81 protein-coding genes are annotated in these 103,625 nt (G+C 51.7%); 17 read left to right on the top strand and 64 right to left on the bottom strand.

The genetic code is table 11. From position 1 onward, the window contains the following. Positions 1 to 122: 122 nt before the first annotated feature. The gene (locus LZ24_RS05645; RefSeq protein WP_186442956.1) at positions 123 to 1,844 is read right to left on the bottom strand and encodes a methyl-accepting chemotaxis protein; all 1,722 of its coding nucleotides are present in this window, start codon (positions 1,842 to 1,844) and stop codon (positions 123 to 125) included. Between the two features lie 1,096 nt (positions 1,845 to 2,940). On the opposite strand from LZ24_RS05645, the gene LZ24_RS05640 reads away from it, so the two are divergent. After that, complete coding sequence (locus LZ24_RS05640; RefSeq protein ID WP_246118525.1) at positions 2,941 to 4,485, top strand: ATP-binding protein; 1,545 nt, start codon at positions 2,941 to 2,943, stop codon at positions 4,483 to 4,485. 260 nt (positions 4,486 to 4,745) lie between these two features. Here LZ24_RS05640 and LZ24_RS05635 read toward each other — a convergent pair whose 3' ends face one another. The 7 genes from LZ24_RS05635 to LZ24_RS05605 form a co-directional block, all read right to left on the bottom strand. Then, on the bottom strand, positions 4,746 to 6,890 hold the full coding sequence (locus LZ24_RS05635; RefSeq protein ID WP_144683253.1) for a chemotaxis protein CheA: 2,145 nt from the start codon (positions 6,888 to 6,890) through the stop codon (positions 4,746 to 4,748). Then, positions 6,887 to 7,321: a response regulator gene (locus tag LZ24_RS05630; RefSeq protein ID WP_144683252.1), complete on the bottom strand. Its 435-nt coding sequence runs from the start codon at positions 7,319 to 7,321 to the stop codon at positions 6,887 to 6,889. Before LZ24_RS05630 ends, LZ24_RS05635 begins: the two co-directional genes overlap by 4 nt. After that, positions 7,318 to 8,622, bottom strand: coding sequence for a hybrid sensor histidine kinase/response regulator (locus LZ24_RS05625; RefSeq protein WP_144683250.1), 1,305 nt, complete (start codon positions 8,620 to 8,622; stop codon positions 7,318 to 7,320). The genes LZ24_RS05630 and LZ24_RS05625 overlap by 4 nt, the downstream gene beginning before the upstream one ends. Positions 8,623 to 9,004: 382 nt before the next feature. Beyond that, positions 9,005 to 11,572 (bottom strand): PAS domain S-box protein, encoded by a 2,568-nt coding sequence (locus tag LZ24_RS05620; protein ID WP_144683248.1) that lies wholly within the window; start codon positions 11,570 to 11,572, stop codon positions 9,005 to 9,007. Then, positions 11,569 to 15,816: a PAS domain S-box protein gene (locus LZ24_RS05615; protein WP_144683246.1), complete on the bottom strand. Its 4,248-nt coding sequence runs from the start codon at positions 15,814 to 15,816 to the stop codon at positions 11,569 to 11,571. The genes LZ24_RS05620 and LZ24_RS05615 overlap by 4 nt, the downstream gene beginning before the upstream one ends. Then, positions 15,813 to 19,205 carry an ATP-binding protein gene (locus LZ24_RS05610; protein ID WP_144683244.1) on the bottom strand — a complete coding sequence of 1,131 codons (3,393 nt, stop codon included), beginning with the start codon at positions 19,203 to 19,205 and terminating at the stop codon, positions 15,813 to 15,815. The genes LZ24_RS05615 and LZ24_RS05610 overlap by 4 nt, the downstream gene beginning before the upstream one ends. A gap of 28 nt (positions 19,206 to 19,233) precedes the next feature. After that, positions 19,234 to 22,071, bottom strand: coding sequence for a hybrid sensor histidine kinase/response regulator (locus tag LZ24_RS05605; RefSeq protein WP_144683242.1), 2,838 nt, complete (start codon positions 22,069 to 22,071; stop codon positions 19,234 to 19,236). 528 nt (positions 22,072 to 22,599) lie between these two features. Here LZ24_RS05605 and cydD point away from each other — a divergent pair. The 3 genes from cydD (at position 22,600) to LZ24_RS05590 (ending at position 25,675) form a co-directional block, all read left to right on the top strand. Continuing rightward, positions 22,600 to 24,309 carry a thiol reductant ABC exporter subunit CydD gene (gene cydD, locus LZ24_RS05600; protein WP_144683240.1) on the top strand — a complete coding sequence of 570 codons (1,710 nt, stop codon included), beginning with the start codon at positions 22,600 to 22,602 and terminating at the stop codon, positions 24,307 to 24,309. Positions 24,310 to 24,363: 54 nt separating this feature from the next. Next, positions 24,364 to 24,681: a cupin domain-containing protein gene (locus LZ24_RS05595; RefSeq protein WP_144683238.1), complete on the top strand. Its 318-nt coding sequence runs from the start codon at positions 24,364 to 24,366 to the stop codon at positions 24,679 to 24,681. 691 nt (positions 24,682 to 25,372) lie between these two features. After that, positions 25,373 to 25,675: a helix-turn-helix domain-containing protein gene (locus tag LZ24_RS05590; RefSeq protein WP_144683236.1), complete on the top strand. Its 303-nt coding sequence runs from the start codon at positions 25,373 to 25,375 to the stop codon at positions 25,673 to 25,675. A 110-nt stretch (positions 25,676 to 25,785) separates the two neighbouring features. Here the strand turns inward: LZ24_RS05590 and msrA are convergent, their stop codons facing one another. The 11 genes from msrA to LZ24_RS05535 all read right to left on the bottom strand — a co-directional run bounded on the left by msrA (position 25,786) and on the right by LZ24_RS05535 (position 32,270). Continuing rightward, positions 25,786 to 26,292, bottom strand: coding sequence for a peptide-methionine (S)-S-oxide reductase MsrA (gene msrA / locus LZ24_RS05585; RefSeq protein WP_144683234.1), 507 nt, complete (start codon positions 26,290 to 26,292; stop codon positions 25,786 to 25,788). Then, positions 26,289 to 26,738 carry a peptide-methionine (R)-S-oxide reductase MsrB gene (msrB, locus tag LZ24_RS05580; RefSeq protein ID WP_144683232.1) on the bottom strand — a complete coding sequence of 150 codons (450 nt, stop codon included), beginning with the start codon at positions 26,736 to 26,738 and terminating at the stop codon, positions 26,289 to 26,291. The genes msrA and msrB overlap by 4 nt, the downstream gene beginning before the upstream one ends. A 122-nt stretch (positions 26,739 to 26,860) precedes the next feature. After that, positions 26,861 to 27,124, bottom strand: coding sequence for a Txe/YoeB family addiction module toxin (locus LZ24_RS05575; protein ID WP_144683230.1), 264 nt, complete (start codon positions 27,122 to 27,124; stop codon positions 26,861 to 26,863). Then, positions 27,121 to 27,282 (bottom strand): hypothetical protein, encoded by a 162-nt coding sequence (locus LZ24_RS05570; RefSeq protein ID WP_281282273.1) that lies wholly within the window; start codon positions 27,280 to 27,282, stop codon positions 27,121 to 27,123. Before LZ24_RS05570 ends, LZ24_RS05575 begins: the two co-directional genes overlap by 4 nt. Positions 27,283 to 27,297: 15 nt before the next feature. Next, positions 27,298 to 27,717, bottom strand: a complete 420-nt coding sequence (locus LZ24_RS17165; RefSeq protein WP_186442955.1) for a hypothetical protein — start codon at positions 27,715 to 27,717, stop codon at positions 27,298 to 27,300. Between the two features lie 105 nt (positions 27,718 to 27,822). Continuing rightward, a complete protein-coding gene (locus LZ24_RS05560; protein WP_144683228.1) occupies positions 27,823 to 28,368 on the bottom strand; it encodes a hypothetical protein in 546 nt (181 codons plus the stop codon). Positions 28,369 to 28,795: 427 nt separating this feature from the next. Further along, positions 28,796 to 29,170 (bottom strand): hypothetical protein, encoded by a 375-nt coding sequence (locus tag LZ24_RS17160; protein ID WP_186442954.1) that lies wholly within the window; start codon positions 29,168 to 29,170, stop codon positions 28,796 to 28,798. Further along, positions 29,167 to 30,408, bottom strand: a complete 1,242-nt coding sequence (locus LZ24_RS05550; RefSeq protein WP_144683225.1) for a DUF4857 domain-containing protein — start codon at positions 30,406 to 30,408, stop codon at positions 29,167 to 29,169. The genes LZ24_RS17160 and LZ24_RS05550 overlap by 4 nt, the downstream gene beginning before the upstream one ends. Further along, on the bottom strand, positions 30,405 to 31,076 hold the full coding sequence (locus tag LZ24_RS05545; protein ID WP_144683222.1) for a hypothetical protein: 672 nt from the start codon (positions 31,074 to 31,076) through the stop codon (positions 30,405 to 30,407). Before LZ24_RS05545 ends, LZ24_RS05550 begins: the two co-directional genes overlap by 4 nt. Position 31,077: 1 nt before the next feature. Next, the gene (locus LZ24_RS05540; protein ID WP_144683219.1) at positions 31,078 to 31,956 is read right to left on the bottom strand and encodes an ABC transporter ATP-binding protein; all 879 of its coding nucleotides are present in this window, start codon (positions 31,954 to 31,956) and stop codon (positions 31,078 to 31,080) included. Further along, entirely contained in the window at positions 31,956 to 32,270 is a 315-nt protein-coding gene (locus tag LZ24_RS05535) for a hypothetical protein (protein ID WP_144683216.1), read from the bottom strand. Before LZ24_RS05535 ends, LZ24_RS05540 begins: the two co-directional genes overlap by 1 nt. Before the next feature lie 781 nt (positions 32,271 to 33,051). Between LZ24_RS05535 and LZ24_RS05530 the strand changes: the two genes are divergently transcribed. Genes LZ24_RS05530 through LZ24_RS05505 form a run of 6 tightly spaced genes read left to right on the top strand, consistent with a single transcriptional unit; the run spans position 33,052 to position 38,956 of the window. Then, on the top strand, positions 33,052 to 34,605 hold the full coding sequence (locus tag LZ24_RS05530) for an acyl-CoA carboxylase subunit beta (protein WP_144683213.1): 1,554 nt from the start codon (positions 33,052 to 33,054) through the stop codon (positions 34,603 to 34,605). Positions 34,606 to 34,638: 33 nt separating this feature from the next. Next, positions 34,639 to 34,836, top strand: coding sequence for a hypothetical protein (locus tag LZ24_RS05525; protein WP_144683211.1), 198 nt, complete (start codon positions 34,639 to 34,641; stop codon positions 34,834 to 34,836). 21 nt (positions 34,837 to 34,857) lie between these two features. Continuing rightward, positions 34,858 to 36,801: a pyruvate carboxylase subunit B gene (locus LZ24_RS05520; protein ID WP_144683208.1), complete on the top strand. Its 1,944-nt coding sequence runs from the start codon at positions 34,858 to 34,860 to the stop codon at positions 36,799 to 36,801. An 11-nt stretch (positions 36,802 to 36,812) separates the two neighbouring features. Then, a complete protein-coding gene (locus LZ24_RS05515; protein WP_144683206.1) occupies positions 36,813 to 37,292 on the top strand; it encodes a Crp/Fnr family transcriptional regulator in 480 nt (159 codons plus the stop codon). After that, the gene (locus tag LZ24_RS05510; RefSeq protein WP_186442953.1) at positions 37,285 to 37,782 is read left to right on the top strand and encodes an OadG family protein; all 498 of its coding nucleotides are present in this window, start codon (positions 37,285 to 37,287) and stop codon (positions 37,780 to 37,782) included. The genes LZ24_RS05515 and LZ24_RS05510 overlap by 8 nt, the downstream gene beginning before the upstream one ends. A gap of 46 nt (positions 37,783 to 37,828) precedes the next feature. Then, positions 37,829 to 38,956, top strand: coding sequence for a sodium ion-translocating decarboxylase subunit beta (locus tag LZ24_RS05505; protein WP_144683200.1), 1,128 nt, complete (start codon positions 37,829 to 37,831; stop codon positions 38,954 to 38,956). 429 nt (positions 38,957 to 39,385) lie between these two features. On the opposite strand, the gene LZ24_RS05500 is transcribed toward LZ24_RS05505, so the two are convergent. The 7 genes from LZ24_RS05500 to LZ24_RS05470 form a co-directional block, all read right to left on the bottom strand. After that, the gene (locus LZ24_RS05500; RefSeq protein ID WP_144683198.1) at positions 39,386 to 39,898 is read right to left on the bottom strand and encodes a hypothetical protein; all 513 of its coding nucleotides are present in this window, start codon (positions 39,896 to 39,898) and stop codon (positions 39,386 to 39,388) included. 716 nt (positions 39,899 to 40,614) lie between these two features. After that, the gene (locus LZ24_RS05495) at positions 40,615 to 42,459 is read right to left on the bottom strand and encodes a TonB-dependent receptor plug domain-containing protein (RefSeq protein WP_144683195.1); all 1,845 of its coding nucleotides are present in this window, start codon (positions 42,457 to 42,459) and stop codon (positions 40,615 to 40,617) included. Positions 42,460 to 42,926: 467 nt separating this feature from the next. After that, positions 42,927 to 43,574 (bottom strand): urease accessory protein UreH domain-containing protein, encoded by a 648-nt coding sequence (locus LZ24_RS05490; protein WP_186442952.1) that lies wholly within the window; start codon positions 43,572 to 43,574, stop codon positions 42,927 to 42,929. Continuing rightward, positions 43,571 to 44,371, bottom strand: a complete 801-nt coding sequence (locus LZ24_RS05485) for an acyl-CoA dehydratase activase (protein ID WP_144683189.1) — start codon at positions 44,369 to 44,371, stop codon at positions 43,571 to 43,573. Before LZ24_RS05485 ends, LZ24_RS05490 begins: the two co-directional genes overlap by 4 nt. A 176-nt stretch (positions 44,372 to 44,547) precedes the next feature. After that, positions 44,548 to 45,912 carry a 2-hydroxyacyl-CoA dehydratase family protein gene (locus LZ24_RS05480; RefSeq protein WP_144683186.1) on the bottom strand — a complete coding sequence of 455 codons (1,365 nt, stop codon included), beginning with the start codon at positions 45,910 to 45,912 and terminating at the stop codon, positions 44,548 to 44,550. Further along, positions 45,909 to 46,931 carry a 4Fe-4S binding protein gene (locus tag LZ24_RS05475; RefSeq protein WP_144683183.1) on the bottom strand — a complete coding sequence of 341 codons (1,023 nt, stop codon included), beginning with the start codon at positions 46,929 to 46,931 and terminating at the stop codon, positions 45,909 to 45,911. Before LZ24_RS05475 ends, LZ24_RS05480 begins: the two co-directional genes overlap by 4 nt. 70 nt (positions 46,932 to 47,001) lie before the next feature. Continuing rightward, the gene (locus LZ24_RS05470; protein ID WP_144683180.1) at positions 47,002 to 48,228 is read right to left on the bottom strand and encodes a DUF4198 domain-containing protein; all 1,227 of its coding nucleotides are present in this window, start codon (positions 48,226 to 48,228) and stop codon (positions 47,002 to 47,004) included. Between the two features lie 439 nt (positions 48,229 to 48,667). On the opposite strand from LZ24_RS05470, the gene LZ24_RS05465 reads away from it, so the two are divergent. Further along, positions 48,668 to 49,486: a DUF4198 domain-containing protein gene (locus LZ24_RS05465; RefSeq protein ID WP_144683177.1), complete on the top strand. Its 819-nt coding sequence runs from the start codon at positions 48,668 to 48,670 to the stop codon at positions 49,484 to 49,486. Between the two features lie 517 nt (positions 49,487 to 50,003). Here the strand turns inward: LZ24_RS05465 and LZ24_RS05460 are convergent. The 10 genes from LZ24_RS05460 to LZ24_RS05420 form a co-directional block, all read right to left on the bottom strand. Further along, positions 50,004 to 51,293, bottom strand: a complete 1,290-nt coding sequence (locus tag LZ24_RS05460) for an L-lactate MFS transporter (RefSeq protein WP_144683174.1) — start codon at positions 51,291 to 51,293, stop codon at positions 50,004 to 50,006. Positions 51,294 to 51,853: 560 nt separating this feature from the next. After that, a complete protein-coding gene (locus LZ24_RS05455) occupies positions 51,854 to 53,428 on the bottom strand; it encodes a SulP family inorganic anion transporter (RefSeq protein WP_144683171.1) in 1,575 nt (524 codons plus the stop codon). 171 nt (positions 53,429 to 53,599) lie between these two features. Then, on the bottom strand, positions 53,600 to 53,734 hold the full coding sequence (locus LZ24_RS17925; protein WP_281282271.1) for a hypothetical protein: 135 nt from the start codon (positions 53,732 to 53,734) through the stop codon (positions 53,600 to 53,602). A 503-nt stretch (positions 53,735 to 54,237) separates the two neighbouring features. Further along, positions 54,238 to 56,289 (bottom strand): SulP family inorganic anion transporter, encoded by a 2,052-nt coding sequence (locus LZ24_RS05450; RefSeq protein WP_186442951.1) that lies wholly within the window; start codon positions 56,287 to 56,289, stop codon positions 54,238 to 54,240. A 70-nt stretch (positions 56,290 to 56,359) separates the two neighbouring features. Next, the gene (locus LZ24_RS05445) at positions 56,360 to 57,523 is read right to left on the bottom strand and encodes a sensor histidine kinase (protein ID WP_144683168.1); all 1,164 of its coding nucleotides are present in this window, start codon (positions 57,521 to 57,523) and stop codon (positions 56,360 to 56,362) included. Between the two features lie 3 nt (positions 57,524 to 57,526). Then, positions 57,527 to 57,901 (bottom strand): response regulator, encoded by a 375-nt coding sequence (locus tag LZ24_RS05440; RefSeq protein ID WP_144683165.1) that lies wholly within the window; start codon positions 57,899 to 57,901, stop codon positions 57,527 to 57,529. After that, entirely contained in the window at positions 57,901 to 58,335 is a 435-nt protein-coding gene (locus LZ24_RS05435; protein ID WP_144683162.1) for a response regulator, read from the bottom strand. The genes LZ24_RS05440 and LZ24_RS05435 overlap by 1 nt, the downstream gene beginning before the upstream one ends. Before the next feature lie 44 nt (positions 58,336 to 58,379). Then, a complete protein-coding gene (locus LZ24_RS05430; RefSeq protein ID WP_144683159.1) occupies positions 58,380 to 60,158 on the bottom strand; it encodes a sensor histidine kinase in 1,779 nt (592 codons plus the stop codon). A 2-nt stretch (positions 60,159 to 60,160) separates the two neighbouring features. Next, complete coding sequence (locus LZ24_RS05425) at positions 60,161 to 60,559, bottom strand: hypothetical protein (RefSeq protein ID WP_186442950.1); 399 nt, start codon at positions 60,557 to 60,559, stop codon at positions 60,161 to 60,163. A 463-nt stretch (positions 60,560 to 61,022) separates the two neighbouring features. Next, entirely contained in the window at positions 61,023 to 61,667 is a 645-nt protein-coding gene (locus LZ24_RS05420; RefSeq protein ID WP_186442949.1) for a TetR family transcriptional regulator, read from the bottom strand. 90 nt (positions 61,668 to 61,757) lie between these two features. Between LZ24_RS05420 and LZ24_RS05415 the strand changes: the two genes are divergently transcribed. Next, positions 61,758 to 63,134, top strand: coding sequence for an aldehyde dehydrogenase (locus LZ24_RS05415; RefSeq protein ID WP_144683150.1), 1,377 nt, complete (start codon positions 61,758 to 61,760; stop codon positions 63,132 to 63,134). Here the strand turns inward: LZ24_RS05415 and LZ24_RS17155 are convergent. From LZ24_RS17155 to LZ24_RS05395, 5 genes are all read right to left on the bottom strand, one after another. After that, on the bottom strand, positions 63,118 to 63,285 hold the full coding sequence (locus tag LZ24_RS17155) for a hypothetical protein (RefSeq protein ID WP_186442948.1): 168 nt from the start codon (positions 63,283 to 63,285) through the stop codon (positions 63,118 to 63,120). The genes LZ24_RS05415 and LZ24_RS17155 overlap by 17 nt on opposite strands. A 168-nt stretch (positions 63,286 to 63,453) precedes the next feature. Then, positions 63,454 to 64,599, bottom strand: a complete 1,146-nt coding sequence (locus tag LZ24_RS05410) for a hybrid sensor histidine kinase/response regulator (protein WP_144683147.1) — start codon at positions 64,597 to 64,599, stop codon at positions 63,454 to 63,456. A 4-nt stretch (positions 64,600 to 64,603) separates the two neighbouring features. Next, the gene (locus LZ24_RS05405) at positions 64,604 to 68,821 is read right to left on the bottom strand and encodes a PAS domain S-box protein (protein WP_144683144.1); all 4,218 of its coding nucleotides are present in this window, start codon (positions 68,819 to 68,821) and stop codon (positions 64,604 to 64,606) included. A gap of 29 nt (positions 68,822 to 68,850) precedes the next feature. Beyond that, entirely contained in the window at positions 68,851 to 69,219 is a 369-nt protein-coding gene (locus LZ24_RS05400) for a DUF5615 family PIN-like protein (protein WP_144683141.1), read from the bottom strand. Next, positions 69,216 to 69,452 (bottom strand): DUF433 domain-containing protein, encoded by a 237-nt coding sequence (locus LZ24_RS05395; protein ID WP_144683137.1) that lies wholly within the window; start codon positions 69,450 to 69,452, stop codon positions 69,216 to 69,218. The genes LZ24_RS05400 and LZ24_RS05395 overlap by 4 nt, the downstream gene beginning before the upstream one ends. A gap of 166 nt (positions 69,453 to 69,618) precedes the next feature. On the opposite strand from LZ24_RS05395, the gene LZ24_RS05390 reads away from it, so the two are divergent. Both LZ24_RS05390 and LZ24_RS05385 read left to right on the top strand, forming a co-directional pair. After that, positions 69,619 to 69,873: a type II toxin-antitoxin system Phd/YefM family antitoxin gene (locus LZ24_RS05390; protein WP_144683135.1), complete on the top strand. Its 255-nt coding sequence runs from the start codon at positions 69,619 to 69,621 to the stop codon at positions 69,871 to 69,873. After that, a complete protein-coding gene (locus LZ24_RS05385; RefSeq protein ID WP_144683132.1) occupies positions 69,870 to 70,289 on the top strand; it encodes a type II toxin-antitoxin system VapC family toxin in 420 nt (139 codons plus the stop codon). Before LZ24_RS05390 ends, LZ24_RS05385 begins: the two co-directional genes overlap by 4 nt. Here LZ24_RS05385 and LZ24_RS05380 read toward each other — a convergent pair. From LZ24_RS05380 to LZ24_RS05270, 23 genes are all read right to left on the bottom strand, one after another. After that, positions 70,273 to 71,541: a PAS domain-containing protein gene (locus LZ24_RS05380; RefSeq protein ID WP_144683130.1), complete on the bottom strand. Its 1,269-nt coding sequence runs from the start codon at positions 71,539 to 71,541 to the stop codon at positions 70,273 to 70,275. The genes LZ24_RS05385 and LZ24_RS05380 overlap by 17 nt on opposite strands. A 56-nt stretch (positions 71,542 to 71,597) precedes the next feature. Beyond that, positions 71,598 to 73,646, bottom strand: a complete 2,049-nt coding sequence (locus LZ24_RS05375; RefSeq protein WP_246118523.1) for a methyl-accepting chemotaxis protein — start codon at positions 73,644 to 73,646, stop codon at positions 71,598 to 71,600. Positions 73,647 to 74,126: 480 nt separating this feature from the next. Beyond that, on the bottom strand, positions 74,127 to 74,612 hold the full coding sequence (locus tag LZ24_RS05370; RefSeq protein WP_144683128.1) for a chemotaxis protein CheW: 486 nt from the start codon (positions 74,610 to 74,612) through the stop codon (positions 74,127 to 74,129). A 156-nt stretch (positions 74,613 to 74,768) separates the two neighbouring features. After that, the gene (locus LZ24_RS05365) at positions 74,769 to 76,091 is read right to left on the bottom strand and encodes an EAL domain-containing protein (protein ID WP_144683126.1); all 1,323 of its coding nucleotides are present in this window, start codon (positions 76,089 to 76,091) and stop codon (positions 74,769 to 74,771) included. A 52-nt stretch (positions 76,092 to 76,143) separates the two neighbouring features. Beyond that, positions 76,144 to 78,231, bottom strand: coding sequence for a methyl-accepting chemotaxis protein (locus tag LZ24_RS05360; RefSeq protein ID WP_144683124.1), 2,088 nt, complete (start codon positions 78,229 to 78,231; stop codon positions 76,144 to 76,146). 330 nt (positions 78,232 to 78,561) lie between these two features. Continuing rightward, positions 78,562 to 80,562: a GGDEF domain-containing protein gene (locus tag LZ24_RS05355; RefSeq protein WP_144683122.1), complete on the bottom strand. Its 2,001-nt coding sequence runs from the start codon at positions 80,560 to 80,562 to the stop codon at positions 78,562 to 78,564. A 341-nt stretch (positions 80,563 to 80,903) separates the two neighbouring features. Further along, on the bottom strand, positions 80,904 to 81,347 hold the full coding sequence (locus tag LZ24_RS05350; protein WP_144683120.1) for a response regulator: 444 nt from the start codon (positions 81,345 to 81,347) through the stop codon (positions 80,904 to 80,906). 164 nt (positions 81,348 to 81,511) lie between these two features. Next, positions 81,512 to 81,769, bottom strand: a complete 258-nt coding sequence (locus LZ24_RS05345) for a hypothetical protein (RefSeq protein ID WP_144683118.1) — start codon at positions 81,767 to 81,769, stop codon at positions 81,512 to 81,514. An 18-nt stretch (positions 81,770 to 81,787) separates the two neighbouring features. Continuing rightward, positions 81,788 to 83,251: an SLC13 family permease gene (locus tag LZ24_RS05340; protein ID WP_144683116.1), complete on the bottom strand. Its 1,464-nt coding sequence runs from the start codon at positions 83,249 to 83,251 to the stop codon at positions 81,788 to 81,790. Between the two features lie 639 nt (positions 83,252 to 83,890). Then, positions 83,891 to 84,334, bottom strand: a complete 444-nt coding sequence (locus tag LZ24_RS05335) for a response regulator (RefSeq protein ID WP_144683114.1) — start codon at positions 84,332 to 84,334, stop codon at positions 83,891 to 83,893. 80 nt (positions 84,335 to 84,414) lie between these two features. After that, positions 84,415 to 85,887 carry an SLC13 family permease gene (locus LZ24_RS05330; RefSeq protein ID WP_144683112.1) on the bottom strand — a complete coding sequence of 491 codons (1,473 nt, stop codon included), beginning with the start codon at positions 85,885 to 85,887 and terminating at the stop codon, positions 84,415 to 84,417. 58 nt (positions 85,888 to 85,945) lie between these two features. Next, positions 85,946 to 86,497, bottom strand: a complete 552-nt coding sequence (locus LZ24_RS05325) for a CBS domain-containing protein (protein ID WP_144683110.1) — start codon at positions 86,495 to 86,497, stop codon at positions 85,946 to 85,948. A gap of 214 nt (positions 86,498 to 86,711) precedes the next feature. Next, a complete protein-coding gene (locus LZ24_RS05320; protein ID WP_144683108.1) occupies positions 86,712 to 88,157 on the bottom strand; it encodes a sigma-54-dependent transcriptional regulator in 1,446 nt (481 codons plus the stop codon). Beyond that, the gene (locus tag LZ24_RS05315; protein WP_222427540.1) at positions 88,157 to 89,659 is read right to left on the bottom strand and encodes a sensor histidine kinase; all 1,503 of its coding nucleotides are present in this window, start codon (positions 89,657 to 89,659) and stop codon (positions 88,157 to 88,159) included. The genes LZ24_RS05320 and LZ24_RS05315 overlap by 1 nt, the downstream gene beginning before the upstream one ends. A 62-nt stretch (positions 89,660 to 89,721) precedes the next feature. Then, a complete protein-coding gene (locus LZ24_RS05310) occupies positions 89,722 to 91,197 on the bottom strand; it encodes an SLC13 family permease (protein WP_144683106.1) in 1,476 nt (491 codons plus the stop codon). Positions 91,198 to 91,284: 87 nt separating this feature from the next. After that, the gene (locus tag LZ24_RS05305) at positions 91,285 to 91,719 is read right to left on the bottom strand and encodes a response regulator (protein WP_144683104.1); all 435 of its coding nucleotides are present in this window, start codon (positions 91,717 to 91,719) and stop codon (positions 91,285 to 91,287) included. Between the two features lie 170 nt (positions 91,720 to 91,889). Further along, positions 91,890 to 93,101 carry a response regulator gene (locus LZ24_RS05300; protein ID WP_144683102.1) on the bottom strand — a complete coding sequence of 404 codons (1,212 nt, stop codon included), beginning with the start codon at positions 93,099 to 93,101 and terminating at the stop codon, positions 91,890 to 91,892. A 256-nt stretch (positions 93,102 to 93,357) separates the two neighbouring features. Beyond that, a complete protein-coding gene (locus LZ24_RS05295) occupies positions 93,358 to 93,954 on the bottom strand; it encodes a sensor histidine kinase (RefSeq protein ID WP_144683100.1) in 597 nt (198 codons plus the stop codon). A gap of 15 nt (positions 93,955 to 93,969) precedes the next feature. Beyond that, entirely contained in the window at positions 93,970 to 94,350 is a 381-nt protein-coding gene (locus LZ24_RS05290; protein ID WP_144683098.1) for a response regulator, read from the bottom strand. After that, on the bottom strand, positions 94,347 to 96,107 hold the full coding sequence (locus LZ24_RS05285) for a sensor histidine kinase (protein ID WP_144683096.1): 1,761 nt from the start codon (positions 96,105 to 96,107) through the stop codon (positions 94,347 to 94,349). Before LZ24_RS05285 ends, LZ24_RS05290 begins: the two co-directional genes overlap by 4 nt. Next, entirely contained in the window at positions 96,097 to 96,456 is a 360-nt protein-coding gene (locus LZ24_RS05280; protein WP_144683094.1) for a NifB/NifX family molybdenum-iron cluster-binding protein, read from the bottom strand. Before LZ24_RS05280 ends, LZ24_RS05285 begins: the two co-directional genes overlap by 11 nt. A 9-nt stretch (positions 96,457 to 96,465) precedes the next feature. Continuing rightward, the gene (locus LZ24_RS05275; protein WP_144683093.1) at positions 96,466 to 97,848 is read right to left on the bottom strand and encodes a sigma-54 interaction domain-containing protein; all 1,383 of its coding nucleotides are present in this window, start codon (positions 97,846 to 97,848) and stop codon (positions 96,466 to 96,468) included. Positions 97,849 to 97,944: 96 nt separating this feature from the next. Beyond that, on the bottom strand, positions 97,945 to 98,949 hold the full coding sequence (locus LZ24_RS05270) for a tRNA dihydrouridine synthase (RefSeq protein ID WP_246118522.1): 1,005 nt from the start codon (positions 98,947 to 98,949) through the stop codon (positions 97,945 to 97,947). 559 nt (positions 98,950 to 99,508) lie between these two features. On the opposite strand from LZ24_RS05270, the gene LZ24_RS05265 reads away from it, so the two are divergent. The 3 genes from LZ24_RS05265 to LZ24_RS05255 are packed head-to-tail and all read left to right on the top strand — an operon-like array spanning position 99,509 to position 103,430. Beyond that, on the top strand, positions 99,509 to 100,393 hold the full coding sequence (locus LZ24_RS05265; protein WP_144683089.1) for a molybdopterin-binding protein: 885 nt from the start codon (positions 99,509 to 99,511) through the stop codon (positions 100,391 to 100,393). A gap of 14 nt (positions 100,394 to 100,407) precedes the next feature. Continuing rightward, entirely contained in the window at positions 100,408 to 102,411 is a 2,004-nt protein-coding gene (locus LZ24_RS05260) for an ATP-binding protein (protein ID WP_144683087.1), read from the top strand. After that, positions 102,411 to 103,430 (top strand): FAD:protein FMN transferase, encoded by a 1,020-nt coding sequence (locus tag LZ24_RS05255; RefSeq protein ID WP_144683085.1) that lies wholly within the window; start codon positions 102,411 to 102,413, stop codon positions 103,428 to 103,430. Before LZ24_RS05260 ends, LZ24_RS05255 begins: the two co-directional genes overlap by 1 nt. Positions 103,431 to 103,625 lie beyond the last annotated feature (195 nt).

Below are 103,625 nucleotides of genomic sequence, written 5' to 3'. Positions count from 1 at the left end.
CGTCACGGGCAAATAGCCTGGGGCCTGTGCATCTGTCTTGCAGGTATGGTCTTTGGAAAACGGTGCTGAACAGTTACGTCCAATGTACTGAAGCCTGTTGGCCTGAATACCGGGGTGAGTGTTCAAATTTTAAAGCGCAGCATCATCGTCCGGATTTCCTCGGAAAGACCTGAAAGCTCCTGCACCGTCTGTCTTACCTGACTGCTGGCACTTTTTACCTCTGAGGCTGCCATGCTTACGGAAGCCATGTCTTTGGCTATTTCCTCGGATACAGATGTCATTTCCGTACTCTGGGCATCCGCCTCATTTACCATGGCAGAAGCTCTGGTAAGGCTGCTGTTTACTTCATGAATGGCAGCGGACTGTTCTTCCGTTGCTGAGGCAATGCCTGTCACAATTTCATTGACTCCCCGTATGCTTGATACAATGTTCTGTACATCCGTCAGGGCTTTTTGTGAAACCTGCTGGATACCTTCAATGCGCTGGCGGATGTCCCCTGTGGCAGAAGCGGTCTGCTGGGCCAGTGCCTTGATTTCTCCGGCAACGACGGCAAAACCTTTTCCTGCTTCTCCGGCCCTTGCCGCTTCGATGGTGGCATTTAAGGCAAGGAGATTGGTCTGTTCGGATATTTCACTGATGGCTTCCGTGACTCTGCCGATTTCTCTGGCTGCCTGACCAAGTTCTTCCATGATGGAGGCAAAGCCTTCTGTTTCCTCTACGGATGTTTCCGTACTCCTGCTGGCCTTGGCTGTGCTGGCTGCAATTTCTGAAATGGTACTGCTCATCTCTTCCATGGCCACAGCCACACTGCCGATACTTTCTGAGGAATGAACCATTTTTTCTGCCATGTTTCTTGCGGAAACGGTCATTTCTTCGGCTGCCGCAGCTACGGTTTCAGCACGGGAACTGGACTCTTCCGCTCCCTGACTTGTCTGCTCGGAAATGGCGGCAAGTTCCGTGGAAGAGGAAGCCATGGTGCTGACGCCATTGTTCATGGTGGAAAAAACTTCCTTCAGGGAAGTGAGCATTTCGTTAATGCGGCTACCCATGGCCCCCAGCTCATCTTTTCTGTTGAGCAGTCCTTCGGGTACGCTGCACGTCATGTCGCCTGTGGAAATGGCTTTAAAAATTATGCCGGTTTCTTTCAGAGGGCCTGTAATACTGCGGGTGATAAGAAGGCTGACGGCAAGGGCAGACACCATGCCCAGTGCAATAAAAATCAGGATCATTCCTTTCATCCGTTCTGCCTGTGCCACCTGTGCGGCAGCCATTCTGCCTGTGTTGGTCTTGTTGTTTTCAATGAGTGCTTCCAGGGCTGCACCCATGGCTTCGAAAGCAGGAATCATCCGGTCCGTTGTTGCACGATATTCAAGGTAAAGGGCTGCACGTTCTTCTGAATTCCTGCTGTTGACGAAGCGGTCTATCAGGCTGTCCAGCTCCACATAGATCCTGCGCCATGCATCATGCTCCTTTTCAACGGATGCAAGGAGTTCACGGCCCCTGGGCATTGCCCGAGGGATGCTTTTGAGGGTTTTCATGGCTTCGTCAACCTCAGCCCAGCTTGCCCTGCGCTGCTGCTGGATGCGGCGGTAGGAGGCCACCGCAACTGCATGGTCAGAATTTTCTTCAATCCAGATATCCAGTGTCTGTGCCCGGATGGCCATGCGTTCCCGGTTCAGATTGCTTAAAGCCAGTAGATCCGGAATGCGGTTGTCTGCCATGTTGATGATCCCTTTTTCCAGTTTGCCGATGGCATTCCAGCCCATCAGCCCTATGACAAGGGCAATGGAAGTTACAGCCAGAAATCCCGCAGTCAGTTTCATGCCGATACGGATATTTTTCATAATGAAATCTCCTCCCATGGTTTTTTGCTTCAGCCTGCTTTTTTGTTTTTGATTTGAATAAATAATAATAGATCAGGTATTATTTCTTTGTGTTATGGAACTTATGGGTTTTGAATAATTTTATTTGAGCGATAGAAACGGTATTTTTTAATTTCTTATTTTCTGAACGTTTATGAAAGCAAAAGAATGGGTGAAGGTAAGAAGTTTCTGCCATTACCCGGTATAGCCACAGGGAAGAGCTGAATTGTGGAGTGAAAAAAAATTGAAGCAGGACAGGAGGACAAGGATGTTTTTTTTAAGTAAGGGGTCCATTTTTTGGAAGGTATAGAAAAGAGGGGCTCTGCCAGAACGCCTACCCCCCCCCGCAATATTTTAGCCATGTAAAAATTTTTTATCTTCACAGCTTTCTCATTCTTATTTAGAAGCAGATGAAAGGGGTACGCACTTATCCTTAGGAGAGTCAGAATTTTTTTATATGCTCCATCTGACATGTGGTAAAAATGGAGGTGTTCTGGGGTTTAATTGTCAAATAATTACAAAAACGTATCTGAAAAAATATATAGACATCTTTTATCATGCAGTCGGTATTAAATGCAAGATCAAAAAAATCATATTACTTATCAACTTCAGCCCTTTGAACTCATGTTCCAGAAAAAAACATTAAACAACAGGCTTCGGTTTTGAGAAAAGACAGATCCTCTGCACGGAAGAGTCCGGCTTTTACGGCAGAACGGGCCAGTTCTACCCGGAAATCCGGGTGGGCAATGGCAAGAAGGGTTTTTATGGATTTAAGTAAAGTGAAAGCCTGTGTGTATAATTGCAGCAGCAATAAAAGAAGCAGGGCTTTTAGGGTGCAAAAGCTTCACGGATTGGGGAATGTATTATCCTGCCCGTGAAAAACACAATCCAATACCTTATCCTTGCAATCCCAATGCGGGTGGCTTAATATTTGATGCTGGTGTTTGAACATGGAAAGTCTCCTTTTATAGAGCTTTGAGCGGTTCTGGAAGGGAGACTTTCTTTTTATATTCAAGGTTTTTATGGATTTCTGATGTCTGTGTTGAAAAAGCAGGCATGGGCGTATAATGGAGATAAAATGATGAAAAAACTACCCGTCGGAATCAGTAATTTACGGGAGATCATCGAGAATGGGTATGCCTATGTGGATAAATCCATATTCGTGCATGATCTTGAAGAAACAGGCAAATACTATTTTCTTTCCAGGCCGAGGCGTTTTGGTAAGTCTTTGATGGTCGATACATTAAAAGAAGCTTTTGAGGGAAACCGTAGGCTGTTTCAGGAGCTGTGGCTGGAAAATAAGCGGGACTGGGAACAGGTTTATCCTGTGATTCGTGTATCCTTTGGGCAGGGTATTATTGGAAGCCGGAGTGAGCTGGAAGAAAAAATAGCTGAAATATTGTATTTTTATGAACAAAAATTTGGTGTTGTGTCTGATTTTAAGAGTATTTCAGGCCGTTTTGCCCAGCTGATAGAGTCTGTGTCCATGAAGTATAATCAACGGGTTGTGCTTCTTGTGGATGAATACGACAAGCCCATTCTGGATAACATTATACACAGAGACAGGGTTGAGGAGATCCGGGATGGCTTGAAAAACTTTTATTCTGTAATTAAAGACAGTGATGCCCATCTTCACTTTGTTTTTATCACAGGGGTGTCAAAGTTTTCCAAGGTAAGCCTGTTTTCCGGGCTTAACAATCTTGTGGATATTACCCTTTCCCCCATGTTTGCAACCATCTGCGGACTTACAGAATCGGAGCTTGTTTGTGTTTTTGAAGAGCATCTGAAAGGACAAAACCTTGATGATATACGGCGCTGGTATAATGGTTATTCCTGGTTAGGAAAGAAGGTTTATAACCCCTTCAGCATCCTGAATTTTTTCAGAGAAGGACTTTTCAGAAACTACTGGTTTGAAAGCGGCACACCCGCTTTTCTTCTTCAGCTTCTTATGGAGCGGCATTATCCCATTCCGGGCATTGAGAAGCTTGAAGTGGGAGCGGAACTCCTTGGCAGCTTTGAGCTGGATAATATTTTTGTGGAAACCCTGCTCTTTCAGACGGGCTATCTTACCATTACTGCCCATGAGGAAGTGCTTCCCGGCGAGGTTCTCTATCGTCTGAATTATCCCAATTTCGAGGTAAAAAAAAGTTTTACAGAGTATCTGCTCACCTGTTTTACCCAGCAGCCTGCGGAAATGAAAAAGTCCATACGAACCGTGATTCAATGCCTGCGCCATGGCCAGCCCGATGCATTGAAAGAAGTTTTCTACAGTTTTTTTGCAGCCATTCTCCATGACTGGTATAGAAAAAACAGCATGGCTGCCTATGAAGGGTATTATTGCTCTGTTTTTTACTGCTATTTCAGTGCCCTTGGTCTGGAAGTAAGGGCTGAAGACGTGAGCAGCCACGGCAATATGGATATGACAGTGCTTTTTGAGGGGAAGGCTTATATTTTTGAGTTTAAAATGAGCGACCATGCATCTGGAAAAGCACTGAGCCAGATCAAAAATAAAGGATATGCAAAAAAATATATGGCTGACTCAGAAGCCGTTTACCTCATTGCCGTGGCTTTCAGCAGAGACGAACGTAATATCAGTGGTTTTGAATGGGAGCTTGCTCAATAGACGAGCTGCGTATCTGCTTGCATGTTCTTTTCTATTCTCTTTCAGCTTATCAGGTGTTCAGCCTGAGCGCTCATTTCTTCGGATGCGGATTCTTCTGCATTGGCCGCATTCTGCTGTACCACCTTGTCCATTTCAGCAACCGCTTTGTTGATCTGCTCAATGCTCTGGGCCTGCTCGCTGGCACCTTCGGCAAGGGAGGTACTGGTTAAAAAAACCGGGCTGCGCTCTGGTTGCAGACTGGATAAATGGGGGATGAAAATCTATTTTTCTGTTGTGATGCTGGCCACATGCACAATCATGGCAACCGTGCCATCTCCCATGAGGGCACCCCCTGCAAAGAAGTTGTCGTTCATATTCAATCCCTGAATTTCCTTTAAAACCATTTTCTGTACACCTTCAATGGCATCCACATGCACGGCAATTCTGCCGGTGTCGCTTTCCACCACCACCACAATGCCTTCGGGAAGATCACTTTCCCTGTTTTTTTCTTTGTGCGGCTGAAAGCATTCCGTGAGCCTGCGGACCCGTATCCAGTCGCCCCTGTCCTGAACGCAGCGGCCCTTTCTGGGGATGGTGACAATTTCTCCTTCTTCCGGGGCAAAGCAGCGCACAATGCTTTCCATGGGAAAGATGTAGCGGGTCTTTTCCATGACCACAATGAAGCCGGTGAGTATCTGGGTGTTTACGGTTTTAGGAAGCCGTATTTCAAAAACAGAGCCTTGATTCTTTGTCGTTTCCACGGCAATGCGGCCGCCCATCTGTTCTATGCTGGTTTTCACCACATCCATGCCCACACCCCGGCCGGAGATGTCCGTGACCTCTTCGGCCGTGGAAACGCCGGAGCGGAAAAGAAGGGATACAAGGGCTTCTTCCGAAAGCTTTTCATCGTGGGAGATAAATCCGAGTTCAAGGGCTTTCAGCCTCAGGGCATCAAGGTTTAAGCCCCGGCCATCATCCTTTACCCTGAGGATGATATCCTCACCGGCTTCGGAAGCTTCAATGCGTATATGGCCCTTTTCAGGTTTTCCCTGAGCAAGCCTTTCTTCTGGCCTTTCTATGCCATGGTCTGCGGCGTTTCTCACCATATGGGTGAGGGGGGCTTCAAAGGTATCAATGAGGCTTTTATCCACAAGGATCTCATTGCCCAGTATCTGGGTTTCAATGATTTTTCCGCTGACCGTGGCAATGTCGCGCACCATGCGGGGGCAACGTTGCAGAAGGGATTTCATGGGCACCTTGCGTATGGCCATGATGCTGTTCTGGAGTGCCATGGAAAGGTTGCCAAAGGACTCATTGGTGCGGCGAAGCTCCATGGCAGCGCCGTGGGCTGAAGGAATGGAGGTGATTCTCGTCTGAAGGTGACGGTACATTTCACCAAGGGTGACCAGATCCCCCACATAGGACAAAAAGGCATCAATGCGTTCTTCGGGAATGCGCATGGTTTTGCCGGAAGTATGTGAAGCTGCCTCCGGTTCTTTTTCTGTCTGATCCGGGGAGGTTTTTTTGTCTGCTGCCCCGTTTTCTGTTTTTTCTACGATCTTTTCTTCTGGTTTTTCTCTGGGATTTTCCTCCGGCAGGAGCTGGTTCCATGCACCGGATTTTTCCATGTCCGCAAGGTGCCCCAGCAGGGATTCCCTTGAGATTTCATCGCCAAGGCCGATACTGGCATCCAGCATGGGGATTTCCCCCAGTGCTTTTTTTGCATATTCCTTTGATTCTTCATTACAGGCAGCGTGAAGGCAGTCCGTAAAAAGCGCTGTGAGTATTTTGGCATCGGGTTCAGCCCCTGTGTTTTCCAGTATGGTTCTTATTTCATGGGTAAAATCAGGAGCGTTACGGTCTGTTTCAAAGGTGTCTTTATCTTCTGCAGGCCTGTTGTCCAGTACGGCCCTGCCTGCTGCGGTAAATCCGGCAAGCTCCCTTGCCGTTTCCATGGCATCGGGAAAACTGCCAAGCTGATCCATGAGTTTTCGCCACAGGATGCTTTCACTGGCCTCTTCGCCCTCTGCCGCATGGGTGACGGCATTGACAAGGTTTTCAAAGGCAAGGGCATCCTGCACTTCCCTTTCATTCTGGCGAGAGCGCTGCAGCATGGCGATGAGGGCATCGGAACCCCTGAGCAGAATATCCGTGATGCCGGAAGTAACGGCAACCCCGCCCTTGCGGATGCGGTCTAAAAGGGTTTCCAGCTCATGGGCCAGCACCTTGGTCTGCATGAGACCGAAAAAGGCGGCATTGCCCTTGATGGAATGGATGGGGCGGAAGATGGCCCCCATGATTTCCTGATTGTCCGGGTCTGCTTCCAGGCGCACAAAGAGATCGGAAATCTGCGCCATGCCATCTAAGGCCTCATCAATGAATTCCGCATGGAGTTCAGGGTCTATGCCCATTTCTGAAAAGTTCATGACTGTCCCCCATGGGTATCGGGTTTCATGCCTTTGAGTTCTCTGAATTTACGGGTCCAGCGGGTCTGGGCCGCAATGGCAATCTGCACCGCTTCCTCCAGTTCGCCGAGATCATTGAGGGGCTTAAAAATACAGGTGTCCGCCTGATTGCGCATGCAGGCCAGGGCATTTTCAAGGGTCACATAGCCTGTGATCATGATGATGCGTACCATGGGATACTGTTTCCGGATTTCCCGGAGAAGATCCACGCCGTCCATTTCCGGCATGATGATATCGCTGATGACCACATCCACCCGTTTTTTTTGCAGAATGGAAAGGGCATCCAGACCATGCTCCGCAGTGAGAACATCATAACCCAAGAGGCGGAAGTGCCGGCTCAGCATGTCACGGATTTCCTTTTCATCATCAACAATCAGAAGGTTTCCTTTCATGGTTTTCTCCTTAAATGAAGGGGGCCGGTTTGTACGTATGGCTGGTTCAGGGGCAGGTGAAAGGTGAAGACGGCACCGCCTTCCACAGCATTGGCGGCATGGAGATCCCCCCCATGCTCCTCAAGGATGTCTTTGATGATGGCAAGGCCTAAGCCTGTACCATCCCCTGCTTTTTTTGTTGTAAAAAAGGGCTGGAAGATCTTTGGGAGGACATCTGCAGGAATGCCTGGCCCTTTGTCTTTTATTTCAATCCGCATCCGGTTTTCTCTGATGCTGGCCATTATGCGGATTTCTCCCGAATGGCTTTTACCCATGGCATGGACGGCATTGGTGATGAGGTTGATGAAAACCTGCTCTATCTGCTGGGGGTGGACAAAAACTTCAGGGAGATCTTCAGGCACATCCACATGGATTTCCATGTGGGGCTGTATGATATTCTGGCAGAACTCAAGGGCGTTTTTCAGAATATCCTGTATGAAACAGATGGTTTTTTCTCCGGCACCTTTGTGGGCATAGAGCTTAAGTCCCTTTACAATCTGCGTGATCCGGTTGACGCCTTTGAGAATTCCCTCAAGCATGGCTGGCGTTTCTTCCAGAATGAAGGATATCTGGGGATCATCTTGAGGGAGGGCTTTTCTGTTTTTCAGGTTTTCTGTCAGAATTGTCCAGGCCCTTTGAAGGGTTTGGGTGTTGCCGGATATGAAGGTGACGGGATTATTGATTTCATGGGCCATGCTTGCGGACAGAACACCAAGGGTGGCCATGCGGTCTGCATGGATAAGCTGCTTTGCCCTTGCTTCGGCCAGTGCCTCCATCTCCCTTGCATGGTCGGCAAGGGCATTTTGCATCTGCACCATGCGCTCTCCCACGCGGATTCTTGCCAGAAGTTCTTCGGGACCATAGGGCTTGGCCAGGTAATCATCGGCACCGCTTCCCAGGGCCTGTACCAGACTTTGAGCATCCTTTCTGGAGGTGAGCATGATGATGTAGGGTGAGCGTTCCCTGTATTCAAGGCGTATTTGCTGCACCACTTCAAGGCCCGTCATGCGTGGCATCATCCAGTCCAGTATGGCAATGGCCGGAGCATCCGGCTGGCACAGGGCCTCAAAGGCTTCCACGCCATTCTCGGTGACAAGGACGCTGTAATTGTTTTTTTTGAGAATGGCTTCCAGCACGGTGCGGGAAACACTGTCGTCTTCTGCTATCAGCACACGCATGGGGAGTCCTGTTCTATAATAAGTTTTATTGAGAACCGGGGAGTGGATGCGTCCGGTGGAAGACCTGTGACAAGGCAGATTCATTCAGGCTTCCGTTGTTTATACTCTTTTCTGATTACTACCCTGACTCAGCCACAGCTTGCTGGTCCGGTTGTTGTCAGGCCCATGGTGCGAGCTTTAATACGGGCAGGCGCAAGGCCTGCCCCTACGAATGGTTTTTACGGCCCTGTTTTTGTGTAGGGGCACCCTTTACGGGTGCCCGCAGGCAAGGGCAGAATCTGGGCATGTAATTTCTCTGACTGAAGGCTCTTGTGGCTGAAAGATCAAGAAAACCAGAACAAAATTTATATAGATATACCTGAAAATGACATAAGACCTGCTTTTATTCAAGAAATTAAAGATTCGGTCAGGCAGGGGAGGCCAGCCATTTTTCTGTTTCTTTATGCTCCAGATACGGTGTGTGACTTCAGCCCAGCACTTGCCGAATCTTTTGTTTCAGATCCTTCAGCTGCCAGGGTTTTCCGATAAAACCCTTTGCGCCTGAGGCCAGAACCTCTGCGGCCTGACCATTGGCCGAATATCCGCTTGAAACCAGCACCTTTACACGGGGATTTTTTTCCAAAAGCGCCAGCAGGCACCTCTGCCCACCCATGCCCGGCATATTCAGATCCAGAAGAACCAGATCAATTTCAGGGCCTTTTTCGGCATAAAGATCCAGAGCCTCTTCCCCGCTTCCGGCAGTCAATACGGTATAGCCGAAGGCTTCCATGGCCTCCTGCCCCAGATCCCGGAGATGCCTTTCATCTTCCACAAAAAGAATGGTTTCGTATCCCTTTTCAGAACAATCCCCATCGGGCTGTTTCTTTTCCTGAACCACCTCCTGATCCAGCACAGGAAGGTAGATCCGAAAGGTGCTGCCATGACCCGGCTCACTGTAACACAGGACATGCCCTCCATGGGCTTTAACAATGCCATATACCGAAGCAAGGCCAAGGCCGGTACCCTTTCCCACCTCCTTGGTGGTGAAAAAGGGATCAAAGGCCTGCTTGAGGGTGGCAGCATCCATGCCAGATCCCGTATCCGACACAGTGAGCAGTACATGGAAACCTGCTCCCAGCTCAGGATGGGTTCTGACAAAGTCTTCACCCAGCAGCACATTCTCCGTTTCAAAAATAAGCCTGCCGCCCTCGGGCATGGCATCTGCCGCATTGTTGGCAAGGTTGAGAAGGGTCTGCTCCATCTGCACGGGATCCGCCCACACAGCCCCAAGATCAGAGGCAAGGTGCAGCTCCATGGCAATCATTTTAGGAATGGTGCGTTCCAGAAGGCGGCTTACTTCCCGGATGGCCTGATTCAGGTTCACCCTCATCCGGCCGGACTCCACCTTTCGGCTGAAAAGAAGAAGCTGCTGCACCAGCTTTGCCGCCCTGTCCATGGCTCCCGTCACCACGTGAAGGCGCTTTATGCTCCGGACATCAAGGGAGGTTTCCATGGAAAGAAGCTCAAGATTGCCCCGCATCACCTGGATGAGATTGTTGAAATCATGGGCAACCCCACCGGCCAGCACACCAACGGACTCCATCTTCTGGGCCTGAAAAAGCTGATTCTGCAACTTTTCCCGCTCTACTTCCGCCTTCTTTCTGGCCGTAATATCCTGAAAATGGACAAGGCCAGCCCAGACCTCCCCCCCTTCATTGCGGATGGGCACCCCGAAAATCTCCAGCCAGACCTCACTGCCATCGGGACGCTCCACAATCATGTCGTCAATGGAAGCACTTTCTCCTTTCATGGCCCTGATGATGGGCATTTCTTCCACAGGATAAGGCCCTCCGCTGCCTGCTTTACGGGCTTTGTACACTTCAGAAAGGTTATCACGGCTTGCCTCGGGCAGAACGCCTACACCCAGCAGTTTTTCCGCCATGGGGTTGGCGATGATTGGCTTTCCGCCGGGGGCTTCCACCATGAAAACCCCGCTTGAAAGATTGATCAAAAGGGCATTTAAAACCGCATTCTGGCGTTTCAGGGAGGCCTCATTTTCCTCCAGCGCCTGACGGACCTGTCTCTGTCGCCTGAGGCTGACAACAAGCCCTGCCGTCAGGCTCAGCAACACAACAATAAAAAGAGAAAGCCCGAAAAGAAACCAGCGGGTTCGGGACAGAAGGGAGGCTTCCATTGCCTTGCGTTCTGAAATGTCATGGATGATGGAAAAAAGAAGTTTTTTTGATCCCACATCAACGGCACTGCTGAAAACCGCCACATCCCGGATGGAGCCATCCGCCCTCCTGTGACGAAACTCAAAATAGTTGCGTGCACTGGCAAAAGCCTTCTGCATTTCCACTTTCACCTCTTCGGAGGAAAGGGTATTGATGTCCTGAATACGCATGGCGGTCAGTGTCTTCCGGGGCCATCCGTAAAAGGCAAGGGCTGCGGGGTTGACATCTACAACCCTCCCCGTTTCAGGATCAATCAGCATCATGATGGCTGAAGCTCCCTCAAAACGCATTCTGAAACGTTCTTCGCTTTTCCGGAGCCTTGTCTCTGCCATTTTGCGATCTGTGATATCAAGAACCGTAAAGGTAACCCCTGCCCCCAGATCTTCAAGGTCAAGGGGGGTTGAGGAAAGGATGACATGGCGGATCTCCCCATCTTTTCTGAGCCAGCGGGTTTCAACAGAGCCTGTACCCTTCTTGCGGATCTGTCTGTATTTTTCCCGCCCCACGAAATCATAGTCTTCCTCTGAAGGATACAGCATACGGGCATTCTGACCGATAAGCTCTTCTCTGGAGTAACCGGTGAGATCCAGAATGTAGTCGTTCACCTCCGTAATAAAACGGTGTTCAACCATACCGATACCCGCAGGGGCACTCCTTAGAATACTTTCAAGGAGCTTATCCGTACGCCGGGCAGCATCCACCACCTGCCCCTCCCCTTCCTGCAGGACCATCCCTATGGAAAGGGCGGGCAAAATCATCAGAAGGAAGGCACAGAAAACCCCCTTTATGGCCTTTGTCCTGCCTGTGAGATACCCCATCATGGCCTCCCCTTTTCTGATGCCCCAGATAAATCATCCCCCAAAAAGTCCTCCAGAACCTCCCGAAGATTTTCATAGGACCTGACAAAGGCCTCCATTTTTTCCTCAACGGCGATCAGATTTTCCGAAGCAGCGGCGTCCTCCATTTCCCCTGCAAGCTCACTAAAGGCATTCGCACTGATATTCGCAGCCATTCCCTTCAGGGTATGGGCCTGCCAGCGTACGGACTTGCTGTCATGGCTTTTAAGGGAGAGCCGCAGTGCTTCCATGTGTTGGGGAATGACCTCAAGGGATAGCCTCAACACGGTCCTGAACAGATCTTCATCCTCCGTAAGGCGCTTCATAAGGTCGGATGAATCAAAGACCATGGCCCCCTGACCAGAAGACCGGAGAGGGGGGGCTTCTGCCTCAGCAAATGTCCCCCTTCCATCTTCGGGCAAAGAGGTGGAAGAACCCTTTTTTTCCTTATCCCCGTTTTTTTGAATGGCAAGCCACTTCCCCAGTACCTCGGCCAAGCCCTCCGGCTCCACAGGTTTTGGGACGAAATCATCCATTCCCGCTTCAAGGCAGCGATCCCTGTCCTGCTGCATGGCACCGGCGGTCATGGCAATGATGGGAATCCTCCCTTTGGCAGATGGGGTGAGCCCACCACCATGGCCTCCTTCTTCGGTTTCCATTTTCCGGATGCGGCGTGCAGCTTCAAGGCCATCCATTTCCGGCATCATCACATCCATAAGGATAAGATCGTAGGGAAGGCTTTTTACGGCTTCCAGGGCTTCGAGGCCATTGGCCACCGTATCCGTGTGCAGCCCGAATTTTGAAAGAATGCCTAAGGCCACTTCCTGATTGATGCTGTTATCCTCTGCAAGGAGAATGCGGCCGGACAAAGATGGCAGTTCCGAAAGGGAGTGCCGCCTTTCACGGGTCTGGAGCCTGTCTTGCTCACCTTCCGTCAGCAGACCGAAACGGACCGTAAACCAGAAGGTGGAACCCTTCCCTGCAAGGCTTTCCACGCCGATTTCCCCGCCCATCAGCCCGGCAAGCTGGCGGGAGATGGCAAGGCCAAGGCCTGTACCGCCAAACCTCCGGGTCATGGAGGCATCCACCTGACTGAACTTGTCAAAAAGAAGGGGAATCCTGTCTTCGGGAATACCCATGCCCGTGTCCTCCACCTCAAAACGAAGCCTTACCCCGTGTCCGTCCTTATCTTCAAGCGCCACCCGCACCTGCACCTCTCCCTTTTCCGTGAACTTCAGGGCATTGCCCGCAAGATTGGTCAGAATCTGCCGCAGACGACCGGGATCGCCCCGCAAAAGACGGGGCACATCGGGATCAATGGCGGTCTGCCAGCCAAGCCCCTTTTCCTCTGCCCTTGTTACCATGGCAGAGCTGAAATCCTCCATGAGCTTTTCCAAATCAAAGGCCAGAATTTCCAGATCCAGCTTTCCGGCTTCAACCTTGGAAAAATCAAGGATATCATTGATGATTCCGAGAAGGGATCGGGCACTTGAATAGATGGTTTCCGCAAAGCGGCGCTGGCTTGCATCCAGTTTTGTATCCAGAAGCAGGCTGGTCAGGCCCATGACACCATTCATGGGTGTCCGGATTTCATGGCTCATATTGGCAAGAAACTCCCCCTTGGCATTTGCAGCCGCCTGCGCCTTAAGGGCCATCTCACTGGCATGGGTGATGGCGGTTTCCAACTGGCGGTTGCTTTCCAGCAGGGCTTCTTCGGCACGCTTGCGCTCCGTGATGTCTTCCTTTACCGCCAGATAATGGGTGGGCTCCCCCTTTTCATTGAAAATCGGGGTGATGGAGGCGGCTTCCCAGAATAGCTCCCCGTTTTTCCGGATGTTTTTGAACTCCCCCCGCCATTCCCCTCCGGAAGAAAGAATATCCCACATCTCCCTGTAGGCCTCGGAAGGCCTGTCCGGAGATTTCAGGATTCTGGGGTTCTGTCCCTTTATCTCTTCAAAGGAGTACCCCGTTACCTTGGTAAAGGCCGGGTTGACATAGTCGATGGTGCCTTCAAGATCTGTTATAATGATGCTGGCAGGGCTCTGCTCCACGGCTCTGGACAGCCTGCGGAGCTCGTTTTCCGCTTTTTTACGGGCGGTGATGTCCCGGAAACACCAGACCCTCCCGATCACCTGAGAGCCCTGCCACTGGGGCTGGGAGTAGCGGTCAAAAACCCGGCCATCGGAAAAATGGATCTCATCAAAACTGCTGGCTTCAGGACTTTTGTAAAGGTGTTTCACCTTTGCAAGGAAGGTGTCCGGATCAGCAAGCTGGGAAAGGGCATAATTCAGAAGGCTCTCCTCACCCGCCCCGGCAATGTCCGGGGGAATGCGCCAGAGATCAAAAAAGGCCCTGTTCAAGCGACTGATCCCCCCTTTGCCGTCAACAACAAGAATGCCCTCCTCCAGAGAGTCGAGAATGCTGTCCAGCAAAGACAGCATCCTGCGGCTTTCTTCTTCGGCCTGCCTGCGTTCTGTGATATCTATGGCCACTTCCATGCGCACCATGCGGCCCCCAGCCCAGGGAATGGCCTGATCCCGGCAGTCATACCACCTGTCGTTGGCCGTATTCAGAAACTCCCAGTGATGGATGCCCGTAGCCGTGCCGTCGGACCTGAGCAGCCTTGAATTGGTGCAGAAGGTACAGGGGCCCTTTTGTCCGGACTGGAGAACCTCCCAACACCTTCTGCCATCCACTTCCCCAAAGGCTCTGCGACCAAAGGCGTTGAGAAAGAGAAGTTCATAGCTTTCCATGTCCGCGATATAGATGAGGGCATCCATGGCATCCAGCACCGTAAGCAAACGTTCATGGAATTCTTCTTTCTGCTGTTCCGTAAGTTTCTTTGCCGTGATATCCGTGGCAATGCCCGCATGGTGCAGCAGGCTTCCGTCCTCACCCCGCACAGGAAAGGCCCGTGCATGGACCCAGCGCAGGGAACCGTCTGGCCTCAGAATGCGGTATTCCATGTCAAAACGACCAGATGAGGCGTAAAGCTCAAAAGCACTGCAAACAGCATTTTTATCCAGAGGATGCACGGCCTCCATGAAGCCTTGGGGATTTTCATAAAGACTCTGGCAGTTTCGGCCCCAGAGGGTCTCATAGGCGGGGCTGACATAGAGTATGGCACTGTTGTCATGGGAGCGCAGCCAGACCACATCCCCGATACTTTCTGTGATGTGGCGAAACTTTTCCTCGCTCTGTATCAGAGCCGTCTGCTGAGAAAAAAGCCTCTTCTCCGTTCTGCGCAGCATAAAAATCAAAAGCCCCAGAAGAGCCGCAAGAAGAAAGACCGCCACCATGGCTCCCCAGACCATAGTGTTCCTGAAAGCCGCCTTCATGGCGGTGATATCCTTCAGGATCAGAAGATCCCCCACCTCCCTGCCGGAAGCCTCCTCAAGCCCCAGAACCGTCACCCGCCAGCTTTTATCCCCTGAAAAGACTTCCTCATCCGTCCTTTTGTGGGCATGGCCTTCTGCGGGATTGTGGTCTGCAAAGCCGTTAAAAATATCAGGCAAGCGGCCCATGGAAGCATAGATCAGAGCACTGTGGGGCAGCCTGTCCCAGTCCGCCTCCCGCTTTAACAATTCCATGCCCCTTTCCCAGGCCTCCCTGTTCAGCGCAGACTTCCATATGCTTACGGCAATTTCTGTGGTGGCGCTGTCCCTGTGAAGGGCTTTCAGGATGTCCTCAATTTCCTTACCCAGTTCCACATAACCAAGGAGTTCACCTCTGCTGAACACGGGCTGCACCACCCTGAGGGTGAAGGTTCCAAGGGAACCCAGCTCCAGACCTGAGACGGCTTTTCCACTTTTTTCAGATTGACGTGCCGTATAACGCTTGTTCATGCCCCCCCGTTTGTCCGGATTATAGATGCGGACGAGGGATTCGCGCTTTGCATTCCAGAAGTAAAAATGGGTGATGCCATTTTCCTCTGAAAGTATGGCCCCGGGCTCCCGCCAGTCCGAAAGCAGCTTTACTCCATCTTCTGCCTTCATTGCCATGTGAACCCCCTTATCCATGGCAATGATCCGGGCCGCAGCACGAAGACCGTCCGCCTGAATTTCAAGGCTCTGGTGAAAAAGCTCTGCCAGTGCTTTCGCATTCATAGACGTTTTTTCATTCAGACTGTCCTTCTGTTGCTGCCAGAAAAGACCGGCACCACTTAGCACAAGCAAAAAAAGCAGAAAGAAGATCACCGGAAGCAGGGTTTTTATCCGTGTTTTTTTCATTCATTTAATTCCCTGATGTCATCTTTTACAATTTCCGGAAATATCTGCCTCACTTCTTTACGGAGCTCCTGATTGCTTATTTCAAGGTCTTTCATCTTTTTTAAAACAGTAGCCAGATCTCCGGCCTCGGCACTCTTTTCCATTTCTCCGGCAATAAGGCTGAGGGCTTCGGCATTGATGTTGGCCGCCTTACCCTTGATGGTATGGAGCTGAAACAAAACAGCCTGAAGATCCTTTGCACGAAGTGCTTTTTTAAGTTCCTCCAGACGCTGGGGAAGGGTATCCATGCAGATTCCTACGATTTTCCGGACAATGGTCTCATCTTCCATGAGCCGTTTTAAAAGGGCCTCATGATTCCAGACTGAAGGGCGCTTTGTTTCCTGCTGACCACTGTCCGGAAAAGATGATGCCAGTTTCTGTTTTGGATGGAAAGATTCTGAAACTTTTTTGCATGTGGCATCGGGCAGCCATTTTTCCAGTACCTGCACAAGATCCATTGGTTCCAGTGGCTTGGGGATGTAGTCATCCATACCCGCTTCAAGGCAGCGTTCTTTATCCCTTTCCATGGCTGCTGCGGTCATGGCGATAATGGGAATCCCTGGTCTTCTGATTCCTGATACCCCATCTTCACATAATCCATCGGCCGCCACTTCAAGGTTCCGGATGCGGCGTGTGGCTTCAAGGCCATCCATTTCCGGCATCATCACATCCATGAAAACCAGATCATAGGGCAGAATTTTCAGGGCATGGAGGGCTTCCAGCCCATTGGCCGCCGTATCTGCACGGAGCCCGATTTTTTGTAGAATACCTAAGGCCACTTCCTGATTGGTGATGTTGTCTTCCACAACAAGGATGCGGCCGGAAAAAGAAGGCATAGGCAGGGTTTGCCTGTAATCCCTTTCAAGGGGAATATTATGGGACTCTGTCTGTCTTTCAGTCTGCAGCCCAAAGACTGCGGTAAACCAGAAGATGGAACCTTCTTTTTCCCTGCTTTCCACACCGATTTGACCCTGCATCAGTTCCGCAAGCTGACGACAGATGGCAAGGCCAAGCCCGGTACCACCGAATTTGCGGCTTATGGTTGCATCCACCTGGGTGAACTTATCAAAAAGAAGGGGGATTCTTTCTGCCGGAATCCCTGTGCCTGTGTCTTCCACAGTAAAGCGTAAGACGACCCTGTTTTCACATTTTTCCTGCAGACTCACCCATAGCTTTATTTCCCCTTTTTCCGTAAACTTTAAGGCATTGCCCGCAAGATTGGTCAGAATCTGACGCAGTCTTCCGGGATCTCCCCTGAGAAGGCAGGGTACATCCGGATCAATGGCGGAAATCCAGTCAAGTTTTTTTTCATGCACCCGCAGGGACATGGCATCGGAGAAACTTTCCATGAGCCGGTTTAAATCAAAATCCAGAATTTCCAGCTCCAGCTTGCCTGCCTCAATTTTGGAAAAATCAAGAATATCATTGATAATCTGCAGAAGGGATTTTGCGCTGGACGCTATGGTTTCCGTATAATGGCGCTGAATACCGCTGAGATGTGTATCCAGAAGAAGGCCTGTCATACCGATGACACCGTTCATGGGTGTGCGGATCTCATGGCTCATGTTGGCAAGAAATTCGCCCTTGGCCATTGTGGCGGCTTCGGCTTTTGCAGCCAGCTCCTCTGCTTCCATGCTGCGGATTTCAAGCTGGTGGTAGGCACCTTTAAGTTCTGTAATATCACGGCATACGGCCATAAGCACCATCCGCTCAGAAAGGCGGATGGCGGAAAGGGAAACCAGTACCCAGAAATCGCCGCTGCCCCGCCGACTGTGGAGCCATTCAAACTGCTGTTTTCCCTGTTCAAGGGCAGCATGAATCTTCTTTTCGGCCAGTATGGAAGATAAGCTGCCGCAGGGCTGGAATTCAGGGGAAAAGAAATCAGGGCTGTGCTGGAGTATGGTTTCCCGGGTTTCATTGAACATGGCTTCGGCTGCATGGTTGCAGTCTGTGTATCTGTTTTTTTCTATTATGAAGCAGGGGGAGGGGGAATCCTTGAACAGGCTTGCGTATCGGGCTTCGCTTTCCATAAGCTGTGCCGTTCTTTCGGCAATCTGGTATTCAAGATCCCTTACAAGCTCCTGAACCTTTTTTGCCATTGCATTGACGGCAAAGGTGAGCTGGAAAAATTCCAGAACAGGGCTTTTAAACGCGCTCCGACTTGAAAAATCTCCCCTTGACAGGCGCAGGGCGTGGGCTGTTGTTTCTTCGGCGGATCGGATGATGGAATGGGTAAATCTTCCTATCCAGAATGCAATGACAAGGGATAAGAGAAAAAGTAAACCCGCCTGTTTCCAGATGTTTCTGGTAATAAGGTCTGTAAGGTCATCTTCTGTAAGTATGATGTCAATGTTCAGCTTCAGACCATGGTCATCGCTGAAAGGCAGGCGCAGATGCAGGTAGTTCTGCCCCTTTTTTTTCAGAAAACGGGGCGTGAGATCTTCGGGTTCATGGGCCGGGTCATTGAAAATTACCTGCAGGATATCCATGGGATAATCATTCAGGCCGTAGCGGATGAACTCTCCCTTTTCTTCAAAATGTACCGGAAAGTCTGCGGATGTGGCCAGCAGCTTTCCATCGGGTTCCGATATGAAAATAAGGCTCTGGCCCCGCCGGTGGTTTTTTTTGAGAAAATCCGAAAGATGGCGTAAAGAAAAATCTACGGTCTGTACCCCAAGGAGTCTTCTTTGGCTGTCATAGAAGGGAATGCTGACGCCCATGCCCAATTCATCAAAGGATGCATATCTGTACACCGGATACCAGGACAGAACACCGGCTTTGGCTCCGTGCTGAAACCAGGGCCTTGACCTTGAATCAAATGGAAATTCTCCGCCCATGATACGCTCCCCACGCTGGCCTTTTGCATTCAGGGCAAAGGTTTTCCAGATACTTCCCTCATTTTTCAGCACCGTTGAAATCTGAATTTCATCATTATCAAAGCTGCGCCTTGCCCCGATATATTCTCCGTTTGCCTTGCCTACAGAAACAAAGGTCAAAAGGGGTATATTCCAGAGCTGTGATGCAAAATAGCGTGCAATGAGCTCTGTATTTTCCAGCATCTCTTCGTTCAGCATGTCCTGATTGATTCTGGCAACGGTGATTACCGTATTGAGAAGGCGATTAAGGGAAAGTGCCACGCCGGAGCCGATTTCATGGGCAAGTTTTTTCTGGGAGCCGGAGATGGTATTGTGGCTGGTCTGGTAACTCAGATAGATATAAAGGGCAGATGAAAAAACAAAGGCCAGTACCACAGGAAGCAGAAGAAAATATCTCAGCCTGAAAAGTCTTGTCTGGGAAGTCTTGTCTGCCTTGTCTCTTTTATTTTGCCCGGCTTTCTGATTTTTTATCACTCAGGCTCCCGCAATATAAAGTTTTTTATCACAGATCCTTTCCAAAGGCCCTGCACAGCTTTTCAAATTCCCTTTCCAGTGCTGCCACACCTTTACGCACGGTGTCCATGTCTCCGTCCTTTGCAGCTTTTTCCATTTTTTTTGCCAGCACACAGAGGGCATCGGCATTGATGCTGCTGGCCATGGTCTTGACCGTTTGGATCTGCAGATGGACAGCCGGACTGTTATCCGTCTCAAGGGCCTTTTGCAGTTCCTGAATGAGCAGGTAAAGGGAACCAACGGATATTTTGATGATTTTTTTTAATAAATTTTCATCATACATGAGCTGGTTCAGCAGGGCGCTGCGGTTGAATACGGGAATGCCTTTTATGCCAGAGAGGTGGGCGCTCCCATTGTCTTCCGGAGGATACAGGAAAGTGCCGGATGATGTGTCAGGAGTATCCTCAGGATTTTCTTTCCCAAGCCATTTTACCAGTACCCTTGAAAGCTCATCGGGATGAACAGGCTTTGCAATGTAGTCGTCCATGCCCGCTTCAAGGCAGCGCTCCCTGTCTTCGGGCATGGCTCCGGCGGTCATGGCAATGATGGGGATTTTTTTTAAGGGAAAGGAGAAGGGCAGGTCTGTACCGGGGATTTCCTTAACGGGAAGCCATCCCTGCAACTCCTGTTTCCGGATTTCTTCCGTGGCCGTAAGGCCATCCATTTCCGGCATCATCACATCCATGAAAACAAGGTCATAACTCTGGTTTTTCAGACTTTGCAGAGCTTCAAGGCCGTTGCCTGCACTGTCTGCCCTGATGCCGAATTTTTTGAGAAGGCCCATGGCCACCTCAAGGTTGGTGGCATTGTCTTCTGCAATGAGGACACGGCCGGAAAACTGTGGGAGGGCCATTTTTTTCTGCCCGCCGCTTTCCGTCTCACCGGGTTCATGTATGGGGGATGGGGTTTTTTCCGAAGCCTCCTGCCTCAGGAATCGTGCCGTAAACCAGAAAGCGGAACCTTTTCCTTCCACACTTTCCACGCCCGTTTTTCCATCCATCAGTCCCGCAAGTTCCCTGCATATGGCAAGGCCAAGGCCGGAACCTCCGAATCTGCGGCTGACGGATGCATCCACCTGGCTGAACTTGTGGAAAATAAACTCCGTTTTGTCCTCAGGGATACCAATACCCGTATCTTGTACGGTAAAACGCAGCAGGGCGCTGTGGCTGTCTGCATTTTCAACGGCAATGGAGACTTCTATGGCACCCTCTTCGGTGAATTTCAGGGCATTGGCCACAAGATTGATCAGTATCTGACGGAGCCTTGCAGGATCGCCACGGAGAAGAAGGGGCGTTTCCGGCCAAATCCGGATTGAAAAAGCAAGCCCCTTTTCACTGGCCAGAAGGTCCATGGTTTTTTTGAAATCATCCATGAGACCTTGCAGGTCAAAATCCATTCGTTCAAGGTGCATTTTTCCCGCCTCGATTTTGGAAAAATCGAGGATATCGTTAATGAGAGCCAGAAGGGACTGGCCGCCCGACTGGATGTTTTCGATATACCGGTGCTGCTCTTCGGAAAGTTCCGTATCCATGAGAAGATGGGTCATGCCAAGAACGGCGTTCATGGGTGTGCGGATTTCATGGCTCATGTTGGCCAGAAACATCGCTTTGGTCCGTGCGGCGGTTTCCGCCTCTTCTTTGGCCGCAAGCAGTTTTTTTTCAGCCTCCTTCCGCATGGTGATATCCGTGGCAACTTCCATGCGCACCAGCCGTCCGTCGGTCCATGGTACGGCCTGATCCCGGCAGTCGAACCACCTGCCACTGACCGTATTTTTGAATTCCCACTGATAAATTCCCGCAGGCATTCCTTCCCCATTGATCAGTTTTTTGTTTGTACAGAAAGAGCAGGGTCCGGTCTGGTCTGCCTGAAGGCTTGCCCAGCATTTGGTGCCGGTGGCATTGCCGAAAAGCCTTCGGCCGTAGGCATTAAGGAAAAGCAGTTCATGGGTGTCCATATCTGCAATGTAGATCAGGGCGTCCATGGCATCCATGAGGGTGAGCAGGTTTTTATGGGATTTAGCACTCTGGATTTCAGCAAGTTTGCGGTCGGAGACATCCAGCATGATGCCATGGAAAACAAGGCGGTTTTCATGGCGGGTGGGGCTTGATGCCCCGCTGCACCAGATGGTCTTACCGGAGGGCTTGGTATAACGGCCCTCAAAACGCCAGGGCTGGACCTCTGTGACGGCCTTTTCAATGGAATCCAGAAAGGCGTTCCGGTCTTCAGGGTGGACGCCTTTGAGAAAGGCTGTGAAAAAATCCTCTCGCTGATGCTCCAGTTCCAGAACGTCCGCCGAGCCTTTGCTCACATAGGGAACCTCATATCGGCCATCGGATAAGACGTCAAAACGGAAAAGGACTCCGGGAACATTGGCCGCAATGCTCTCAAGTTTTTCTTTCTGGATCAGGGTTTCGGCCTCAGCCTTTTTCTGGGCTGTAATGTCTGTGGCAAAGCCATGGATGGCAAGTGTCCGTCCTTCATGGTCACGGATGATGCTGGCGATGAGGGAAACCTGAAAGGGGCTGCCGTTTTTTCGGCGGAAGGAGCATTCAAAGGCTGCCTTGTCTTCCCTGTTTTTCAGAATATGTAAAAAATTTCTTCTTTCTTCGGGATTTACATAAAGCTGTGTTTCAATATCTTTTATGGAATCAATCAGATCCCTGGGGGATTCATAGCCGCATATGCGGGCCATCTCAGGATTGACGGAGATAAAGCGCCCTTGGGGTGTGGAAGAGAAAATACCAATGGGTGCGTGGTTCAGGATGCCTGAGGCATCAAGGCCGGGGATGATCCCTGTATCCGTGGGGGAGGGAAAAGGACTGGGCATGGCATACTCCTCTGGAGGTGGGGAAAGACCGGTAAGGGGTGTGTGAAAAAGAAGCCTGATGCACAACAGCAGAATTGGGGGGAAGGTATGGAAGAAGAATCCGTATTTTCATAACAGGCTTGTTGCTGGTTCCGGGTTTGTGTTTCTGATCGCTTTTTCATGGAAAACCTGAGACATAAAAAAACTGGTTTAAAATAAAGCGGAGCTTTTGTCTGTACAGTGGGAAAAAGAATGTTCAGGAGACTTTTGTGTGAAAAAAATATTAAATTTGCAACAGAATAGTATGCAAAGATAAATTAAATCATATCATGCAGTCTGGCTGCGGTGCAAGATGAAAGAGGAGAAGGTGGGAATGGAAAATAGTTTTAGTCTTGGGTGTATCGTTTTCTTGTGAGACATTGATTTGAACCCTATCCTCGATTACTGAATATCTGCTGAGAATAAAATTAAAAAAATCTGTTTTTTTGGCTCCTTGAAAGTATGCTAACATGTTACTGAACATGAATAAAAAAATAAAGGATCTCTTTTTTGAAGGAAACAGGCAAAGATACGGAGGTTAAAGCAGATCTCTGGCTTAAGGAACAGGTGAAACGGGTGCAGGGCCTGCTCATTATATCCGCCCTTGCGGGAAGCATGGCCGCCCTTGCCATGGTGTTTCAGTGTTTTTTTCTGGCGGATCTTCTGGTGGGGCTGGCCTTGGAAAACCGGTTTGACATGGCTTCCTTCTGGCTCTTGGGGCTCTGCCTGCTGCTGCGGCCCCTCTTTCTGGCGGCAAAGGATGGCTTCGGGTTCCGGGCTGGCCTCGGCCTTCGCCGTCGGCTGCGCAGGGAACTTCTGGACAGAATTACCGATGCAGGCCCCCACCGAAGCCGTATTGCAGGAGACGGCGTTCTTTCCGCCATGGTTCTTGAGCAGGTGGATGCCATGGATGATTATATTGTACGCTATCTTCCCCAGAAAATTCTGGCCGTGGTCACCCCCCTTGTCATTGTTGCTGCCGTATGGCCCCACAGCCGCCTTGTGGCCCTGCTTCTTCTGGTCACTGCCCCCCTCATTCCTTTTTTCATGGTTCTGGTAGGAAACGAGGCGGCCCGGGCCGGACGAAAACAGTTTCAGGCCTTATCCCTTCTGGCAGGACGCATACGGGATCTTCTGCGGGGGCTCCCGGTTCTGCGCCAGCTCAATGCCGTGGAACCGGCCCGCGAAAAACTGAATCTGGCTGCGGAAGGCTACAGAAAGAAAACCCTTTCCGTACTGAAGCTGGCCTTTCTCTCTTCCGCCGTACTGGAGCTTTTTGCCTCTTTGTCCATCGCACTGGTGGCCGTGTATCTGGGTATGGGGCTTTTGGGCCATGTGCCATGGGCCAGGGGCACGGTTCCGGTTCCTCTGCTGTCCGGCCTTTTCATTCTGCTGCTGATTCCGGAATACTACATGGCCCTTCGCCGTCTGGGGGCAGACTACCATGCAAAGGCCCAGGCCATGGCAGCGGCTTCTTCCCTGCTGCCCCTTGTGAAGGCCGCAAGTCTGCGTCCTGTTTCCGGTTCTCTGAAATGGCAGCCGGAAGGAGCACCTTCCATCCGCATGGAAAAAGTGAGCTGGCGTCCCGATGGAAGAAATGCCGTGGTCAGGGATGTGGATCTTCACATTCGGGCAGGCCAGCGGGTGGGGCTGGTGGGGCCCAGCGGAGCAGGAAAAAGTAGCATACTCACCCTTCTTCTGGGCTTTGACAGGCCCTCTCAGGGGCAGATTTTTGTGGATGATCAGCCCTTGGAAACGCTGGATATGAACTCCTTCCGAAAGAAAATCGCCTGGATGGGGCAGAAGCCGGAATGGTTTTCCGGAACCCTTGAAGAAAACCTGCGCCTTGGCCGTCCCGATGCATCGGATGCGGAACTTCTGCGGGTCTTGGGTGAAGCCGGAGCCCTTGATTTTATAAAAGCCCTGCCCATGGGCCTGAGCAGCCCCATGGGTGAAGGCGGTCTGGGATTTTCCGGGGGACAGCTCCAGCGCCTTGCTCTGGCAAGGGCCATCCTTCAGGATGCGCCCCTCTGGATTCTGGATGAGCCGGGAGCCCATCTGGATCCTGAAACCGCAAAGGCCGTGCGCATGGCCCTTGGCAGGGTCAGTGCCGGAAAAACTCTGATCCTTGCCACCCACCATCTGGAGGGGCTGGACTGGCTGGACTTTCTTGTACACATGGATAAGGGATGCATGGTGCGGGTCGGGAAAATCTTATAAAATACTCTTTTGATTCCCCATTCAGCGAATCTGAGCCAGAAAAAAGGAATTACCATGAAACAATCTCTCTTTGCCAATCTGCCTGATAAGCTGGAAAAAGAAGTTTTTGAGCCCCTTGTAAGGCATCAGGGGCTTGTGATTGAACGCATTCTGTCCAAGGGCCATGCCTCCCCCGAGGGTTTCTGGTATGATCAGGAAAAAAATGAATTTGTACTTGTGGTGCAGGGCCGGGCCGGGATACGTTTCAAAGATCCCGAATCCGTCGTTATTCTGGAGCCGGGGGACTATCTGGTTATTCCCGCCCGTTCCGGGCACAGGGTGGAATGGACGGCTCCGGATGTGGAAACCATCTGGCTGGCCGTGCATTACTGAAAAGAAAAAGCGGGTAATTTCAGATCAGCGCTGGGATTTATCCAGTTTTTTCAGCTCCATGAGCGTTTTACAGGTGCTTGGTCAGAAACCAGACAGAAAAAAGGACTCGGTAAGCCAAGTGGCTGGCAGTCTGCCTTGACGTAAAGAACGACTTTTCATGAAAGAAAAGCTGGTTTAAAAAATTTGAATGATTTCTGGTTGCCGTGGGTTTGAGTATTTTTTGAAAGCAATTAGGCGGGAACTGAAAAATCAAAGATATGAGGTTTTCTGCTTATCATGAGAGATTGCAGATTATGTGGATAGAAAAGTTGTTCTTGGGTAGGCTTGTATTCTCGGATTTAAATACTTTCCTGGAATTATACGGATCTGTATAATAACTTCTGCTCTATAAATTTACCGTCATCACTTCAGGGATGGCGTATGAAAATAATTACTAAAGGTAATAGCATTGCCATTATTGTCGCCATTGAGGATTATAGATTCTCAGATAGAATAACTGGTATACCCCACTTACTAAAAAGCAGCTCACGCCCTGCCAGGGCGTCTTGTCATAGAGTAACTTGTGCAGGATTCAAACTAATTTCGATCAGTGATGGATAATTGGCCATTTTTTAAGCTTTTGAATTAAAAGAACTAAATTCAAGTTGCTCAGAAGTTCAAATCCCACTCGACATGATGTATATTGCTGCTTATGAAAAAACAAGACGCTAGAAAACTCGATCATAAGACCCGTGAGGCTATCCGCATACGCGCCGTGCAGCAGATTGAATCGGGTGAAAGCCCAGAGGTAATCGCCAGGGCTCTGGGTTACCATCGATCCGCAATTTACCAGTGGATAGCCAAATACCGCAAAGGCGGCCTTGACGCTTTAAAGACGAAATCGATTCCAGGTCGGCCCGTTAAGTTCCAGACCAAAGATTTTGATGAGCTTTTCTGGAAGATTGCGGAAAAAATCCTATGGACTACGGATTTCCATTGCGCTGTGGACCCTTGAAATGATTCGGGAGTTTATCAAAAAGGCGTTCGGAGTTTCCATAAGTAATGCTCCATCTGGATGATCTGGTGGATAATTTTCTTTCTGATCTTCATACAAAAGAAAACTGCTCACCCACGTTCACGCTTTGGCAGTACCCAGCCCGGACGTGGGTAATGGCAGGTGTAGCCGTTGGGATAATGCACAAGATAATCCTGATGCTCGGGCTCTGCTTCCCAGAAATCCCCTGCAGGTTCGAGTTCCGTTACCACCTTGCCCGGCCATAATCCCGAGGCATTCACATCCATGATGGTGTCAAGGGCAACTTTTTTCTGCGTCTCGTTCACATAGTAAATTGCCGATCGGTAGGACGGTCCCCGGTCATTGCCCTGCCGGTGAGTGGTTGTGGGATCGTGTATCTGGAAAAAGAATTCCAGAATGCGGCGATAGGAAATTTTCTCCAGATCGAAAAGAATCTCAAGGGCCTCGGCGTGGGTGCCGTGGTTGCGGTAGGTGGCGTTGGGGACATCGCCGCCGGTGTAACCCACCCGGGTGGCCTCAATCCCCGGTAACTTGCGAATCAGATCCTGCATCCCCCAAAAGCAGCCGCCCGCCAGAACAGCGCGTTCCTGTGTCATGACCTGTCCTCCACCTGATTGAGGTAGTCCCCATAGCCCGCTGCTTCCATGTCTTTGCGATGGATGAAGCGCAGCGAAGCCGAATTGATGCAGTAACGCAGACCACCGCGATCCCTGGGGCCGTCGGGAAACACGTGCCCCAGGTGGCTGTCGCCATGAACCGACCGAACTTCGGTTCGCACCATGCCATGGCTGACATCCTGCAGCTCCTGAATATACGCAGGCTCGATGGGTTTGGTAAAGCTTGGCCAACCACAACCCGACTCAAACTTGTCTGATGACGCAAACAGTGGTTCGCCCGACACGACATCCACATAGATACCCGGCTCGGTATTATCAAGATGCTCGCCCGATCCTGGTTTCTCGGTGCCGTTTTGCTGGGTCACACGAAACTGTTCCGGAGTCAGGGCGGCGATGGCAGCATCGGATTTCTTATAAGGATTCATTTGATCCTCCTTGATGGATTTCTCTGGGGGTATTCACGTCTGTGTCGGGTTGCCCAAGGCATGGTTCAGGGCTTGCAGGAGTAACATCGGATGCAATCGCCTGCAACCCATTGTTCTTCCATTTATTCGTAGTGGGTCCACATTCGAATGACTGTGACTGTTTTTTCATCGGTGAGGATTTGGTAGACAATTCTGTGTTGTATGTTCAGCCTTCGTGAACAGGCACCGGATAAATCACCTACAGGTTTTTCGTAAGACGGTGGCGTTTGATATGGATTTTGTTTCAATATCCCAAGAATATCTTCTGCCTTTGATTTCAGGCCAGATGAGGAAATTTTTTTAGCATCTTTCTGAGCTTGTTTTGTAAAGACGACCTTCCAGCTCACCAGTCAAGTTCCTCATTACAATCGCCTATTGGAGTTTCAAGCCCTTCCCGAATCGATTCACGCATATTTGGAATGTTCAGAAGAAACAGGGTCTCTTGAACTGCTTTCCAGTCTTCTTCTGAGAGAAGCACAGCGTTTCCTCTTTTGCCTGTAATAATGATAGGCTCATGGATTTAACTTATTTGAATCCAGTTGCCACATGTTTCAAACGTGTCTGTTTTATTTTTTGTTAATTTACATTTATACCCCGAAAACCCATGGTATCTATTATTTGCACAATTGTGACAAAATTTTGTTTCTTTAGTTGATACTGGAAATTCTTCCTGCTCTGATGGTAGTTCTCTGCTGCAGTATCGACATACAGTTGCTTTGGGCTTTATCAATTCATCACAGTAGGGGCAATGTTTTTTTCCTTCTCTAATTAGCTGCTCTTCGTTTGGTTTCAATAAAATTGCATGAATCATAGCAAATACAAACAATGATGCACCATAAATCCACCAAAGAACAAAATCTCTTCCCTTGCTTGACGCAATAAAAGCAGGAATAATACCAATAATAACAGCAATGATTGAAATTATAACAAAACTATCCATTTGCTCTTCTCCTTCTTTTGTCTAGCTGAGACTTGGGCAAGCTAACGCCGTCGTTCACCGGTTGCCATGAAGCGTCAGCGTAATTCAATCCGGTGAACTGACATGTTATGTTATTGTAATATCATATTCTTGATCTTTATCGACATTGCAATAACCGTATACTCTTTTCGCTCGTTTGACCGCAATGACTTTTTTTTCATCATTTTTTATTAAATCCGACCTAAATTTCTCTACAGCTTGCATGAATGCATCAAAAAGTTCGTCGATATGAAGGGTCGTATACAAATGTTCTTTATCATTTTTATCAATTTGATCTTGAATATTTATTGCTTTTTTTCCCATAGTATAAACGATTTGTCTCGCTTTACCCTTTGAGCTTAAATCAGATTCACTACTCATTCGATGGACAATTCCACATCTTGAAGCATAAATATCAATACTTGTAACATCCCCTTCAAGTTTAGGGATTAAATATATATCTACCCATTTTGTAAAATACGCCTTATTCCCCTCATCATCTTCTTTGTTTAAATAACTCACTATATCTATAGAACAATAAATTAAAGTAAGTGCAGGAAGACCGAGATCATTTGATATGCAACCACTGATTGCAGTTGACATCTGTTTCATTATTTTAACAAAATTTTCCATGTTATCCGTCCTTATATCCGGATAATTTTCCTTTTATTCTGGTGTTCAAGGGCAAAATATGGAAAACCGTATCCCGTCTTTGTCCGTCTATCAAGAAAAAAATCAAATTTTCCATTTATCCTGATATCAGAGGCCAAAACATGGAAAAAGGGACGAATTTCAGACCTGTCCCGAATCTTACGCTTATGGTTCAGGTTTGTGCGGTTCTGCTGCGCTACCACCGCCAAGGTAACGACAGGGCCTGAAAGCAAAGGTTTCTCTCGGACCATCTTTTTTTCATGGATTCGTTTTTTTGAGTTTTCCCTTATAAAAAGCAGGGGAAGCAGCCCGAAAAGCCCCGTAAGCATGAGAAAGCCAAGCGGCCCTGCATGGCGGTGGAAAGCCCCTTTTTTTCTGAAAGAAATGAGATAAAGCATCAGGGCCAGTGTTATCTGTCTTTTTTCAATGTATTTCTTGCAGCTTCGATTGCTTTTTTTCTTTCCCGATCAAAATTTTTGACTGGTTGCCATTCGTCATGTTCAATTGATTCCATCAGGTCTTTTTCTTCCTGATCGACTGGCTCAAAAGTCTTTTTATCGTTTTTATTCATCATTCCCCCTTTAAACCGTATTTTTTTTGTGTGTTTATGGCTCGGAAAAGCTGCCTTTAAAAATATTCCTTCATCATTTTCCATGCAAGGTACAATGATGGTATAGTTGCATATTTCCAAAACATACACCTTTTGATTAGAATGTTCCTGATTTTCCTTAATAATGCAAAGGTTTCTCTCTGACCATTTTTTTTCATGGAATCGTTTTTTCAATTTTTCCTTACAAAAAGCAGGGGAAGCAGCCCGAAAAGCCCCGTAAGCATGAGAAAGCCAAACTCCCCCACATTGCGGTAGAAAGGCCCTTTTCTTCTTAAAAAAATGAGATAAAGAATCATGGCAAGGACAATCCCCCCAAAGGACCAGAAGCTGCCCTTTTGAAGCTGCAAGCTGGCCTGATTCTGCCAGGGGCTTTCAAGGCTTAAGGTGAAGGGAAAAAGAAAGTCCTTTACATTCCCGGCCAATCCAGAGCCCGTCTGGGAAAAGGGCAGGGTAAAGGATTTCAGGGGCTGATACTCCGTATCCATGACCGTGGCATGCACCCTGTCTTCCCCTGTGAGGATCAGGGTACGGTAAAGGGGATTGACGAGAAGTTTCACGTCCATGCGCCGAGGGTCAAAGCCGTCGGAGGGCAGGGGAATCAATTCATAGCTGTCCCAGGCAATGAGAAAAAGCCCGCCCCTTTCTGTGATGAGAATGCCGTAGAATTCCCGCCGCTGGTTTTCCGATACCGCAATGTCAAGAATCCCCATATCCGCCGGAATGCCCGTTTTCCGGATGTCCGGCTGATCCATTACCCTTCGGATATGAAAAACCCCGCCTTGGCTGTCCTTCACAAAGTATCCCTCATCAAAGGGCTTGAGGTTGGTGGGATTGCCGCTGATGAGGGTGGCGGGGAAGGTAAAGCCCTTTTCCTTCAGGCTTTCCGTAAAACGCTTTGACAGGGCCTCGTCTTTGCGGTTGGTGTCGGCATTGATAAATTCCATGCCCTTTTCCGTGAAGCGGAAAACATCTTCGGGAAAGGGGATCATGGCAATGCCGGGATCGTTGTTGAAGAGGGGATAAAGGGCAATCTGCGGCCGGCTGCCCTTCAGATCTCTGGCTTTGATCTCAAAGGACTGGCGCTGGCTGCGGATGGTTTCCCGGTCAAAGATTCTGCCTTCAAGCTCAAGGGGGCCTTCGTTTCTCAGCTCGTAATTGCGGAAATAGACAAAGGGCAGGAGATCCTCAAAGGCCCCGCGGTCAAACTCCCTGCCCCTTTCATCCGCATAGATAAATTGATGGCCGCCGAGGGACTTCTGATAGACAAACGCCTTCTGCACAGGGCTGAAAAAGACAAGGGGAGCCTCACTCTTCCGGGTCCAGATTTTATCAAAAAGGGCGGGAAGGATGAAAAAGATGGCAATCACGGCCAGTATGCGGGCAGCCCATCGGGAAAGAGGATTCAGCGTCATGATACACCTCCCTGACGGAATCTGCGGCCCGTATCAAGAACGCCCAGAAGGGCCAGCGGCGAAAGCAGCAGGAAAAAGGGCAGGGCCGGTGTCAGCCAGCCATAGCCGCTGCCTGCAAAGTGCAGGGAGCTAAGGGCCGTGAAAACAAGGGCATAAAAAACCCTGCGGGGCCAGGAAGGTTCAAGGAGAAGGTGCACGGCCCCAAGATAGGCGATGAATCCGGCGTTGATCCATGGCAACAGGGTGGGGAGAGAAGCCAGCGCCAGCTCGTGGGGGAAATACCAGAGAAGGATTGCTGCCGTGAGCAGCAGATCCAGCACCGCAAGGACTCCGAGGTGGAAAAGACCCGCAAGGAGACATAAAAAAAGCATACGGTTCTGATCCATGGGAAGGTGCAGGGAAATCCGCATTCTCCGGCCGGAAACTTCCGGCATGAACTGGGCTGCCGCCAGCACAAGGCCCGTGATCAGGGGCAGATAACGCAGGGGCCCATAAAAAAGGGTGTGCAGGTGAATGGCCTGATACCAGACCATTTCCCCGTGCTCCATCAGGATGATCTGGCGGATATCGAGGAGGATTTTCAAGGCTGCGCCCAGATGAACCAGAAAGGCCGCCGTAAAGTACCAGCGGAGCTTGAGCCACTCCTTCATAAAGAGAGATTGCCACATATCAGTATTTTCCCATCAGTCCGATGAAGCCGTCTTCAAGGCTCATGGGGCTTTGTTGCAGATCTTTAGGGCGGATGCCAAGCCCCGCAAGGTGGCTTTTCAGATCGTCCATCTCCCCATAGGTGTAGAGGGTGATCCGGTTTCCCCGCTGCTCAAGGCCGGTGATGACCGTATCTTTTTGGAGCACCTGCCCCTTTTCTGCGGTAAAGGTGAATTTTTTAAAGGAGGTCATGAAGTCTTTGAGGGGGGTTTGGGTGATGCGGCCCTGATCCAGAAACAGCAGGGTGTCCACCAGCTGCTCTAAATCCTGAACAATATGGCTGGTCACAAAAACGGTTTTATCCCCGGCAGCCACAAAGTCGTGGAGAACATCCAGAAAAAGACGGCGGTAGCCCGCATCCAGCCCCATGCTGTAGTCATCGAGGATCAGGAGGTCGGGGTTCTGGGCCATGATTACCCCCAGCACCACCTGAGAGCGCTGGCCACAGGACATCTGGCGGATCTTGTGGCCGGGCGAAAGGCCCATCCGGTTCACAAGGTCATAGAAGATGTCCCGGTTCCAGTCCGGATACCACCGTGAAAAGAAGGTTTCCGTCTGGGCGATGGTCATGAATTCATAGGCCTGATGTCCTTCATGGAGAAGGCCCACCCGTTTTCTTAAGGAAGGAGAAAGGTTGTGGGAATTTTCTCCAAGGACCAGACAGCGGCCGGATACGGGTTTGAGAAAGCCCATGAGGATGTTCACAAGGGTGGTTTTGCCCTGACCGTTTTTGCCGAGAAGCCCGCATACGGAGCCTCTGGGAACGGAAAAGCTGAGATCCTCATAAACGCTTTTCCCCTTGTAGCGGTGGCAGAGGTTTTGTACTTCGATGGCGTTCATTATCGGGAAATCTGCCTTCCGGGAAGGGTGACGCGGTGGTCGGCGCCTGCGTCAAAGACCACCACAAAGGGGATGCGGGGTTTTTCAAAGGTGAATTCGGAGTCTTCGCCCATGCGTCCCTGCATGAGCACCCGCTTGTCCGTGGATTCAATGCGCATGGCCACACCTGCGGCGGAAGAGCCGTCGGAAAAACCACCCTGACAGGTGATGGTGTTGTCGCCGTTGTCACTGCACAGCACCATGGCCCTGTGGGCATGGGCAAGGGGGGCTGAAGCAAGAAGCATCAGGGTAAAAAGAAAGCTTTTGTAAGGCATGGTCTGAAATCCTTATGAAATGCATTGGCTGTTTTTACGTCAGAAATAAGGATATCGAACAGGTTTGTTTTTTGTAAACAAACTATTTGTCTTGGCAAAGATTTTTTTGGCTTGCGTCATGGCTCAGTCCGCTTTTGAAGTGGTGGATTTTCCCGGCATTATGGAATCTGATTACCACTCTCTTTCAGCCATGGAAATTACATGACCAGATTGTACGATTGTTGGCGGGCACCCGTAAAGGGTGCCCCTACACAAAACAGGGTCGTAAAAACCATTCGTAGGGACAGGCCTTGCGCCTGCCCGTGTTAAAGCCCGCACCATAGACCTGGCAACAATCTGACCAGCAAACTGTGGCTGAGTCAGGGTAGTAATCAGATTATGGAAAGATCGGGCAGCAAGGGTCTGTCATAAATGGCGCAAAGGGCTGGGCTGTGCATGCAAGGCATGGGTCTGTACTTTTTGTGTATGTTGTTCCGGGAGGGATGGCTTTCCTGTCATGCCGCATTTTTTTAAAATACGGGCGCATGATCCATATTTTTTTGGGTGCTTAGGCCCTACCCGGACATTTTGCTCCGGTTTTCCTTTTTTTGTTTTGCTGATTATGGCACATATTCTGCTTTATGCCCTGTTCCGGTTCCTGATCCTGCAGGGAGGCGGGTTTAACCATGCATTTTTCTTCTGTGCTTTTGCTGGAATGCAGTAGATGACAGAAGCCTTGTCATGGTATGTACGGACGGGCTTAGGGAAGAAAGCTTTCAAAATCATCTGATCCGGAGAATATATGAGCCGTACCGTTGAAAAACTGCGTGAGCTGAAGCTCCGTGAAAATGAAGTTTTGAAAATGGGTGGAGAAGATGCGGTACGCAAGCATCAGGAAAAGGGAAAACTCACGGCCCGTGAGAGGCTTTTTCACCTTTTCGATCCCGGCACCTTCCAGGAACTGGATGCTCTGGTCACCCACCGCTGTACCCATTTTGGCATGGAAGATACCTTTATCCCGGCAGATGGCGTGATCACAGGCCACGGTCTGGTGGATGGCCGTCCCGTCTTTGCCTATGCCCAGGATTTTACCGCAAGGGGGGGCAGCCTTGGGGAAATGCATGCCAAAAAAATTACCAAGGTGCAGGATCTGGCCCTGAAGGCTGGAGCACCCGTGGTGGGGATGAATGATTCCGGCGGTGCCCGGATTCAGGAAGGGGTGGATGCGCTGGCGGGTTTCGGGGAGATTTTTACCCGTAATGCCGATGCTTCCGGCGTCATTCCCCAGATCTGCGCCATCATGGGGCCCACAGCAGGCGGGGCGGTCTATTCTCCGGGCATGATGGACTGGGTTTTCATGGTGAAGGATTCCAGCTATATGTTCATCACGGGTCCGGACGTGATCCGTTCCGTCACCGGTGAAGTCATTGATTTTGAAAGTCTTGGCGGGGCCATGACCCATGCGGTGAAAAGCGGGGTGGCCCATTTTGCCGTGGATTCGGATATGGCCGCCATTGAGGGCATCCGGGAGCTTCTCACCTATTTTCCGTCCAACAACATGGAAGATCCGCCGGTAAAGGATCTGGGGGATGATCCCTTCCGGGTGGAACCGGCCTTGGACAGCCTCATCCCCGATGCGGCCAATGCCGCCTATGACGTGCGCACCCTGATAAAGCTTCTGGCCGATGGCGGTGAGATGTTTGAAACCCAGCCCCTTTTTGCTCCCAATATTGTGACGGGCTTTGTGCGCATGAACGGAAGAAGCACCGGTGTGATTGCCAACCAGCCTGCTGTCATGGCGGGATGTCTGGACATTGATGCTTCGGACAAGGCCGCCCGGTTCATCCGCTTCTGCGATGCCTTTAACATTCCCCTCATCACCATTGCCGATGTACCGGGTTTTCTTCCGGGCAGCAGTCAGGAGTGGGGTGGCATCATCCGGCACGGAGCCAAACTCCTCTGGAGTTATGTGGAAGCCACGGTTCCTAAAATTCTGCTCATCACCCGCAAGGCCTATGGCGGGGCCTACATTGCCATGAGCTCCAAACATCTGGGGGCAGACATGGTTTTTGCCTGGCCCACGGCGGAAATTGCCGTGATGGGAGCCGAAGGTGCGGCCAATATCATCCATCGCAGGGAAATCAGGGAGGCACCGGACCCCGCCAGAACCCGCCGGGAGAAAAAGGAGGCCTACGAAGCTCTTTTTTCCAACCCCTATATTGCTGCGTCCAGAGGCTATGTGGATGCGGTGATCCAGCCTTCGGAAACCCGGCCCCGTATCATTGGTGCCCTGGAAGCCCTGGGTTCCAAGCGGGTGCAGAAGCCTGCCAGAAAGCATGGTAATATCCCCTTGTAAAGTGGGAAACCCTCATCTGAAGGATTTTTGCCCATGATGGAAGAACAGAAGAAGATGGCTGCGGCCATGGCAGCGGTGATGGCCTTTATCCGGGACGGAGAGGCGGCGGCTCTCCGGCGGCTGGGGGCCAGTCCCCATCGTGCTGCCGGAAAGCAGCCCAAAAATATCTGGAGTACGGCCGGACGCATGGATCAGATGCAGACGGCTCAGTGGATGCAGCGGAAATCCTGACCGTAATTTTTAAGGAGAACCATGGAACCGGTGATGAATCAGAAACCTCTGGCGATCTGTGATGTGAGCCTGCAGGATGGCTTTCAGTGCCTTTATGCGGGACGGGGCCGTACGGCGGATATGGTACGCATGGCAGCACTGATGGATGATGTGGGCTTCTGGGCCGTGGAGGTCTGGGGCGGAACGGGCTTTGATGTGATGCACAGGGAGTTGAATGAAGATCCCTGGGAGCGCATTCGCAGCCTGAAACGGTATTTCACAAAAACCCCCATGGCCTGCATGCTCAGGGGCCAGCACCTTGTGGGGGAACGCTGTTATGGGGATGATGTGGTCCGGGCCTTTGTGGAGCGGAGCCATGTGAACGGAATACGGGTTTTCAGGCTCTTTGATCCCATGAATGATCTGCGCAATCTTCAGGTTGCCGGAGAAAGTGTTTTACAGGCAGGCGCCCATTTTCAGGGATGTATCTGTTACAGCCGGACGGCAGCCTTTCCGGAGGAAGAAAGCCTGTATACGCTGGAATATTATGTGAAAAAAGCCATTGCCCTGCAAAATATGGGTGCCCATTCCCTGCTGATCAAAGACACGGCAGGGCTTCTCATGCCCGGAGAGGCCCGGAAACTGGTTGCGGGTCTGAAAGCGGCCGTATCTCTGCCCCTTCATATTCATACCCATGCCACGGCAGGCTTTGGTCCCCTTTCCCTTTTTGCCGCTGTGGAGGCAGGCGCTGACGGTGCGGACACCTGCCTTGCTCCCTTTGCCATGCGAAGCAGCCATGGTGCCGTGGAGCCCCTGATTGCAGCCCTGAAGGGAGGCGATCGGGATACGGGCCTTGATCTTGAAAGAATCGCTCCTCTGAACCGGCTCAGCGAAGAGGAAATTCTTCCCAAATACTGGCATTTCTATGGCGGCAGCACAACACCCATGGACACCACGGCACTGATCCACAGCCTTCCCGGAGGCATGGAAGCGGACCTGAAGCGTCAGCTGGAAGAAACCGGGGCCGAAGACAGGCTGGATGCGGTTTTCAAAGAACTGGAAAGGGTGCGCAGGGATCTGGGCAATCCGCCTCTGGTCAGGCCCCTGATCCGCATTCTGGGAACCCAGGCCGTGAACAATGTGCTGTTTGATACGGAAGGGGAATCCTACCGTATGATTTCTTCCCAGATAAGGGATTTCTGCGCTGGCCTTCACGGCGAGCCTCCCGGCCCCCTGGACGCTGCCTTAAGAAAAAAAGCCCTTGAGGGCCATCCAAGGGGTGTGCGTCCTTTGCGGGAACGGCCCGGAGAAGCCCTGAAGCCTGAACTGCCGGGGGTGCGGGAAGAGTTGCGGGGGCTGGCTGCGGATATTGAAGATGAACTGCTCTGTGCCCTTTTTCCTGTGACAGGTAAACGTTTTCTGCGCTGGAAATACGGCAAGGAAACGCCTCCGGAATACACCCTTCCCCGGACCTTGGAAGAGGCCATGAAAATACGGGAGCGGATGATCCGGATTCTGGCAGGGGAGCATAAAATCACAGAGCCTGAGAAAGTGCCGGAAAAAAGTCCCTATATCCGCACCTTCAATGTCTTTGTGGACGACACCTATTATGAGGTGGGTGTGGACGAGGTGGGAGGGGCTCCGGTGATCCGCCATGCCTTTCCCCTGACCCCGCCTGCTGCGGAAAAAAAGACGCTCAGGGAAGCAGATGATGCAGGCCCCGTCAAAAAAGCCCAGGCTTCCATTCCTGCCCCTGCAAATGATGGGGATGAGGGAACTCCCCTTGTGGCGCCCATGCCCGGAATGGTGGTTTCCTTCCGGAAAAAGGAGGGGGACAGTGTGAAAGCCGGAGAAACCGTGGTGATTCTGGAGGCCATGAAAATGGAAAATGCCCTTGTGGCTCCGGTTTCAGGGGTAATTCTGACCCTCTCTGTACGAAGCGGGGATTCCGTTGCCAAGGATGCGGTTCTCTGCCGTATCGGATAAGGAGATTTTTTGTGCATACGCTTTCTGATACCATGGTGCGTATTCTGAAAACCCTGCCCCTTTTAAAGCGGGTCAGTCCGGAATCCCTTGAAGTCCTTGCGGCCTATATGCAGGTTTTCCGGGTGCGGGAAGGCGAGGAGATTATCCGTTGGGGAAGAAGGGCAGAAACCCTTTATATCACCATCTCCGGTGACTATCTCATGGCCTTTCCCGACGGAAGTGCCTTTACCCTCCATGGCAGTGGCGAGGTGATCGGCATGAACGCCATGCTGAATCAGGGCCGTTATACGGCCAGAGCCCTTGCCCTGACCGATGGTTCCCTCATGGCCCTCTACCGTTCCGGCAGGGATCGTATGCTGGAAGAACACCCCCGTTTTGCGGACAGGATTCACCGCAGCATTCAGGCCTATCTGCACCAGAGGCAGGCGAAGAAAAACAGCGGAAGAATTTTTGTGGAAGAGGATTTCAGCAGGGGGAGGAAAGATGCCTGAGTACGGTCTGGATGCCATTGCCAGCCACAATGGCTGGGAAATGGCCTTTCTTGGTATTCTTATTGTTTTCACCTGTCTGAGTCTTCTGGCCTTCAGCATTTCCCGTCTGCACCGCATCCTTGCCTTTTTTGACGCCCGGAAAGACCGTAAGTCCGTAAAGAAGGGGGGGCCTGTCACGGAGGGGGCGTCTGTTTCTGACCGGCCTGAAACTCCGGCTCTGAAAGGCTTTGCGGGTTTTCAGGAAGCCTGCGGCAGCTACGCCCTTCTGGCGGAAAAGATGGGATCTCCCTTGTCTCTGCCGGGCCTTCTGGAACAGGCGGAAAAAAGGGGGATTGCCCGCTCCCATGCCATTCTGGCAGACCTTGTGCGTACCGGCGTGCTGAAGCCCGATGGAAGAGGCTTTTATGTCTGGGAAAAGGCAGCCTTTGAAGGGCTTTTTGAAGGCGGAGAATCTCAGGTAAAAAAGGGGTCCAGAGCCCTGCCGGCCTGATCGGGCGGCAGGAACACCAGAAACGACTGACCATGAAAGAAGAGACATGATCCCGCTGCTGCAGGATTTTTTAACCAATACCGGCTTTTATATGGTTGATATCCGCCATGTTTTCATGATCTGTGTGGGGCTTGTATTTATTTATCTGGGGATCGTCAAACGCTATGAACCCCTTTTGCTGGTGCCCATCGGATTTGGCATTCTCATGGGAAATATCCCGGTCTTCCATGGGCTGGGCCTGAGCATTTATGAAGAAGGCTCCGTTCTGGGTTACCTTTATATGGGCGTTACCCACGGCATTTATCCGCCCCTGATTTTCCTTGGCATCGGAGCCATGACGGATTTTTCCACCCTTCTGGCAAGACCCTCCCTGATGCTGCTGGGGGCTGCGGCCCAGACGGGTATTTTTCTTACCTTTCTTGGTGCTCTGGCCATCGGATTTTCTCCATTTGAGGCAGCCAGTATAGGCATTATCGGTGGTGCGGATGGCCCCACGGCCATCTTCCTTACGTCCATGCTTGCCCCTGATCTCATCGGACCCATTGCCATTGCCGCCTATTCCTATATGGCGCTGGTGCCAGTGATCCAGCCACCCGTCATGAAGCTGCTCACCACGAAAAAAGAACGCCGCATCCGCATGGAAGAGCCGAGAAAGGTTTCCCAGAGGGAGAAAATTCTCTTTCCCATTACAGGGCTTCTCATGTGCTGTTTCATAGCCCCTGCGGCCCTTCCCCTGCTGGGTATGCTTTTTCTGGGGAATCTCCTCAAGGAGGCCGTGGTCACGGATCGTCTGGCTGTGGCAGCCCGTACGGTGATCATTGATACGGTGACCATTCTTTTGGGGGTAACCGTTGGGGCCAGCACCCAGGCGGATGTGTTTCTCAATGCAAAAAGCATAGGGATTTTTGTGCTGGGAGCGGCGAGTTTTGCCGTGGCAACGGCCTGTGGTCTGCTTTTTGCCAAGTTCATGAATCTTTTTCTGAAAACCAAAATCAACCCCCTGATTGGCGCTGCGGGAGTGTCGGCCGTGCCGGATTCCGCCCGTGTGGTGCATCATGTGGCCCAAGAGGAAGATCCCGGTAATTTTCTGCTGATGCATGCCATGGCCCCCAATATTTCAGGGGTAATCGGTTCTGCCATTGCCGCCGGGGTTTTGTGGAGTTTTCTTTCCTGAAGAAGGTGCTGCGGGTCTTTCAGGGGGCGGCAGGCTTCTGTGCTTGTTTCCTTAATGTCTTTAAGGTCTTTAGGGAAAACTGACTTATCTGTTGCTTAGGCCTGTGTCCTTAATGTCTTTAAGGTCCTTAAGGTCTTTAGGTAAAGCTGACTTATCTGTTGCTTAGGCCTGTGTCCTTAATGTCTTTAAGGTCCTTAAGGTCTTTAGGTAAAGCTGACTTATCTGTTGCTTAGGCCTGTGTCCTTAATGTCTTTAAGGTCCTTAAGGTCTTTAGGTAAAGCTGACTTATCTGTTGCTTAGGCCTGTGTCCTTAATGTCTTTAAAGTCCTTAAGGTCTTTAGGGAAAACTGACTTATCTGTTTCTTAGGTCTGTGTCCTTAATGCCTTTAAGGTCTTTAAAGTCCTTTGTATTTTTGTTTTTTTGCCTGCTCAGCCGTCATCCTCCCCGTCCATGCGGGTTTCAATGGCTTCCAGCAGATCCCTAAGCCTTGCAGCTACGCTTTCATGGGAATACTCATCATCGGGGTGGGGCGGCTCACCGGGTTTCTGGAAATAGGGTTTTTCCTTGTTGATCTGTCCCCACCTGATGTCTGCCTGACGGGTGAGTTCATAGAGGCGCTCGGGGTGATCCAGACAGGATCGGATCAGCCCGTGAAGAAAGCCAAAGGGTTTTTCTGACTGCTCAGAAAGGGCAAGGCTGTTGTTTTTTACCCTTTCCTGAAGCACGGATATGAGTATTCTTGAGGCGTCAGGGGTGTGATCCCTGATAAAATCATTGAGTTTAGCCACAAGCTGATCAATGGCAGGCACAGGATTGTGGCCCTTCATAAAATGTCCTCCCTCCCTGCCTATGGCTTCTGCCATGGAGAACTTCCTGCTGCTCCGTATTTCCTGCTGGAGCATGGCATCCTGCTTTTTCTTTTCATCCTTTTCTGGGTTCATAACTTCTCCGTATGGGTTAAAAAATCATCCCTTTAAACAAGAGTTTTTCTGATTACCACTGTCTTTCAGCCATGCGAACTTTAATCATGGAAATTATATGACCAGATTTTACGCTTGTTTGCGGGCACCCGTAAAGGGTGCCCCTACAAAAAACAGGGCCGTAAAAACCATTCGTAGGGGCAGGCCTTGCGCCTGCCCGTATTAAAGCTCGCACCATGGGCCTGACAACAACCAGACCAGCAAGCTGTGGCTGAGTCAGAATAGTAATCAGAAGAGTTTTGGTAAAAAGATTTTTCATGCCCCCTAGTGGCTTCCTTTAAAGCGTCTGCGGGATTTTTGTCCCTTGACAGAAAAAGGAATATTCACAAAAATTCTTATCATATTATTGTACCCAAGTGTATGGATATGTCCGGTTTTGAACGGACAGATGGGGCGGAAAGCCCCGGAACACAGCCTTGAAGGGGCCTTCATGCAGATCCTGTGGGAGGAAGAGACCCACAGTGCCTGTTGGAAGTATCCGGTCATTTCATCCCCTCTGCAAGTGATGACACCATAACCTCTCCGCATGCCTTTCGACCTGACAACAACCGGAACAGTAAACTCTGGCTGAGCCGAAGCAGGGGAAAGAAAAGGAAAAGGGCTGAACCCCTCAATAATTAACGGGATTCAGCCCTTTTATGTTTTTGGGCTGCTGTGCGGGGTCTGATTTTTTAGTATCAGAACCTGAAATTCATGCCCGCCATCCACTCCGTACCGTCGATGTCCGGCTCATCGCTAACGTCTTTTTCATTGGTGAGGTTTTCAAGGCGGGTAAATATTTCAAGATTTTTTGTGACATGATGGGTAATGGCCAGATCCACCATGGTGTAGGCGCTGCGGGTTTTTCTTATGGTCAGGGTCTGGCCGTGCTGAGCCATTTGTTCTTCATATTCCCGTTCCCCTGTCCATGCCGTGGTGAGGCGGAAACGCAGGTCGGGCCGTGCCAGATGGTAGTCCAGATCCAGCGTTGCCCTGTGTTCGGGCCGGTCGAGAAGTTTTTTTCCCGTATCTTTGTTTTCCGTATCCGTCCAGGTGTAGCCAAGGGTGGCGGCAAAGGAGGATACGGGCCGCCAGATGATGCTGGTTTCTGCTCCCTGGGTGAGGGCTTCGCTGATGTTGCGGTAGGTCATGGTCCTTGCCTGGGTGTTTCTTAAGGTTTCAACAAGATCATCAATTTCATTGCGGAAGAGGCCTGCCCGTACCAGAAGGCTTTCATGGATCTGATAGTCCATGCCTGCCTGATAGGAGAGGGATTTTTCCGGCTTCAGGTCGGGGTTGGCATGCATGGTCCACGGGCCCATACGCCAGCCGTCGGCATAGAGTTTCAGGAGGGTGGGGGCCATGAAGGCCGTGCCTGCGGAAGCCCTGAACCGAAGATTGTCCGTTGCCCGGAAAAGGAGGCCTGCCCTGGGATGGGCCTCTGTGCCCCACTCATCATGGTGGTCCACACGGCCCCCCACCGTGAGGGAAAGCCTGCCGAAGTCCATTTCATCCTGCAGGAAAACAGCATGGGTATCCTGGGAGTCTTTTGTGTAATTCTTGTGTTTGTCGTCAATGGACTCCCCCGTATAGGCATAGCCTGCACTCAGGGTGTGGAGGCCCACCATGCGGGAATAGGCGGTTTCAAACTCATGGAGGGTGGACACGGAATCAAAGCTTTTGTCCTTTTTTTTGTGGTCATGGGAAAAATAACTGCCCCGGACCTGAAGCTTTGAAAGGGCATCGGGACGGATATCCGCACTGGCATTGAGGCGGCTGCGTTCCTGAATGCGGTTGGCTTCTCCTGTAACTTCATTGGTCTGCCGGGAAAAAAAGGGCTGGATACGCAGGGAGAACCTTTCTGTGGGCCGGTAATCGAGGCTTGCGGCAAGGGTTTCGTTTTCCATGGTGTCTTCATCTTTATCAACGCCGGTGGTGCGGCTGCGGGAGTAATCCAGACGAAGCCCCATGTTTTCATTGCCCGTGCTCATCCCTGCCGTGGCAAGGGAGCGGTTCCGGCTGCCTGCGCTGAGGCCGGTGCGGAAGTCTGTTCCTGTTCCTGCTTTTTTTGTGATGATATGGATGACACCGGCCATGGCGTCGGAGCCATAGAGGGCGGAACCGGGGCCTTTGACGATTTCGATGCGCTCAATGTTTTCTACGGGGATGGAGGAAATATCCACACTGCCGTGCCCACCCGTGAAGCGCTGTCCATCCACAAGGATAAGGGTCTGGTCCGGGTTCATGCCCATGAGCTGCACATTGCCGCCATTGCCCCATGAGCCGGTGTTCTGTCTGATCTGAACGCCGGGGATATCCCTTAAAAGCCCCTGAACATTTTTGATCTGCCGGGCTTCAATATCCGCTGCGGTGATGACATGAACCTGACTGATGGCGTCTTCCACCCGCTGTTCGCTGCGGCTGGCACTGACCACAATCTGCTCCAGCTCGCTTTCGGGCGGGTGAAAGGCATGGGCGGGCAGGGCCAGAAGACCTGCTGCCAGAAATGGAAAGAAGGTTTTTTTCAAACTGCTGCAATGCATGCCACATCTCCTTTATATCTTAAAAGTGAATCTGATAACCACGCAGTCTGAGCCTTGCTGGTCATCAGAAAGGTTAAAGATTTTATGTAAAATAATTTTGTCATGCTTAATGGTTTAGTTGCGACTAAAACCCTGGGCGATGGCTGTTCATGCAGGGCATGAACTTCCATGGCCGCAAGGATCACTGGGGTGTAAAAATATCGTTTTGAGGGTTCGGCAATGCGCTTTTACCCTCATCTTCTTTAAAGTCCTTAACGACCTTAAAGCCCTTAAGGACAATACCCACAACCAGCCTCAACGCCATAAAGGAGCAGGTAGGGCAGGCAAGGGGGGGTGCCCCTACGGATGTTTTTTATGGTCCCTTTTTGTAGGGGAACCCTTTACGGGTACCCGCCGACAGAAGAGGGGAGAAGGGGAGGCACAGGGGCCTGCCCCTGCAAGGGATGATCTGGTCCCTGCTTCTGCACTCAGGCCATCCCCAGACCCAGCAGCAGGGTTTTGATGCCGAAAATGGCCACCACCAGTCCGGCAGCCCTTGAAAAGCCTTCAATCTGCCGGGGAAGTTTTCCGGCCATGCCTGCTCCCACCCAACCCATGGCCATGCAGGCCAGAATCAGGGGAGAAAGGCTGGTGCCAAGGGTGAAAACCACGGCAAGGCCCGCACCCTTCATGGCGGAACCCGAGGCCGCCGCTGCCGCCATCATGGCCGCATAGGGCAGGCAGGGCACCAGAGGGCTTGCCAGACCCAGCAGCAGGGGAGGGGCAGCCGCCCTTTTCCTGCTGGCACATCCGCTGCACCGTGGCCGGAACAGGAGAAAGAGTCCCGCCAGAAGGGTGAAGAGGCCCGAAGCCAGTGCCATGGACGGGGTTTCCAGCCGGGCCATGGCCGCCTGCCCCAGCCTGCCGAAAATGGCACCGATAAGGCCTGCGGTGAACAGTCTGCCGCAGACAAAGCTCAGCAGGGCCAGTATGCCATCGGAAGCTTTCCTGCTGTTTCCCAGAATGCAGGTTCCCATCAGGGGAAGGCAGGAGGTGCTGCAGATGCCAAGGCCAAAGGCCAGACCCGCCAGAAAAAGGGCGGGGAATTCCATGGGAAGTGCAGGCAGAGCACTCATGCGGCGGCCGCCATGTGGGCATCCCTTGCCAGAAGGGCGGCACCGATGGCCGTTGTGATCTGGGGCCATGCCGGGACATGGATATCCAGGGCCAGCTCATCTTCTATGGCCTTTACAAGGCCCCGGTTCAGGGCAGGGCCGCCGTCAAAGGCCACGGGTTCCGTCACACCCACCCGCCGTGCCATGCGGGAAAGCCGCCTTGCAATGGCATAGTGGGCTCCTGCGGCAATTTCCGAGGGGGCTTTTTTACGGGCAATGAGGGAGATGATTTCGGATTCCGCAAACACGGCACAGGTGGCATTGATTTTCAGGGGGATCTCCGCTTCCATGGAAAGGGGGCCTAAGTCTGTCATGTTGATTTCCAGTATCCTTGCCACGGTTTCCAGAAAACGGCCCGTTCCTGCGGCGCACTTGTCATTCATGGCAAAGTTTTCCGTAACCCCGAAACTGTCTACGGCAATGACCTTGCTGTCCTGCCCACCGATGTTGAGGATGGTGCGTACCGGCGTATCCAGATCCGTGCAGCTCCAGGAGGTTCCCCGGACATTGGCCGTAATTTCACTGATCACCTCATCGGCAAAGGGAATGAGGCGGCGGCCATAGCCCGTGGCCACGGTTTTGCGGATGTCTTCCCGCCGCAGACCGGTTTCACGGAGAAGATCCTTCAGGGCGGTTTCCACGGTGTCACCGCAGTGTACTCCCGTGGACTGCACCCGGCTTCCCATAAGGCCTTCGGTATCCATGAGGGCAATTTTGGTGGTGGTGGAGCCGATGTCTATGCCAAGGTAAAGATCCATATGTCCTCCTTTCTATGCGTCCTCTCTATGCATTTTTTCTATCCCAAGCCCGTCATTTTTTTTATGAAAATCCAATGAAATCAAGCGAAGTGATTTTTTATGGGTACTACATATCCATTTTGCAGCCATTTAAACGAAGCCTTCAGAAGTATGGTCACTATTCTGGTGGACTTGGGTTATGCGCTTTTTCCCATGCGCAGCCGTCTGCCCTTAAGGGTTTCCACAAAGGCTTCCACACGGGTGCGCAGGGGTTCCGTATCTTCGGGACTGTAGTCCGTTTCTATCTTGAGCTGTGAAACCCCTGCCGCAGCAAGCTCCGCCTCTAAGGGCCGCAGTTCCATGTCATAGGGATGGCACCCTTTCAGTACGTGATGCACCACCCCTTCCACCCGGTAGTCTTTGATCATTCTGAAAAGTCTGGTTTTACGGTCTTCCCTGTCCGTGAACACGGGGCAGGTGCAGGGCAGGAGACAGCGGTCCGCCAGAGCATCCAGCATATCGTCAAAAAGGGGTTCGTCGATGCAGGCCATGTCCCAGAGCAGCCTGCCGGAGCTGCACAACTCGTCACAGGTGAGGGTGCCGCCTGCATTTTCAATGAGATCCGGTATTTTCCAGTTGGGAAAAATCACAGGGGAGCCGGTGAGCAGAATGCGGGGGGCCGTTCTGGGAGCTGTGCCGATGCCCTTTTCTTTTCTTTCCAGAAGCTCTTCATTGAGATTTCTTGCAGCAAGGGTCCAGTCGGCTCCGTCCATATAGAACCAGGCATTGGCCACGGCAGCCGCATCCCTGCCCCGGATAAGGGAAAGGTCATCCATGCGCAGGGTCTGCAGCCTTCTGAATTCCTGCTGGGCCTTGTGCATCATATCCATGGCGGCCCTCAGTTTTTTTCTGGTGATGCGTTTTCCGGTAACCTTTTCCAGTGCATGCATCAGTCTGCGGATTTCTGCGTACCAGAACCTGCGGGAGCTTTCCGCTGCCTTGAACTTGGGGACCGAGAGCATCATTACGGGAACATGGCGGGAGATCAGCTCCCCCAGTTTGACCTTCCAGTCGCAGGTGGTGGGAATGATGATGAGATCGCATTCCCTGTACATGGGCAGAACACCTGTGCGGGTGAAGCCCGTGGCCGCCTTGACCATGGGGCAGGAGACGTCCGGAAAAAGGGCTTCTCCGGCTTCTGCGGCATCGCCGCTGCCCGCGCAGAGCCTTACGGGAAGGGCACCTGCGGCGTAGATCAGCTCTTCGGGCACGGCCATGCAGTAGATGCCGATTTTTTTTCTGGGACCTGTGGGCAGAATTTTTTCCGGTGCATCGGCAAAGTTTTTAAAAAGGGTGTCAAAGGGGGTCATGGATACGGGCCGGTTTTTTTCCATGGCAATGGCGTCATAAATTTCCCGCACGGCCATGGCCATGTGCAGGGACAGGCGTCTGGCCACACGGTCTTCGGGAGAGCCCTTTGAAGAACCTTCAGGACTTCCCGCAGCCTCAGGGCTTTTTTTTCCGGAAATGGCAGACAGTTTTTTGATGATGGCAGATTTCATTTGGAAGCACTTTCTGGGTCTGTGGCGGTATCTTGCAGGGCCGGGGTCTCCCCATGGAAGGGGCCTCCTGCTGAAGCTGTTTTATTCTGGCGTTTCAGGAAGCCTTCGGCGGATGCGGAAAAAACGGGCAGTCCTATGATGGTGGCCGTCAGTGCCTTGTTTTCCGGGCAGACTTCAATGCAGCGCATGCAGAGCATGCAGTCCTGGGTGACCATGTGTTTTTTGTCCCGGAGCTCGGCGATCTCCCGGATTTCCATGGGGCAGGCCCTGAAGCAGTTGCCGCAGCAGGTGCAGGCTTCTCCTTTTTTTTTAAGTCCCACAAAGCCGATACGGTCAAAGAGGGAGAGCAGGGCCGCCATGGGGCAGAAGGCACAGATGTAGCGGCGTTTGACAAAGCCTCCCACAAGGAAAAGTCCTGCAATGAGCATGGAAAGGCTTGAGAGAACAAGTTTTGTGGTGCTGGAAAAATCAATGATCAGATGGCTGAGGTCGCCTTCAAAGAGGGGGATGAGGGGTTTACCCGGACAGATCTGGCAGAAGGGAACGGCCAGATCCGGCGTGAATCTGGGCAGCCCGAGGAGGCTGTTTCCTATGCCCATGGGTAAAAGGATGAGCAGTGCCAGAAGGGCATACTTCACCCACTGGAAGCGGTCCCGTGTTTTCCAGGCAAAGCGGGAGCCGTCAATGCCCACCCATTCCCGGATTTTTGTGATGAGATCCTGAAGAAAACCCAAGGGGCATATCCAGCCGCAGAAGGTTTTACCAAAAACCAGCGCCCACAGGAAAAAGGTGCCCAGATAGATGAGAAAGGCTGTGGCTGCACTGCCGAAGAGCATGGCCCAGGGCATGGAGAGAAAGCGCTGAAAAGGATAAAGAAAGCAGGAGCCTCCCCGGTTTTCCGCATAAATGCAGGCCATGGTGGGAATGGCAGTGCCAATGGAGAATATGGTAAGGCCGCCATAGATGAGAAAAACAAAACACAGGGCCTGAACAAAGAGGCGGATACGGTCTACGCGCATGGTTTTTTCCTCCGGACAATCGAAAAAACAGGTATTTCCTTGCAGAGACAAGCACTTGATGGGGGCCGTATCAGAACCATCTTCCCCTCCGTTTTCTTCTCCGGATGGCCGTACCCAGCCCGATGACAAGGCCCGTGAGAATCAGGGTGTAAAATCCTGCGGCCCGGCTTTCCCAGTCCAGGGGCGTGGGATGAACGGTCAGGGCAAGGGAGGTGCGTAGAATCTCTGTTCCAGCGGGGGGATTGTCACCGGCATCCGGTCGGACGCTTTTTATGATCTCCAGATGCTTTTCGGAACGGCTGTCCAGTTCTGCCCTTGCATAAAAGGTAATGGGGGCTTTGTTCACACCTTTGTCATGGAAGCGTTCTTTGATCAGGATGAACTTGACCTGACCGGCCTCATCCGTGTGCAGGGTCTGCTGCCAGCCCTCTGCCGTGGTGAGGGTAACGGGAAGGTCCGGTACGGGCATGCCCCCCAGCCGGATTCTCAGGGGCAGGGTGTCGCCCGTATATTTTCTGTGAATTCTTGCAAAGTTGTTGCCGGGATCCGGACTCAGGTCTTCCATGGAAAACCATGGCAGATGGGCTTCAAGGGCAGTTTCCGGATTTTTTTCGGGAGGATCTGTCTTTTCTCCTGTGTTGCGCATGGAAGCTGTGGTGAAAAGCCTGAATATCCTGCCCTCATCGTCGGTTTTTTCCAGTGATGCGCTGATGTGGTAGGTCCCCTGAATCAGGGCCGCATCCCGGATGCGGATGGCGGGGCCTTCTTTCTGTGGTGTAAGAATCTCTCTGGAAAGATCCGGTCTCAGGATGGCCGTCTCTGCCCTGAGAAGATCCTCCGGGGCTTGGGCTTTCATGGCAGGTGGCCAGCCCAGAAGCAGGGTATAGTGGGCGGGGTGGGACATGGCTGCCCTTTTTTCCCGTTCTTTTTTTTCTCCTTTTTCCGATTCCGGAGCCGCTGATCCGGGATGCCCCTTTCCCTTGGATTTCATGGCGCTTTTTTCTTCCTTTTCCTCCATTCCCGTTTTTTTGCTGTCGGCCTGCCTTTCATTTTCCGATGCTTCCTGCCCCTCTTTTTTTCTCTGCATACCCATACCTGTACCATGGCCGCCCCCCTGGGTATTGCCCCCACCGGAACGTCGCATTTCAGGGCCGGGTTCAAGGAAAAGAAAGCCGGGGTCTGCAGGGCTTGCCATGGGAAGAAAAAAGATAAGGGCAAGCAGCAGTGGAAAAAAGCACCTGCCCCTGCGGGATTTTTGCATGGGCGGAAGACTTGCTGCGGGGCATCGTTTTTTCATGGGTAAAAAAACCTTTTAAAAATGTGGGTCATTTTTTTGCCTGTGCTCAGGCCCCGGAATGGGGAGCCGTGGAAATCCCTCTGTCAATTCGGGAAGAGATAGTCGGGGTGGTATGCGAAGTCAAGAATAAAATTTGTCTAGGCTAAATAATTTATATCTGTAAAGATTGTTTAAGTTTGCAAAGATCCGGTTTACAAAATCACTGGATGAAAAGCCGGAAGATATGGGGAAGGAGTCCTTCAGGGGAGACCGCCAAAGGCACAGGGCCTCTTCCTGTCATCTTTCTGATTCAGGTTTCCATGGCTGAAAATATTGGTTTGGGGAAAGAATTTGTATGTGTAAAGTTTATTTTTACAATTCAAAAACAAATTGACTTTTAAAAAACAGAAATGTAGGCATTGTTTTAGATTTTTCGCTTAAACTAAAAAAGGAGAAGGTGATGAAGAAAAAAGCAGGAAAGTTGATGGCGGGCATATTTATGGGACTGGGCCTGATGGTATCCCAGGTTTTTGCCCATGATCTGTGGATCAATATGACCGATTATACGCCTGCCCTCTGGCAGCACGCCAAGTATGCACCCACGCCAAGGGCCAAGACCGTTGTTTATTTCGGGTGGGGCCACAGTTATCCGGTGGCGGATTTTATCTCGGACAGGGTCTGGGGCGGGCTGGAGCGCATAGAGCCCGATGGCAGCCGTATTCCCATGGAGGTGGGCAGTGAGGGTTTCCGGGCATTGCGTGTGGATATGCATACGCCGGGAGCCAGGGTTTTTGCGGCCCATACAAAACCAGCCTTTTATGGTCCTGTGGAAGGGAAAAAGGATTTTCACCAGATCTATTATGAAAAATATGCCAAGGCCCTGGTTTCTGTTCTGCCCCAGCGGACCCTTCCCTTAGACGGACCGGACAGCAATCCCTTTGCAACACCCATAGGGCAGAAGGTGGAAATTGTGCCCATGGTCAATCCCAACCGCCTGCAGCCGGGGGACAGCCTTGAGGTCAGGGTGCTGGTGGATGGCAAGCCCGCAGCGGATTATGAAGTGACGGCAAGCAACCTTGTGGCGCCCAATGCCCGGACAGAAAAAACCCGCTCCAATGCCGCAGGCATGGCAAAGCTGACGCTGGAAGAATTTTACGGTCCCTGGATCGTAACGGCCAGCCGGAGTTTTCCCGCCACGGGTGAGAAGGCTTTAAAATGTGAGAGCATCAGCTACACGGCCACCATGACCTTTGCCCTGCCCTTTGTTCCTGAGATCTGACAGTTCTGTATCTGGGCAGGCTTGTTAAACATAAACCTAATTATTCAGCATGGTTTATTCCGAACTGCCGATGCTAAAATTGCAGCAGCTTCGTACTGCTGCAAGGCTCCGTGGCTATTTGCAAGTGACATTGCAATCGTTTCGGATCAGAGCTTTGCAGGCCTGTGCGAAAGAAGCGGCAAACTGTCTGAGCCGCCACAAAGGCAGCGTGCTTAAGCCTGCCATGGTAATCAAAAAGCTTATCCTGCCTGTGGCGGCGAGTTTTTGCCGCTTCCGCACAGGGCAAGAAGCTCCCGAATAAGATTGCGTCACGGGCAAATAGCCTGGAGCCTGTGCATCTGGCTTGCGTAGTTTTGGAAAACTGTGCTGAACAGTTACGCATAAACAAACGGTCAGTCTCCCTTTCAGGGGAGGCTGACCGTTTGCTTTGAATCTTCACCCGGCCTCCCTTTCCCGGTGGAGAAGGAGGCATTAGGTCTTGTTTTTATGAAAATTATCTTACGGATGAATCCATCTTTTATGCGGCTTCCATTTCGGCTTCTACGGCCTCATCCGTTTTTTTTTCAGGGGCGCGCAGCATCATGGTAAGGATACCGCCCATGAGACAGAGGATACCGCAGATGGTGAAGGCCATTCCAAATTTCCCCATGCCCCCCAGAATGCCGCCGAGGTTGGGACCCAGCAGGGCGCCTGCGCCATAGGCAAGGAAAATGAGGGGGTAGTTTCTGCCCACACTCTGGGTACCGAAGGTGTCCGCTGTCAGGGTGGGGAAGAGGGCAAGACCGCCACCGAAGTTGAAACCGATGAGGGTGGCGCCGAGGTAGAGAAGGGCCGGTGTTCCGGCCATATAGGTAAAGGCCATGACCACGAGACCCTGGGAGAAGGCAAGGATGACCATGGAGTTTTTACGGCCCAGAACATCGGAGATCATGCCCCATACCACGCGGCCTGCGGCATTGGCGATGGAAAAGAAGACAGCCATGGCGGTTCCCGCAACGGCCATGGCCGAAACCCTGTCCATGCCATTGGCCATGAGGGCTTCCATGGGATAAAGCTGCATGAGGCCGATGCTCATGAGGCCTGCACTGGCAAGGAAGGCAAAGGTGAAAAAGATCATCCAGAACTGCGGGGTTTTTACCATTTCACCGGCACCGAATTCCACAGCCACACTGCTGGTTCCTCCGGCAGAGCTGGTCTCAGGTGTATAGCCTGCGGGCAGCCAGCCTTCGGGAGGGAAGACCATGAACATCCCGCCGATGGTAACAAAAACGGCAAAGGTGATGCCGAGAATAATGAAAGTGGTGCCTAAGCCGAAATTGGCAATGAGGTTACCCATGCTTCCCGCAAGCTTGACCCAGAGCATGGCACCGAGGCCGAAGCCTGCTACGGCAAGGCCAGTGATGAGACCCTTTTTATCGGGAAACCAGCGCATGCCCACGGCAATGGGTACCACATAGCCTACACCAATACCTGTACCGCCCACAATACCGATGAAAATCAGCAGTATCCAGAAGTTTGTGCCACCGAAAAGGCCTGCAATCACATAGCCGGTACCGAGAATCAGACCGCCCAGTATGGCCATATTTCGGGGGCCCACCGTATTCAGCTTGAAGCCTGCACCCACCATGGACAGGGCATAGGAAACCAGTGCCACGGAAAATACCACCTGTGTCTGGGCCGCCGTCCAACCGGCATCCTGCAGTGCTCCCGTGAACACGGACCAGGCGTAGATTGCCCCCAGACACATCTGAACCATGATGGCACCCATCACCACAAGCCACCGGTTCATGACCTTCCCTTCAGTCATTGTACGTCCTCCTTATATAATGCTTTTCGCCCCGGAAATGACACCGGCCGGATGAATTTCCGTCATCGGTATCAACGGGGATGTTGTCATGCGACGCACATCTTTAGTATTTTGATATCATGCTGTCAAATACAGATCCGTTGCCGTAAACCGGAATTCTGATCATTATACCATGGTTTTGTTGTAAACAAAGTATTTTTTGATGTTTTTTTCCGTGCCGGAACAGGACTGCAGTTTTTTCTAATGAGCGGAAGTGGCTGCCGCAGGCCGATAAGCTGTCGGATCAGTGCAGGAGTCATTCAGGCTGATTTACTGCACCAAAGGTAAAGGGATTTTGTATCAGAGACTGGAGAAGACCTCCGGCTTATATGGTGTGCAAAGAATGCTTGTAGTTCATGCAGTGGTTGCTGGGTGTCTGATAAATGGCGCTAAGGGATAGCAGGCCTGAAAATGAAAGGACATGGGAGGAGCACGGAGCAGAAGGCAGAATATCCGGGTGCATATTTTGCACGATCTGCTCCGTGTTTTAAAAGGAGGGGTCAGAAAAAAATATGAAGCGTTTATTTTTTATCTATTTTTCTTGCTTCTTCCAGTGCGTTTTCAAAATCCACAAAGAGAATTTCTTCGGGAAGATCTTTGTCGTGGAGATGCACAAGTTCATTTCGGAGTACTTCACTTAGTACAATGAAGGTTTGAATGTGCGAGCTCTTAAGGCGGAGAATAATTTCTTCCAGAGCAAAAATAGCACTCAGGTCAATGAAGGGAACCTTGCGGCAATCAAAAATAATTACCTTTGTATCCAGTACCGTGTCCACTTCATCCACAAGCTTGCTCATGGAACCGAAGAAAAAGGGGCCGTTTATTTCAAGGATACGGATTCTGCCTTCCATGGCATCGGATCGGGTGTTATCCAGAGGGTAAATTTTGAAGTTGGCCTGCCGGACCATACGGTGGATGATCATACCCATAGACATGAAAACGCCTGCGCCCACGGCAATGATGAGATCCACAAACACCGTGAGTCCGAAAACCACGGCCATAACGGAAAGGTCTGTCCGTGGAGCGGTTTTTATGAGGCGAAGGAGCTTGTAGTCCAGAATATCAACGCCGACTTTGATGAGAATACCCGCAAGAACCGCCATGGGGATGTTGGTGGCCAGGGGCGCGGCTCCCAGAAGAAGGATGAGCAGAAGGCTTGCATGGGTGACACCGCTGATTCTTGTCTGTCCACCTGCCTTGATGTTGACCACCGTGCGCATGGTGGCGCCTGCGCCGGGAAGGCCCCCCACAAAGGAACACATCATATTTCCCAGACCCTGACCGATCAGTTCCCGGTTGGGTTTATGGCGGGTGCCTGTGACCGAGTCTGCCACAAGGGAAGTAAGCAGGGAGTCAATGCTTCCCAGAAGGGCAAGGGTAATGCCCAGAACAAGGATGGTGGTCCATGCCTGGAGACAGAAGGCTGGCATGATAAATTCAGGAAGTCCAAGGGGAATTTCACCGATGACGGGAACCTTGAAGCCCAGTCCCATGGAGAGAAGGGTTATGGCGATCAGGGCAATCAGAGGGGATGGAATTATCCGGCTGATGCGCATGGGAGTAAAAAAAACGATGAGCAGGGTCAGCCCGCCCAGTATCAGTGCCTGAAAATTAAGGGCCATAAGGGTGGAGGGCAGTGTCATGATGGCAAGGAAGGGTGACGTTTTGGGAGATGTTCCCATTAGAGGGGCTATCTGCAGCAGAATGATGATAATGCCGATGCCGCTCATAAAACCGGATATCACAGGGTAGGGGATAAAGCGCACGAGGCCGCCAACCTTTACGCAGCCCATGATGATCTGGATAAGTCCGGCAATGAGTACAGCAGACATGGCCGTGGCAAGGTCACCGCCTACAGCCACGAGAATGGATGCAAATACAACGGTCATGGGGCCTGTGGGGCCGGATATCTGGGTGCGGGTACCGCCAAAAATGGCGGCCACCATGCCCAGCATGATGGCTCCGTAAAGGCCTGCGGCGGCTCCTGCACCGGAAGCAACGCCAAAGGCAAGGGCAAGGGGGAGGGCGACAATGCCGGCGGTGAGTCCGCCGAAAAGATCTCCCCGGAGGGTTTTGGTGGAAAAGGTGTTAGTCATGGTGTTCTCTCCGAATCCTTCATCAATGTTGTATGAGTACAGGGTGCCCGGATGAAAACCAGGATTTTTTGTTCCGTTCAGGGGAGGCGGGAATTTTGATCCTATTTTGCACAGTGGCATGAAAGGGATAAATTCGGGCCTGACGAAAGGGGCAAAAAAGGCGGTTTTAGCTCAGGCATGAATGATTAAATTACCGAAAGACATTCCTTTGGTTTTACGGAATGGCATTTCGGGAATACAGATTTTTCTGTGAAAAGAATTGCGCCCTTGTGTGGGGGATGCTTGGTTTAAAAAGGTTTTTTTCATAAATATCAAGGTTTCCTTTTGAAAAAAGTTGAAATAAAATACATACAGGCATGCTTCCTCTGAAGGAAAGATGCCTATAGTTCATCTGCATATGAAGCGTCTTATCTGGCTATATTTAATTTGATAAGAACATTTCATGATCAGGTTAGGAAAATCTGATAGCACGGAAAAATAAGGAAGTCTATTTTTTTATAAATGCTGTTCAGGACAGGCGAATGGGGTTTTGTCTGTGAGGGCTAAGGGTATTGCAGTATTCATTTTTATCGACACGGCCCGGGCTGTAAAGGTGGATGGCGAAAGAAACAGGTATGTTTCATTATGTCTTTGAGGAATGTATGACGGATAGAATTGCAGGAAGGGAAGCAGAGAAAAAGCGGAAAAACTCCAGTAAAATACCAGGACAGTGCAAAAATTGTACTTTGAGCTGCTTCGACCTGTCCCGATAAATCAGTGCCGTTTCTTGAGCAATGCCTCAGGTACTCAAGAAACGGCAGGTCAGAATATTAGTTTTCCTGATGCTGCAGATCCGTACTTTGGGGAGTCCGGGGAGATATAAGTCTTGCTTCTGCCTGACGTATACGCTCTTCCTGGCTGACCTTGCGCCTTCGGGCGGCCTTGATTTTATCCAGAAGTTCTGAAAATTCTGCGGGTTTAAGGAGGTAGTCAAAGGCTCCCATGCGCATACCCTGAACGGCACTTTCTTCGCTTCCGTGGCCTGTGAGAAGAATAACCTCTACGGAGGGAAACTCTTTTTTCAACTCTGCCAGTACCTCAAGTCCGCCCATCCCGGGCATGCGGAGATCCAGTACAACCACATCCTGTGGCTTTTCCCTAAGAAGGTTCAGTCCTTCCCTGCCGTCGTGGGCAAGGGAAATAATGTGTCCCCTTTCTTCAAGGCGCAGAGCAAGCATTTCCGTGAAGTCCTTTTCATCATCCACCAGCAGAATACGGGCACCGGGGACCAGAGCTTTGGGGCTTTTTTCAGGCTGCGTAAAGATTTCTGCTTCCATGAGTGCGCTTTTAAGGTCCGGAAATATTATCTGGGATGGAAGTCCTTCATGGTTCAGGTTGATGAGCTGTGCCCTGATTTGCGGGGGCATGACCACAAGGGAGGTGATTTTTGAGGCTTTGAGCCGTTCAATGGTTTCCTCCAGCGCAAAAACGGCACTCAGGTCAATGAAGGGGATGCGACTGCAGTTGAAAATGATGACCTTTGTACCCATTACCTGATCCACATTGTCCGTGAGGCGACTGGTGGATCCGAAGAAAAAAGCTCCCTGAATTTCAAGTACCCTTACTTGTCCCTGCATACGGCTGGTGGCACTCTCGTCATCGGGCCAGATGCTGACGCGGGCCTGACTGCTGACCCTTTTGGTGATCAGTGCCATGGAAAAGAGAACCCCCACTCCTACGGCAATGATGAGATCCACAAAAACCGTGAGTACAAAGACTGCGGTCATGACCATGAGATCATCTTTGGGGGCTGTTTTAAGAAGTTTGATAAAACGGTAGTCCAGAATATCCAGTCCTACTTTGATGAGGATGCCTGCAAGAACGGCCAGAGGAATGTTCTGGGCCAGAGGTGCGGCGCCCAGAAGAAGAATCAGAAGAAAAACCGCATGGGTGACGCCGCTGATGCGTGTACTTCCCCCTGCTTTGATATTCACGACTGTGCGCATGGTGGCTCCGGCTCCGGGAATCCCCCCCACAAATGCGCATAGGGTATTGCCAAGGCCCTGCCCCACAAGCTCCCGGTTGGAGTTGTGGCGGGTACCTGTTACGGAGTCCGCCACAAGGGAGGTGAGAAGGCTGTCTATGCTGCCGAGAAGGGCAAGGGTAACGCCTGCAACAATCACGGGCTTCAGGGTTTCCATGCTGAAGAGAGGCAGGGTGAGGTCCGGTAGCCCCATGGGAATTTCTCCTATGACAGGCACTTTGAAGCCCGCTGCAATGGAGATGAGGGTTACGCTGATGAGGGCCAGCAGGGGAGAGGGGAGAATACGGCTGATGCTCATGGGAGTCAGGAAAACAATGAGCAGGGTAAGGAGGGATAGAAAGGCCGCCTGAAAATTAATGGACATTAAGGTTTCAGGTATGGCAAAAATTGCACCCGTGGGTGAAGCCTGTGAGGGTGCGCCCAGCAGCGGAGCAATCTGAAGAAGGATAATGATGAGCCCGATGCCGCTCATGAAACCCGATACCACCGGGTAGGGAATAAATTTGACAAGGGCTCCGGTCTTGCTGAGGCCAAGCAGGATCTGTACCACACCACAGACAAGAACGGCACCCATGACCATGGCAATGTTTCCCTCCATGGATATGAGAATGGCAGCAAAAACCACGGTCATGGGGCCGGTAGGGCCGGAGATCTGCATTTTCGTTCCGCCCGCCAGAGCAGCAATCAGGCCCAGCATGATGGCTCCGTATAAGCCTGCTGCAGCTCCGGCTCCCGAAGCCACACCAAAGGCCAGGGCCAGGGGAAGGGCCACAACTCCTGCGGTCAGTCCTCCGAAAAGATCTCCCCGGATGCGGGGCATGGATAAGGTGGAAATCATGAATCCTCCGGTTATTTCGTTATTCAGGGGATAAGGAAACCTCCCTGTGTTTTTTTATGGGTGAGGTTTGTCAGGTGGATGCCGTTTTTGGCAGTACTCCGGGAAGGGTGAGGATAAAGGAGGCTCCTTCCCCGGGCCGACTGGAAACCACAAGCTCTCCGCCCAGCTGATGGGCCAGATCCCGGCAGAGGTAAAGGCCAAGACCCGTACCCTTGCCCTGGGGCTTTGTGGTGTAAAAGGGATCAAAAATTCTCTTTTTTACGCTTTCAGGGATACCGGGGCCCGTGTCTTTGATCTGTATGGATATTTTTTCCTTTTCCGGTGCAAAGGCGGAAAGACTGACGCAGCCGCCTTTTGGCATGGCCTGTATGGCGTTTTCCACAAGATTTACAAGGATCTGCCGAAGCCTGTGGGGATCGGTAAAAAGGGTGAGTTCCGGACCGTTTTCCACCACAATGGTGACTTCACTTTCAGGATGGATGGTACGGCTCAGGGAGGCCACTTCCTGAAGAAAGGCAGGCATGTCACAGGGTCCGGGGGCTTCGGCCTCCCTGCGGACCATGCCCAGAAGCTGGTGGGTAATGCGCCTTGCCCTTTCCACGGCGGTCTGTATGACATCCGAGGCCCGTTTCAGGCTGGCTTTTTCCGGAAGATCCTGCATGGAAGGCCGGTCCATCACCTGCCCTATCCACCCTGCCGCTTCATTGATGATGGCAAGGGGATTGTTGATCTCATGGGCAACGCCCGTGGCAAGGGTGCCCACGGTGGCAAGTTTTTCTGCCTGAATGGCCCTTTCCTCAAGCTCTTTGCGGATTTCACCTTCGGCCTTCCTTTCCCTGCGGCGGCGCACCGCTGCCGCAGCCTGAAAGATCTTGCTTTCTATGTGGTCGATCTCCACAGGCTTGGTGATGTAGTCAAAGGCACCGGCCCTGATCCCCTCAACCCCCTCCCGGATATCCCCCTGACCCGTTAAGAGAATCACCTCCATGTCAGGGTAAATCTCCCGGATTCGGGCCATGAGACTGAGCCCGTCCTGTTCCGGCATGCGTATGTCGGAAACCACCACGTCCGCATTTTCTGTTTCCAGCAGGGCCATGGCCTCACGGGCAGAACCCGTGGGGAAAACCTTCAGATTTCGTTTCTCAAGGCGTCTGGCCAGGGCTTCGCGGAAGGCCTGTTCATCGTCCACCAGCACAAGGGAAACATCATGGTAACGTCTTCCGGTGTTGGGCATGGCCTATCCCCTTATGTCAAGGATTCTGTTGATGGCTTCCAGCATGGTTTCCAGTTCACAGGGTTTGGTCAGATAGTCGGAGGCCCCTGCCTTCAGGGCCTCTTTTCTGGCTTCTTCGCTGCCGTGACCGGTGAGCATGATAACGGCGGTTTCCGGGGCCATGCGCTGGAAAATTTTCAGTACATCCAAGCCGTCCATATCTTCCATCTTCAGATCCAGTATGGCCACATCCGCAGTATCATGGCGGAGAAGACGGATGGCATCGGCACCGCTGGTGGCCCGAAGCACGGAAAAGCCCCTTTTTTCCAGACGGTTTCCCAGAACACGGACATAGCCGGATTCATCGTCCACGAGGAGCAGACGGCAGGCTTCAGGCATCAGTCCCCCCTCTGGTTGGCGATGGCCATGGCTTTTGCACTCACAATTTTTTCCTCATGGGCCTTTTTCCTTGCGGTGGCTTCATCCACCTTGGCCGTGAGGATATCGATGTCACAGGGTTTCATGAGATAATCAAAGGCACCTTTTTTCATGCCGTCGATGGCCGTTTCCACCGTGGCATGGCCTGTGAGCATGATGACTTCCACCAGGGGAAACTCCAGCTTGATGCGGCTTAGGGTTTCAATGCCGTCCATGCCGGGCATTTTTACGTCAAGAATGACCACATCCACCCAGGGGTTTTCCGCCAGAACCCTGAGGGCCTCGTCTCCTGAAAAGGCGGCAGCCAGCCGGAAATCCCTTTTTTCCAGTCGTTTGGAAAGGGTTTCCACAAAGCCGGTTTCATCATCTGTGAGAAGAACTTTTCTTTTAATCATGATTTTCACTCCTTGCCGATGGCGTTAAAGGTTTTTGACTCTGTTTATGATTCGTGAAAGGAATTTTCTTCATCCACGTTTATTTCCCGTATGGCAGGCAGAAGAATCCGGAAGGTGGTGCCTGCACCCATCATGCTTTCCACCTCAAGCTTTCCGCCCATGGTGGCAATGATGCCGTAACAGATGGAAAGGCCCAGCCCCGTTCCCTTGCCCACCGGCTTGGTGGTGAAAAAAGGATCAAAGATGCGTTTCAGGTTGGCTTCGGGTATGCCGGGGCCCGTATCTGTTATGAGAATCTCCAGAAAATCATCATGATTTACCGTTTCAAAGGAGAGGCTGCCCCCCTCGTTTTCCATGGCATCAATGGCATTGTTGGCAAGGTTGAGTATCACCTGCTGTACCTCGGTCCTTGAGGCCATGACCCTGTGCAGATCCGGAGCAAGGCGGGTTTCTATGCTCACCTGGGCATAGCGGGCCCTTGGTTCGCAGAGGGGAAGCACTTCCCGGATCATGTCATTGATCAGAAGGGCTTCGTTGCTGGATTCGGATTTCCGGGCAAAGGTGAGGAGCTTGCGGGTAATTTCCTTGCAGCGCTGGCCCTGGGTGCGGATCTGGTTGAGGGAGGTGCGGAATTCATCCATGTTTTTGATCTGATCGGGGTTTTCTTCCGCAAGGAGATCGTCTATCCAGCCGGCTTCTTCCACCATAATGGCCACGGGGTTGTTGATTTCATGGGCAATGCCCGAGGCAAGTTCCCCTATGGAAGCCAGCTTGCCCGTTTCAATGACCTGCCGGTTCATCATCTGTTTTTCTGCTTCCTTTCTCTGGAGGGCGTGTACCAGTTGCCTAGAAAAACGGGTGGCCAGAAAGGCAATGACCAGAGTGCAGCCCATAAAGAGGAAAATGCCCATTTTGCGGGTCCGGATGAGATCGGAAAAGGCATCGGATTCGGGTTGCTGGGAAATCAGCATCCATTCACCGTTTTTCAGAAAACCTGCCACATAAATCTGGTTATGGCCGTTTTTATCTTTGGCCTGATGAAAAATGAGAGCATCTCCGGAGGGGCTGTTTAAAAGCTTCTGGTACACTTCGGTGTGGGGGGAGATATCCTGAAGGGGCCGGGTCTGCAGCTCGCCCTGACGGTTAAGGATGGTGACAAAACCCCTTTCGCCGATCCTGAGATTCCGGACAATGGTGTTAAAGGATTCAAAATCAATGGTGGCCCGGAGTATCCATGGCTTTCCATTGTTATCAATGGCTTTAACCATGATAATGAAGTGGGGCATGCCGCGCAGGCCAAGGAAAACATCACTTACGGCATGGGTTTGATTGCTCTGAAGAAATTCCAGATACCATTCGGCCTGACTGTAATCCGCAGCACCCAGCCTGAAGGGACCTGCATAGCTTGTAAGGATGCCTGTGGTTGCGGAGACCAGGCCGATATCTTCAAAAACAGGGCCATATACCCGCCGTAGTCTGCGGAGATGGGATTCCATGACACCGGGCTCCTGCAAAACCTCCGGAGGTGAAAAAAGGATGAGACTCTGGAGGTTGGATGTTTTTTCCTTTAGAAAAGCATCAATCTCAGCACGGTTGTGTTCCACAACGGCACTGAGGTTATTGTATATTTTTTCCCTTGTGGTGCTGTCATACCTGTTCAGGGTAATGGCCAGCACCAGGAGGAGGGGGGCAAGGCTGATAAAAAGGGATGTGATGACCATACGCCGGGCAAGCCTTGCGTAGGCATCATGGGGTTTTATGGCTTCTCCATGTGCCGAGGGAAACGGTATAAAAGAAAGTGTGTCTGGTTTGGTTTTTTTCATTTTTAATGATCCCCCTGCCATTGTATGCGGGTTTCAATGAGCCTGCGGATACGGATATGGCTGCCGCTGTTTTTTTCAATAAAAATCAGGAGGGGCGGCAGGGGCATATCCATGCGGTGTCTTTGTTCTGCATGGAGGGAATGCAGTACCAGCGGTGTTGTGGGAAGCTGCATGTGCAGGGCTGCCAGCAGGTCTTCCCTGCGGATATCCGCCAGATCCGGATCCAGTACCACAAGATCCGGTGTAATGCCATTTTTTGTATCCTGCTGAATTCTTTCCATGAGAGCATATCCTGTACAGAAAGCCAGTGCTTTGCAGGGCAGCATGCGGAGTTCCCTCTGGAGAAGCTGGCATATGTGGGGGTTGGGATCCGCAAAAAGAATGTATAGGCACGGGATCATGGTTTTTCCTTCCTTTGGCTGGGAGGCTGTCCCATTGCCCCCTGCACAGTTCATCTGTGTGCTGTGCAAATACGGGGCCGGAGTCTTATGGCTTAGGCTTGTGGCTGTAAAAAGAAGAATTCTTTATATGTTAACAAAAGAAGGGTGGCGTGTTTTTTTACAGGATGCTGGTTTCTTTTCCGGGCTTCTTTTACAGGGTGTTAAAAAAAATGACAGGGATTCCGGTTTTTTTGGATGGAACGGGCGGTCTTTGTCTGTGGGGTACTTTTGCAAAGCAGATGCCATGGTTTGTTTTTGCTTTTTAAGGCCTTAAAATAAAGGGTTTCGGGTGTTTGGAGAATGCATGGGTTGTCCGGTCACTTGGCAATGTGCAGGGTCGGGTGTAAGGGAATTGTTCATGGTCATGTTTTTTGGGGTGTATTGCAGGAACTTTTGCTATGGGGCTGTTTCCGGTTTTCATGGGCTACTGCTTTTTGTAGCGCAGCAAGGCCCCTGTCCAGAGATCCTGCACCAGCCGGGGAAAGAGGGAAGCAAAATCCACCTGCAGATGCCTTAAGCCCCTTGCGGCCAGAATATCCTTTGCCATTCCTGCGGGTTCGGCCATCTGCCAGAGTCCGATCATGGTGGAAAAGCTGCCGATGAGAAGCTCAAGGATTGCTGCTTCGCCAAGGCCGGGAAAAATGGCTGCCATGGCAGAAGCACTTTTTTCCATGCGCAGGTTCAGATACTCCTTGAAATCCACCACGGCTTCATAATCCCCGCAGCCTTCGAGGATGAGGTTGTAACGGCTTCCAAGGCGCACCAGCAGGGAGTCCATGGCCGCATCGCAGAGAAGGCCCGGAATGGCTTCTGCACCCAGCCCCTTTTCAAGGGCAAGATCAAGGGCGTCAAAGCAGCGGCCCAGAGCCTCCTGCAGCAGAGCAAGATCCAGGGTTTCACGGTTTTTGAAGTAAAGATAGAAGGTTCCCTTGGCCAGCCCCGCAGCCGCAGCAATGTCTGCAATGGGAACGGAAAGCTCCTGTCCATCCCCGTAAAGATGCCTTGCCGTATCCAGTATGGCCTGACGCCGCTTTGCCTTGGCCGCATCATTCATGGCACGTTTTTTCAAATTTTTTTCCTGTCGGTTTTCCGTGTTGACAAATGACTTGAGGTCATTTAATAAATGACTCAACGTCATTTATATCCATGGGGAGGCTCTATGTCAAATAAGAATTTTATTTCAGATCTCATTGCAAAACAGCGTTTTTTCTTTGGTGAGGGAAAGACCCTCACCCTCCAGTCCAGAAAAAAGCGACTTGAAACCCTCAGCCACAGTATCAGGCAGCATGAAAGGGAGATTCTGGAAGCACTGGCTTCAGACCTTGGCAAATCTCCGGAAGAAGCGTTGCTCACGGAAATCCGGGAAGTGAGAAAGGAAATTGAATTCACCCTGAAGCATCTTTCTTCATGGATGAAAAGCCGGTCTGTGCCAACCCCCCTTACCCTCTTTGGCTCAAAAAGCCGCATCCAGCCCCAGCCCTTGGGAACGGTGCTCATCATCGCACCCTGGAATTATCCCTTCAACCTTTCCCTGATGCCCCTCATTCCTGCCCTTGCCGCCGGAAATACGGTGATTCTGAAGCCGTCGGAAATGGCTCCTGCCACATCTGCCATCCTTGCAAAGATCATTTCGGATGCTTTTTTGCCCGAGGAAGTGGCCCTTGTGGAAGGCGGTGTTCCGGAAACAACAGAACTGCTCTCCCATGCCTTTGACCATATTTTTTTCACCGGCGGAGAAGCCGTGGGCCGCATTGTCATGGAAGCGGCCAGCCGCCATCTCACCCCCGTTACCCTGGAGCTTGGGGGGAAAAGCCCGGCCCTTGTGGCCGCCGACGCCCATGTGGAACTGGCGGCAAAGCGTATCGTGTGGGGAAAGTTCATGAATGCGGGCCAGACCTGCGTGGCCCCGGATTATGTGCTGGTGGAAGAAGGCATTCTGCCCCGATTCATCAAAGCCTTAAAAAAATACCTTGCAGCCTTTTACGGGGATTACCCGGCCCAAAGCCCCTTTTATGGCCGCATCATCAATGAAAGGCACTTTGACCGGCTGGTGGGTCTCCTTGAAAATCAGAATGTTCTTGTGGGTGGAAACCATGAGAGAAAAGAGCGTTTTCTTGCGCCCACAGTACTTGGAAATGTGTCTGCTGAAAGCCCTGTGATGCAGGAAGAAATTTTCGGACCCATTCTGCCCCTTGTTTCCGTTTCTGACATGGAAAGCGCCATCCGCTTTGTACAGAACCGCCCAAGGCCGCTGGCCCTCTATGTTTTCAGCGAAGACAGAATTTTTTGCGAAAAGGTGCTGCGGGAAACCACCTCCGGCGGGGCCTGTGTCAACGATACGCTGGTGCATCTGTCTTCCCACCATCTGCCCTTCGGAGGTGTGGGCCCCAGCGGCATGGGGGCCTACCACGGCAAAGAGGGATTCAGAACCTTCTCCCATTACAAAAGCATTGTTCAAACCCGTACAGGGCTGGATCTTCCCCTGCGCTACCCGCCCTATCCCCGGTGGTTCAGGAATCTCATGGGCAGAATTTAATTTCGGGTACGCTGCTTTGGGCAAGGCTTTCTGCCACACCGGATACGCGGAAGATGCTGACAAAACTGACAAGGCCCACAAAGAGGGTAATGGGGGAAACGGAAAGGAAAGCCGTGATGAGTTTTTTTCCTATGGTCCAGGATTTTTTCATGGAATTTTCCCGTTTTGAAAGAGTTGACAGAAGCCTTCCGGGTCCAGCCTCCCCCTTTAAGGCTGAGAGCCCCTTCATTTTAAAGGGCTTTTTGGGTTTTGACCCTGCAGGAGCCACGGGTATATCAGAGGGTGTTTATGGAGGCAGGGTATGCAAATTCCGGTCCTGTCAACACTTGGGGTAGGGGAGAAAGCCCCGGATTTCACCGGAAAGCTCCCCGGTTTTGACAAGATGCAGGCTGCCGCCAAAGGTTTCTATGACCCTGTGGGCCACAACAGGTGCAAGTCCCAGCTCCTGGGCCTGGGATGCCCCCCGGACGGGGGATGGGAGGTCAAAAAATGATGCTGCCTGATTCTGGCTGAGCATCACTGTGTCCATGGGCAATGTCAGGTTGATGCCATTTTCCGTATCGGTGACAGAAATTTTTACACATTGTCGGTTTTTTGAAAAAGATGCGGCAAGACACATCAGGGTAGTCATGGTTTTTTGCAGAAGGTCCCTGTCCATATGCAGAATGCGTGAGGAAAGGCTGGGGGAAAGTGTCATATCCATGGAAATTTCCGGAAGCGATGCCTCTACCTCTGCCATGAGCTCCGGAAAGAGAATGTTTCCTTTGCCGTTGCAGACCGCCATGTCCATGGAAACGATGAGCTCTGCATCCTCAATCAGGTTTCTCATGCGCTGGCTGCTTTCCCGGAACATGGATGCAAACATCTTCGTCTCATCATTCTCCGGGCAGCCTTCAATGAGGAGTTCCCCAAGTCCGAGAAGTCCGTTGGCGGGTGTGCGCAGTTCATGGGAAATCATGGAAAGAAAATTGTCCTTCAGGCGGGTCATCTCCACAAGCCTTGTGTTGGCAAGGGCCAGCTCACGGGTACGTTCCTTTACAAGCTGTTCCAGATTTTCGTTGTGGCGGTAAAGGTGCTGCTGCAGGCCCACAATTTTCAGGTGGGTGCTGACCCGTGCAAGGACTTCCTCTTCCTGAAAGGGCTTGGCGATATAGTCCACGCCACCTTCGGAAAAAGCTTTTATTTTGTTTTGGGTGTCATTCAGGGCACTGATGAAGATCACGGGGATGGCATTCAGGGTGTTATCTTTTTTAAGGATTCTGCATAGCCCAAAGCCATCCATGTCCGGCATCATGATGTCAAGGATAATAAGGTCCGGCGGATTTTTTTCAGCGGCCTTCAGGGCCTGACTGCCCGAGAGAAAGGCAAAAACCCGGTAGCCCTCTGCCGTAAGGATCTGGTGCAGGAGTTTCAGGTTGGCAGGCGTATCATCCACAACCATGATTTTTGCTTTTTTCTGATCCATGTTTTTATCCTTCCCGATTCAGAATGCGCAGCAGTTTTTCATACTCAAAGGCATCGCTCAGTTTTTTGATTCTGCCCGCAAGGACAGCGTCTTCCTGCCTCAGGGATTCAAGGATGTCATTCATACGGGTGATTTCTCCGTTTTCAACGGCCTCTTTCATGCTGTGAATCAGGTTTGGGGAAAGGTGCTTTATGTCATCGGGGGTGAGGGAAGGATATATCATTGTTTCATCTGGCTCTGTTTCTTCTTTATACATCAGCTCAAGATGGAGGGTTTCCGCCAGAAGTTTGAACAGCTCTTCCATTTTAAAGGGTTTGTTCAGGCAGGCTGCCATACCCGATGCCAGCATATCCTGCATATCTTCCTTCATTACAAGGGTTGTGACCGCAATGACAGGTGTATTTGCTCCGCTTCCATGGCTTTTGATGCGGCGCGTGGCTTCAAGGCCGTCCATGACGGGCATCCGCATGTCCATGAGGATGGCATGGGGCTGCCATATTTCAAAAATTTCCAGTGCCTCCTGTCCATTCTCCGCCTCCCGGATGTCAAACCCGAAGGGAGAGAGCATGGTATGCAGCATACGGCGGTTCTGATCCAGATCATCCACAATGAGAATCCTGCGGGCATCGGGTCTGACTCTGAGTCCGATAATTTTTTTGTCCGGAGAAGCAGAGGGCTGGCTCCCGGCTGCATCGGCCCTTTGTACCGGAACCCGGAGCGTGAAGACGGAGCCGGATCCCGGCTGACTTTCTGCGCTGATTTCCCCGTCCATGAACTCTGCAAGATGTCGGCAGATGGCAAGGCCAAGGCCTGTGCCTCCAGCCCTCAGACCTTCATCCGCCTGATGGAAGGGCAGAAAAATTCTGGCCAGCTCATCTTCGTGAATACCCGGTCCCGTATCTTCCACCTGTGCCACAAGCTGAAGGCTCCCCTGACGGGGGCCGTCTTCCACCCTTACATGGAGCTGAACCATGCCGGATGTGGTGAATTTTATGGCATTTCCCAGAAGATTGATGAGAATCTGCCTCAGTTTGATCACATCTCCTTTCACAAATTCAGGAGTATTCTGGCAGATGACCTGAAAATGAAGGCCCTTTGCTTCGGCCCTGTTATGGCTCACTTTTTCCATGTCATGTAAAAAGGCCTTCAGGCTGAAAATTTCCGGATGGAAGGTGAGTGCATCGGCTTCTATTCTGGCCATTTCAAGGATTTCATTGATCAGCTCCAGCAGGTGATCACCACTTTGACGGATGAGTGCCACCTGTTCCCGCTGTTGGGTAGCAAGGAGGGGGTGGCGTTCCAGAATGGAGCTGAATCCGATAATGGCATTGAGGGGTGTGCGGATTTCATGGCTCATGCTGGCCACAAAGGCACTTTTGGCCCTGCTGGCCTGTTCGGCGGCGTCCTTGGCTTTCTGTAGCTCAAGCTCCACATGTTTCCGGTCCGTGATGTCCCGGGCTGCCGCAAAAATGCCAAGGATTTCCCCTTCCTCACTGCGATAGACGGAGGCGTTGAAGAGAACATCGTAGAGTTTTCCGGAAGTGTGGCGTACCACAAGGGGATAATCCCTGATCTCACCCTTTTCCAGCACGTCCCGGTATCCCTGGCGGGCTGATTCGGAATCCGTGAAGTAAGCTGAAAAATCACTTCCCATGAGGCGATCCCGGCTGATGCCCGTTATTTTTTCCGCAGCCATGTTCACATCCGTAATGATTCCTTCGGCACTGATGGTAACCATAGGGTCCAGGCTGGTTTCAATGAGATTTCTTGCGTGCTGCTGATTTTCCGTAATGTCCCTTGCTATTGCAAGCACACCTGTCACATAACCATTTTCATCCTTGAGCGTTCGGCAGCGCCACGACAGGAGACGCTTGGCACCATCCCTTCTCATCTGCCAGCTTTCCAGAGAAATTACCTGTTCATCCCCAAGGAAGAGGGGTTTTACAATTTCATAGGTAGTCTGTTCTCCCTCAAAGAAGTCCTGCGCTTCTCTGCCAATGACATCTTCTCCGAAAAACTGTATTCCCGCCTCATTGGCCCATGTATAGATCCTGTGGGTGTCCACCTCCATCACAATGTCCGGAACCGTCATGAGAAGGGACTGCTGCCTCTCACTGAGGGCCTTGATTCTTGCCTGTACCTCTTTCTGAGCCGTGATGTCCACGTGGCATCCGACCATGCGCAAGGGGGAGCCGTCCTCAGCCCATGAAATGACACTGCCTGTACAGATGGCCCAAATGATGTGTCCTTCTTTGTGGATATACCTTAGTTCACAGAAAAACGGCTCTCTGCCATGGCTGAGGGTGTGTTTTAGAAAGTTTTCTTGAGCGGCAGCATAGTCCGGCCCATGAAGCAGGCTTTTCCAGGTCCTGATGGTGTTGGGCAGCTCCTCCTCTTTGTACCCGAACATGGTTTTAAAACCGGGGCTGAGATACAGACTCTTTTCAGGTATATTCCAGACCCAATAGCCTGAGAGGGTTGTTTCCATGATGTTTTCAAGGATCATGGTTTTTTTTTGCAGCTCTGAACTTTTTTCCTCAACCATTTCTTCCAGTATCCTGCGCCGCTGGAGCACATGGCTGAGAAAAAGAGCAAGGACTGTGCTCAGAAGGCTTCCTGTCAGGAAAATAAAAAAACCGGATCTCGGGGGGGAGAGCCGGAGGAATTTTGCATTGGCCTTCACGGTAACAACAAATACCCTGCCAAAAATAAAGATGGGGTAAGAGAGGGCAAACCCTGCAGCAGAAATTTCAGGGCCGCTTTCCATCCGGGCAAGAAACTCTGCCCCTTTGTCCGGAGAGAGGAAAAAGATGGTAAAATTCGTCAGGGCTCTGGGGGATGAGACAGAACGAAGAAGCGGCTCCATCCTCACCACAGCCATAACAAAACCCTGGGGTTCACCGGATGTTTCTTTGGAAAAAACAGGGCGGAACACAAAAATTCCCTTTTCTCCCGAATTCTGATGAATCAGGCTAAGGGGAACGGATGCCGTGACAAGACCTGTACGCCAGGATTTTTCCATTGCAGCTCTGCGTAAAGGTTCCGAACCCAGATCAAAGCCCAGAGCCGTTTCGTTTCCTTCCACAGGACTGACCATCATGAGTGGAAAATATCCCCCCTGCATGGCAGGGGAAATCTGTCTGTCCTTACCATCCCTTTGCCAGACCCTGAAATCCTTCATCCCCTTACTGCGAATGGTATTTTCAAAGTCTGTTTTTTCATTATCCCGGACAAGGGGTGCCCAGCCCCAGGCATGGATAGCTGAATCTTTTACAAGGTGGTTCGTGTATGCATGAAATTCATGGGTTTCAACCTTTTCTGACCCTTTAAAGAAAGCAGCGAGTCCTTCAAGCTGATAGTCCCGGAGATCAAAGAGCGCTTCTTTTACGGCCCGTACCTGCCCGTGGGCCAGTTCTGAAAAAATACCGTGACGCCTGTGATTCTCATAGGAATGGCCAGCCCAGCCAAGCAGGGCAGAAAAGGCAATGCCAAGGATAAAAAGGGTCGTGGGAATAAGAAAATGCACAGGGGCAGGAAGGCGATTTTCATTTTTCCTTGACTGGGACAAAAGGTGTGAGACCATGAACAGGGCAGCAATAAGGAAGAGCATAAAAATCAATGGGGGCAGGGTTTTTGGATAAAGACTCTGTTTCCATGCCCTGACATCCACATCCAGACCAAGGATAGCAAGCACCTCACCGTTTCTGGGATCTCTCACGGGCGCAACGCCGGACATGAAGGTGCCCCAGGCATCCGTGTATGGACCTCCGGATATGGAGAAATTTTCCGTAAAAATTCTGGACATGGAGCCGTCATGATCGTCAAGGTAGAGGGTGCCGGGTAGGGCATCCTTGATCCCCGTATCTGTCTGCCCCACATCGATGAAGAAAAAAAGACGGCCTTCCCCGTCTCTGCCCATGAGATAGATGTAGCGGTAGTCCGTTGACAGGCGGATGGCCGTTTCGAACTGTTTTTTTAAGCGCTGGTATTCAGGCTTATTAAGATCGTCAGCAGATCCCGATAGAGCCATGACCCGTTCAGGGTTGATGGTTTCCGCAAGAAGTTCTGTCTGCACCAGAAGGCGGGCCAGAAACTCCCTTTCCGCAAGATGGATTCTCCATGAGGTGAGCAGCAGGGTTCCTGCAAGAAGGACAATCAGCAGTACCGCAAGTACGGGCTGCCTTATCAGGGGAGTCTTGTTTTTCTTTTCGGTATTGCGCATTTTAGAGTTTTTCAATGGCAAATGGCGTTTTATTTTCGGAGAGGTAGAATACGGGCCCTGGATTTTTTTTCATCGATGGTAATCAAAGCCCCTTCTTCGAGATGTTTTTTAAACTGATGTGTTGCTGAAATGATGTAGTCGGATAGATGTTCAGGCGTTACATCCTGGATTCTAATTTGAATGACGCTTGGAAAATCCGTATTTGTTGCGGCGAGTATGGTTCCAAAATCCAAGTCGTGTGTAAAAATGACATATCCATTGGACTTGGCATATTCAAAAATTTCTTTGTCAGGTGTGTTTGGTTTCCCGATAAACGACCAATGTTGGGCTTCCCAGCCGGCATTTTCAAACACGGATACCCACTGAGGGTAAAGATTCATATCTATCAGGAATTTCATGCAGATTCATGCATAAGCGGTATGTCAATTTCCTCAACACGCCAGGCAGCATAGGCAAGCGCTTCGTCAATATCCTCAGATTCAAGATAAGGATAAAGATTTAATATTTTTTCCTTGCTATGACCCGAAGCTACCAATCCTACAATTGTACCGGCTGTTATCCGCATACCACGAATACAGGGTTTGCCTCCCATTACTCTGGAATCAAAGGTAATTCTTGCAAATGTTGACATTGCATCCTCCTAAAAACAAATTTAAGTGCCTCATAATAATACATAAATACAATGCACATGGCAAGCACCTCTATTTACACAGTATTGACTTTGCGGGCTGAGATCTTTATTGTTTAGACAGTCTAGCTTGAACTTGTGGCTTTAACAAGAGTAAATAGGTGACATCATGATTGAAAATTACTGGCAGCTCCAGGACGCAAAAAATAAATTCAGCCATCTTGTAGAGACTGCTCAAAAAAAAGGGCCTCAAATTGTAACGAGGCATGGAAAGGAAGCCGTTGTTGTGCTTTCAGTTGAAGAGTACAAAAGCCTTACAAAACCCAAAACGAGTCTGGTGCAGTTTTTTAAGAATTCACCACTGGCAGATGCAGATATTGATTTATCAAGGAGCAAGGATATTTCAAGGGATATAGACCTATGAATTATCTTCTGGATACATGTGTTATTTCGGAGCTGATTAAAAAGCATCCGGATTCCAAAGTAGTTCAATGGATCTCCAGTGTTGAAGAAATACAATTATTCATCAGTGTTTTGACCATTGGTGAACTGTATAGAGGTATTGAAAAGCTGCCGGAAGGTAAAAAGCGAAACGATCTTCACTGGTGGGTCTCCTTTGATTTGAAAAAAAGATTTCAGCATAAAATAATAAATTTTGACTTAAAGACCGCAGCCATCTGGGGTAAAATTCAGGCAAAGGCAGAAAAGTCGGGACTAAAAATGCCCACCATGGATTCTCTTATCGCTGCTACCGGGATATCCCATGATCTTGTTGTGGTGACAAGAAATATAAAGGATATGGAAAGCAGCGGTGTAGAAATGCTTAATCCCTGGAGCTGAGGGCGGCTTTTCTGGCCAGATTACTGGCATGGGCGATGGTTTTTTCCAGCATCATGTTGCTGCTGCGGAGTTCCGCCTCGGTTTCCTTGTGGTCTGTGATGTCAAAGAGGGTCAGGAGAACGTGGTTGCTGCCGTCCAGAAAGAGGGGCGCTGCGCTGATCTGAAAAAAGAAATTCTCCGTTCTTCCGTGTATGCTGAGGGTATGGGCGCTTTCCACGCCCCGTATTTCCTTGCGGGCCTCAAGGGCGCACTCAAGGGCTGCCCGGATACGGCACTGACCGCAGGGGCCTTCCTTTCTGTATCCGCAGCCCTTTTCCGGTAAATGGGCATGGATGCAGTTCAGAAATTCCCCAATCTGCCTGAACATTCCGCAACTTCCCGGCATGCCTGTGATACCTGAGACAACGGGGTTGATCTGTCGCACCTTTCCCTCCCCGTTGAGAAGAATCATTCCCACGGGGGCTGTGTCAAAAATGGCCTGAAGATTGGCCCTTCTCCGTTCAAGATCCTGATGGGCTATCCATCTCTGCCTTGCGGATTCCTGCCTTGCCCTGTGGCTCAGAATAAAAAGAAAAATCGAGATTCCAGTACCCAGCAGAAGGGAAAATACGGCTCCCTTGTGCAGGATGCCTGCAATGCCAAGGCTGCGTTCTACCATGGCAGATGTGTTGGCAATATTGTTATCCGTGAGGCCGTCAAAGGTAAGGGATATGGTGTTGGACAGGGGCAGGGCCTCTGCCGTGAGCTGCATGTACTGATGGTGCAGCTCCGTCTGCCGCAGGCTGTTGGCAGGGTCCGCCAGTTGCTGCAGAACCGTGTCCATGCGCCGGTGGATGCTGCGCCAGGCATCGTAGTCCGCTTCAGCACGCCGAATAAGCTCGATTCCCTTTTCTGACTGTCTGGGGTTGGTCCGCAGGGCCAGCCAGGCTTCATCTATATATTTCCAGGCTTCCTGCTGATGTACCCTGATGGCTCCATAGGCTTTTGCATCAGCCTTTTCATGAAGGAGAAGGCTGACGGCAAAGGTATCACCACGTATGGCCATGCGGTGCTGGTTCAGGACAGCCAGAGCCTTTAAGTCCGGTATGCGGTTTTCTCCAAAATTTTTTAAGGATGTCTGCAGCATGGAAACGGCGCCAAAGCCCGCCATACCCACGCAGAGAATAATGCTGACCATGGCAATAAAGGAGATGGTAATTTTGAAATCCACGGCCCAGATGCCGTGGGAAGACCGGTCGGCCTTAGGTTTCATGGTTTTTTCCTTTCATTGCCCTTTGCAAGAACTTCTCACTTCCCATTCTTCATTTATCAGAAGCGGGTGAAATCATCGTCGTCATCCATGGGGATCACCTGCTTTGGGTTGATTTCTTTGCCTTTGGTTTGGGCGGGGCGTTTCAGGCTTCTGTCCTGATTCAGCCTTGCCGGAGCCTGTGTCCTTGCAGGGGACGGGCGGTTCTGGCTTTCTTCCCTGTAATGGGTCGTGCCATAGGAATGCCTTCTGGCACTGGCAGCAGCACCACCCACCATGGCCACCAGTTCCTGAACCATGGATTTCATCTGTTCGGCCTGTGCATTCATTTCTTCGGAAGCGGAAGCGGATTCCTCGGCATTGGCTGCATTATGCTGTACAACCTTATCCATTTCCGCAACGGCCCTGTTGATCTGTTCTATGCCCTGTGCCTGCTCCTTGGAGGCGGCGGCAATTTCCGCCACAAGCTGACCCACCTGGGTGTTGCTGGAAGCTACCTCACTGAAGGCGCTGTTGGTGCGGCTGACAAGCTCGCTTCCCTGCTGTACCTTTTTCACCGTACCATCAATGAGTTCTGCTGTGTTTTTTGCCGCTTCCGCAGCCCGCATGGCAAGGTTTCTCACCTCATCGGCAACCACGGCAAAACCGGCACCTGCTTCCCCGGCGCGGGCCGCCTCAACGGCGGCATTGAGGGCCAGCAGGTTGGTCTGGAAGGCGATCTCGTCTATGGTTTTTATGATTTTAGAGGTTTCGTCGCTGGCCTTTGAAATGTCTGTCATGGAGCCGGTAAGCTCGGCCATGGAGGCAGTGGCGGTGTTTACCACCTCCCTTGTCTGACCCATAAGGGTATTTGCTTCCCCTGCATTGTCCGCATTCTGTTTGATCATGGAAGATATTTCTTCCATGGAAGAAGAAGTTTCTTCTATGGATGCGGCCTGCTCGCTGGCGCCTTCGGCAAGGGAGATGCTGGCGGAAGATATCTGACCCGAAGCCGAAGCCACCTGATCTGAACCTTCGTTAAGGCCTCCAATGATGCGGCTTAAATTGGTATTGATGCTCCGTGTGATGATAAGGCCAAGGCCGATGGCCGCAGCTACGGCAAAAATTGCAGAAATACTGATGATGGTGGAGGCAAGGCCCAGTTGTTGGGTCACGGAAAGGGCGGCCTGCCCTGTGTCCGCAATGCCTGCGGCAGCCGTAGCTGAGGCCGCCTGCAGCACCTGTTCCGCAGCCCTGTTTCTCTGTTCCCCCAGCGCTTCCCGCTCCAGCCACGCATTAAGAAAAATTTCCATGTTTTCATGGTAGTCCGAAGCCGCCCTGAGGCAGGTCTGGAGCAGTCTCAGGTTGTGCTCCTGCCGGGTTACCCGTATCAGATCTTCAAGGCTGCGGTTGAGTCCGTCAAAGCGCTCCATGGTCTGCCTGAACCGCTGCACGTCCCTGCCCGCAATGGCCCGCCAGGTGTCTGTGATGATGGCGGTTCCCAGATCCAGAATGTCGTTTCCGGCCTTGATTCTGATGGTGCGTATCCACACCTCGTCACGGATGAAGCGGCGGCCTTCTTCGCTCATGGACCTTTCTGCCGTAGAAAGGTTTTGTTCAAGAAAGCTTTCCATGGCCCTTTCCTGCACCCCGAGATAGGCCTCCATGCTCTGCACGAACTGTTCTGCTGCCCCATCGGCACTTAAGACAGCCCTGCCAATGATTTCAGTCTGCTGTACCGTCTGGTCCAGAAGCTGGCCGTAGGCTTCCGTGGCCCTTGCCGCAGTATCCGCATTGTCCGAAAGAAAGGCCATGTTTCTTGCGGTGGCATGGGCACTGGCTTCCCTGATGTGTTCCATGGTGAGGGCAAGGCTCTCCCTTGCGGCCCGAAGAAATTCCCTGTTTTCCGTGTAGGCGTATCCGCGGGAGGCATACATGGTCATCATGGCCATGCGTTCCACATCGTTTGCCACGGCTACGGCGGGTACACTGCTTTGGGCAAGGTTTTCTGCCACACCGGATACGCGGAACATGCTGACAAAACTGACAAGGCCCACAAAGAGGGTGATGAGGGAAACGGAAAGGAAAGCCGTGATGAGTTTTTTTCCTATGGTCCAGGATTTTTTCATGGAATTTTTCCTTTTTGAAAGAGTTGACAGAAGTTTTCCGGGTGCAGCTCCTCTTTAAGGTTGAAAGCCCCTGAATTTTAAAGGACTTTTTGGGTTTTGATCCTGCAGGAGCCACGGGTATATCAGGGGGTCTTATATGGACGCAGGGTATGCAAATTCCGGTCCTGTCAACACTTGGGGTAGGGGAGAAAACCCTGGATTTCACCGGAAAGCTCTCCGGTTTTGACAGGATGCAGGCTGCCGCCAAAGGTTTTTTATGACTCTGTGGGCCACAACAGGTGCAAGTCCCAGCTCCTGGGCCTGGGATGCTCCTCGGACGGGGGATGGGAGATCGAAAAAAGATGCTGCCTGATTCTGGCTGAGCCTCACTGTGTCCATGGGCAATGTCAGATGCATACCCTCCTCCGTATCGGTGACAGAAATCTTTACACATTGTCGGTTTTTTGAAAAATCTGTTCTCCTGCTGATTGTTTACTGGGTTTAGTCGTTCGTTTTTTCTGCATTGAGGAAGTCAACTTCCTCGGTGGTCAGGATGCTGTCGATGTCCAGGAGGATATTGACCTTGCCGTCCATTTTGGCCATGCCGAGAATATAATCCGTATTGAGTTTTGTTCCAAAGGAAGGGGCAGGTTCTATGTCTTCGGCCTTGATGTTCAGTACCTCGGACACAGAGTCCACAACACAGCCCATCTGGATGGAGGAGGAGAGGCTCCATACTTCAACGACAATGATACAGGTCCGGTCCGTGTAATCCGTGGGTGGCATGGAAAACTTAAGGCGAAGATCCACAACGGGAATAACCTTGCCCCTTAGGTTTATGACCCCCTTAATAAAATCCGGCGTTTGTGGCACGGAGGTAATGGTCATCATACCGATGATTTCCTTAACCTTGATAATTACTATGCCGTAATTCTCTTCTCCCAAAGAAAATGTCAGGTATGTACCGCTTAAACTTTGATTTTCCATAAAGTATACCTCTTAATTATGATGCTTTTTATTAAAATATTTTTACAGAATGCTATTGTGAGCATGTTCTCACAAAGGATTAAATGGTAATAGTTATTTTATAATTTTCGGTTTCGAAAAAATGGCATATTCAAAAATTTCTTTTCATTGCCCCTTTCAGATACTGGAAAGGGACGTTTCCGGGGTTTCTTCCGGGGAATTCTGCCATGGCTCCCGTATGTCGCAGCAGAAAATGATGCTGTATCCGGATGCCTCACTGCTGATCATCCGGGAAAGGGTGACACAAAGTCCGTCCTGAAAAAATGAGCGGTAGGGCCGGGTCCGGCAGATCTTTCCCGGATAGCGCAGGGCGTTTTTCAGATAGGGCCGGAAAAGATTGTCCCTGGCTTTGCCGGGAATCAGGGGCATGAGGGAAGGAGGAGAAACCCTGGATGCGGCATCTGGAAAAACGGGTTCTCCCAGAAGGTGCCCTTCGGAAGTGAGGCAGAAGCAGCGAAGCACATCGGGGTGTTCAAGGAGATTTTTACATGCATCCATAAGGCTGCTTCCTCTGGCAATGGCATCACATCCCTTGCTGAAGGCTTCTCCCAGCAGGGCATACCGGTCATGGTTTTTCTCTTCCGTCAGTGCGGTGTTTCTGTGGTACTTTCTGTAAAGGTTTCCCCAGCCTTTGAAATCAAAGGACGGACTTGGGCCGGGTTTTTCAAAATAGTAGCCCTGAACCAGATCTGCCCCTGCCTCAAGGACGATGACAGCCTCTTCCTCGCTTTCAATTCCTTCTACCAGCACAAGGCTGCCGCTCTGCTGGAGCAGGGAAACCATACCGCAGAAGATATGTTTGATGCGGGCGTTTTTACTGGCATGGGCAATGAGATTTCTGTCCAGCTTAACAATCTGGGGATTGAGCCGCCAGACCCGGTCAAAATGGGACCGGCCCGCACCGAAGTCATCCAGAGCAATATGGCAGCCAATTTTTCGGTAAAAGGCCAGGGCGGAATCAAGGAGAAGGGGGTCTTCCACGGGGTGCTCCATGATCTCAAGGACAATGCTTTCGGGCCGGATGGCAAGTTTTGAAAATACTTCTTTAAGAAAAGGTCCATAGCTGCGGCCGTGGACAGCCACTTCATGGGCAATGTTGACGGATAACCAGAAGTCATTCCGCTTCAGGTCAAGATAGTTTTTTGCATGGAGCAGGCGGCAGATACGGTCTGCCAGCACAATGCGTTTCCGGTTTTTTCCTGAAAAAAGCCGGGGAGGGGGAATGTGGCTGCCCTGACTGTTCTGAACACGTACCAGCGCTTCCATGCCCACGCAGGCCTGATGGGCAGGGCTGAAAAGGGGCTGAAAAACCGATGAGAGTGTCATGTCTTCAAAGCGGGCATGCCAGCGGCCATCCCTTTCATAAAGGAAGGGTTCTATTTCCACCAGCTCAAAGGAATCTTTGTCGGCATAGTCATTGTCAAGCTGCACGACGTTCATGGAGGTATCCTCACTTTTTTTAATCTGCCTGCCCGCATCCGGATTTTTTGCTTCAGGATGTCCTGAAACGGCCCACCATGACCTTCAGGGATTCCGCAAGGCCCGCCAGTTCTTCGGCGCCTTTTCTGACCCCGTGACTGCCGGACTCCATGCGGGTGGCGGCACGGGCAACCTCTGTGGTTTCATGGCTGGCCTCCCCGATGCGTCCTGCAGATGCCCCCACCTTGTCATTGACCTCGGAGATACCCGCAGCGGCTTCACCAATATTGGCCGCTACCTCCTGCATGGTAAAGGCCTGTTCTTCTACGGCGGCGGCTATGCTGGTCACAATATCCTCAATCTCGTTGATGATCTTTGTGATACCGATGATCTCCTGCTCGGAGTTTCTGCTGCTCTCCTGAATGTCTTCAATGCGGGATTTGATTTCCTGGGTGGATTCGCCGGTCTGTCTGGCCAGCTCCTTGATTTCATTGGCAACAACGGCAAAGCCCCTGCCTGCCTCTCCTGCCCGGGCCGCCTCAATGGTGGCGTTCAGGGCCAGAAGGTTGATCTGGGCGGAAATGGCCTCAATGGCTTCGGTCACCTTGTCGATGCTGCGGGCAGAGGCACCGAGGCTGGCCATGCGTTCTGAGGCGGAAGCCCCTTCAATGGCGGCTTTTTTGGCAATGTCACTGGCACTGGAAGCGTTTCTGGCTATTTCTGAAATGCTGGCCGTCATTTCTTCGCTGGCTGCTGCAATGGTGGAAAGGTTGCCCGAAGCCTGGGATACGGCGGCGGCCACATCCTGCATATCCCGGCTGGTGCTGGACAGGGAGCTTTCCGTATTTTTTGAAAGGCTGCGGGTATGCACGGATTCTTCATCCATGCTGACGGAAAGCGTTGTCAGTTCTCTGGCTGTTGTGCTGAGGTCCGCTGACTTATGGCTGATCTGCTGAACCATTTTCCGGATATTTTCCGCAAAACGATTGAACCATTCAGCCATTTCTCCCATTTCATCACGGGTTTTTACATGAAGCCTTCTGGTAAGATCTCCTTCACCTTCGGCAATATCCTTCAGCAGAAGGGATGTTTCCCGGATGGGGGCGGTGATGGCCCGGATGATGAAGAAGGAGAGGACAATGGCAAGTATAAGGCCTGCTGCAGCCATCTGTATGAGGGTTTTCATGGAACCCTGCACAATAAGGTTGGTTTGCCCGCCCCCTTCCATGGCATGGCCGTGGGCTTCACTGGAAAGAGACGTGGCAAGGCTGAGGAGTTCATTGTAGGCAAGGTTCTGGGCCCTTGTTGTTTCCACGGCGCCCTGACGCAAACGTATCAGGCTTTCAACGGCGCTGACATTGGTGTCCAGCGCTCCCATGGAAGCCCTGAGCTGCTTGAGGTTCTGGGGTTGTCGGGTTACTTCCACAAGTTCTGTCATGGTTTGGTGCAGCCGATGGATTTCCGGCAGAAGAGCAGAGAGGGCCTCGCTGTCTCTGCGGGATTCTGCCTCCCATAGGGCCGCATACAGGGCATTGCCGCTGCTTAAAATGTCGCTGCCTGCCTGAATACGGTCGTGGCGGATCTGCAATTCCTCTTCGGAAGCCAGATTCAGCCCTGCCCTCACCATTCCCCTGTCGCCAAAGGCTGAGGCAAGCTGCTGCACCATGGCTTCCTTCTGCATGCCGTTGTATCCAGTGATGTTTTCAATGAAAAGATCGGCAGATCTTGCCACGGCCTTATGGTTCTCCCGGATGTTTTCCGCAGCACTCCGGGAGCGGTTCATGAGGTTCTGGTACCTGGAAAGAATGCTTTCCATGTCCTGCATTTTTTTTGCAAAGTCAGGATTTTTTTTTCCAAGATCGGTTCTTCTGCCGTCCTGCACGGTTTTCAGGGCAAGGCCAGAGGCATTCACCGCAGCGTTGAAATCCCCCTCACTGCCGCTCAGTTCATAGGCTGTCATATGGTATCCGGTGGTTGCCACCTGGGCATAAATGGTGTTGGCAAAGGACCACTGGGGGAGATTTTCATGGATGAGTTCGTCTGTCTGGGAGCGGATATTTCCAAGATTGACGGCGGCGCCAAGGCTCATCAGGAAAATAACGGCCGTAAGAATGCCAAATCCTGCAAACAGTCGGGTGCGCAACTTCATGGTTTTCAGCATCACTGCCTCCTCTGTGGGCACAAATGGTTATCTGCCTCCTTAAGGGAAGCTTCTCAAGGGTTTTAGCAATAAGTGTTCCACAGAGAAGGGGCGTAAGATACCTTTGGTGGCGGGGGAATATTATGTACAGACTTGCTGTTTTGTGGTGGGGAAGTCAGGTTTTTTTACAGGGTGCAAGGGGTCTGATTGCAGGGACTGCATCTGAGTTTGGCAGGCAGAGATGCCCTTTTTATGGTGCAGCCTTTGAAATGCTTAAAGTCTCTATCCTAAAGGCCCTAAAGATATTAAGGCTGTTTTGATAAGGCAAAGACCTTTCCGGATCGTACATGTTTAGACCTGCCCAAGGGCTGTTTCTTCAGCATAACGGCAGACCCGATTTCTGCCTGAGGTCTTGGCCGCATACAGCCCCTTGTCTGCTACACGGATCAGTCCTTCGGGATCTTTTGCATCATAGGGATACACGGCAAGGCCCATGGAAACGGTGATGGAAATTTTTCTGCCATCTTCGGTCTCTGTGGGTGTGAGGGAAACGAGCCTTCGGATTTCTTCGGCCCTTTTAAGGGCGGAGTCCGGGCAGAGTCCCGGCAGGATGAGGAGGAATTCCTCACCGCCGATGCGGCAGGCCACATCATCGGCCCGTACATCCTGTTTCAGGAGAGAGGCAAGCTGGATAAGTACAAGGTCGCCCGTTTCATGGCCATGGGTATCATTCACCCTTTTGAAATGGTCTGCATCCAGCAGAAGAAGACTGAGGCAGCAGTTTTTCCGCTGGCAGCGTAAAAACTCCCGGCGGAGGGTTTCTTCCATGTACCTGCGGTTGTAAAGGCCCGTGAGGGCATCGGTGATGGATTCCATGCGGAGTTTTTCCATGAGATGCAGGGCATTGAGGCTGGCGCTAAGGTGATCTGCCACGTTGCGGGCAAGGGCTGCGCCTGCGGCCTGCCTCTGCATGGGAAAGCCGTGGCGGAACCTGATCGCTAAGAAGGCCGATGGCCCTTCCTGGGGCTGGATGGAGTGAAAAAAGATCCCCTTTGTGGCCGTATCCCTTTTTCTGTTTAATTTTTTAGCGCCAGGGTCTGCAATACCCGGAGGCTTTTTTCCCCATGCTTTTTGCCACAGGGGGGGACCATCCCCGTCCAGCAGGGCCACCATGCCGGAGTCTTCATAAAATAGCTTTCTGCACCCATTAAAGGTGAGTTCTGCCGCAGCCTCGGGTGTGGGCGCTTTTTGGAGTTTTTCCGCAAGGAGGCTGAGCTGGTTCATTTCCCTTCTCTGTTTTTCAAGGTGGGCCACCTGAACGTAAAGCACCATAAGAATACAGATGGCTATCAAGCCTGAAGGCACAAGAAACTTCACAAAGCCATCGGCAATGGCGCGGGTGCGGTTTCCTCCCTGCATGGCATTTTCATGGGCCTGATCTGCGATACTTCCGGCAAGATGGAACAGCTCGCCATAGGCTGTGTTGTGATCGAAGAGGGCTTTTTCCACATTTTTTCTGATTTCAATAAGGTTGCTGATGGCAAGGCCGGTTTCTTCCATGGATGCCATGGCCGTATTCAGAAGCTCGGTATTGTGGCGTTGTCTTGTAACTAGCAGAAGTTCTGTCATGCTCTGCTGGAGAGCAGGGATGCGGGGGAGTAGGCGGGCCAGAAGGGAGGGGCTGCGATGGACTTCGCCCTTCCACAACTCGTTTTCTATCATCCGGCCCATGTCCAGTATGCGGGAGCCCGCCAGAAGCCGCTGCTGGCGGATGATCAGCTCTTCTTCCGTGGAAAGGTTCAGCCCTTCCCGCAGCAGGGGGATCCCTGTGAAAACCGATTCAATCTGCCGGTCCAGCTCCGCCCACTGCATGTCCATATAGGCATGGATGTTCTGAACAAAGGCATGGGAGGCTTTTTTGGCAAAGTTATGATTTTTTTCTATACTTTCAATGGCAAGTCCAATGTCGGAAAGGGCCTGACTGTAGTGGTCCAGTGCCCTTTGCATTTCAAGAATCTGTCTTTGAAATCCGTGGAGTCCTTTTTTCTGGGCCAGTGCTTTTCCATTTTCGAGAATCCGGTTGCAGGCAAGGGTCGACTGGCGGGCCCTTTCCCACGCATCCGCATCTGCGTGAAGAATGTAGTTGAGGATGTGGTAGCCGGTCAGGGAGACTTCCTGATGGATCTGGTGGCCGATCTGAAGCTGGGGCAGGTTGTGCTTTGTGAGGGTTTCCGCATGGCTGCGGACCTGCATGAGATTGAAAAAGGCTATACCCCCTGTTGCCATGGCAAGGATGGCCAGGGCGGCAATACCCGTGAAAATTCGCTGGCGCATTCCTGGTCCCTGCAGCATGGGGGCTTCCTTTCAATTATGGTAATTGTTCAGCACAATAATAGCTGTCAGGCAGGTGCACAGGCATCCAGGCTATTTGCCCGTGACGCAATCTTATTCGGGAGCTTCTTGCCCTGTGCGGAAGCGGCAAAAACTCCCCGCCACAGGCAGGATAAGCTTTTTGATTACCATGGCAGGCTTAAGCACGCTGCCTTTGTGGCGGCTCAGACAGTTTGCCGCTTCTTTCGCACAGGCCTGCAAAGCTCTGATCCGAAACGATTGCAATGTCACTTGCAAATAGCCACGGAGCCTTGCAGCAGTACGAAGCTGTTGAAATTACAGCGGTGGAAATTCTGAATAAGCTAAAACCGCATGCTTTTTTCCAATTTATCCAGACGGGAGCGTTCTTCGGCCCTCCGGATGCGTGCTTCTCTTTTCCTTTTGACCTCTGCGGCCTCTTTTATTTTTTCAACCAGCTCCTTGAAGTCATAGGGTTTCAGGGCATAATCAAAGGCACCCCGCTTCATGCCTTCCACTGCGGTTTCTGTAGAGCCGTGGCCCGTAAGAAGAATTACTTCCGTTGAGATATGATCGGTCTTGATCTGCCTCAGTACCTGAAGTCCGTCCATGCCGGGCATGCGGATATCCAGAATAAGAACGTCATAGGGCTTGGTATCCAGCATTTTCAGGCCGTCCAGACCACTATGCACCTCATCGGCCTGAAAGCCTGCGGCGTTGAGTCTCATGCAGAGTATTTCCGTAAAGTCCTTTTCATCGTCCACCACAAGGATGCGGATGGGAACCATGGATGTCTCCTTTCTGTGCAGCCCCTCGGGCTGTATGTTATTCAGGCTGGCTCCGGGATTCATTGAATCCGTGTATTGCCCCCCACTCCGGGCCCGGCTTCGAGGATCTCGGTCGCCGGTGGAGAGGGGGGGATTTCAGGAACTGGTCCCGGCAGCGCTGGGTTTTATCCACCGGAGCTTTGGGCAAAAAAATCCCAGATCAGAGGATAAACATAATAAAGAATCATCAGAATGGCCACACTGAGGGGCCAGAACCATGATTTTTTAATGATTGCAGGGTTCCATGTGTTTTTACCCCTGGGCAGATGATGCAGGGGCCGGAGCAGGTCGTAGAGGTGGTCTGCCTCGGTTTTAATTTTTTCATCATTTTTCTTTTCGCCATCTGGAAGATCTTTCATGGTTTTTTCCGCATCTCTGCCCATGGGTAAGCTCCTTTCTTATCAGTGTATGCCGATTAAAGGCCAGTATAGCAGGGCCGCTGCCACGGATACAAGAAGCAGGATCAGGCACCAGGGAACGGCCACCTTGATGAAGTCTATCTGGGTAAAATAGCCTGCGCTGTAGGCAATGATGGTGGGGGGGCAGCCGATGACCAGCATGATAAAGGAGGTGGTCACAGGGGCCAGAAGGGCTACGGCCACAGGAGACATGTTCAGCATGTCCGCCATGGGCAGGGTGATGGGCAGGGTCAGGGCCACCGCTGCGGAGTTGCTCATGAGACTGGAGAGGAAGGAGCCGAAAAGTCCAAGGCCATAGAAAATGGTGAAGCTGCTTTTTCCTTCCAGCATGGGAAGCAGGCTTTCCGCAAGGAACTGGCCCGCACCCGTCTGCAGCATGGCCATACCCAGAGAAACACCGGCACCAAAAACGATCCAGGATTCCCAGGGGAATTTGTCGCAGACGGTTTTAAAGGAGACCCATCCCGGGCCACAGAAGCCTACCATGGCAATACAGGCGGCCACGCTGACATGCCAGCCCGTAAAATCTCCCAGAAACCAGAGGATAAAGGTCAGAACAAAAACAATGCTGACCCCCAGTTCCGCCGTGCTCATGGGGCCGGGGTCGTCCAGTTCAATGCCTTTGAGTTCCTTTTCTTCGGGTCTGAAAAGAAAATATACCACGGCCCAGGTGGCAATGGCCGTAAAGATACTGATGGGCATCTGGATGATGAGGTACTCCATGAAGCCGATCACCTTTCCCACGCCCGTGGTTTCCTCGGTGTAGCGGTAGAGCACTTCCAGGGCCAGCGGGTTACGACCGCCACCGATCATGGTGCCAAAGCCCCCTGCGGATGCAGCCATGGGAATGAGCATGAGAAAGAATTTGGGAAGTTTGTGGCCGCTGCCGGGCTTCATGCCCATGGCCATGAAAACAGGAACAAAGGCAAACACCATGATAACGGTGACCGTTGCATCGTGGAGTACGGTAGCCGTAAGGGTGCATCCCACGGCAAGGATAAAGCTGAGTTTTTTGACGTTGGTTCCCGCAAATTTCAGCAGATAGTACATGAGCCGTCTGGCAAGGCCCACTTCGTTGAGGATGACACCGAACATGATGATCATGAGAACAAACATCACCGCAGGGTTGGCATAGGGTGTCCATGCATCGTTTCTGCCCACAATGTCAAAGGCGATCATGCCGCCCCCGACACAGAGGGCTGTGACACCGATGGGCAGGGCTTCGGTTGTCCATAGAACAAGAATGGTGACCAGAAGGGCCAGCAGTCTGTGGCCTTCGGGAGAGAGATTGTCCGGCGTGGGAAGAAGATAGACAAAGATACCCAGAGCAACGGCAACGGTGCATTTGATGATGATGCTCATGCCGGACTGCGGGGGACTTTGGGGTTCCTCATGGTGGTCAACAAGGCGGTTGGGGGGCGGGGTCGCATGATCCTGGGCTCCCATGGTATAAACTCCTTTCACAATCTTCTGTTTTATTTTTGCTTCCCTGAGCAGGGAAGGATGTTGAAGAAAGGCCTGAATTTTTTATAGCTTTTTTATTTCAGGCCACTTTTTAAGGTTTTTTTGCAAGGATGATACCGGAAAATGTCTTTTGGTTTTTTTAAAAAGCAGAAATTTGGTTAATTTTCTTTTTTTGAATTGGGATTCCCTGAAGGTGGCGAGGATGGGGATTATTTAAGGCTTAATGGATTTCTCATTATTTTTTTGAAGGGCAGGTTCGTGATATGAAAGAAGGGAAATGGCAGGGGCTGAATTGAAAAAAAACCCGACAGTTTTTTGGGGGTCTTGTCAGTGGCCTTTACACTTTAGGCTTTGGGCAGACAGGTCACAGAAAGAGCTTTGTTCTGGCAAGGGAGCGTGTATTTTCTGCATCATCCTAAGAAAAAAGGACACCGGAAAACCGGTGTCCTTCTTAACGGGGAGTATGGAGGGAGTTTCCCGTCCGGGCAGGGTCCCCGCTGATCGGGGGGCGATCTGATCCCTTTCCGGAGGGGGAAAGGAATCTGCGGGGCTGGACGGGAACTCCCCGTTCGTGGGGCTTATTCAATGGATGTTTAGCTGCAATAAGCAGACCACAGGCCTTTAAAAACGCATGTGTTTTTCCAGTTTGTCCAGTCGGGAACGTTCCTCCGCCTTTATGATCCGCCTTTCCCTTTCATTTTTAACCATACGGGCTTCTTTGATTTTATCTAAGAGATCCGCAAAGTCGTAGGGCTTCAGGGCATAGTCAAAGGCGCCTTTTTTCATGCCTTCCACGGCGGTTTCCGTGGAGCCGTGGCCTGTGAGCAGGATGACTTCCGTTGAAATATGGTCCGTTTTAATCTGTCTGAGAACCTGCAGGCCGTCCATGCCGGGCATGCGGATATCCAGAATCAGAACGTCAAAGGGTTTTTCATCCAGTTTTTTGAGGCAGGCCTGACCATCATGCACCGCCTCTGCCATATGTCCTGCCTCCGTCAGTCGCAGGCAGAGCATTTCCGTAAAATCCTTTTCATCGTCCACCACCAGAATGCGTATGGGTTCCATGGGTTTTATCTCCTTTTTTTATGAACCGGACCTGAAGAGGTCCGGTTTTTTCGATGGTGTTGTTGTTTGAAAATGGGTTTTTAACCCCCATACACCCCTATCATGGGCCAGTATAAAAGGGCGGCAGCCACGGAAATCACCAGCAGGCAGATACACCAGGGCACGGCTACCTTAATGAAATCCACCTGGGTGAAGTAGCCAGCACTGTAGGCGATGATGGTGGGAGGGCAGCCGATGACCAGCATGATGAAGGAGGTGGTGATGGGTGCCAGCAGGGCTACGGCCACAGGCGACATGTTCAGCATGTCCGCCATGGGCAGGGTGATGGGCAGGGTCAGGGCCACGGCTGCTGAGTTACTCATGAGGCTGGAGAGGAAGGAGCCGAAGAAGCCAAGGCCAAAGAAGGTGACAAAGGATCCCTGACCTTCAAGGAGGGGCAGGCAGGATTCCGCAAGGAACTGACCTGCACCGGTTTTCAGCATGGCAAGGCCTAAGGAGACGCCAGCGCCGAATACAATCCAGGACTCCCAGGGGAATTTGTCACAGATGGTTTTAAAGGAAACCCAGCCCGGAGCGCAGAAGCCCACCATGGCCATGGCTGCCACCACACTCACATGCCAGCCCGTGATATCTCCAAGGAACCAGAGGATAAAGGCACCAAGGAAAACAAGGCCCACACCCAGTTCCGCCGTACTCATGGGACCGGGATCTTCCAGTTTAACACCCACCAGCTCCTTTTCTTCGGGTCTGAAGAGAAGGTAAACCACAGCCCAGGTGGCAACGCCTGTGAAAAGGCTGATGGGAAACTGGATAATGAGGTACTCCATGAAGCCGATGACCTTGCCCACACCTGTGGTCTCATGGGTGTAGCGATAAAGAATTTCCAGAGCCAGTGGGTTACGACCGCCACCGATCATGGTGCCAAAGCCCCCTGCGGATGCTGCCATGGGAATGAGCATGAGGAAGAATTTGGGCAGCTTGTGGCCTGCGCCGGGCTTCATGCCCATGGCCATGAAAACGGGAACAAAGGCAAATACCATGACAACGGTAACCGTGGCATCGTGGAGGATGGTGGCCAGCGAAGTGCAGCCCACGGCAAGGATCAGGCTCAGTTTTTTTACATTGGTGCCTGCAATTTTTAAAAGGTGATACATGAGGCGTTTGGCAAGGCCCACCTCATTCAAGACAACGCCGAACATGATGATCATGAGAACGAACATAACGGCAGGGTTGGCATAGGGGGTCCAGGCGTCGTTTCTGCCCACAATATTTAAAGCGATCATGCCCGCACCCACGCAGAGGGCCGTGACACCAATGGGTATGGCTTCAGTGATCCAGAGAACAAGAACCGTGACCAGAAGGGCCAGCAGCTTGTGGCCTTCGGGGGAAAGGTTGTCCGGTGTGGGAAGGATATAAACAAAAATCCCTAAGGCAATGGCAATGGCGCATTTGATGATGATACTCATGCCGGACTGGGGGGGTGTTTCCGGATGCTCATCAATCACCAGTTCATTGGGGCCGGGTTTTTTCAGCTCCTGTGTGTTTTCAGCCATGTTTCAGTCTCCTTGTGAGAAATAAATGAATATAAAATGCGGACGGTTTTATCCGTCGCTAAATTTTACAGGCTTTGATCTGTCTCTGGATTTCCCGGTAAACATCGGAAAAACGCAGAACCCCTGCCACCACGGGTCCGTCCATGGCAAAGATGGCGTCATGGCCGAAAATCACAAAGGCGTGCAGGGCATCGTTGAGGCTGGCATCTGCGCCAATGATCTGGGAACGGGGTGTGCTTTTGACAAAGTCTCTGACCCGCATGTCCTTTGCCCTGACACAGAGATCGTCAATGGGTTTTGACCAGAGCTGGGTCTGTTTTTTCATGGAATCAATGACGTAATTGACATTGGAGATAAAAGCACCTGCTTCTTTATCCACAACCTTGTCGAAATTGGGTTCCAGCCCCCGGACAATATCAATGGGGGTGAGTTTGCCTACAATTTTACCGGCATCATCAAAGACAAGAAGGATGCGCTGCTCCTGTTTGCCCGCAAGAAAGGCTTCCTGGGATGCCTCAAGGGCCAGTACGGCTTCGGTGAATGTGGCGGAGTCCTGAATGGTGGGGAATTTTTCCGTGGGGACCATGAAGTCTCTGACAAATTGTTGCATGGGCTTTTTCTCCTCCCGCTGGGGTTCATGGACACGGGCTTTCTTTAAGCCCGGGTGTTTGCTGAGAGGAGATTTTGCAAGGGGTGTGCCAGAAGTTTTTTGTTTGGTATTGCCTTGTAAATATTGGGTTTTTTTGGTGGGTGTCAGGGGGGTGGTGTCCGCATGGTTTCCAGGCTGTCCAAGGGGGTGTAAGGTCTCTGGACGGGAGGCTGGATCAGTCTTCGGCTTCCGTTTTTATGGAGGTTTCCATTTTCAGGTTATACTTATCAATGCGGGCGTGGAGGGTGGGCCGGGACATGCCCAGCAGCCTTGCGGCCTGGGACCGGTTGCCGCCGGTGAACTTCAGGGCTTCACTGACCATAAGCCGGGCACAGGTATCCATGGTTTCATCAAAAAATGAAGTACTTTCTCCCTTTTCCAGACCGGCGCGTATCCACTGCCGGATACCGTCCTCCAGATCCGGGGTTTTTCTTGTGGTATCATTGAGGGGTGGCGGGTTTCCCATATCGAGATCCTCGGCAGCAACGGGCATGCCCCGGTTGAAGATAATGGCCTTGTGCAGGACATTGCCGAATTCCCGGATATTGCCGGGCCAGTCATACTGCTCCAGCCTGCCCCGGGCCTCATCGCTGATGCCCGGATTTTCCATGCCCGATTCCATGGCAAAACGATGCAGGAAATAATCCGTTAAAAGGCTTATGTCTCCCTTTCTTTCCCTGAGGGGCGGCAGGGTGAGGCTGACCACATTGAGGCGATAGTAGAGATCTTCCCGGAAGATGCCCTCTTCTATGGCCTGTTCCAGATTGCGGTTGGTGGCGGCAATGATGCGCACATCCACAGGAATGGTGTCCCTTCCGCCAATGCGTTCAATGCTGCGTTCCTGCAGCAGCCGCAGGAGCTTGGACTGCAGGGAAAGGGGCATGTCTCCGATTTCATCGAGAAACACCGTACCGCCGTTGGCCTGTTCAATTTTTCCCATGCGGCGCTGAACGGCACCGGTAAAGGCTCCCTTTTCATAGCCGAAGAGCTCGGATTCCAGAAGGGTTTCCGGTATGGCAACGCAGTTGATGATCTGGAAGGGTTTATCGGATCTGCTGCTGTGCTGATAGATGGCACTGGCCACAAGTTCCTTGCCTGTGCCGGACTCTCCCCGGATCAGCACCGTGGCCTCGGTGGCCGTAACCCGGCCGATGGCCTTGTAAACCTGCTGCATGGCAGGGCTGCGGCCGATGATGGCCTCGTTGACGGTGACAGGGGGTTCGCTGTCTTCACCCGAAGAAATCTGGGTCTTCATGAATTTTCCCGCATCCAGGGCTTTTCCTATCAGCGTCAGCATTTCAGGAATGTCAAAGGGTTTTAAAATGTAGTCAAAGGCGCCGGCCTTGGTGGCTTCGATGGCGGATTCCGTGGTGCCGAAGGCGGTCATGATGATGACGGGCAGGCGGGGATGGTTGTCGTGGATGATGGCAAAGACTTCAAGGCCGTTTTTGCCGGGCATCTGTATGTCCACAATGACCAGATCCGGTATCTTTTCTCCGATGAAGCGCAGGCCCGCTTCTCCGGATGCGGCGGTACTGACCTGAAAGCCCTCTGCCGTGAGCAGGCGCTGAAAACTGGTTCTGAGCTGATCGTCGTCATCAATAATGAGAATGTGGGCCATCAGGCCTCTCCTTTTTTCCGGTCCGTGCATGGCAGCAGAATATCAAAGGTGGTTCCGTTGCCGGGTACGGAACGTACCTCAATGGAACCGCCGTGGTTTTCGATGATGCGGTTTGCAATACTCAGGCCAAGGCCCGTACCGTCTTCCTTGGTGGTGACAAAGGGATCAAAGATGCGGGGAAGGAGGTCCGCCGGGATACCCGGCCCCGAATCATGGATGCGGATGCGGGCCATGGGTTTTTCTTGGTTTTCAAGGCCTTCGGATATTTCCATGTGGCCGGGTCTTCCTTCCATGGCCTGACAACTGTTTTCAATGAGGTTGACCAGAACCTCCTTGAGCTGTTCCGGATCCCCTGCGATCTGGGGCAGTTCTTCTTTGCGGTTCAGGGTGACGGTGACATCATAGGAGGCCAGCCTGTGTTTCAGCAGGGTCAGGGCCTGATCCACCACATCCGAGGGGCAGATGGACTGGATTTTCAGTTTCGGGGGTCTGGAAAATTCCAGAAAATGCTGAACGATGGTGTCTATATGATTGATTTCGCTGGAAATGACATCAAAATCCTCCCGCTGGTCCTCATCCAGCTTCAGGGAGCGGGACAGGGAAAAAAGCCGCATTTTGACGGAGGTGAGGGGATTGCGTATGGAGTGGGCCATGCCAGCGGCAAGCCTTGCCACCATGACCATGCGTTCGGCCTGTTCCAGATTTTCCCGGCTGCGCTCCAGCCTGCGGGAGGCCTCCCCAGCATCACGGATCAGGCCCTGAACGCCCCTGCTTACGGCGTTGACCTCGTTGCCTTTTTGGAAATTCATGGCTCCCGTGGCCTGGGCCAGTTTTCTTAAGGGCCTTAGAATCTGCCTTGATATTTCCATGCCAAGGACGAAAACAAGGGCCGAGGTGATGAGGAGAATGAAAAGGGTGAGGTTTCTGACCTGTCGGGTTTCCTTTCTCACATTTTCCTGAAGGTCGCTGAGGGCATGGGCCTGAAGGGTTTTAAAGTCTTCGCAGAGCTGGATGATGCGGAAAAAGAGCATGCGGATTTCCGGATGCTGCTCCTGTCCTTCCTGAAAGCGGCCAGAGACATAATGGTCAATGACGCCGTCTTTCATGAGAATATAACGCTGATAGTTTTTGTCGATTTCCCGGATCAGGTCTTTTTGGGCCGGTGTCCGGGCCCGGCTTTTCGCATCTTCCAGCTTCTCCCTGAAGATCCGCCGGTATTCCCCCAGTCTCCGCAGCCATTCAGGATCCCTGTCCTGCATATAGTAGGTAACAAAGCCCTTCTGGTTGATCATGGCCGTTTCCAGGGCTTCAGCGGACTGGAAGGCTGCAATGCTGCGGGGAATGTCTTCGTTGACCAGATTTTCAAGGGTCCGGGTGTACCAGGCCATGATGCCTGTTCCCGCACTCATCAGCAGAAGAATACCGCCGAGGGAAAGGTAAAGACGGCTCCTTAGGCTGAGGATGCCGTCCTTATCCGATGTGCCTGATACCGGAGAGTCCATCTTGTTTCCTTGGAAAAAACAGGGGACGGTCATGCTGTCCCCTGTTTTTTGTATCGAAGCTGTTATCCCAGCATGGAGACGGGCATCCCCATCAGGGGCCAGATGACCAGAATAAAGAGACTGAGTACAGCCAGTAGCAGAATACTGGCGATAATACCATATTTAAAGAACTCTCCTGTGGTGAACTGGCCGGAGTTATAGGCAATGGCGTTGGGTGCGGCACCCACCAGCAGGAGGAAGGGCATACCTGCGGTGACAAGGGCTGCAAAGGTGATAACCTCGGGAGCCACATTGAGGTAGGGCGCAATGACAAGGGCCACCGGCATGGAAATGGCAATGGCAGCCACGTTCATGATGAAGTTGGTCATGGCCAGAACAAAAACGGCCATACCCATGACAAAGACAAACCAGTGGGCCTTTTCAAAGAGGGTGAGCCAGTGTACGGCCATCCACTGGGCCGCCCCGGTCTGCCAGAGGCAGAAGCCGATACTCATGGCACCGCCGAAAAGGAGAATGATATTCCAGGGTACGGATTCCAGATCCTCAATGGTGAGGATGCGGGTGGTGAAGAAAATCAGGGTGGTGATGAGGATGAGGCCGGTTTTATCCAGCTTGCCCAGTGCCGGGATGAAGCTTCCTAAAGACATGATGGCTATACAGGTGATGACCACGGCAGCGGCAATGATTTCCTTGGATGTGATGCCACCCTGCTGGGCGGCCAGCTCCGCAGCCCTTTCACGGACGCCTTCAATTTCCTTTTTTTCCGGGGGAAGGAGAAGGAGCATCATGCCCCAGATGAGGAAGGCCATGAGCCAGCCCACGGGAGCCATGTAGTAGGTCAGCTCGAAGAAGGAAATTTCACGGCCGACAATGTCATTGTAAAAGCCTAAGGCCACAGGCGCACGGGCCGCACCCAGCAGGGTGACGATACTTCCGGCGCCAGCCACATAGGCCATGCCGATGAAAAGGCCTTTGCCGAAATTGCTGGGCTTGGAAGGATCATCGGAGTACATGGCATAAACGGCCAGCAGCAGGGGGTACATGGTGGCTGCCACGGCGGTGTGGGCCATGAAATGGGTGAGGGCTACGGTGATGAGAAAGCAGCCCAGCATGATGAGGTGGGTTTTCTCCCCCACAATGGAGAGCATTTTGTAGGCAATGCGTTTGGTCAGTCCTGTTTTGGTAAAGACGATGCCGATGATGAGGGAGGCAAAGATAAACATGACCGAAGGGGTCATGAAGTCTTTAAAGGCATCATTGGCGGAACGCACATGGAACATGACCTGCATGACACCGATGAGGATACTGGTAATGCCGATGGGTACAACTTCAAACACCCACCAGGTGCCTGCCAGAAGGAAGATGGCAATGGCGCCCTTGGCTTCCTTGGAAAGGGTGAAGGAGGCACCCATAGGGTCCACGGCATCGGGGAAGGGGGGGGCCCAGTAAACGATGCAGAAAAGAAAGAGCCCCAGAAACATGAAAAAGAGGCGTTTGTAGTCAACCTGAGCCTTTTGAACGGCAGCAGAGGCACTCATAATAATCACTCCTTGAATAATATTTGGATGATGGATTCTGATTTCAGGAAAGCCCCGGATTTACCGGGTCTGTCCCCAATGAAAAAATTACCAGCCCTTATGCTGGATGATGTTATCCGTTTCTGCTTTCTGAATGCGATCCTCATGGCTGGCCTTGACTGCGGCAGCTTCTCTGATTTTTAAGGCAAGGGTTTCGGCCTCCGTGGGTTTGATGAGGAAATCATGGGCCCCCTGTTTCATGCCTTCAATGGCCGTCTCCACCGTTGCCTGCCCTGAAAGAAGCACAACCTGCATCAGGGGATTGATGGCCTTGATCCGTTTTAAGACCTCGATGCCGCTGAGACCGGGCATGAGGATATCCAGTACCACCACATCGGTTTCATGGGGGTTTGCTGTAATGGCTTCCAGGCACTGATTTCCGTTGTAAGCCTTGCTTACATTGAAATCCCGCATGGTAAGCCTCTGGGCGAGGGTATCCACAAAGGGGGCCTCGTCATCCACGAGCATGACTCTGATTTTCATTTTTTCTCCTTGGCGCCTGCGGACATCTAAGCCCTTAAGGGTTTCGGGGACCCTTAGGGACTGTTTTATTCCACAGGGCAGTCTGTGGGAAGATCTCCCTGTAATTTTATACGTTTCTTATATTTTTTATGGTCAACATCCATAGGAATGCCTTCGGTGTTTTTCATGTGTCATGGTGTTTCCCGCCTTTTAAGGATACGGGCATGGGCTTCATTGATGACGGCCTTCAGTTCATTGATATCCGCAGGCTTCTGGAGGCAGGCAAAGGCCCCCATGTCCATGCAGCGCTGCCGGTCAGTCTCCGAACCATGGCCGGAAAGAATGATGATTTCTATCTCCGGGTAGCTTTGCTTTGTCCTGCGGAGCACCTCAAACCCATTGATGCCGGGCATCATGAGATCCAGAACCATGACATCCGGTGCATCCTCTTCCAGCAGATCCAAAGCCTCTTGTCCGGAAAAGACCGCATGGCTTGGATATTCCCTCATGCGCAGGCGTTCCGAAAGTGTCTGGACAAATTCCTTTTCATCGTCCACCAGAAGAACCTTGCAGGCCACGGCAGCATCGTATCTGTGGTAGTTTCTGGCATCGGCGGATACGGGTCCCATGCAGATTTCCACCTCCTGCACTCCGGGAGATGCCCTGACAATGCTGTGCAGTTCTTCTGCCAGTTTTGAGGGTCTGGGAAATTTTTTTTCTATGGTGGGGCGGCCCCTGCCCTGAAAAACATCCACCGCCACATCGTGGCCTGCCAGATTGAGTTCAAGCTCCACCCTTGTCCTGAGGCGGAAATCCTCCATGGCCCAGCGGCCTTCTTTTGTAATCTGGTGCCGGGGCTGCGCCATGGTTTCAAGGATTTCTTCCAGGGGATTTTCTGCCTTGTCCATGGTCAGCATCATATGGAAGTGGTCTTTATCCATGGACGGTTTTTTCCAGAGGTGGCGGGTCCAGAGGGCGGTGATGGTGTCGTGACGGCGGATTTCTTCTTCGGCTTCCTTTTCCGTGGTTCCCATGGCTCTGGCCTGCATGATCCGCCACCTGTGGCCTGCTGTGATGTGAATTCTCAGAACATGGCTCAGGGAGAAGGGGAGAAGCAGGGCCGTATGGCCTGTAAAAATCTGGCCTTCGGTTTCCAGGAGGTCGGCAAGGGTGGCCCTGAGGCAGGCGGTGGCATACTCTTTTTCGTGGGTAAAATTATTGAATACACTGGTTCCTGAGTAGAGGGCTTTTTTAAGAGTCGCAGGTTTGATGTGGTGTCTGAGGGAGCAGCGTTCGATAATATCCGTATCCCGGAAGAGTCGGGAGCGGGTTTTCTGGCAGAGATCATCCACCAGAGACTCGCTTCCGGCATACCGAACACTGAAAAGGGAAAGGATGGTCATGGATGCTCCTGATGCGTTCAAAGGATGATGCTGTCCTGTTTTCGGATTATTTCCTTAATGCAAAGGCAGGGCCAAAGGTCAGGAGATTCTGGGTTTTCAGTTTTCCTGTCTATTTAAGTATTTTGATTTTAAGGTTATTTTTATTGTGTGTGGGGTGGCTGTTTTTGGGGGTGCGGTCGGGTCGGGGAAGAAAAGGATCTGGGCTTGAGACTTTATGAGACAAAAAGAAACAGGGTGTTTTGGTTGTTTTGGCACATTATGAACCGGTGTTGTGGGATATACGAATGCTGCAGGTATCACCTGTCAGGAGGAAGGCCCCGGTCAGTTTTTTCTGCACCGGTTCGGCAAAAAGGCCTGATACATGGAAGTATATCTCTGATTTTTCTGTAAAGGATACGGGGATATGGCTGTCTTCGGGAAGGCTCAGGCAGTGTTCCAGCGCCTGAAAGAGGGCCGCATAAAAATAGAATTTTGAGGCCGTGATATGGATGGGGTTCCCCCTTGTTTCAGGTACAAGGGTGATGCGCCGGATTCTGCACAGACGCTCCGTCAGTTGGAAAAAATCAGCGGCAGCCTCCTGGATATCGATACTTTCCTCCGGGTGGTCGGAGCTGTGGGCAAAGCGGTTAAGACGGTCAATGAGCTGGCTTCCCCTCTGGATCTGATCTGAAATGGCCCTGAAACCGCTCTGGATACGCTCTTCCCCGCTGATTTTTTTCCCCTGATCCTGCAGGGACATGATATCCTGCATCAGTCCGCTGGTTTCCCGGATCACCGCCAGAACATTGCGCAGCTCATGGGTAACGGAAGCGGTGATTTTTCCTGCAAAATGGATTTCCTCAAAATGACGCATTTTAAATTTCTCCCTTCAGGGCTGCACTGTATCCGGTACGGCTTCCTGGATTTTTCGGATCAGCTCTTCAATGTTTAATGGTTTCATAAGGTAATCAAAGGCACCCAACCGCATACCCTCCATGCCTTCTCTGGTGGAACCGTGGCCCGTTAGCAGGATCACCGGAACGGTGGGCTGGATTTCCTTGAGCTTTGCCAGTACTTCCAGGCCACCGATGCCAGGCATCATGAGATCTAGAAGTACAAGATCAAAGGTGTCTGGTGTGAATATGGAAAGGGCTGTTTCTCCGTCTTCGGCAATGGTGGGGGAAAACCCCCGGATTTCAAGCCTTTCTGCCAGGGTCACCACAAATTCCTCTTCATCATCCACGAGGAGAATGCTTAAGTTTTTTTTCATTCCTTTTCCCTTTCATCCGCAGGATTTTCTGCTTCACTGCTTTTGCTGTTTCCTTTCAGGGGCAGGGAAATGGTAAAGGTGCTGCCTTCTCCCTCCTTGCTGTTGACCTGTATGGTTCCGCCCAGTTTGTTGATGATTCCGTAGGTGATGGAAAGCCCGAGACCCGTACCGCTGCCCTTTTTGGTGGAAAAGAAGGGGTCGAAGATATGTTTACGGATTTCTTCATCCATGCCGCAGCCATTGTCTTCTATGGAGACCAAAACCTTTTTTTTGCGGATTTCAAACCGGGTGCGTATTTTTATGCAGCCGCCGTTTTCCACTGCGGCAAAGGCATTGGTGAGTATATTGAGGAAAACCTGCTGCAGCTGACCCTTGTCTGAAACAATGGGCGGCAGTTCCGGAGACAGAAGCAGTTGCATCTCGATCTGGCGGTAGCTGGCTTCCCTTTCAAGGAAGCCAAGGGTATCCCTGAGAACGCCGTTGAGGTCCAGTTTTTCAAACTGCACGTCAATGCGCCTTGCAAAACCAAGGAGTCTGTGGGTGATGGTCCGGCAGCGCTCCACGGATTGCAGGATGTTGTCCGTAAGGGCCATGAAGCGGTCCTGACGCTCAAAGGGTTCCGAAAGCCCCACAAGGTCCTGCATCAGCCCTGCCTTTTCATTGATGATGGCCAGGGGATTGTTGATTTCGTGGGCCACCCCTGCGGCCAGACGGCCAATGGAGGAAAGTTTCTGGGTATGCTGCAGCTCCTGTATGGCCGTGGCCCGTTTTTCATCGGAATTGCGGATGCGTTGCACCAGTACGTCGGCAACGCCCACCACGGCGAGGATAATGGCCACAACGCCAACGCCGAAAATGATGAGCATCTCCACCTTCATGGCATAGAAGCTGCGAAGAAGAACGGAAAGGGGCTTGACCAGCACAAGGGTATAATCCGTGCGTACTGGCGCAAAGGCCACAAGCACTTCTTTTCCTGCGGGATCTATGGTTTTGATGGTGTGGGTTCCGTGGATGCCCGGCGGGATGTCAAAGGGGGATTCTTCCAGTATTTTTCCGTAAAAGCGGGCATTGGTCTGGAGAATGCCATCGGGATTGACGAGAAAGGCGTCAAACTCCGGCCGCAGGGCCATGCTGGCAATGAGGGCTTCGTATCGGCCCGTATCCAGCGTGGCCCGTATAAACCAGGTACTGCCATCTTCTGCCATGCGTTGCACGGCAATGACCACATGGGGAAATTTTCTGTAGCCCATGAAAACATCGGAAATATAGACTCCCCGGACGGACGCTTCCTGGAAAGATGGCTGCTGGGAATAGTCCTTCCCCAGAAGCTTGTAGGGTCCTGCATAACTTACGAGAATCCCATCCTGATTAATAAGTCCCAGATCCACAAAGCCCACAAACTCCGAGCGCATGGTCCTGAGAACCCGTTGCAGGGTTTTTTCGTTATGGAGTTCATCATAGGTATAGGCGTGGGCAATGAAGCGGACGGTGGAGAGGCGTTCTTCAATGAAAAGCTCAAAGGCGTGGCGGGTATCTTCTGCCATGACCTGGATGGGGCGCAGTATTTCACTTTCAAGGTTGGCCCTGTAGAGGCTGTAGTTGATGCCCGCCATCAGGGCAAGGGGAATGATGCAGACAAGGCACATGATGAGGATGATGTTGCGTTTTAAAATGACATAGCGGTGGGGGGAGATGCTGTCTTCGGGAAAGGTCAGCATGGAATTGACGGCTTTGTGCCAGAGTTTTCTAAGAAACATCTTTCCCCTCCATGCGGCGTGTGTGAAGGCACTGGCCTGCCCTGAGCCGACCTTCCATGAAGAGTTCCGAAGCCTTCTGCCAGGGGCCCATCACGGAATCCAGAACGGCCACTTTTTTCCATGAGAGATACTGATAATATTCTTCTTCGATGCCACCGCATATGAGGGTAGCGATGCCATCGCTGAGGATGAGATGGCAGAGCTGTTCCGCAGAAGCCTGGGGAAGCACCATCATGCGCTCTTCCGGTGTGGGGTTGCCCACCTCCCGGATGAGAATCACCACTTCCGTTGCCAGATCAAAACGGGGGGCAATGTCCTGCCCGTAAATGGGGATCAGTATTTTATCCATGCTTTATCCTCATGCGTTAATGCCGTACTGCTTGATTTTGCGCCACAGGGTGCTGCGACCCCAGCCAAGGAGGACGGCGGCCTTGCTTTTTCTGCCCCCTGCCTGAATCAGTGCATTAAGAATCATCTGTCTTTCCACCGTATTCCATGAGGCTTCCGGGTTTCCCTGATGCAGCATCACGGAGGGTTTTTTTTCCTGTGCGGTTTCCAGGCCGGATATGGGGCAGGTCAGATAGGCGGGCAGGTGGCAGGTATTTATGGTGCTGCCAGCGCAGACATTCACCGCATACTCCACAATATTTCTCAGCTCCCGCACATTGCCCTCAAAGGAATAGGCCAGAAGAATGCCAAGGGCATCCGGTGCATAGCCCCGGATACTTTTTTTGAGCTGGCGGTTGAAGGCATTCAGAAAATGATCCAGCAGCAGACGGACATCATCTTCCCTTTCCCGCAGGGGGGGCAGGTGAACCCTTGCCACATTGAGCCTGAAAAGGAGATCCTGACGGAAGGCTTTTTCCTGAACCATTTTTTCAAGATTTCTGTGGGTGGCAGCAACAATGCGTACATTGGCGGGAAAGCCTCGGGTGCTGCCCAGGGGAAAGATGATGCGGTCATCGAGAAAGGTTAAGAGCTTTACCTGAAGGCTTAGGGGCAGATCACCTATTTCCGTGAGAAAGAGGGTGCCGCCATGGGCCAGACGGAAGCGTCCGGGCTTGTTTTCCTGGGCGCCGGTAAAGGCCCCTTTCATGTGTCCGAAAAGCTCGGATTCCAGAAGGGTTTCCGGCAGGGCACCGCAGTTTACCTTGATAAAAGGCCCTCTGGCCCTCTCGGAGCTCCGGTGAAGGGCCTCTGCTACTAAATCCTTGCCCGTTCCCGTTTCTCCTGTAATGAGGACAGAGGCATCACTCTGGGCCAGAACCGGCAGAATCTGAAAAATTTTTTCCATCTGGGGGCTGCGGCCAATGAGGCTGGAAAAGCTGAAGGCCTTGCTCTGTTTTTCTCCCAGCTGTTTCAGGGGCCTTAAATCTTCCAGGGTTTCAAGAAATCCTCTGGGGTTACCATGGGCGTCGCACAGGGGGGCTGCGGTCATGCGTACGGGAATGCGCTGGCGGTCTCTGGATATGATGTCTGTTTCAATGCTCTGGGATTCCCCCGTTTCCATGGCCTTTTTTACGGGGCAATGCAGCATGCACTGGCGGCTGCGGAGGATATCCCGGCAGGGAAGACCCAGAGCCTGATCCGAAGAAAATCCCGTAAGGGCCTCAAATCCGTGGTTGACACAGATAATGCGCCTTTCCCTGTCCGTGACAAAGACACCCATGGGAATGTGGTTCAGAAATTTCTGAAAATCCAGATCTGTCTGAAAAAGATGGTTGATGTGGGGTGTGGGCATGGCAGACTCCGCCCTTTATGAAAGCGTTGCGTTTCCTGATGATATTCTTATGGGCTACCTATTATAAAGAAGGTCTTTTTTGCAAGGATTCTTTTTTTACACCATCAGGCTTCCGTTGGGTGCATGGGAGGCCTGCGGCCTGTCTGCAAAAACCTCAAGGATGCGTTCTTTAAGTATTTGTCCGTTTTCTGCGCTGCGGATACGGGCGTGCATGCGGTGGCCAAAGGGATAGGCCGCCATGGCATAGGGAAGGATTTTTTTAAAAAGCCTTAAGCCCCTGAGCTCCCCGAAATGACGGCAGCAGTTTGTGTGTATGGAAAGGAGAACTTCTGCCGTATCCGGAGGTCCGGCAAGTTTTCCCGTCCACAGGGCAAAGAGCCAGGGCCTTGCGGCGGCCATGCGTCCGATACTGAGGCCATCGCAGCCTGTTTCTTCCAGCATTTTCAATCCGTCTTCCGGAGTAAAGACATTGCCGTTGCCAAAAACCGGTATGGATACGGCTTCTTTGACGGCTTTGATATATTCCCATCTGGGCCTTCTGGATCTGCGGTCCGGTGCCACTCTGGGGTGGAAGGTGAGAAAGTCGCATCCGGCATCTTCCAGTCTTCGGGCCAGTTCAAGGGTTTTTTCCGGTTTGTCCTCCCATCCTGTGCGGAATTTTACGGACAGGGGGATGGAGACGGCGGCCCGTACTTCTTTTACGATGGCAAGGGCCTGATCCGGATTTTTGAGGAGTGCCGCACCGGCTCCCTGCTTGCAGATGGCAGATACGGAACAGCCGAAATTCAGATCCACACCAAAAAACCCTTCGTTTTCTATCCTCCGGGCGGCCTTTGCCATGGCAAGGGGGTCTGCACCGAAAATCTGGCAGACAAGGCTGTCCAGTTCCTCCGGCTGCCAGCGGAAAACTTCGGAGATGGCCGGGTTTTCGTGGGGCAGGGCCTTTGCGCTGCACATTTCCGTAAAAAGGAGGCCGCAGCCGCCGAAGTTTCTTATACACTCCCGGAATGCCACATGATTGATACCTGCCATGGGTGCCAGAAAAATGCGGGAGAATACGGTTTTTCCCCGGATATCCATGGGGCTTTTCAGTTTTTCCATAAGTATTCCGGAAGATGCGGGGTCGCATGAAAAAGGCATGTTGCTTGACGCTTTCGGGTTCGGAGGGTTAGAGTAAGGAATTTTATATTAAACTATCATAAAAGGTCTGATAGTATACCTTGGATTGATTTTTTGGGAACGGTATTTTTCCTGTGTTCCCTTCAGAAGTACCTGACTGTTCAGCACAGTTTTCCAGGTACCATAGCTGCCAAACAGATGCACGGCACCCTGGCTGTTTGCCCGTGACGCAATCTTATTCGGGAGTTTCTTGCCCTGTGCGGAAGCGGCAAAAACTCCCCGCCACAGGCAGGATAAACTTTTTGATTACCATGGCAGGCTTGAGCACGCTGCCTTTGTGGCGGCTCAGACAGTTTGCCGCTTCTTTCGCACAGGCCTTCAAAGCTCTGATCCGAAACGATTGCAACGTCACTTGCAAACAGCCAGAGCGCCTTGCAATAACAGCGAAGCTGCTGCAATTTCAGTATTGGAGTTTCAGAATAAACTGTGCTGAACAATTACAGGAGTACTTGCTTTTACCCATCCACTCAGGAGGTGACAGGTGCGTCTCTTTTTTGCCGGATTAAGCATTCTGTTTTTTCTTTTCATGGTCAATGCCGTTTCTGCGGAAAAAGGCCCTGAGATTACGGTTTTGGCGTTTCAGAAGGAAAAGATTTCCTTTGTCAATACGGATCTTTCTGTCAGGGTTTCTGAAATTGCAAGTCTGGATCCCAATTTTCCCGGCAATGAACTCCGGACCTTTCAGGGAGCTTTTATTGGTGATCTGGTGGGAAAGGATGTGGAAAGTGTGACCCTGCTCAGTGAGGACCAGTATATGGCTTTTTTTCCCATGGACTTTGTCCGTGAAAAAGGGGGACTTCTTGCCTGGTCCGAAAATGGGAGGCCGATTTCCCGGGCCCGCGGTGGTCCGCTGAAGGTGATTTTTGAAAAGAAAGAGAAGCTTCACCCCTCTGTCAATGCCTGGTATGTGAGGGCTCTTGTTCCGGGAAAAGGTCAGGGCGTTCCCCTGCGTCTTATGAAGGGGGATGCGGTGTATCCTGTATCCGGAGATGGGGTTTCGGAGTCGGGTATGGTATTCCGGCACATGCTGGTACCGGTTCCCAAGGGCTATCGCCATACGTCCCCCGGCCATGTTGGAAAACAGGAACTCCGGGGGTTTATTGTGGAGGATCTTTTAAAAAGCAAAGGCCTTTCCTTTGACGCCCTGACCTTCAAGGCACTGGCGGGACGGGATCTGCGCCTTGAAAGGAATGAGGTGGAAGGAAAAGAAATTTTTCTTTTTTCCCATAAGGACGGTGTGCCTCTGTCGGTTCCCTGCGGAGGCCCATGGTTTCTCTGGGTTCCCCCCCAGCAATATCCCCAGCTCGCAGAAAGGCTGCCCAATCCGGATACGCTTTTTTTCATCCATGAAATTGTTCTGGAATAAAGGGGGAGGGACGGATGAGGCATAAGCCCAGCCTGCGCACCAGAATTCTTTTTATTGTGACCCTGCTGATTTCCGTTCAGATTTTTCTTCTGGGAATTTTTATTTCCCAGAAGGCGGGGAAAGCCCTGCGGGAAACCAGCTACGGGAGAATTCATTTTGTTGTCAATGAAATTTCCCGGCGCAGCGGCCAGCTTTTATACCATGCCAACTGGGCCAATCTGGCGGTGAATCTCAGCCATGATTTTTTCAATGATCCCGACCTCATCTATTTTTTTGTTACGGATCCCGAGGGGATCATTATCCTTGCCCAGGATGATGCCCTGCTGGATATGCCGGAAGATTCCGTGCTTCCGCTAGATCCCGGCAGTTATAGCCTTGCCGATGAAAGGGATCTGCACCTCTTTCCCTATGGTGGAAAAAAATCTTTTCAGATTCGCCATGCCCGCCTGAATCAGGCTGTCGGATATATGGGCGGGGAGCGGGGAAGAGCCGGAGAACCTGTTTTGGATGTGATCCGGCCCATTCATTATACAGGAGAGGTCATGGGCTATCTGCGCATGGGTTTTTCCACGGAAAAGCTGCGCCAGCAGCTTACGGGGCTTTATCTGATGACCGGTGCAGGAGGTCTTTTTATGCTGCTGACCCTTGTGGGCAGCATTGTTCTGGTCCTGAACCGCCATCTCCGCCCCCTCTCCGAGATCACCAGCGAACTGGCCCGTCTGGAGGGGGCAGACTCTCCCCTGGTGCTGCGCCAGCGGCTGGAAGAGATACGACCTGAGGATGTGAAGGTGACGACCCGTGAAATGGAAGCCCTTCGGGATATTTTTGTAAGGATAGGCAGGCAGCTTGCGGATAATTTCATTCAACTGGAACATCTCATGGAAAAAACCCGCATTCTTGCTTCTCAGGCCCATTCGGCCAGTGAGGCCAAGGGGCAGTTTCTGGCCAACATGAGCCATGAGATCCGTACACCCATGAACGGGGTCATTGGCATGGCGGAGCTGCTTCTGGAAACAAAGATGGATCCCGTGCAGAGAAATTATGCCGAAATGATCCGTTCTTCAGGGGAGGGGCTGCTTGAAATTATCACAAGGGTGCTGGATTATTCCAAAATGGAGGCCGGATGTGAGAATCTCAGTCAGGAGCCCTTTTCCCTGCGGGATTTGATGGAAGAAAGCCTTGATGTACTGGCCATTTCTGCGGCGACCCGGAAAATTGGCCTTACCGGATGGATACGCCGGGAAATTCCGGATGCCCTTGAGGGAGATGCCCTGCGGCTGAAGCAGGTGTTGGTTAATCTTTTGGGCAACGCCGTGAAGTTCACGGAAAAAGGCGAGGTCTGTCTCAGGATTACCATGGAAAGTGAATCCGAAAAGAATCTGATGCTGCGTTTTGAGGTTGCGGATACGGGGATTGGTGTTCCCGAAGATGCAGGGGATGCCCTGTTTAAGCCCTTTTATCAGGGAGATTCTTCCATGAGCCGCCGCTACGGGGGTACGGGGCTGGGGCTTGTGATTTCAAAACAGCTTGTGAATCTCATGGGTGGAGACATGGGGTTTGCCGCCAGAGAGACCGGGGGCAGTGTTTTCTGGTTTACGGCTGTGCTGGCTAAGGGGATGAAAAGCGAAGAGAGGGTTTCCCGTTTTCTGGCTGGCAGGAGGGTGATGCTTGTGGTGTCCCATCCCCTGCTCAGCTCCCAGCTGGAAGCTTATTTTCAGGAATGGGGAGCAGCCGTGGATTTTTCACCTTCAGTGCAGGTATTGAAAAAACTTCCCTCCGATAAAATGAAAGCCTGTTGTCTGATTCTGGTGGATGAGGATGTGGAAGGCTTCGGACTTTTGGCCGGGGAGGATTTTACTTTCAAAAACGGATTGCCTCCCTGGGGGCTTTTATCTTCAAGGATGTTCTGTCCGGGTAGTGGCACCGTGGGAGGGGAATTTGCTTTTTGTCTGCCACGGCCTGTGAAACATGCGCAGCTGCGTCAGGCTGTGATGGATCTGATCAGACGGGAAGTGTGATGAAAATAGTTTTTAAAGTGCTTTTTTTTCTTTTTATTTCGGGTGTTTTATGGGGATGCGACCGGGCGCGCATGGAAACTTTTTCCGGCAATACCATGGGCACCACTTGGCAGGTGAAGTGTCTTTTGCCGCCATCTGTGGACAGGGAAGCCATGGCTGGTCTTCTGAATGCGCGCCTTGGGGAAGTGAACCGCTCCCTTTCCATTTATATTCCCGACAGCGGTGTGTCCAGATTCAATGCCCTGAAGGCAGGGGAAAAAATGCAGCCGGATTTTTATCTGAAAAGGGTGCTGGAAGCCGCCCGCAGGGTGCATGACCTGACGGAAGGGGCGCTGGATCCTACGGTGCTGCCCCTTGTCAATCTGTGGGGGTTCGGGCCCGAAGGTTACAGTGAAAAAATTCCCGGTGAAGAAGAGCTTGCCCGTGCACGATCGCTGGTGGGATTTGACCGGGTTATATTTTATGGGGATGGTCGTATTGGAAAAGAAAAAGATGGTGTGAGTCTGGATCTTGGTGCCATTGCCAAGGGCTACGGGGTGGACCTCCTGGCCGAGGTACTGGAAGGGGCTGGCGTTAAACAGTATCTTGTGGAGATCGGTGGTGAGGTCCGGGTGGCGGGATGCAGGCCCGATGGCAGTCCATGGACCCTTGGCATCACCCGGCCTGTGCCCGGCGCCACGCCTGCAGATCTTGTGCTGCGGCTTGAAACGTGCAAGGGTTGCCTTGCCACCAGCGGAGATTACCGTAATTTTTTTGAGTCTGGCGGCAGGCGTTTTTCCCATATTCTGGACCCGGTTTCGGGCAGGCCTGCGGATACAAAGATTATCAGTGCTTCGGTGCGCCATGAAAGCTGCATGGTGGCCGATGCCTTTGCCACGGCCATTCCTGTCATGGGTATGGAAAAGGCACAGAAAATGGTTCTGGGGCTTGATGGGGTGGAAGCCTTTATTATAAAGGAAATGGAAGATGGCCTTGCGGAAAGCTGGATGAGTCCGGGTTTTATGGAGAATCTGCCTTGACCATGGCGCATCGGATATTAAAGAAGCGGGAAGTGGGAATCTTTCAGATCTTGTAACTGTTCAGCACAGTTTATTCTGAACTGCCAATGCTGTAATTACAGCAGCATCGTACTGTTGCAAGGCTCCGTGGCTATTTTCAAGTGACATTGCAATCGTTTCGGATCAGAGCTTTGCAGGCCTGTGCGAAAGAAGCGG

Source organism: Desulfobotulus alkaliphilus (genome assembly GCF_007830435.1).
In the GTDB taxonomy this organism is placed as follows: domain Bacteria; phylum Desulfobacterota; class Desulfobacteria; order Desulfobacterales; family ASO4-4; genus Desulfobotulus; species Desulfobotulus alkaliphilus.
This window is presented reverse-complemented; position numbering and strand designations above follow the sequence as displayed.

Excerpts from the sequence above, each read along its gene's own strand:
- LZ24_RS05500 (WP_144683198.1), bottom strand. The coding sequence starts at position 39,898 with ATGAACCCAGAAAAGGATGAAAAGAAAAAGCAGGATGCCATGCTCCAG.
- LZ24_RS05505 (WP_144683200.1), top strand. The coding sequence starts at position 37,829 with ATGATCCCGCTGCTGCAGGATTTTTTAACCAATACCGGCTTTTATATG.
- LZ24_RS05645 (WP_186442956.1), bottom strand. The coding sequence starts at position 1,844 with ATGAAAAATATCCGTATCGGCATGAAACTGACTGCGGGATTTCTGGCT.
- msrB (WP_144683232.1), bottom strand. The coding sequence starts at position 26,738 with ATGAATCCTTATAAGAAATCCGATGCTGCCATCGCCGCCCTGACTCCG.
- LZ24_RS05300 (WP_144683102.1), bottom strand. The coding sequence starts at position 93,101 with ATGACCATCCTTTCCCTTTTCAGTGTTCGGTATGCCGGAAGCGAGTCT.
- LZ24_RS05335 (WP_144683114.1), bottom strand. The coding sequence starts at position 84,334 with ATGGAACCCATACGCATTCTGGTGGTGGACGATGAAAAGGATTTTACG.
- LZ24_RS05440 (WP_144683165.1), bottom strand. The coding sequence starts at position 57,901 with ATGCCTGAAGCCTGCCGTCTGCTCCTCGTGGACGATGAATCCGGCTAT.
- LZ24_RS05605 (WP_144683242.1), bottom strand. The coding sequence starts at position 22,071 with ATGCCCAGTCCTTTTCCCTCCCCCACGGATACAGGGATCATCCCCGGC.
- LZ24_RS05360 (WP_144683124.1), bottom strand. The coding sequence starts at position 78,231 with ATGCTGAAAACCATGAAGTTGCGCACCCGACTGTTTGCAGGATTTGGC.
- LZ24_RS05280 (WP_144683094.1), bottom strand. The coding sequence starts at position 96,456 with ATGGATAAAATACTGATCCCCATTTACGGGCAGGACATTGCCCCCCGT.
- LZ24_RS05290 (WP_144683098.1), bottom strand. The coding sequence starts at position 94,350 with ATGAAAAAAAACTTAAGCATTCTCCTCGTGGATGATGAAGAGGAATTT.
- LZ24_RS05275 (WP_144683093.1), bottom strand. The coding sequence starts at position 97,848 with ATGCCCACACCCCACATCAACCATCTTTTTCAGACAGATCTGGATTTT.
- LZ24_RS05520 (WP_144683208.1), top strand. The coding sequence starts at position 34,858 with ATGGAACCGGTGATGAATCAGAAACCTCTGGCGATCTGTGATGTGAGC.
- LZ24_RS05430 (WP_144683159.1), bottom strand. The coding sequence starts at position 60,158 with ATGAAAAAAACCAAACCAGACACACTTTCTTTTATACCGTTTCCCTCG.
- LZ24_RS05595 (WP_144683238.1), top strand. The coding sequence starts at position 24,364 with ATGAAACAATCTCTCTTTGCCAATCTGCCTGATAAGCTGGAAAAAGAA.
- LZ24_RS05320 (WP_144683108.1), bottom strand. The coding sequence starts at position 88,157 with ATGGCCCACATTCTCATTATTGATGACGACGATCAGCTCAGAACCAGT.
- LZ24_RS05295 (WP_144683100.1), bottom strand. The coding sequence starts at position 93,954 with ATGCGTCATTTTGAGGAAATCCATTTTGCAGGAAAAATCACCGCTTCC.
- LZ24_RS05270 (WP_246118522.1), bottom strand. The coding sequence starts at position 98,949 with ATGGAAAAACTGAAAAGCCCCATGGATATCCGGGGAAAAACCGTATTC.
- LZ24_RS05310 (WP_144683106.1), bottom strand. The coding sequence starts at position 91,197 with ATGAGTGCCTCTGCTGCCGTTCAAAAGGCTCAGGTTGACTACAAACGC.
- LZ24_RS05425 (WP_186442950.1), bottom strand. The coding sequence starts at position 60,559 with ATGATCCCGTGCCTATACATTCTTTTTGCGGATCCCAACCCCCACATA.
- LZ24_RS05260 (WP_144683087.1), top strand. The coding sequence starts at position 100,408 with ATGAGGCATAAGCCCAGCCTGCGCACCAGAATTCTTTTTATTGTGACC.
- LZ24_RS05460 (WP_144683174.1), bottom strand. The coding sequence starts at position 51,293 with ATGACTGAAGGGAAGGTCATGAACCGGTGGCTTGTGGTGATGGGTGCC.
- LZ24_RS05345 (WP_144683118.1), bottom strand. The coding sequence starts at position 81,769 with ATGGGCAGAGATGCGGAAAAAACCATGAAAGATCTTCCAGATGGCGAA.
- LZ24_RS05545 (WP_144683222.1), bottom strand. The coding sequence starts at position 31,076 with ATGTGGCAATCTCTCTTTATGAAGGAGTGGCTCAAGCTCCGCTGGTAC.
- LZ24_RS05620 (WP_144683248.1), bottom strand. The coding sequence starts at position 11,572 with ATGATGGGGTATCTCACAGGCAGGACAAAGGCCATAAAGGGGGTTTTC.
- LZ24_RS05590 (WP_144683236.1), top strand. The coding sequence starts at position 25,373 with ATGAAAAAACAAGACGCTAGAAAACTCGATCATAAGACCCGTGAGGCT.
- msrA (WP_144683234.1), bottom strand. The coding sequence starts at position 26,292 with ATGACACAGGAACGCGCTGTTCTGGCGGGCGGCTGCTTTTGGGGGATG.
- LZ24_RS05330 (WP_144683112.1), bottom strand. The coding sequence starts at position 85,887 with ATGGCTGAAAACACACAGGAGCTGAAAAAACCCGGCCCCAATGAACTG.
- LZ24_RS05550 (WP_144683225.1), bottom strand. The coding sequence starts at position 30,408 with ATGACGCTGAATCCTCTTTCCCGATGGGCTGCCCGCATACTGGCCGTG.
- LZ24_RS05630 (WP_144683252.1), bottom strand. The coding sequence starts at position 7,321 with ATGAAAGGAAACCTTCTGATTGTTGATGATGAAAAGGAAATCCGTGAC.
- LZ24_RS05435 (WP_144683162.1), bottom strand. The coding sequence starts at position 58,335 with ATGATTAAAAGAAAAGTTCTTCTCACAGATGATGAAACCGGCTTTGTG.
- LZ24_RS17925 (WP_281282271.1), bottom strand. The coding sequence starts at position 53,734 with ATGAAAAAAACCTTTTTAAACCAAGCATCCCCCACACAAGGGCGCAAT.
- LZ24_RS05560 (WP_144683228.1), bottom strand. The coding sequence starts at position 28,368 with ATGGAAAATTTTGTTAAAATAATGAAACAGATGTCAACTGCAATCAGT.
- LZ24_RS05475 (WP_144683183.1), bottom strand. The coding sequence starts at position 46,931 with ATGCGCGTAGACCGTATCCGCCTCTTTGTTCAGGCCCTGTGTTTTGTT.
- LZ24_RS05285 (WP_144683096.1), bottom strand. The coding sequence starts at position 96,107 with ATGTTTCTTAGAAAACTCTGGCACAAAGCCGTCAATTCCATGCTGACC.
- LZ24_RS05315 (WP_222427540.1), bottom strand. The coding sequence starts at position 89,659 with ATGGACTCTCCGGTATCAGGCACATCGGATAAGGACGGCATCCTCAGC.
- LZ24_RS05350 (WP_144683120.1), bottom strand. The coding sequence starts at position 81,347 with ATGGTTCCCATCCGCATCCTTGTGGTGGACGATGAAAAGGACTTTACG.
- LZ24_RS05490 (WP_186442952.1), bottom strand. The coding sequence starts at position 43,574 with ATGAGTGCTCTGCCTGCACTTCCCATGGAATTCCCCGCCCTTTTTCTG.
- LZ24_RS17165 (WP_186442955.1), bottom strand. The coding sequence starts at position 27,717 with ATGGATAGTTTTGTTATAATTTCAATCATTGCTGTTATTATTGGTATT.
- LZ24_RS05415 (WP_144683150.1), top strand. The coding sequence starts at position 61,758 with ATGTCAAATAAGAATTTTATTTCAGATCTCATTGCAAAACAGCGTTTT.
- LZ24_RS05340 (WP_144683116.1), bottom strand. The coding sequence starts at position 83,251 with ATGGGAGCCCAGGATCATGCGACCCCGCCCCCCAACCGCCTTGTTGAC.
- LZ24_RS05375 (WP_246118523.1), bottom strand. The coding sequence starts at position 73,646 with ATGAAAAAATCCTGGACCATAGGAAAAAAACTCATCACGGCTTTCCTT.
- LZ24_RS05635 (WP_144683253.1), bottom strand. The coding sequence starts at position 6,890 with ATGAACTTTTCAGAAATGGGCATAGACCCTGAACTCCATGCGGAATTC.
- LZ24_RS05445 (WP_144683168.1), bottom strand. The coding sequence starts at position 57,523 with ATGCCCAACACCGGAAGACGTTACCATGATGTTTCCCTTGTGCTGGTG.
- LZ24_RS05450 (WP_186442951.1), bottom strand. The coding sequence starts at position 56,289 with ATGATTTCCACCTTATCCATGCCCCGCATCCGGGGAGATCTTTTCGGA.
- LZ24_RS17155 (WP_186442948.1), bottom strand. The coding sequence starts at position 63,285 with ATGAAAAAATCCTGGACCATAGGAAAAAAACTCATCACGGCTTTCCTT.
- LZ24_RS05540 (WP_144683219.1), bottom strand. The coding sequence starts at position 31,956 with ATGAACGCCATCGAAGTACAAAACCTCTGCCACCGCTACAAGGGGAAA.
- LZ24_RS05525 (WP_144683211.1), top strand. The coding sequence starts at position 34,639 with ATGATGGAAGAACAGAAGAAGATGGCTGCGGCCATGGCAGCGGTGATG.
- LZ24_RS05395 (WP_144683137.1), bottom strand. The coding sequence starts at position 69,452 with ATGTCAACATTTGCAAGAATTACCTTTGATTCCAGAGTAATGGGAGGC.
- LZ24_RS05455 (WP_144683171.1), bottom strand. The coding sequence starts at position 53,428 with ATGACTAACACCTTTTCCACCAAAACCCTCCGGGGAGATCTTTTCGGC.
- LZ24_RS05385 (WP_144683132.1), top strand. The coding sequence starts at position 69,870 with ATGAATTATCTTCTGGATACATGTGTTATTTCGGAGCTGATTAAAAAG.
- LZ24_RS05625 (WP_144683250.1), bottom strand. The coding sequence starts at position 8,622 with ATGAATCTGCCTTGTCACAGGTCTTCCACCGGACGCATCCACTCCCCG.
- LZ24_RS05480 (WP_144683186.1), bottom strand. The coding sequence starts at position 45,912 with ATGAAATCTGCCATCATCAAAAAACTGTCTGCCATTTCCGGAAAAAAA.
- LZ24_RS05365 (WP_144683126.1), bottom strand. The coding sequence starts at position 76,091 with ATGAACGTCGTGCAGCTTGACAATGACTATGCCGACAAAGATTCCTTT.
- LZ24_RS05405 (WP_144683144.1), bottom strand. The coding sequence starts at position 68,821 with ATGCGCAATACCGAAAAGAAAAACAAGACTCCCCTGATAAGGCAGCCC.
- LZ24_RS05510 (WP_186442953.1), top strand. The coding sequence starts at position 37,285 with ATGCCTGAGTACGGTCTGGATGCCATTGCCAGCCACAATGGCTGGGAA.
- LZ24_RS05470 (WP_144683180.1), bottom strand. The coding sequence starts at position 48,228 with ATGAAAAAACGATGCCCCGCAGCAAGTCTTCCGCCCATGCAAAAATCC.
- LZ24_RS05390 (WP_144683135.1), top strand. The coding sequence starts at position 69,619 with ATGATTGAAAATTACTGGCAGCTCCAGGACGCAAAAAATAAATTCAGC.
- LZ24_RS05495 (WP_144683195.1), bottom strand. The coding sequence starts at position 42,459 with ATGCATTGCAGCAGTTTGAAAAAAACCTTCTTTCCATTTCTGGCAGCA.
- LZ24_RS05615 (WP_144683246.1), bottom strand. The coding sequence starts at position 15,816 with ATGAAAAAAACACGGATAAAAACCCTGCTTCCGGTGATCTTCTTTCTG.
- LZ24_RS05465 (WP_144683177.1), top strand. The coding sequence starts at position 48,668 with ATGAAGAAAAAAGCAGGAAAGTTGATGGCGGGCATATTTATGGGACTG.
- LZ24_RS05325 (WP_144683110.1), bottom strand. The coding sequence starts at position 86,497 with ATGCAACAATTTGTCAGAGACTTCATGGTCCCCACGGAAAAATTCCCC.
- LZ24_RS05535 (WP_144683216.1), bottom strand. The coding sequence starts at position 32,270 with ATGCCTTACAAAAGCTTTCTTTTTACCCTGATGCTTCTTGCTTCAGCC.
- LZ24_RS05380 (WP_144683130.1), bottom strand. The coding sequence starts at position 71,541 with ATGAAACCTAAGGCCGACCGGTCTTCCCACGGCATCTGGGCCGTGGAT.
- LZ24_RS05640 (WP_246118525.1), top strand. The coding sequence starts at position 2,941 with ATGATGAAAAAACTACCCGTCGGAATCAGTAATTTACGGGAGATCATC.
- LZ24_RS05410 (WP_144683147.1), bottom strand. The coding sequence starts at position 64,599 with ATGGATCAGAAAAAAGCAAAAATCATGGTTGTGGATGATACGCCTGCC.
- LZ24_RS05255 (WP_144683085.1), top strand. The coding sequence starts at position 102,411 with ATGAAAATAGTTTTTAAAGTGCTTTTTTTTCTTTTTATTTCGGGTGTT.
- LZ24_RS05305 (WP_144683104.1), bottom strand. The coding sequence starts at position 91,719 with ATGAAAATCAGAGTCATGCTCGTGGATGACGAGGCCCCCTTTGTGGAT.
- LZ24_RS05355 (WP_144683122.1), bottom strand. The coding sequence starts at position 80,562 with ATGCTGCAGGGACCAGGAATGCGCCAGCGAATTTTCACGGGTATTGCC.
- LZ24_RS05400 (WP_144683141.1), bottom strand. The coding sequence starts at position 69,219 with ATGAAATTCCTGATAGATATGAATCTTTACCCTCAGTGGGTATCCGTG.
- LZ24_RS05370 (WP_144683128.1), bottom strand. The coding sequence starts at position 74,612 with ATGGAAAATCAAAGTTTAAGCGGTACATACCTGACATTTTCTTTGGGA.
- LZ24_RS05485 (WP_144683189.1), bottom strand. The coding sequence starts at position 44,371 with ATGGATCTTTACCTTGGCATAGACATCGGCTCCACCACCACCAAAATT.
- LZ24_RS05530 (WP_144683213.1), top strand. The coding sequence starts at position 33,052 with ATGAGCCGTACCGTTGAAAAACTGCGTGAGCTGAAGCTCCGTGAAAAT.